Origin of the sequence: Klebsiella sp. R445 (assembly GCF_051131755.1) — a bacterium.
Classification (GTDB): domain Bacteria; phylum Pseudomonadota; class Gammaproteobacteria; order Enterobacterales; family Enterobacteriaceae; genus Klebsiella; species Klebsiella lignicola.
Genome location: NZ_CP180446.1, coordinates 3673385 through 3785787 on the forward strand (window position 1 = coordinate 3673385; position 112403 = coordinate 3785787).

Below are 112403 nucleotides of genomic sequence, written 5' to 3' on the forward strand. Positions count from 1 at the left end.
CGAGTAGGGCTACACACGTGCTACAATGGCATATACAAAGAGAAGCGACCTCGCGAGAGCAAGCGGACCTCATAAAGTATGTCGTAGTCCGGATTGGAGTCTGCAACTCGACTCCATGAAGTCGGAATCGCTAGTAATCGTAGATCAGAATGCTACGGTGAATACGTTCCCGGGCCTTGTACACACCGCCCGTCACACCATGGGAGTGGGTTGCAAAAGAAGTAGGTAGCTTAACCTTCGGGAGGGCGCTTACCACTTTGTGATTCATGACTGGGGTGAAGTCGTAACAAGGTAACCGTAGGGGAACCTGCGGTTGGATCACCTCCTTACCTGAAAGAACCTGCCTTTGTAGTGTCCACACAGATTGTCTGATGAATGATAAATTTCAAAATGTACTGTGAAGTGCATTGTGAAATTTTGCTCTTTAAAAATCTGGATCAAGCTGAAAATTGAAACGACACACTGTTTCCTTTCTCCGTAATAAGAAAGGAAAAGCGGTGTGTTCGAGTCTCTCAAATTTTCGCAACGCGGACTGTTTTACGAAACAGCTTCGGGTTGTGAGGTTAAGCGACTAAGCGTACACGGTGGATGCCCTGGCAGTCAGAGGCGATGAAGGACGTGCTAATCTGCGATAAGCGTCGGTAAGGTGATATGAACCGTTATAACCGGCGATTTCCGAATGGGGAAACCCAGTGTGATTCGTCACACTATCGTTAAGTGAATACATAGCTTAACGAAGCGAACCGGGGGAACTGAAACATCTAAGTACCCCGAGGAAAAGAAATCAACCGAGATTCCCCCAGTAGCGGCGAGCGAACGGGGAGGAGCCCAGAGTCTGAATCAGCGCGTGTGTTAGTGGAACGGTCTGGAAAGTCCGGCGGTACAGGGTGATAGCCCCGTACACTAAAATGCACACGTTGTGAACTCGAAGAGTAGGGCGGGACACGTGGTATCCTGTCTGAATATGGGGGACCATCCTCCAAGGCTAAATACTCCTGACTGACCGATAGTGAACCAGTACCGTGAGGGAAAGGCGAAAAGAACCCCGGCGAGGGGAGTGAAAAAGAACCTGAAACCGTGTACGTACAAGCAGTGGGAGCCTACTCGTTAGGTGACTGCGTACCTTTTGTATAATGGGTCAGCGACTTATATTCTGTAGCAAGGTTAACCGTATAGGGGAGCCGCAGGGAAACCGAGTCTTAACTGGGCGTTAAGTTGCAGGGTATAGACCCGAAACCCGGTGATCTAGCCATGGGCAGGTTGAAGGTTGGGTAACACTAACTGGAGGACCGAACCGACTAATGTTGAAAAATTAGCGGATGACTTGTGGCTGGGGGTGAAAGGCCAATCAAACCGGGAGATAGCTGGTTCTCCCCGAAAGCTATTTAGGTAGCGCCTCGTGAACTCATCTTCGGGGGTAGAGCACTGTTTCGGCTAGGGGGTCATCCCGACTTACCAACCCGATGCAAACTACGAATACCGAAGAATGTTATCACGGGAGACACACGGCGGGTGCTAACGTCCGTCGTGAAGAGGGAAACAACCCAGACCGCCAGCTAAGGTCCCAAAGTCATGGTTAAGTGGGAAACGATGTGGGAAGGCACAGACAGCCAGGATGTTGGCTTAGAAGCAGCCATCATTTAAAGAAAGCGTAATAGCTCACTGGTCGAGTCGGCCTGCGCGGAAGATGTAACGGGGCTAAACCATGCACCGAAGCTGCGGCAGCGACACTATGTGTTGTTGGGTAGGGGAGCGTTCTGTAAGCCGTTGAAGGTGGCCTGTGAGGGTTGCTGGAGGTATCAGAAGTGCGAATGCTGACATAAGTAACGATAAAGCGGGTGAAAAGCCCGCTCGCCGGAAGACCAAGGGTTCCTGTCCAACGTTAATCGGGGCAGGGTGAGTCGACCCCTAAGGCGAGGCCGAAAGGCGTAGTCGATGGGAAACAGGTTAATATTCCTGTACTCGGTGTTACTGCGAAGGGGGACGGAGAAGGCTATGTTAGCCGGGCGACGGTTGTCCCGGTTTAAGCATGTAGGCGGGAAGTTTAGGTAAATCCGGACTTCTGTTAACGCTGAGGTGTGATGACGAGGCACTACGGTGCTGAAGTAACAAATGCCCTGCTTCCAGGAAAAGCCTCTAAGCATCAGGTAACATCAAATCGTACCCCAAACCGACACAGGTGGTCAGGTAGAGAATACCAAGGCGCTTGAGAGAACTCGGGTGAAGGAACTAGGCAAAATGGTGCCGTAACTTCGGGAGAAGGCACGCTGATGGTAAGTGAAGTGACTTGCTCATGGAGCTGAAATCAGTCGAAGATACCAGCTGGCTGCAACTGTTTATTAAAAACACAGCACTGTGCAAACACGAAAGTGGACGTATACGGTGTGACGCCTGCCCGGTGCCGGAAGGTTAATTGATGGGGTTATCCGCAAGGAGAAGCTCTTGATCGAAGCCCCGGTAAACGGCGGCCGTAACTATAACGGTCCTAAGGTAGCGAAATTCCTTGTCGGGTAAGTTCCGACCTGCACGAATGGCGTAATGATGGCCAGGCTGTCTCCACCCGAGACTCAGTGAAATTGAACTCGCTGTGAAGATGCAGTGTACCCGCGGCAAGACGGAAAGACCCCGTGAACCTTTACTATAGCTTGACACTGAACATTGAGCCTTGATGTGTAGGATAGGTGGGAGGCTTTGAAGCGTGGACGCCAGTCTGCGTGGAGCCAACCTTGAAATACCACCCTTTAATGTTTGATGTTCTAACGTAGACCCGTGATCCGGGTTGCGGACAGTGTCTGGTGGGTAGTTTGACTGGGGCGGTCTCCTCCCAAAGAGTAACGGAGGAGCACGAAGGTTAGCTAATCCTGGTCGGACATCAGGAGGTTAGTGCAATGGCATAAGCTAGCTTGACTGCGAGCGTGACGGCGCGAGCAGGTGCGAAAGCAGGTCATAGTGATCCGGTGGTTCTGAATGGAAGGGCCATCGCTCAACGGATAAAAGGTACTCCGGGGATAACAGGCTGATACCGCCCAAGAGTTCATATCGACGGCGGTGTTTGGCACCTCGATGTCGGCTCATCACATCCTGGGGCTGAAGTAGGTCCCAAGGGTACGGCTGTTCGCCGTTTAAAGTGGTACGCGAGCTGGGTTTAGAACGTCGTGAGACAGTTCGGTCCCTATCTGCCGTGGGCGCTGGAGAATTGAGGGGGGCTGCTCCTAGTACGAGAGGACCGGAGTGGACGCATCACTGGTGTTCGGGTTGTCATGCCAATGGCATTGCCCGGTAGCTAAATGCGGAAAAGATAAGTGCTGAAAGCATCTAAGCACGAAACTTGCCCCGAGATGAGTTCTCCCTGACTCCTTGAGAGTCCTGAAGGAACGTTGAAGACTACGACGTTGATAGGTCGGGTGTGTAAGCGTAGCGATACGTTGAGCTAACCGATACTAATGAACCGTGAGGCTTAACCTTACAACGCCAAAGCTGTTTTGGTGAGCAGAGAGAAGATTTTCAGCCTGATACAGATTAACTGGGGTGCTTTTAGCATCCTGGTAACAGAATTTGCCTGGCGGCAATAGCGCGGTGGTCCCACCTGACCCCATGCCGAACTCAGAAGTGAAACGCCGTAGCGCCGATGGTAGTGTGGGGTCTCCCCATGTGAGAGTAGGGAACTGCCAGGCATCAAATTTAGTGTGCTGATATGGCTCAGTTGGTAGAGCGCACCCTTGGTAAGGGTGAGGTCCCCAGTTCGACTCTGGGTATCAGCACCAGTTTTTAAGTTATAAGTTAGTACTTTAAAAGAATTTGCCTGGCGACGAGAGCGCGGTGGTCCCACCTGACCCCATGCCGAACTCAGAAGTGAAACGCCGTAGCGCCGATGGTAGTGTGGGGTCTCCCCATGTGAGAGTAGGGAATTGCCAGGCATCAAATAAAGCAAAAGGCTCAGTCGAAAGACTGAGCCTTTTGCTTATCTGTTGTTTGTCGGTGAGCATTCTTTGGCGGTTCAGATTCGTCGGGAACGAATGTGAACGTTGCGCAGCAACGGCCCGAGGAGGGGATGGGCAGGAAAGTCCGCCCTATCATTACCCGGCATCACGTAATACAAAAGGGCTCCGTCTTGCGACGGGGCCCTTTGTGTTATCTGCTGTTTATCCTGGCGGTATGCCGCCGTACTCAAACTTAACGAGTTAACGCCACAATGCCAAGGGTTAAACCGGCAACGGCTGCAGCACCGCCTGCGATAGCGCCTGCCGTTTCCCAGTTATCCTGGGTGGTCCCTTTCATACAGGTGTTGGTATGGACCAGTCTGCCCTCAGAATCATAGACCGGCACGCAGGGGGAATCGTGAGCACAGCCTGCGAGTAAAGTCGCCAGCAGTGACACTATAATTAATTTTTTCATGACAGGACCTCTGAATAAACCGCCTGGTTGTATCGATTCAGATACATGACGGAATGCGTTATTTTACCATTAGCAATATCAGGTCCCGGCAGACGAAATAATCTCAATTTATGACCAGCGTAAATATCATGGAGAAGGTTGTGGGATTATGTGGGAAATATGCAGAGTGGAGCAAAGAAACACATTTTTAACGGCTTCGTGAGTCAGACTCGGTGAAAGGTCTGAAACTCACGCTATACAGCGCAGAGGGTATCGTATGCCAATGAGAGCCCCCAGAATCCACGACATTGGCTTCCCGGTCACCTCTTTGGTTCAGGCTAATCTTTTAGCAACGATCGCGTAATATGCGCTGTGCTGTCGCATACGCTGTTTCAGCAGGAAGGTGTTCAGGGGAGGCAGGAGCCAGAAAATAAAAAGGCGCTTCCCCATGCCGAAGAGCGCCTTTTATCACAAGCAATTAACTGATTAGTATCAGTTCATGCCGTATTTTTTCAGTTTTTTACGCAGAGTACCGCGGTTGATACCCATCATCAGGGCCGCACGGGTCTGGTTACCACGGGTGTATTGCATCACCATGTCCAACAGGGGCTGTTCAACTTCAGCCAGTACTAGCTCATACAGGTCATTCACATCCTGACCATTCAGTTGAGCAAAATAGTTCTTCAGTGCCTGTTTAACCGAGTCACGCAGGGGTTTTTGAGTTACCTGATCCTGAGAGTTAACGGTAGAAACGGTCAGTACGTCAGAATTTACGCGTTGTTCGAACATAGTTCTGTCAGCTCTTTATTTCATTACGCAAGATTTTCGAAGTATGCCTCCAACGCCTCCAGCTGTTCGCTGGCATCCTCTATGGCGTTGAATGTGCGCCGAAACTGGTCATTTGGAGCGTGCTCCTGGAGATACCAGGATACGTGTTTACGCGCAATTCGGTACCCTTTTGCATGGCCATAAAAGTCATGCAATTCCCGAACATGCGAACAAAGCAAGCGCTTAACCTCTGCCAGTGGCAGTGGGGCAAGCAGCTCTCCAGTGTCCAGATAATGCTGGATTTCCCGAAAGATCCAGGGTCTTCCCTGAGCCGCACGTCCTATCATCAGAGCATCAGCTCCCGTATAGTCGAGCACAGCTCTGGCTTTAAGCGGGTCAGTAATGTCACCATTCGCGATAATCGGAATGGAAACTTTCTGCTTTACTGCCCGAATGCTGTCGTATTCAGCTTCGCCATTGAACAAACAGGCGCGAGTGCGTCCATGAATGGTCAGGGCCTGAATGCCGCAGTCTTCGGCCAGTTGGGCAATCTCTACACAGTTACGGTGTTCCGGCTCCCAACCGGTGCGAATCTTGAGTGTCACGGGAACGTCCACTGCCTTGACGACCGCCGTCAGGATTAACTTCACCTGATCGGGATACTGCAAGAGGGCTGAACCTGCGAGCTTGCGATTCACCTTTTTCGCCGGGCACCCCATATTAATATCAATAATCTGGGCACCGCTTTCCACGTTAATACGGGCGGCTGCGGCCATCTCTTCCGGTACGCTACCGGCGATTTGCACGGTACGAATACCGGGCTCATCAACGTGCACCATCCGTAAACGGGACTTGTCACTCTCCCAAACCTGCGGGTTGGAGGACATCATCTCGGAAACGGTTAAACCGGCTCCCATCTCATAACACAGCGTCCTGAATGGTCTGTCAGTGATGCCAGCCATAGGCGCTGCAATCAGGCGATTTCTGAGCTGATAGTGTCCGATGCGCATGAATTAAGAAATGACCATACTGTGACTGCAAGGCGGCGTATATTACGCATTTTTTGCACGAGATGAAAGGCCAAACTTTGAGCAATCCTCTGTCACAGATCAATGAATCCAGTATCGACATAAAAGAGATGATTAAATTACCATATTAATCATTATCTTAATCAATAGCGGATAATTTGTGCCCATTTATAAAATCGCAAAACTTCTCGATTTTTCTTAGAAAATGGCGACCGTTGACGGCATAAAACGCTGTTTTTGTAGCCAAAAAAGCGCATCGTAATGCGATCTGGCTCTCATTTCTTGACGTCATTCAGCGGTTACTGGAAACAAAAGGGCGGCCCGCAGGCCGCACTGCGGTGTTATTTGCGCTGGCCGGTAATGCGGCACCACTCTTCTTTCTCCACCACCGGGTCGAGAGTAAAGCGGTCGATATATGCTTCGCAGACGCTTTCCGCCTGGCTGGCAAGAATACCTGAAAGGCCCAACAGACCGCCTGAGACGGGCAGCACGCTGATTAACGGGGCTAACTCACGTAACGGGCCGGCCAGAATGTTGGCGACCACGACATCGGCGCTGAGCGCGTCTGGCTGGTCCTGCGGTAAATAGAGTTCCAGACGGTCGGAGACGCCATTGCGCTCGGCGTTATCACGGCTGGCCTGAATCGCCTGGGGATCGATATCAATGCCGATCGCTTTAGCCGCGCCGAGCTTCAGCGCGGCAATGGCCAGGATACCCGAACCACAGCCGAAATCGATGATGGTTTTGCCCGCCAGATCCAGGCTGTCCAGCCACTGCAGACACAGCGAGGTGGTCGGGTGCGTGCCGGTACCAAATGCGAGGCCTGGATCGAGCATCACGTTGACCGCGTTTTCATCCGGCACGTCACGCCAGCTCGGACAAATCCACAGGCGCTCGCCGAAACGCATCGGGTGGAAGTTATCCATCCATTCGCGTTCCCAGTCTTTATCTTCCAGCTGTTCGATTTTATGCGCAAAACCGGTCCCCAGCAGCGGATGCTGCTCAAGGATAGCCACGACCTCATGCATATCGCTTTCGGCATCAAACAGGCCGATAACGTCAGTATCGCCCCACAGGCGGGTTTCGCCCGGCAGCGGTTCGAATACCGGTGTATCGTGGGTATCCTGGAAGGTGATGGAGACCGCACCGGCCTCCATCAGCGCGTCGCTCAGCTCTTCAGCGTGGGCGCCGGTGGTATTCAGTTTCAGTTGGATCCATGGCATAGCAAAACTCTTTATTTGTCAGTAGTCATAATAGGGGCAGGTGGTACGGGTTGACCAAAACGGTTTCCCACCACAAAAGCCAGCAAACTTAGCAGCAGCGAGGGCACGATCGGGTGAAAGCCCAGGTACTGAATCTTGAACGTGGCGAGGACGGCATACAGTATGCCGCCGACCAGCATGGCGCTGAGCGCACCGGCCGCATTCGCACGCTCCCAGTACAGTCCCAGCACCAGCGGCCATAGGAACACCGCTTCCAGGCCACCAAAGGCTAACAGGTTCAGCCAGATGATCATTTCAGGTGGCCGCCAGGCCGCCAGCAGCAGCAGCGCGCCGAGGATCAGCGTAATCAGCGCCGACATCCGCTTCAGGCGTTTCTCATTATGCAGCTGTTCCGGGTGCAGGTTCAGGTACAAATCCTTAATGATCGTAGCGGAACTCTGCAATAACTGCGCGTTGATCGTCGACATGATCGCCGCCATTGGTGCGGCAAGGAAGATCCCGGCGGCAAACGGCGGCAGCACTTTCACCATCAGTGTCGGGATCACCAGATCCGGAATCGTCAGATCCGGGATCACCGCACGGCCCAGGGCGCCGGCGAGGTGCATACCAAACATCAGGATCGCCACCACGATGGTGCCGAGAATAATCCCACGGTGCACCGCCTTGCTGTCTTTATAGGAGATACAGCGCACCGCCGTGTGCGGCAGCCCGATAACCCCAAAGCAGACCAGCACCCAGAAAGAGGTCATAAAGGTCGGCGACAGAATATCGTCCGCTCCCTGAGGCGCAACCAGCTTCGGATCGATGTGTTCCAGGGTCTGCACCGCCTGGCTCAGACCACCCGCAGCATGAACGATACCGACCAGCAGCACGATGGTGCCAACCAGCATTACCAGCCCCTGCATTGCATCATTCAGCACGCTGGCGCGGAAGCCGCCAAAAGCGGTGTAGAGCGCGATGCTGATACCGAAAATCAGCAGGCCGGTTTCGTACGGGATACCGGCAGCGGTTTCCAGTAATCGCGCACCACCGATAAACTGCACCGTCATTGCGCCGATAAACGCAACCAGCAGGCTGAGGCTTGCCAGCCACACCAGCAGACGGCTTTGGTAGCGAGCGAACAGCATATCGTTGAGGGTCACCGCGTTATAACGACGGGCAAGGATCGCGAATTTTTTTCCCAGCACGCCCAGAGACAACCACACGGCAGGCAGCTGGATCATCGCCAGCAGGACCCAGCCAAGCCCGTATTTATAGGCCGCACCCGGGCCACCAATGAATGAACTGGCGCTGATATAGGTGGCGGTCAGGGTCATGGCCAGCACGAAGCCGCCCATTGAACGGCTGCCGAGAAAATATTCGTTGAGGAATGTGCCGGTCGTGCGTTTGCGCATCGCATAAATCGACAGGCCAAACACTACCACCAGGTAGGCAACCAGCGGCAGGATCACTTCAGGCTGCATCGTCATCCTCCAGAGGAATATCGCAGTAGATAAACTTCACCATGGCCCAGCACAGCAGCGTAAACAGCAAGGGCACCAGCAGGCAGGCCATTTCGAACCAGTGCGGCAGACCGGTGATGCCAATGCCATTACCCGGTAGGTAAGCCGCGACCAGCCAGGCAGCAAGATAGAGAAGGGTCAGCCACAGCGCCCAGCGCGCTTCTTTGTGGGCCTGAACAAACCGTTTGTCCATTTTTGAGTCCCGGGAGGATGAAGAAAGCGGGGATTGTACCGCATGGTAAAGACGAGAGGAGAGAAAAAGAAAAAAGGCCGGATTAACCGGCCTTTTGCTGCATGAGCAGGATTATTTTTCCTGCAGACCGAGTTTTTTCTCCAGATAGTGGATGTTGGTTCCACCGTGCTGGAAATTCTCGTCATTCATGATGCGAATCTGCAGATCGACGTTGGTTTTGATACCATCGATGATCAGTTCCTGCAGCGCATTTTTCATGCGTGAAATGGCAACATCACGGTTCTCACCGTAGCAAATCAGCTTGCCAATCATTGAGTCATAATACGGAGGCACGGTATAGCCTGCGTAGATATGAGACTCCCAGCGCACGCCAAAACCGCCAGGCGCGTGGAAGCGAGTAATTTTACCCGGGCTCGGCAGGAAGGTGTTCGGGTCTTCGGCGTTGATACGGCATTCAACCGCATGGCCACGGACATGAACTTCTTCTTGCTTGATGGAAAGCGGCTGGCCTGCAGCAATACGCAGCTGTTCTTTGATAAGGTCAACGCCGGTGATCATTTCAGTGACCGGGTGTTCAACCTGAATACGGGTGTTCATTTCAATGAAGTAGAACTCGCCGTTTTCGAACAGGAACTCGAAGGTCCCGGCGCCACGATAGCCGATATCGACACAGGCTTTGGAGCAGCGCTCGCCGATGTAGCGACGCAGTTCCGGCGTAATACCCGGTGCTGGCGCTTCTTCGACCACTTTCTGGTGACGACGCTGCATAGAACAGTCGCGCTCTGCCAGATAGATAGCGTTGCCCTGGCCGTCAGCCAGTACCTGGATCTCGATGTGACGCGGATTTTCCAGGTACTTTTCCATGTAGACCATGTCATTGTTGAACGCGGCTTTCGCTTCAGCTTTGGTCATGGAGATGGATTGCGCCAGTTCGGCATCGCTGCGCACAACACGCATACCGCGACCGCCGCCGCCGCCGGAGGCTTTGATGATAACCGGGTAGCCGATGCGTTTCGCATGGGCACGGTTAGCATCCATATCTTCACCCAGAGGGCCGTCAGAACCTGGAACGGTCGGAACGCCTGCTTTCTTCATCGCGGTGATTGCTGACACTTTGTCGCCCATCAGGCGAATCGTGTCGGCTTTCGGGCCGATAAAGATAAAGCCAGAACGTTCTACCTGCTCGGCGAAGTTCGCGTTCTCCGAGAGGAAGCCGTATCCTGGGTGGATAGCCACCGCACCGGTGATTTCAGCCGCGCTGATGATCGCCGGGATGTTCAGATAGCTTTTAACGGACGGAGCCGGGCCGATACAGACCGTCTCATCCGCTAACAATACGTGTTTTAGATCGCGATCCGCAGTGGAGTGCACAGCAACGGTCTTGATGCCCAGTTCTTTACAGGCACGCAGGATACGCAGTGCAATCTCGCCACGGTTGGCGATAACAATTTTATCCAGCATGTTCGCCTCGTTACTCGATGACTACCAGCGGCTCGTCAAATTCTACCGGTTGGCCACTTTCGATCAGAATGGCTTTCACCACGCCGGCTTTATCGGCTTCGATCTGGTTCATCATTTTCATTGCTTCTACGATGCACAGGGTGTCGCCCACGTTAACTTTCTGACCGATTTCCACAAACGCTTTAGCGTCCGGGCTCGGGGTACGGTAGAAAGTACCGACCATCGGGGAACGTACGATGTGACCGCTGATTTCTGCTTTCGCCGGCGCTGCTTCTGCCTGAGCGGCAGCTGCTGGTGCTGCTGCAACCGGAGCCTGCATCATTGGTGCGGCATAGGCCTGCTGCATGACCGGGTAGCCCGCATTTGGTGCGGCACGGCTGATGCGTACAGACTCTTCGCCTTCAGAAATTTCCAGTTCGGAGATGCCTGATTCTTCAACCAGCTCGATCAGCTTTTTAATCTTACGAATATCCATGAGTGGGTTCCGTACTCTTTGTTTAGTGTGATTGTGACAGGCGTTTTACCGCCGTCTGTAAAGCGTATGAATAGCCGTCCGCACCAAGTCCGCAGATGACGCCCGAGGCGATATCCGACAGATAGGAGTGGTGACGGAACGGTTCGCGTGCATGTACGTTGCTCAGGTGGATCTCGATAAACGGGATACTCACCGCAAGTAACGCATCGCGGATAGCCACGCTGGTGTGCGTAAACGCGGCCGGATTAATCAGGATATAGTCCACAGTGTCTTTAGCCTGATGAATTCGGTCGATGAGCACGAACTCCGCATTGGACTGCAGGTGATCCAGCGTAACATTCAGAGCCGAGGCTTCTGACTGCAATTGGTTAACAATCTCAGAAAGCTTAAGGGTTCCGTACTTCTCAGGCTCGCGTGTTCCAAGCATGTTAAGGTTGGGTCCGTTTAAAAGCAAAATGCGAAACTTGTCAGCCATTGTGCGGCTATCTCCTGCCATTCTCGGGTAAAAAACAAAATATACCTTCGAAGCGCGCTTGTCACCTTTTCAGAGTCCGAAAACCCCGTCAGGAAAACCAAAGTCGCACATTATAACGATTTCGTAGCATTTGGCAGCTAAATACTGGTCTTATCAGGGAAGATTATCAACCGCTATTGTTAAAAGCGTCGCGGTTGATAAAAGATCTGCGGGAAACTGCACATATCCGGTGATTAACGCCACCACTGACGGAACTTCTTGTAACGCCATGCTAAAAGCAGTGCGGCGAGTACCGCATAAATCACCGGTTGCGGGGATAAAATCTTCACCGACCACAGGTAATGAACCGGCGCGAGGAGCGCCACCAGATAGACGAAGTTGTGCAATGTTTGCCAACGACGGCCTAATTTTCGCTGTAGTGCCTGAGTCGAGGTCGCGGCCAGCGCCAGCAAAATCAACCAGCTGATAAGGCCTAATGTAAGATACGGTCTGCTGACCACCTCTGAACCCAGCAGCGCCAGGTTGTTGATCCCTAACTCCAGCAATGTGTAGCTGGTGAGATGCAGCGTCGCCCAGGCGAAACACCATAATCCCAACAAACGCCGGGTACGAATCAATAATGGTTGTTTAGCGTAGCGTGCCAGCGGCGAGACAAGCAAGGTCGCGAGCAAAAATTTAAGAGCCATCCTACCGGTAAAGTGTTGAATATCTTTTGCCGGGTCGGCGCTAAAGTAGCCCTGTTGTCCGGCCCAGAACAGCCAGATGAACGGCAAAAAACCGGCCAGGTGGAGAACCACTTTCAGCCAGGTAATCTGTTTTACACTCAGGCGCACTAGTAGTTCTCCCGCAGATTAAGACCCCGATAGAGCGATGCCACTTCGTCAGCATAGCCGTTGAATAACAAGGTGGGCTGGCGCTTAACGTCGAGCACGCCCCCTGAACCGATAAAGCGTTCTGTGGCCTGCGACCAGCGCGGATGGTCGACATGAGGATTCACATTGGCGTAGAAGCCATATTCTTCCGGGCCCGCCAGATTCCAGGTGGTGGGGGGACGTTCACGGGTCAACTCGATGCTGACGATCGATTTAATGCCTTTAAAACCATATTTCCATGGCACGGTCAGGCGCACTGGCGCGCCATTTTGCGGCGGCAACGCTTTACCATAGACGCCGACGCTTAACAGCGTCAGAGGGTGCATCGCTTCGTCCAGCCGCAACCCTTCCACATAAGGATAAGCCAGCCCGCCGCCGATAAAACGGTCCTTCTGCCCTGGCATCTGGTCCGGGGCGTAAATCGTTTTAAACGCCACGAACCGGGCATTGCTGGTGGGTTCAACCAGCGCCAGCAGTTTATGCAGTGGGAAACCGACCCATGGCACCACCATTGACCAGGCCTCCACGCAGCGCATCCGGTAAATGCGTTCCTCTAGTGGGAAACGTCTGGTGAGGTCATCATGATCAAGGGTCAGTGGTTTAGCGACTTCACCGCCAATGGTCAGCGTCCAGGGATCGGTACGCAGGCTACCGGCATTGGCTGCGGGGTCGGCTTTATCGAGGCCAAATTCATAGAAATTGTTGTAGCCCGCGACTTTATCTTCCGGCGTGAGGGCGAGGGAGCTTTGCCATTGTGCGGGCTTGTCGAAGGTTAACGCTTTTCCTGCCGGGGCGGGAGGGCGGTCATGGCCTTTGAACCAATCCAGAAGATCGGCCTGGGCGACAGGAGAAAGTGAGAGGGCCGTGGCGGTAATACCGAGGGTCTTCAGAACCTGGCGGCGCTGCAGCATAAAAACGGATTCAGCCGTTACATCGGCTTCCGTGAGTTTTTTGGGTTTCATGACATCCTCCGGCATGCTTTTTCCTAAGCATGACGGAGGCGAAGCGTTATCGCGAATATGTCACGAAAAATTGCAGATTAGGCGATCTTGACCAGCGTCCGGCCCTGGATCTGGTTATTGATGATTTTGTCAGCGAATGCCGGCGCCTCTGCGAGGGCGATCTCGGTGGTGCTGGTGGCGTAGAACGATTCCGGTAGATCGCGGACCAGACGCTGCCAGGCTTCAGCACGGCGTGCCGGTGGCGTCATCACTGAGTCCACGCCCTGCAGGCGGACGTTACGTAAAATAAACGGCATGACCGTGGTCGGCAGCGCGAAGCCCCCGGCCAGGCCACAGGCGGCGACGCAGCCGCCATAGTTCATCTGTGCCAGCACTTTCGCCAGCACTTTATCCCCGACGGTATCGACCGCACCGGCCCACAGCTGTTTTTCCAGCGGACGGGTTTCGGCAAACTCTTCACGCCCGAGAATGCGTTGAGCACCGAGGCTTTTCAGGTATTCATGCGTGCTTTCACGACCCGATACCGCGACGACCTGGTAACCCAGTTGATGCAGCAGCGCAACAGCGGTACTGCCAACGCCGCCGCTGGCGCCCGTCACCACGATTTCGCCATCCTGCGGGCGAATACCGGCATCTTCCAGCGCCATCACGCACAGCATGGCGGTAAAACCGGCGGTGCCGATAGCCATAGCTTTGCGGCCATCCAGGCCGGCGGGCATGGCAACCAGCCAGTCACCCTTCACCCTGGCGCGCTCTGCCAGGCCGCCCCAGTGGTTTTCACCGACGCCCCAGCCGGTCAGCAGCACTTTCTGGCCGCTGTGGAAACGGGGATCTTCGCTGGCGTGAACCGTACCGGCGAAATCGATGCCAGGAATCATCGGAAAGTTTCGAATGATTTTTCCCTTGCCGGTGATCGCCAGCGCATCTTTATAGTTGAGGCTGGACCATTGAATATCGACGGTGACATCGCCTTGCGGTAGTTGCCCTGCGTCGATGGTTTGCACCGAAGATATTGTTTTGCCATCCTGCTGTTCTAATATTAAAGCCTGCATATGCGGGTCCTTATATGTACAAAGATTGGAAAATTTTTTCTGCAGACTATACTCGCTATCGGCATTATTACGCCGATTTAACGCAATAAATTGCCAGATACGCCAGCTTTGATAGTATGCCTCGCGCTTTAGAAAGTTAGTGCTTACTTTAGGTATAGCAGCGCTAGTACAGGAGCCTGAATTTCTATCGGGCGGTCATTCACTCGCGGAGTTAACACAGGGATGCGATTAACGACGAAGTTCTCAGCATTTGTCACGCTGCTTACCAGCCTGACCATCTTTGTCACGCTTATAGGTGCTTCGCTGAGTTTCTATAACGGTATTCAGCTGAAAATGGAAAATCGCGTCCAGGCCGTGGCGGCGATGCTGGATAACCGCCTGGTGACCTCTTCCTTTGATAAGCTTGAGCCGCAGATGGATGAGCTGATGACGCCGGTCGAGATCGTCCGGGTGGATTTCCTGCTCGGCGGGAAGTCGGTGTACAGCCACTCGCGTAGCGACAGCTATCGTCCGCTGGGAAGTAATAATCAGTATCGTGAAATCATTGTACCGTCGTTAAAACACCCGGGGATGACGCTTCATCTGGTCTATCTCGACCCGATGGTGAACTATTTCCGTGCGCTGCATATCACCGCGCCATTATCGATTGCCATTGGCCTGATGGTGCTGGCGATTTTCCTCTCCGTACGCTGGGTTCGCCGTCAACTGGCGGGGCAGGAATTGCTGGAGCTGAGAGCGGCGCGGATCCTTAGCGGCGAGCGCGGTCCCCAGGTGAGAGGGTCGGTACACGAGTGGCCGGCGAGTACCAGTAGCGCGCTGGATATGCTGCTCTCTGAACTACAATTTGCCAGCGACCAGCGCAGCCGTATGGATACGCTTATTCGTTCTTATGCCGCGCAGGATTCGAAAACCGGGCTAAGCAATCGTCTGTTTTTTGACAACCAGCTGGCTACCCTGCTGGAAGATCAGGAAAAAGTCGGGTCACACGGTATCGTAATGATGATTCGTCTGCCGGAATTCGACCTGCTTCGGGATAACTGGGGACGCGCTGCTGCCGAAGAGCATTACTTCACGCTGATTAACCTGCTTTCTACTTTTATTATGCGCTACCCAGGATCGCTGCTGGCGCGTTATCACCGCAGTGATTTTGCGGTACTCCTTCCTCATCGCACCTTAAAAGAGGCCGATAGCATCGCCGGGCTGCTGTTAAAAGCGGTTGATGCGCTGCCTCCGACCCGCATTCTTGACCGTGACGACATGATGCATATCGGCATCTGTGCCTTCCGCAGCGGCCAGACCGCGGCGCAGGTGATGGAACGCGCTGAGGCTGCCACCCGCAATGCGGTACTCCAGGGCAGCAATAGCTGGGCGGTTTATGATGATTCGTTACCAGAGAAAGGGCGCGGCAACGTCCGTTGGCGCACGCTGATTGAGCAGATGCTCAGCCGCGGTGGACCGCGTTTGTATCAGAAACCGGCGGTAACGCGTGACGGTCGGGTCCATCATCGCGAGCTGATGTCACGGCTGTACGACGGCACGGAAGAAGTCATTGCGGCAGAATATATGCCGATGGTGCAGCAGTTTGGTCTGGCGGAAGAGTATGACCGGCTGCAGGTGACGCGACTGCTGCCATTTTTAAGTTTTTGGCCGGAAGAAAATCTCGCGCTGCAGGTCACCGTTGAATCATTGATCCGGCCGCGTTTTCAGCGCTGGTTGCGTGATACTTTGATGCAATGTGAAAAATCGCAACGGCGACGGATTATTTTTGAACTTGCAGAGGCAGATGTTTGTCAATATATCGGTCGCTTACAACCGGTCATGCGCCTGGTGAACGCTTTGGGTATACGCGTGGCGGTTGTTCAGGCTGGATTAACGCTGGTTGGAACCAGCTGGATCAAGCAGTTAGACGTCGAAGTTATTAAGCTGCACCCGGGGCTGTCGCGCAATATAGAAAAGCGCAGTGAGAACCAGCTGCTGGTGCAGAGCCTGGTGGAGGCCTGTAAGGGCATGCCGGTCCAGGTTTTTGCCACCGGAGTCCGGAGTCGAAGCGAGTGGCAGGTGCTGTCTCAGTGCGGTGTCACCGGTGGTCAGGGGGAATTTTTTGCCGCCTCACAGCCACTTGACACAAATGTGAAAAAATATTCGCAAAGATACTCGGTTTGATCTGCCGTTTAGCGTGATTTCACGTAGAATAACGCGCGCCATAGTGAAGGGGGTGTGCTTGTCTACCTGCCGGATTATCGCAATGTAAATGCCAGTAAATGACCTTTGACGGGTTACGGATTCAAGCGCTGAGCGCTGTTGAACATTTCAGCACTGAATGGACCCGGTAAATTTGTAACGAAGGACATGAACTGCACTAATTTTCACCGTAGCAGATGATTTTTGCGCCTTGTCGCTGCTGCGTGTGGTTGGTAAAGTAAGCGGATTTTGTTTTCCGCCCCAGCTTTCAGGATTATCCCTTAGTATGTTAAAAAAATTTCGTGGCATGTTTTCCAATGACCTGTCCATTGACCTGGGTACTGCGAATACCCTTATCTATGTAAAAGGACAAGGCATCGTATTGAATGAGCCTTCAGTTGTGGCCATTCGTCAGGATCGTGCCGGTTCGCCGAAAAGCGTCGCTGCTGTTGGTCATGAAGCGAAGCAGATGCTCGGGCGTACTCCGGGCAATATCGCGGCGATTCGCCCGATGAAAGACGGCGTTATTGCCGACTTCTTCGTTACTGAAAAGATGCTCCAGCACTTTATCAAACAGGTGCACAGCAATAGCTTCATGCGTCCGAGCCCGCGTGTTCTGGTGTGCGTGCCGGTTGGTGCGACTCAGGTTGAACGTCGTGCGATTCGTGAATCTGCGCAAGGTGCAGGCGCGCGTGAAGTCTTCCTGATTGAAGAGCCGATGGCGGCCGCAATCGGTGCGGGCCTGCCGGTTTCTGAAGCTACCGGTTCAATGGTGGTGGATATCGGTGGTGGTACCACAGAAGTTGCGGTTATCTCCCTGAACGGTGTGGTGTACTCCTCTTCCGTACGTATCGGCGGTGACCGTTTCGATGAAGCCGTGATTAATTATGTGCGTCGTAACTACGGCTCACTGATCGGTGAAGCAACGGCGGAACGTATCAAGCATGAAATCGGCTCGGCATACCCGGGTGATGAAGTGCGTGAGATCGAAGTTCGCGGCCGTAACCTGGCAGAAGGTGTGCCACGTGGCTTTACCCTGAACTCCAATGAAATTCTCGAAGCCCTGCAGGAACCGCTGACCGGTATCGTGAGCGCAGTAATGGTCGCACTGGAACAGTGTCCGCCAGAGCTGGCTTCTGATATCTCCGAGCGCGGCATGGTGCTGACCGGCGGTGGTGCGCTGCTGCGTAACCTTGACCGTCTGTTGATGGAAGAGACAGGTATTCCTGTCGTAGTTGCAGAAGATCCACTGACTTGCGTCGCGCGTGGCGGCGGTAAAGCGCTGGAAATGATCGACATGCACGGCGGCGACTTGTTTAGCGAAGAGTAGTCAGCCGAAGGTCTGGGGTAGTTCGTAAACGCTACCCCTGGTCTTAACTGACACGAGAATACGCATAGCCTATGAAGCCAATTTTTAGCCGTGGCCCGTCGCTACAGATTCGCCTTATTCTGGCGGTTCTGGTGGCGCTTGGCGTGATTATCGCCGACAGCCGCCTGGGTACGTTCAGTCAGATCCGAACGTATATGGACACAGCCGTCAGTCCTTTCTACTTTGTCTCAAATGGTCCCCGGGAATTACTGGACAGCGTGTCGCAAACGCTGGCTACCCGCGATCAGCTCAAACTGGAAAACCGTGCACTGCGCCAGGAGTTGCTGCTGAAGAACAGCGATTTGCTGATGCTGGGTCAGTACAAGCAGGAGAACGCGCGTCTGCGTGAACTGCTGGGCTCACCGCTGCGCCAGGATGAGCAAAAAATGGTGACCCAGGTCATCTCAACGGTTAACGATCCTTACAGCGATCAGGTTGTCATCGATAAAGGTAGCGTCAACGGCGTCTATGAAGGCCAGCCGGTAATCAGCGACAAAGGTGTTGTCGGCCAGGTCGTGGCGGTGGCGAAGCTCACCAGCCGCGTTCTGTTGATTTGCGATGCGACCCATGCCTTGCCTATTCAGGTACTGCGTAATGATATCCGCGTGATTGCGGCCGGTAACGGCTGTACTGACGATTTGCAGCTGGAACACCTGCCGGCCAATACCGATATTCGCGTCGGTGATGTGCTAGTGACTTCTGGCCTCGGTGGGCGTTTCCCGGAAGGTTATCCGGTCGGGGTGGTCTCTTCCGTGAAGCTGGATACGCAGCGTGCCTATACGGTTATTCAGGCGCGTCCGACCGCCGGTCTGCAGCGTCTGCGCTACCTGCTGCTGCTGTGGGGTGCCGATCGTAACGGAGCCAATCCGATGACGCCGGAAGAAGTCCATCGCGTGGCCAATGAGCGCCTGATGCAGATGATGCCGCAGGTTCTGCCGGCACCGGATGCCATGGGGCCGCAAATGCCCGCGCCGGCAACCGGCCTGACGCCACCTGCGCAACCTCTGCCTGCAGGGGGGCAATAGTGGCAAGCTACCGAAGCCAGGGACGCTGGGTTATCTGGCTCTCGTTTCTTATCGCACTATTGCTGCAGGTAATGCCCTGGCCGGCGGATCTTACCGTCTACCGGCCAAACTGGGTGTTCCTTATTCTGCTTTACTGGATCCTGGCCTTACCGCATCGGGTCAATGTCGGCACCGGTTTTGTGATGGGGGCAATCCTTGACCTCATCAGCGGGTCGACACTGGGCGTTCGCGCGCTATCGTTAAGTATCATCGCTTATCTGGTCGCTCTGAAATATCAGCTGTTCCGCAATCTGGCACTCTGGCAGCAGGCGCTGGTGGTCATGATGCTATCGCTCGCGGTGGATATCGTTGTTTTCTGGTCAGAGTTTTTAGTGATCAACGTCTCTTTCCGTCCGGAAGTGTTCTGGAGTAGTGTAGTAAACGGTGTGCTGTGGCCCTGGTTATTCCTCCTGATGCGTAAGGTGCGTCAGCAATTTGCGGTGCAATAAGGTTGATATGATGATGTTGTATCTCGCTTCTGGCTCTCCACGTCGGCAGGAATTGCTGACGCAAATGGGTCTGTGTTTTGAACGTCTGGTTCCCGGTATTGAGGAACAACGTTTACCGCAGGAGAGCGCCGAGCATTATGTCGTTCGTCTGGCGCGTGAAAAAGCGCAGGCGGGCGTGGTGCTGGCCGAGCGGGATCTGCCGGTACTGGGTGCGGATACCATTGTCATACTGAACGGCGAAGTGCTGGAAAAACCCCACGACGCTGACCATGCCGCAGAGATGCTGCGTATGCTTTCCGGGAAAACGCACCAGGTCATGACGGCCGTGGCGTTGGCCGACAAGCAGCAGACGCTGGATTGCCTGGTGATGACGGAAGTGACCTTCCGCCTGCTCTCAGAGCAGGATATTGCCGGCTACGTGGCCAGCGGCGAACCGCTCGATAAAGCAGGTGCATACGGTATTCAAGGGCTGGGTGGCTGTTTCGTCAGGAAGATTAATGGCAGCTATCACGCCGTAGTCGGCTTACCGCTGGTAGAAACGTATGAGTTGCTGAGTAACTTTAACTCACTGCGTGAAGAAAAGGGATAAAGATGACGGCTGAACTACTCGTTAACGTAACACCATCGGAGACGCGCGTTGCGTACATCGATGGCGGTATTCTGCAGGAAATTCATATTGAGCGCGAAGCGCGACGCGGGATCGTAGGCAATATCTACAAAGGGCGCGTCAGTCGTGTGCTGCCGGGAATGCAGGCGGCTTTTGTAGATATTGGCCTGGATAAGGCCGCATTTTTGCATGCGTCAGATATTATGCCGCATACCGAATGCGTTGCCGGAGAAGAGCAAAAACAGTTCACCGTGCGTGATATTTCCGAACTGGTGCGCCAGGGCCAGGACCTGATGGTACAGGTGGTGAAAGATCCGCTCGGCACCAAAGGCGCCCGCCTGACCACCGATATTACGCTACCCTCCCGCTATCTGGTGTTTATGCCTGGAGCGTCTCACGTTGGCGTATCCCAGCGTATTGAAAGTGAAGCGGAACGCGAACGGTTGAAGCGCGTGGTGGCCGACTACTGCGATGAGCAGGGCGGTTTTATCATCCGTACCGCCGCAGAAGGCGTACACGAACAGGAACTGGCCGCCGATGCCGCTTATCTTAAGCGGGTCTGGACCAAGGTCATGGAGCGTAAGAAACGTCAGCAGACGCGCTATCAACTCTACGGAGAGCTGGCGCTGGCTCAGCGTGTGCTGCGTGACTTCGCCGACGAACACCTCGATCGTATTCGCGTCGATTCGCGCCTGACTTATGAATCGCTGGTCGAGTTTACCGCTGAATATATGCCTGAGATGACCAGCAAGCTGGAGCATTACAGCGGCCGCCAGCCGATCTTCGATCTCTTTGACGTCGAGAACGAGATCCAGCGCGCGCTGGAGCGCAAAGTGGAGCTGAAGTCCGGTGGTTATCTGGTTATCGACCAGACCGAAGCGATGACCACCGTGGATATCAACACCGGCGCATTTGTGGGCCACCGTAATCTCGATGACACCATCTTCAATACCAATATCGAGGCGACTCAGGCCATCGCCCGCCAGCTACGTCTGCGCAACCTGGGCGGCATTATTATCATTGATTTCATTGATATGAATAATGAGGATCACCGCCGTCGGGTGCTGCATTCGCTGGAACAGGCACTGAGTAAAGACCGGGTGAAAACCAGTATTAACGGTTTCTCTCAGCTCGGACTGGTTGAGATGACCCGTAAGCGTACGCGTGAAAGCGTTGAGCATGTCTTGTGTAAAGACTGCCCTACCTGTCATGGCCGCGGTACGGTGAAATCAGTGGAAACCGTGTGCTATGAAATCATGCGTGAGATTGTCCGTGTGCACCATGCCTACGATTCCGACCGTTTCCTGGTCTATGCTTCTCCTGCTGTCGCGGAAACCTTAAAAGGGGAAGAGTCGCACGCGCTAGCGGAAGTCGAAATCTTTGTTGGCAAGCAGGTCAAAGTTCAAATTGAGCCGCTCTATAATCAAGAGCAGTTCGATGTCGTTATGATGTAATCATCCGTCAGCTCTGTTCAGGTATTTATGGACACAAACTGGCGATGCTTCACCATGAAGTGAAGGTCGCTGACGCAGAGGCAACCAGACGGATGATGTGTAAAAGTCTGACAAGGAGAGAGGCGTGAGACGACTGCCCGGGATATTACTGCTCACCGCGGCAACATTGACTGTTGTCGTCGCTCTGCTGGTGAGTGGCCTGCGTCTCGTGCTGCCGCAGTTGGATGCATGGCGCCCACAGCTGCTGGCAAAAATCTCCGCGATGTCAGGCACGCCGGTAAATGCCTCACAGCTGACAGCCAGCTGGCAGAATTTTGGCCCGGCCCTCGATGTGCGTGATATCAGCGCTGGCCTGAAAGATGGCGGTCAGCTCTCTGCCAAACGTGTCACCCTGGCACTGGATGTCTGGCAAAGCCTGCTGCATATGCGCTGGCAGTTCCGCGATCTCACTTTCTGGCAATTAAAAGTCCATACCAATTCACCGATCCAGACCAATGATGGCGGCGATAGCCTGAAAACCGACCATATTGGCGATCTGTTCCTGCGTCAGTTCGACCACTTTATCCTGCGCGACAGTCATTTGAGTTTTGTGACCATTTCCGGCCAGCGTGCAGAGTTAGCCATACCCCAGCTCACCTGGCTGAATACGAATAATCGCCACCGTGCGGAAGGTCAGTTGAGCCTCTCCAGCCTGAACGGCCAGCATGGGGTGATGCAGGTGCGTATGGACCTGCGTGATGAAAATGGTTTGCTCAACAAGGGGCGGGTGTGGCTGCAAGCCGACGACATTGACGTTAAGCCGTGGCTCGGGCGCTGGATGCAGGACAATATCGCGTTACAAAACGCGCGCTTTAGCCTTGAAGGCTGGATGAACATCGACAAAGGCGACATCGCCGGGGGCGACGTCTGGCTGAAAAAGGGCGGCGCCAGCTGGAAGGGCGATAGCGAACCTCATCATTTGACGGTGGATAACCTGACGGCGCAAATCTTCCGTGAGAAGCAGGGCTGGGGTTTTCATATCCCGGATACCCGTATCTCGATAGATGGTAAAGCCTGGCCACGCGGCGCGCTGGCGATGGCGTGGATCCCGGCGCAGGACGTGGGTGGCGATGACCATTTACGTAGTGATGAACTGCGTATCCGCGCCAGCAATCTCGATCTGAATGGCCTGGTCGGGCTGCAACCTTTTGCAGATAAGTTAGCTCCGGCGCTGGGTGACATCTGGCGGACCACGCAACCTACGGGCATCATCGATGTTCTGGCGCTGGATATTCCGCTGCAGGCGGCGGATAAGTCCCGCTTTCAGGCACGCTGGAGCGATCTCTCCTGGAAACAGTGGAAGCTGTTACCAGGGGCCGAGCATTTCTCCGGAAACGCAGCCGGTAGCGTGGAGAACGGCGCACTGCATGCCAGTATGACGGATGCAAAAATGCCCTATGCCACGGTCTTCCGTGCGCCGCTGGAAATTGCCCAAGGCGATGCCACCCTCAGTTGGGTGAAGAATGACAAAGGCTTCATGCTCGACGGGCGCAATATCGACGTGCAGGCGACCGGCGTACGCGCCCGCGGCGGGTTCCGTTATCTACAGCCGCAGGACGATGAGCCGTGGCTGGGTATTCTGGCAGGGATCAGCACCAACGACGGCGGCCAGGCATGGCGCTATTTCCCGGAAAACCTGATGGGGAAAGCGCTGGTGGATTATCTCAGCGGCGCGATTAAAGGGGGCAATGCGACTAACGCCACCCTGGTATACGGCGGCAATCCACATCTGTTCCCGTACCTTCATAACGAAGGCCAGTTCCAGGTGTCGGTGCCATTAACCAACGCCACCTTTGCTTTTCAACCCGACTGGCCGGCATTGACCGGGCTGGATATCAACCTCGACTTTATCAACAACGGCTTATGGATGAAGTCCGATAAGGTGATGCTGGGTAAAGTTGCCGCCACTCACCTTGATGCCGCCATCCCGGATTATTCGCGGGAAAAGCTGCTTATCGATGCCGATGTGAACGGCCCGGGGAAAGAAGTCGGCCCGTACTTCAAAGAGACCCCGTTGAAAGATACGCTGGGATCGGCGCTGGATGAACTGCAGTTAGATGGGAATGTGAGCGCTCGCTTACATCTTGATATTCCGCTGGACGGCGAGCTCACCACCGCCAAAGGCGATGTGGTACTGGCCAATAACAATCTGTATATCAAGCCAATCGATACGACGTTGAAAGACCTCAACGGTAAATTCAGCTTTGTGAATGGCGATCTGAAAAGCGATACCCTGAAAGCCAACTGGTTCAATCAACCACTGAATGTCGATTTTTCCACTACCGAGGGGCCAAAAGCCTTTGAAGTAAACGTGGGAATGAACGCCAACTGGCAGCCTTCACGCACGGGGCTGCTGCCAAAAGCGGTCGATGACGCCTTGAGCGGCAGCGTGCCGTGGGAAGGCAAGGTGGCGATTGAGCTGCCGTATCGCGGGAGCGCGAGCTATAAAGTCGATATCAGCGGCGACCTGAAAAATGTAAGTAGCCACTTACCTTCTCCTGTGGATAAACCGGCGGGCGTCGCGCTGCCGGTGAAAATTAATGCCGAAGGCGGGTTAAACAGCTTTGAACTGACCGGGACCATCGGCGGGAAAAATCATTTCAACAGCCGCTGGCTGCTAAACCGTAAGCTGACTCTCGATCGCGCTATTTTAACTTCTGATAGCAAGGCGATTTCTCCGCTGCCAGATCAGGCCGGGGTTGAGCTGAATATGCCGCCGATGGATGGCGCTGAGTGGCTGGCTCTGTTCCAGGGGGGCGCCGTCAATGAAGTCAGCAGCAATATCGTCTTCCCGCAGCGCATTACGTTACGTACGCCGTCGCTGACCTTCGCCGGTCAACGCTGGAACAACGTCAGCCTGGTGAGCCAGCCGGATGCGGGCGGCTCGAAGGTGGAAGCCCAGGGGCGGGAAATCAACGCCACTCTGACGATGCGCGACCATGCGCCCTGGCAGGCAGCCATTCGCTATCTGTATTACAACCCGACCAGCGCCCAAAAGTCCGCTGACACCACGATCAGCGCCCCGCTTGCCGATAACCGCCTTGATTTCCGCGGCTGGCCCGATCTCCAGCTCCGCTGCGCGGAGTGTTGGTTATGGGGGCAGAAGTACGGGCGCATCGATGGCGATTTCGCCATTAAAGGCGATACCCTGTCTCTGGATAACGGCCTGGTGGACACCGGTTTTGGCCGCCTCACCTCTGAAGGCGTGTGGGTGAATGCGCCCGGCGGCGTGCGGACATCGCTGAAGGGCAAACTCCACGGCAACAAAACGGATGCTTTCGTGAGCTTCTTCGGTATCTCCACGCCGGTGAAAGGCTCGTCGTTTGATGTCGACTACGATTTACACTGGCGCGCGCCGCCGTGGCAGCCGGATGTGGCGTCGCTTAACGGGGTGCTGAAAAGCCACCTTGGGAAAGGCGAGTTTACCGATATCAGCACTGGCCACGCCGGTCAGCTGCTGCGTTTGCTGAGCGTCGACGCGCTGCTGCGCAAGCTGCGTTTCGACTTTAGCGATACTTTTAGCGAAGGCTTCTATTTCGATTCAATCAACAGCACGGCATGGATTAAAGATGGCGTGCTGAATACTGACGATACCCTGGTCGATGGCCTTGAAGCGGATATTGCCATGAGAGGCTCGGTCGATCTGGTGCGACGCGAGCTCGATCTGCAAGCGGTGGTGGCGCCGGAAATCTCCGCTACCGTCGGCGTGGCAACTGCGTTTGTGATTAACCCGATTGTCGGCGCTGCCGTCTTTGCTGCCAGTAAGGTGCTGGGGCCGCTGTGGAACAAAGTGTCGATCCTGCGTTATCGCATCACCGGTCCTATCGACCAGCCGCAAATTAATGAAGTTCTGCGCCAGGCGCGCAGCGACAAAAAGCAATGATTTGACGATTACGGGGAATTATCGCAATCTCAATAGATAGCGTTTTATACCCGCTATCGCTGCAGGCTGCAGCCTGAACGATTTAGGGTATATTCTTCCGCCTGATACGCGACAACATATGAGTAGCAAACGATGAGTCTGAACCTGGTAAGTGAACAATTACTGTCGGCAAATGGCCTGAACCATCAGGATCTTTTTGCCATTCTTGGCCAGTTGGCCGAGCGCCGTCTTGATTACGGCGATCTCTATTTTCAGTCGAGCTATCACGAATCCTGGGTTCTGGAAGACAGCATCATTAAAGATGGCTCGTATAACATTGACCAGGGTGTCGGCGTGCGTGCGGTCAGCGGTGAGAAAACCGGTTTCGCCTATGCCGACCAAATCAGCCGACTGGCACTGGAACAGAGCGCGCAGGCGGCCCGTACCATCGTGCGCGACAGCGGTGATGGCAAAGTACACACCCTGGGCGCGGTAGAGTACAGCTCGCTGTACACCAGTATCGATCCGCTGCAAAGCATGAGCCGTGAAGAGAAACTGGATATTCTGCGTCGCGTCGATAAAGTTGCTCGTGCTGCCGATAAGCGCGTGCAGGAAGTATCTGCCAGCCTGAGCGGTGTCTATGAACTGATTCTGGTTGCGGCGACCGATGGAACGCTGGCGGCGGATGTTCGCCCGTTAGTGCGCCTGTCCGTCAGCGTGCTGGTGGAAGATGATGGCAAACGCGAACGAGGTTCCAGCGGCGGCGGCGGTCGTTTTGGTTACGACTATTTCCTGGCCTCCGAAGATGGCGATGTTCGAGCGGATGCCTGGGCGCGAGAAGCGGTGCGTATGGCGCTGGTGAACTTGTCAGCCGTTGCGGCACCGGCTGGCATGTTGCCGGTGGTACTTGGCGCCGGCTGGCCTGGCGTGTTACTGCATGAAGCGGTAGGGCACGGTCTGGAAGGTGATTTCAACCGTCGCGGCACCTCGGTCTTTAGCGGCCATATGGGGGAGCTGGTGGCGTCAGAACTCTGTACCGTGGTGGATGATGGCACCATTGCCAATCGTCGTGGTTCACTGGCGGTGGATGATGAAGGGACCCCAGGTCAATACAACGTATTGATTGAGAATGGGATCCTTAAAGGTTATATGCAGGATAAACTCAATGCGCGCTTGATGGGCGTTGCGCCGACCGGTAACGGCCGTCGCGAATCCTATGCGCATTTACCGATGCCGCGTATGACCAATACCTACATGCTGGCAGGGAAATCAACGCCGCAGGAGATTATCGAATCGGTGGATTACGGTATCTATGCACCAAACTTTGGCGGCGGCCAGGTGGATATTACCTCCGGTAAGTTTGTGTTCTCCACCTCTGAAGCCTACCTGATCGAAAAAGGGAAGGTTACTAAAGCGGTGAAGGGGGCGACCCTTATCGGCTCCGGAATTGAAGCCATGCAGCAGATTTCGATGGTTGGTAATGACCTGAAACTGGATAGTGGCGTCGGCGTTTGTGGCAAAGAAGGCCAGAGCGTACCGGTGGGCGTTGGCCAGCCGACGCTGAAAGTGGATAACCTCACCGTCGGCGGAACCGCCTGAGTGTCGTCACTGCGCTTCCGCTTCGTGCGGAGGCGCAACCTGCCCCTCGATTCCCGATCGCTTCACCTTTCTGTTGTTCGCGCTAGCGGGCGATTCCGCGGCCGTGCATGCCCTGATAAATTTTCGCCACTTCGACAAAATACTCCGTTAGCGAGTTTATACACACCTGCACCTTCAGCGGTAGCTTGTCTTTTTCGGTATACACCGCATACACCGGGCGAGGATCGGACTGGTAGCTGGGTAACAGGATCTCCAGCTCGCCACGGTTGATCTCCTCGATCGCCCACATCAGCGGCACATAGGCCACCCCGACACCGGCGGTCAGCCAGCGTACCAGCGTCATCGGATCGTTGGTGACAAAGCGGCCCTGCGGGATCAGTTTGGTGGAGATCCCTTCCGGGGCGATAATTTCGAACTCATTATCCGGGCGCACGCTGTACTCAAGCCATGAGTGGCTGGCGAGATCGGCGGGTTTTTCCGGGATCCCCGCCTGCTGCAGATAGCTTTTCGCCGCGCAGAGCACCATCGGCATTGAGCCAAGGCGCCGTGAAAAGAGGCTGGAGTCCTGCAACGCCCCAACGCGGATCACCACATCCAGACCGTCGGCGATCAGATCCGGAGCCGGGATACCGGTGACCAGGTTGACTGATAAACCCGGGTATTCTTTCAACATACCAGCAGTAATGTGGGCGAGGACATTCTGTGCCATAGTTGAAGAGCAGCCAACGCGCAGCGTACCGATAGGCGTATTGTTAAATGCGTAGAGTTGCTCGTGGACATCACGGGCTTCGAACAGCATCCGGCGGCAGCCCTGGTAATAAATCTTACCGGCTTCCGTTAAGGCCAGGCTGCGCGTGCTGCGGTTTAACAGCTTCACCTGTAGCTCATCTTCCAGTTTAGAGACAGTCTGGCTGATGGAAGAGACACTCATCTGAAGCTGCTGTGCCGTGGCGGTAAATGAACCCAGTTCAACCACTTTGGCAAAAACGGACATGCGTTTTAATCGTTCCATTATTCACTCTGACTTAAAAGTGATTTAGATCACATAATATAGATCATGCTGCAATGGTTACGTTACTATATTGTTAGCTAAATAATAAACGCTTCACGCTACCACCTGTACGCTTCTTATCAAGGTCATCATGAGTCTGTTCCCTGTCATCGTGATTTTCGGCTTGTCATTTCCGCCGATCTTCTTTGAATTGCTAATATCGCTGGCCGTTTTCTGGCTGGTGCATCGGCTGCTGGTTCCCACCGGCATCTATGATTTTGTCTGGCATCCTGCACTTTTCAATACCGCGTTATATTGCTGCCTTTTTTATCTGATATCGCGTTTGTTCGTTTGAGGTCGATGTGAAAACACTAACAAGAAATATCTTCCGTACCGCAATCACTGTGATACTGGTTATCCTGGCGTTTGTCGCGATTTTTCGCGCCTGGGTCTATTACACTGCCTCTCCCTGGACGCGTGATGCACGCTTTAGTGCCGATATCGTGGCCATCGCCCCTGATGTCTCAGGGCTGATTTCACAGGTAAATATCAAGGATAACCAGCTGGTTAAGAAAGACCAGATATTGTTTGTGATCGACCAGCCGCGTTACCAGAAAGCCCTCGCCGAAGCGCAGGCAGACGTCTCCTACTACCAGACGCTGGCTCAGGAAAAGCGTGTTGAAGCCGGCCGTCGTAACCGCCTGGGTGTGCAGGCCATGTCTCGTGAAGAGATTGACCAGGCCAACAACGTCTTACAAACGGTAGAGCATCAACTGGCGAAAGCGGTCGCTACCCGCGACCTGGCGGCACTCGATCTTGAACGTACGGTGGTGCGCGCGCCGGCCGATGGCTGGGTGACCAACCTCAACGTCTACAACGGCGAATTTATTACCCGCGGTTCTACCGCCGTGGCACTGGTTAAACAAAACACCTTCTACGTGGTGGCCTATCTCGAAGAGACCAAGCTGGAAGGTGTCCGCCAGGGCTACCGTGCGGAAATCACCCCGCTGGGCAGCAGCCTGTCCATTAAAGGGACGGTAGACAGTATTGCCGCCGGGGTGACCAACACCAGCAGCAGCGTCGATGCGAAAGGGATGGCCTCTGTGGATTCCAACCTCGAATGGGTGCGCCTGGCGCAGCGTGTCCCGGTGCGTATTCGTCTCGACAAGCAGCAGGGCAATCTGTGGCCTGCCGGGACGACCGCAACGGTGGTGATTACCGGTAAGGAAGACCGCGATACCAGCCAGGCTAACTTCTTCCAGAAACTGGCGATGCGCCTGCGTGAGTTTGGTTAATCGCCATGGGCATCTTCACCATTGCATCCCGGCATCTTCGCTTCGCGGTTAAACTATCCTGTGCGGTCGTGCTGGCGCTGTTTGTCGGTTTCCACTTTCAGCTGGAAACGCCACGCTGGGCGGTGCTGACCGCGGCGATTGTGACCGCCGGCCCCGCGTTTGCCGCCGGAGGAGAACCTTACTCTGGCGCTATCCGCTATCGCGGCATGCTGCGTATTGCCGGGACCTTTATCGGGTGTATCGCCGCCCTGACGATTATTATTTTGATGATTCGCGCGCCGCTGCTGATGATGCTGGTGTGCTGCCTGTGGGCGGGATTTTGTACCTGGATCTCCTCGCTGGTGCGGGTCGAAAACTCCTACGCCTGGGGGCTGGCGGGCTATACCGCACTTATCATTATCATCACCATCCACACCGATCCGATGCTGGCGCCGCAGTTCGCCGTTGAACGATGCAGCGAGATTGTCGTGGGGATTGTCAGCGCGATCATCGCTGACCTGCTATTTTCCCCGCGTTCGATTAAGAAAGAGATCGATCTCGAGCTGGATAACCTGCTGGTCGATCAGTACCGGCTGATGCAGCTGTGCGTAGCGCATGGCGACAGCGAAGTGGTCGATAAAGCCTGGGGGGCGCTGGTGCGCCGGACCAGCGCGCTGGAAGGGATGCGCAGTAACCTGATTATGGAGTCATCGCGCTGGGCGAAGGTCAACCAGCGGCTGAAGGCAATCAATACCATCTCGTTAACGCTGATTACCCAAGCCTGTGAAACCTACCTTATCCAGAACTCGCGCCCGGAAATGGTGACCGATGATTATCGTGAGCTGTTTGCCGAACCGGTAGAGAGCGTGCAGGACGTCCACCGGCAACTGAAAAGAATGCGCCGCTTTCTGACCTGGAAAGGGGAACACAATACGCCGGTTACGATCTACAGCTGGGTAGGCGCCGCGACGCGTTATTTGCTGTTGAAGCGCGGGGTGGTGGGCAATACCCGAATCAGCCGGATTGAAGATGACGTGCTGCAGGGCGAAGTGGTGATAAAGGCGGGGTCCGCTGAACATCACCATGCGATGGTCAACTTCTGGCGTACTTCTATTTCCTGCATTCTGGGCACGTTGTTCTGGCTGTGGACCGGCTGGACCTCCGGTAGCGGGGCGATGGTGATGATTGCGGTGGTCACGTCGTTGGCCATGCGTTTGCCTAATCCGAGGATGGTGGCGATTGACTTCCTGTATGGCACATTGGCCGCTTTACCGCTCGGAGCGCTATTTTTCCTGGTGATTATGCCCGCCACGCAGCAAAGCATGTTGTTGCTGTGCCTCAGCCTCGCGGCCATGGCATTCTTCATTGGTATTGAAGTCCAAAAACGGCGGCTGGGATCGCTGGGGGCGCTGGCGAGCACCATCAACATCCTGGTGCTGGACAACCCGATGCAGTTTCAATTCAGCCAGTTTCTCGACAGCGCGCTGGGGCAGATCGTCGGTTGTTTCCTGGCGTTGATGGTGATTCTGCTAGTGCGGGATAATTCGCAAGCGCGTACCGGACGTGTGCTGCTTAATCAGTTTGTGTCGGCTGCGGTTTCATCGCTGACGACCAACACCGCGCGGCGCAAAGAGAACCACCTGCCCGCGCTGTATCAGCAGCTGTTCCTGTTGCTGAATAAATTCCCCGGGGATATAGCTCGCTTTCGCCTGGCGTTAACGCTGATTATCGCCCACCAACGCTTACGGGATGCGCCGGTACCGGTGAACGACGATCTGTCGGCATTCCACCGTCAGCTGCGGCGTACTGCCGATCATGTGATGTCCGCCAGTAATGATGATAAGCGGCGACGCTATTTCGCTCGCTTGTTAGAGGAGCTGGACGTTTATCAGGAAAAACTGCAGCTCTGGGAAGCGTCACCGCAGGTGACCGAACCCGTACGAAGGCTGGTGGAGATGCTGCGTAAATACCAACAAGCTCTCACCAACAGCTAACCCTCTGAACCGACGCCTGAAGCGTCGGTTTTTTTATCACTATACTTAAGTGTCGAGGACGTTTACGTTCTGTACAGGAGAGCGGGTGGAAAACCCGGCGCAGAAAGAGTATCGGGACAGGTGACAATAGCGCGATATTGACAGGGTGCGGGCGATGACTATCTATACCTTTGATTTCGACGATATAGCCGAACAGCAGGATTTCTATCGTGAATTCTCACGGACCTTCACGCTCAATCGTGACAAGGTGAATAATCTGGACTCTTTGTGGGAAGTAGTAACCGGAGGACTGCTGCCGTTGCCGCTGGAGATTGAGTTTATTCACTTGAGTGATAAGCAGCGTCGGCGCTTTGGGGCGTTGATATTGCTGTTTGATGAAGCGGAAGAAGAGCTGGAAGGGGAGCTACGCTTTAATGCCAGACAGGCATAAAAAAGCCCCCGACAGGGCGGGGGCAAGTCGTCGGACTAGACGACGAGGGTTTATTTGTACAACTCAGCTGTAGCGTGCCAGCTATCGCCGGTACGGGCTTCAATAATACGGTAGCTGCTTGCGCCTTCTTTCTCGGCTTTCGCCGCCAGTTCCTGACGCATATCCATCGGGGCGCTGCCTACCTGAGAAACAGACACGGTACCCATAGACTGTAGATTTTGAGCTTGTTCCGCGCTGACCTGATTAACGGCAGCATTCGCGCCGAAGGAGAGAACGGAAGCCAGGCCCAGGGATGCGATGATCATTGCACTTTTCATAATCTTTACTCCAACCATAATGTTGCAGCGGCGGGAGGTGTCGTATGAACCTGGGCCGCTGGGGAAATTCGTATTCAGTTAATAACCGACAATCGTTAAATCTTATTTATAAAGCTCAGCCGTTGCGTGCCAGTGGTCACCGGTGCGGGCTTCGATAATGCGGTAGGAAGAAGCACCTTCTTCCTGAGCTTTCTGATTCAGCATTTCATGCATATCCATCGGGGATGCGTTCACCGCACCGACGGAAACCGTGCCGATTGACTGGCGGCCTTGCGCCTGCTCGCTATTAATCGAGTCAGCGGCGAAAGCGCCAAAGGAGAGAACCGACAGAACGCTGAGTACAGCGACAGTTGTTTTGATTTTCATGATGTTCACCTCGTCGAATCTTATTATTGAGGGCTCTTCGTTTCGTGACCCTCATCACAAAATCAAGTATACACTAATCACCGAAAATATTAATACCGTGCTAATTATTTTATGAGTAAATAATTGCAAGGAATTGTCGTTTTTATAACGTATAAGTATTAGGAATGTCATTTTTTCGCCATGACCAGGTGTTATAGCGAATAAAATCATATAGATAGGTGAATTTGATATTTTGTGCGTTTTAGACTCTCTCATTCGGTAAAGGAATGTATAGAGGCGGAAAACCACACTTAATGTTAAAGAAATGCTGCGTTTTTAAATGAGCCCCCTGGCGGGCGCCAGAGGGAAGGGGCTTACAGTTCTTGTTCGAACAGCACCAGAATCGCGTCGTGCAGATCTTTGACGGTAAATCCTCTGGCCGGGGTGGTAAAGATGGTGTCATCGCCGGCAATACTGCCGAGAATACCTTCCGCTTTGCCGAGGGAGTCCAGCAGGCGGGCAATCAGCTGCGCCGCACCCGGGCTGGTGTGAATCACCACTACGGCATCGTTATAGTCGATGTCGAGGACCAGGTTCTTCAGTGGGCTGGAGGTTGTCGGGACGCCAAGCTCGGCAGGCAGGCAATAGACCATCTCCATTTTGGCGTTCCGGGTACGCACCGCGCCAAATTTTGTCAGCATGCGGGAGACTTTCGATTGGTTAATATTATCGAAACCTTCTTCCTGCAGCGCCTGGACAATCTCGCCTTGAGAGCTGAACTTTTCTTCTTTAAGCAGCAGTTTAAACGCTTTAACCAGTTCTTCTTGTTTTGCCGAACTTCGCATAAGTCACCCAAATTATGGTGGTAAAAACAACATCATTATGCATAGGAATGAATTTTTATGCAAATAATCCGCAGGGGGATAAAGTAAATAATGTTATGAAGGGGGCATATTTTAGCAAATAACCCTGCGAAGGAACATGCCTTCATCACAGCCCGTAAATCGCTGTAAAAGTAAATTAAATGTTATGAGAATGATGTTGTTTTGCCGAGCAAGCTGGGTGTATTGTAACCAATAGTCGACCCGGTAAAGCATTGTGCCGGGTAGTCACCCTCAAGGATGAAAATGCGAAGCTGATGCATCACTGCGCAACAGTCCGCATTATTCAACCATACTGATTGTAATTGTTTATCTTGTGAATTAAGGTCCAGGCGACGGAATAACGAAAGACGATATTAACCATAATAAGGAGTTTAGGATGAAAGTTGCAGTCCTCGGCGCTGCTGGTGGAATTGGCCAGGCGCTTGCCCTACTACTTAAGACCCAACTGCCTTCAGGTTCAGAACTCTCGTTGTACGACATTGCTCCGGTCACACCGGGCGTGGCGGTTGATCTTAGCCATATCCCTACCGATGTGAAAATTAAAGGTTTCTCCGGTGAAGACGCTACTCCAGCACTTGTCGGGGCGGATGTCGTGTTGATTTCTGCTGGCGTAGCCCGTAAGCCAGGCATGGATCGCTCCGATTTATTTAACGTGAACGCCGGTATCGTGAAGAATCTGGTACAACAGATTGCGAAAACCTGCCCGCAGGCCTGCATCGGCATTATTACCAACCCGGTGAATACCACGGTGGCCATTGCGGCAGAAGTGCTGAAAAAAGCGGGCGTTTACGACAAGAACAAACTGTTTGGCGTGACCACGCTGGACATCATCCGTTCGAACACCTTTGTCGCTGAGCTGAAAGATAAATCGGCATCAGATATCGAAGTCCCGGTGATTGGCGGCCACTCCGGCGTGACGATCCTGCCGTTGCTGTCCCAGATTGCGGGCGTGAGCTTTAGCGATCAGGAAGTTGCCGATCTGACAAAACGTATCCAGAACGCCGGCACCGAAGTGGTGGAAGCCAAAGCCGGCGGCGGGTCGGCGACGCTCTCGATGGGCCAGGCGGCCGCGCGTTTCGGCTTGTCCTTAGTGCGGGCAATGCAAGGCGAAAAAGGGGTCGTGGAATGTGCTTACGTGGAAGGCGATGGTCAGTACGCGCGCTTCTTCTCCCAGCCGCTGCTGCTCGGTAAAAATGGTGTTGAGGAACGCCAGCCGATCGGTAAGCTCAGTGCATTTGAACAGCAGGCGCTGGAAGGGATGCTGGATACGCTGAAGAAAGATATCGCCATGGGCGAAGATTTCGTCAACAAATAAGCGTGTGATGGATTAAAAAAACCGGAGCGAGTGAGCAGCTCCGGTTTTTTTATGTCTGCTAGTTGGTGGCCGGGTATTCCTGAACGGCAATATGCAGAGTGATCTTCTTGTCATCACGCATAATGATCACCGGAATTTCTGAGCCAGGGCGGATCTCCGCGACCTGATCCATGGTCTCAAGTGCGGAGACGGCTGGCTTGTCATTCACGGAGACGATCACGTCGTTGGCGCGGATCCCGGCCTGTGCTGCCGGGCCATCTGGGGCGACATCATTGACCACAATCCCTTGCAGCTGATCGATCCCGCCGCTCTGCGCATGCAGTGGGGCAATCTCACGACCGCTGATGCCGATATAGCCGCGGATCACCCGACCATCGCGGATAAGCTTATCCATAATCTTGGTGGCCAGCTGGAACGGAATGGCGAAGCCGATCCCTTCTGGCGTTTCACCATCATTGCTTTTATCAAATGACAGCGTGTTGATGCCCATCAGCTCGCCCAACGAGTTCACCAGCGCGCCGCCGGAGTTACCGTGGTTAATGGAAGCATCAGTTTGCAGGAAATTCTGGCGCCCGGTAGGGTTCAGGCCAATACGACCGGTGGCGCTGATAATGCCCTGAGTAATCGTCTGCCCAAGGTTATAGGGGTTACCAATCGCCAGCACCACATCACCGATATGCGGTACCCGCTTAGGGTTGATCGGGATAACCGGCAGGCCGGCGTTGGCGTTGATCTTCAGGACCGCGAGGTCGGTTAGCGTATCGGAACCCACCAGTAACGCTTCAAAGACCCGGCCGTCCTGTAGGGCGACGATGATCTGATCGGCATCATTGATAACGTGCTTATTGGTCAGAATGTAGCCGCGCTGATCCATGATAACGCCGGATCCGAGGGTGAGCTGATTATGGCTGGTGCCATTCAACGCGCGATTATAGACATTTACCACCGCCGGTGCGGCACGGCGGACGGCTGGATTATAGCTGGCGGGCGATTCGTCCGCGCTATCGTACTGGGTGGTCGTCGACAGATGCCACTTACGCAAAGAAGGCATCGCGGCGAGCAGCAGGCCGCCGACGATCAAACCGATGAGTACAGAACGTAGTAACTTTCCAGGCATGATGCAGATATCGTTAATGGATGGACATGCGCAGCATAGCACGAGTTATCCGGACATCGCACGGCAGGCGATGTCCGGAAATCCGCATTAACGCAGCAGCAGATAAATGCTTTCGTTCCCGCGCATGACGTTCAGCGCAATAACGGCCGGTTTACTCTCCAGCACTTTACGCAGCTCGACGATGGACTGAATGCGTTCGCGATTCAGGCCGATGATCAGGTCATCTTTGTGCAGGCCAACCTGAGCCGCAGGGCTTCCTTTATCTACGCTATCGACGGTGACGCCTTTCGTACCGTCTTTCATCTGTCCGTCACTGAGTGACGCACCCTGAAGTGCCGGAATGATGAGGTCGGCGCTGGCGGTCGAGGAGGTGCTTTTATCCAGCGTCACTTCAACGTCCAGCGGCTTCCCTTCACGCAGCAGGCCCAGCTTCACTTTGGTCCCCGGCTCCGTAGTGGCGATCCGCGAGCGCAGCTCGGCAAAGCTGTTAAGCGGTTTGCCATTCATGCTGACAATCACGTCGCCAGATTTCACCCCGGCTTTGGCCGAACCTGAGTTCGGCAGGACTTCACTGACGAAAGCCCCGCGCTGAGCGTCGATGTTCATCGCTTTGGCGATATCTGCACTCATTTCCATGCCTTTTATACCCAACAGGCCGCGTTTGATTTCGCCAAACTGGATCAACTGCCGGGCAAGGGTCTGGGCCATATTACTCGGAATGGCAAAGCCGATACCGACGCTGCCGCCACCCGGCGCCAGAATCGCGGTATTGATACCAATCAGTTCGCCGTTGAGGTTCAGCAGGGCCCCGCCAGAGTTACCTCGGTTAATGGAGGCATCGGTCTGGATAAAGTTCTCGAGCCCTTCGAGGTTCAGCCCGCTGCGGCCCAGCGCCGAGACGATGCCTGAGGTCGCGGTCTGGCCAAGGCCAAACGGGTTGCCGACGGCCACGGCGAAATCGCCGACGCGCAGCTTATCAGAGTCGGCGATGGCGATTTGCGTCAGATGGCTGGGCTTTTGGATTTGCAACAGCGCGATATCGCTCTGGTCGTCGCTGCCGACCAGTTTCGCGTCAAACTCACGACCGTCGTTGAGCTGAACGCTGATTTTCTGCGCCTGGCTGATCACGTGATTGTTGGTCAATACATAGCCTTTTTCGGCATCGATGATGACGCCGGAGCCGAGGCCTTCAAAAGGCTGAGCCTGCTCCTGCGGCACATTGTCGCCAAAGTACTTTTTCAACTCTTCCGGCATATTTTGTGCAGGCGCGGCGGTCCCTTCAACCTGCACGCTTACCACCGCTGGCAGCACTTTTTCTAACATGGGGGCAAGGCTTGGCAGTGCGCCCTGGCCGGGAATCTGGGTGGGTAACGATGCCATAGCCGTAGGTAAAACCGACAGCGATAACCCGATGCTTAACGCTAATGCACTCAACAGCAAAGTCTGTTTCTTCATCTGATGCTGGCTCTCGTAACCTGAGGTGTATGGAAATGCGTCCCGAATGGTCTGATGTTATTGAATTTTTGACCCGCTAACAATGCGGTCAATGGTTAAATAATAGCTGGGATGCAGGGTTGAGACGGGCGCAGGGAACGCGCCCGGATAATATTTTTGCGGTCAGGGAGAGATTAGTCGCGTTTTGCTCCGCCGCGCAGCAGGCCGGACGCGCCATCAGAATAGTCGCGCGGCATCTGGACCGGCGCCTGATCGTTGCCGGCTTCGGATTCAGCCAGACGGTTGCGGAACGGGTTTGCGTCCGCCATGGTGTCTGGCAGCAGGCTGCTGGAGCTTTTTGCCATATGCTGATACAGCTGGCGATAGTCATCGGCCATGTTATCCAGCAGTTCTGCACTGCGGGCAAAGTGGCTGACCAGCTCTTCACGATACTCTTCAAGCTCTGTTTTATTCTTTTCCAGCTCGAACTGCAGCGCCTGTTGTTGGCGTAATTTGCGGTTGCCAAAACGCATGGCGACGGCACCGATGATGATACCGACAACTAGCCCAATTAGCGCATATTCCCAGGTCATGTACATCTCCCGTTGTTTTGTGGTTCCGTAGGGTGGCTGTAAGGCTCTCCGCCTGCGCCCGATAGTGCCACTATAACCGCTAATTCCACAGAAGTGGAATCCTGGCGTATCATCGCGTAGTGTAGAACGGCCTTTTTTTCGTCAATCGTGAGCTTCAGCATTACGGTTTTCAAGGAATAACAATTAGATCATGCAAAGCCTGTCCCCAACATCGCGTTACCTTTTCGCTCTCAAAGAGGGCAGCCACCAACCCGACGATGTCCAGCAAGAAGCGGTGAGCCGCCTTGATACCATCTATCATGAACTGCAGAATAAACCCGTTCCGGTACCGCAAAGCGGCGGTTTACGGGCAAAATTCGGCAAGCTGCTGGGCAAGCGTGAACCTACCGCTGATACCGCTGCCGTGCGCGGCCTCTATATGTGGGGAGGCGTAGGCCGGGGCAAGACCTGGCTGATGGATCTGTTTTACCAAAGTCTACCGGGCGAGCGTAAGCAGCGCCTGCACTTCCACCGCTTTATGCTGCGTGTGCATGAGGAACTCATCACCCTGCAGGGGCACAGCGATCCGCTTGAGATCCTCGCTGACCGCTTCAAGGCGGAAACTGACGTGTTGTGCTTCGATGAGTTTTTTGTCTCCGATATTACCGATGCGATGCTGCTGGGCGGGCTGATGAAAGCGCTGTTTGCCCGTGGAATTACGCTGGTGGCGACCTCGAACATTCCGCCGGATGACCTGTACCGCAACGGGCTGCAGCGTGCTCGCTTCCTGCCTGCCATCGAGGCGATTAAACAGCACTGCGACATTATGAACGTCGATGCCGGTATTGATTACCGCCTGCGTACCTTAACCCAGGCCCATTTGTGGCTGTCGCCTCTCAATACGCAGACCCAAGAACAGATGGATAAACTGTGGCTGGCGCTGGCGGGGGCTAAACGCGAGCAGACGCCGACGCTGGAGATCAACCATCGTATGCTGCCGACGCTTGGCGTCGAAAACCAGACGCTGGCGGCCTCGTTTGCCACGCTGTGTGTGGATGCGCGTAGCCAGCACGATTACATTGCGCTCTCGCGCCTGTTCCATACCGTGATGCTCTTTGATGTCCCGGTGATGACCGGGCTGCTGGAGAGTGAAGCCCGGCGTTTTATCGCGCTGGTGGATGAATTCTATGAGCGCCACGTCAAGCTGGTGGTCAGCGCCGCGGTTCCGCTGCATGACATTTATCAGGGCGAGCGCCTGAAGTTTGAGTTCCAGCGTTGCTTATCGCGCCTGCAGGAAATGCAAAGCGAAGAATATTTGAAACGCCCGCATATGCCCTGACTAACAACCTTTCCCTTATGCCGCGTTGCCTGAGGGAAAGGCAGAAGAGAACGGCATGACACCGGCGAAAAAACCTGCTTCTAATCACATAAAGGGGTCGACCTTTGTTCCCGACTTCTCTATAATCTTGCGACCCCACGTTACAAGAAGGTTTTTTTCCCAAAACTTTCTATAGTGCCGGCATAGGCTATTCGAAGGGGTAGGTTTGCTGGACAATGTCGCGTGAACCTCAACTGACTAAACGTTTGGGTGTTCACCAACGTGTAACTTATTATTTGGGTAAGCTTTTAATGAAAACTTTTACAGCTAAACCAGAAACCGTACAGCGCGACTGGTATGTTGTTGACGCGACCGGTAAAACTCTGGGCCGTCTGGCTTCTGAACTGGCTCGTCGCCTGCGCGGTAAGCATAAAGCGGAATACACTCCGCACGTAGATACCGGTGATTACATCATCGTTCTGAACGCAGAAAAAGTTGCTGTAACCGGCAACAAGCGCGAAGACAAAATGTACTATCATCACACCGGCCACATCGGTGGTATCAAAGAAGCGACCTTTGAAGAGATGATTGCTCGCCGTCCTGAGCGTGTGATTGAAATCGCGGTTAAAGGCATGTTGCCAAAAGGCCCGCTGGGTCGTGCTATGTACCGTAAGCTGAAAGTTTACGCGGGTAACGAGCACAACCACGCGGCACAGCAACCGCAAGTTCTTGACATCTAATCGGGATTATAGGCAATGGCTGAAAATCAATATTACGGCACTGGTCGCCGCAAAAGTTCCGCAGCTCGCGTTTTCATCAAACCAGGCAGCGGCAAAATCGTTATTAACCAGCGTTCTCTGGAACAGTACTTCGGTCGTGAAACTGCCCGCATGGTAGTTCGTCAGCCGCTGGAACTGGTCGACATGGTTGAGAAACTGGATCTGTACATCACTGTTAAAGGTGGTGGTATCTCTGGTCAGGCTGGTGCGATCCGTCACGGTATCACCCGCGCTCTGATGGAGTATGATGAGTCCCTGCGTGGCGAACTGCGTAAAGCTGGTTTCGTTACTCGTGATGCTCGTCAGGTTGAACGTAAGAAAGTCGGTCTGCGTAAAGCACGTCGTCGTCCTCAGTTCTCCAAACGTTAATTGTTTTCTGCTCACGCAGAACAATTTGCGAAAAAACCCGTTTCGGCGGGTTTTTTTATGCAGAAATCTGGCTTTTTCCCTCCGAAAACCACCTGTTCTTTCCACTTTTTCAGCATTTCCAGAATCCCCTCACCACAATGCCTTCAAGATCTGGTAAACTATCATCCAATTTTCTGCCCAAATGCTGGTGATCGTTCATTTTTGTGATTTTACCCAAACGAGAATGACGTCACGCTACTGGGGTTTTTACATCTGGCCAATCCTGTGTGATTGGTAGCAGTACAAAAATTCTGAATATACCTGGAGGTTTTCATGGCTGTCGCTGCCAACAAACGTTCGGTAATGACGCTGTTTTCTGGTCCTACTGACATCTATAGCCACCAAGTCCGCATCGTGCTGGCAGAAAAAGGTGTTAGTTTTGAGATAGAGCACGTGGAGAAGGACAACCCACCTCAGGATCTGATTGACCTCAACCCGAATCAAAGCGTACCTACGCTGGTGGATCGTGAGCTCACTCTGTGGGAATCCCGCATCATTATGGAATATCTGGATGAGCGTTTCCCGCACCCACCGTTAATGCCGGTCTATCCGGTTGCGCGTGGGGAAAGTCGTCTGTACATGCAGCGCATCGAAAAAGACTGGTATTCGCTGATGAACACCATTCAGACCGGTACCGCTGCCCAGGCTGAAACCGCGCGTAAACAGCTGCGCGAAGAGCTGCAGGCGATTGCACCCGTTTTCACCCAGAAACCTTACTTCCTGAGCGATGAGTTCAGCCTGGTTGATTGCTATCTGGCACCGCTGCTGTGGCGTTTGCCGGTTCTCGGTGTGGAAATTATTGGTGCTGGCGCGAAGGAGCTCAAGGGCTATATGACTCGCGTCTTTGAACGTGATTCCTTCCTCGCTTCCTTAACTGAACCCGAGCGTGAAATGCGACTCGGTCGAGGCTAACCGATGGATGTATCGCAGCTAACGCCGCGTCGCCCGTACTTACTGCGGGCGTTCTATGAGTGGCTGCTGGACAACCAGCTGACGCCACATCTGGTTGTCGATGTGACATTACCCAACGTACTGGTGCCGATGGAGTACGCGCGCGATGGGCAAATCGTCCTGAATATTGCGCCGCGTGCCGTGGGGAACCTGGAACTGGCTAATGACGAAGTGCGTTTCAACGCGCGCTTTGGCGGTGTCCCACGCAATGTTTCCGTGCCGATGGCTGCGGTACTGGCTATCTATGCCCGTGAAAACGGTGCTGGTACCATGTTCGAGCCTGAAGCGGCCTACGATGAAGACGTCACGACGCTGAATGATGACGACGCATCGGTAAGCAATGACAACGAGACGGTGATGTCGGTGATTGACGGCGACAAACCGGACAATCATGACGATGACCCTGACGATACGCCGCCGCCGCGCGGTGGCCGTCCGGCGTTACGCGTCGTGAAATAATCATCCAGCAGGTTATGGATGCCAGATTGCAGGCCCTTCGGGGCCTGTTCTGTTATCTACGCCGCCCACAGGGAATTCTTGTGGTAAGATGATCCCGTCGTCACTTGCTGTCACACATCACACATGGTCCCTATGAGCGCAATTGATCCCCAGACAGAAGAAACCTCGTCCGCCATCGGTAGCAGCCTGCGCCGCCGTCCGCTGGCGCGTAAAAAGCTCTCTGAAATGGTAGAGGAAGAGCTCGAGAATATGATCCGTCGCCGTGAGTTTGCTGAAGGTGAGCAACTCCCGTCTGAGCGTGAGCTGATGACCTTTTTCAACGTTGGTCGTCCTTCTGTGCGCGAAGCGCTGGCCGCATTAAAACGTAAAGGCCTGGTGCAGATTAGCAACGGCGAACGCGCCCGCGTCTCCCGGCCTTCCGCCGACACCATCATTGGTGAACTGTCGGGGATGGCGAAAGACTTCCTGTCTCACCCTGGCGGTATCGCCCATTTTGAACAGCTGCGCCTGTTTTTTGAATCCAGCCTGGTCCGTTATGCCGCGGAGCACGCCAGTGATGAGCAGATCGATAAACTGGGGCAGGCCTTGAAGATCAACAGCCAGTCGCTTGATGACAACGCGCTGTTTATCCGTTCTGACGTGGAATTTCATCGGGTGCTGGCGGAAATCCCCGGGAACCCGATTTTTATGGCCATCCATGTCGCGCTTCTGGACTGGCTGATTGCCGCACGACCGAAAGTCCCAGAGCACGCGTTGCACGAACACAACACTGTCAGCTACCAACAGCATATCGACATCGTCGAAGCCATTCGGCGTCGCGACCCCGATGAAGCCGATCGCGCCTTACAAAGCCACCTCAATAGCGTTTCCGCGACCTGGCACGCCTTCGGCCAGAAAAAGCACCCCACAAAATAAGACAGACGATCGTCAGGATCGTTGTTTAGTGAAGCAGATCGCATAATAAGCGTTCTGTATGAGGCTACCGCGCAACCTGTCTGGTATAACAGGTATAAAGGTACATCATTAATCACAGGCAATATCACTACGAGGTTTATATGGCGGTCAATTTACGTGGAGTGATGGCGGCGCTGCTTACGCCGTTCGACGGGCAACAAAAGCTGGATACTCAGAGCCTGCGCCGGCTGGTGCGCTTTAACCTGAGCCAGGGCATTGACGGGTTATACGTTGGCGGCTCGACTGGCGAGGCTTTTGTGCAAAGCAGCGCAGAGCGCCAGGAAGTGCTGGAGATCGTGGCTGAAGAAGCAAAAGGGAAAATGACGCTGATTGCCCACGTCGGCTGCGTCAGCACTCTGGAGAGCCAGCAGCTGGCCCGGGCCGCGGACGACTACGGTTACGATGCCGTTTCCGCCGTTACGCCGTTCTACTACCCTTTCAGTTTTGAAGAGCACTGCGCTCATTACCAGGCCATTATTGATTCGGCTAATGGTTTACCGATGGTGGTCTACAACATTCCGGCGCTCAGCGGCGTTAAGCTGACTCTCGAGCAGATCAACACGCTGGTGACCTTGCCGGGCGTGGGCGCGTTGAAGCAAACCTCGGGCGATCTCTTCCAGATGGAGCAAATCCGTCGCGCGCATCCGGATCTGGTGCTTTATAACGGTTATGACGAGATCTTTGCCTCCGGCCTGCTGGCGGGCGCCGACGGCGGGATCGGAAGCACCTACAACATTATGGGATGGCGCTATCAGGGGATCGTGCAGGCGCTGCGAACCGGCGATATCGCAAAAGCGCAGAGGCTGCAAAGCGAGTGCAACAAGGTCATCGATCTGCTGATCAAAACCGGTGTATTCCGCGGCCTGAAAACCGTCCTGCATTATATGGATGTGGTGGCGGAGCCGCTGTGCCGCAAACCGTTCTCCCCGGTCGATGAGAAGTTCCTGCCGGAGCTGAAGGTGCTGGCGCAGCAGTTGCAGCAGGAGAAAGCGCTGCTGGGTTAAGACGAACGCGCACCCCGCCGCATTGCGCGGGCGGGGATATTCCCGGCCACCGGCACAATATGCCTTGTCCGGGTAACAACACTGTCTGTATCGGGTGTGGTGCAAACGACATCCGGTATCAAAAGCCAAGCGTGGGTCTGACCCATCGCGGGAGAGTAAAATGAGTACAACGACCCAGAACATCCCGTGGTATCGCCATCTCAACCGGGCACAGTGGCGGGCGTTCTCCGCCGCCTGGTTGGGATATTTGCTTGATGGTTTTGATTTTGTCTTAATCGCCCTGGTCCTGACGGAAATTCAGGGCGAGTTTGGCCTGACCACCGTTGAGGCCGCCAGCCTGATTTCCGCCGCCTTTATTTCACGCTGGTTTGGTGGGCTGATGCTGGGCGCAATGGGCGACCGCTACGGACGCCGGCTGGCAATGGTCACCAGTATTATCCTGTTTTCTGTCGGTACGCTGGCCTGCGGCTTTGCGCCCGGCTTTACTACCATGTTTATCGCCCGACTGGTGATTGGTATGGGCATGGCGGGGGAGTATGGCTCCAGCGCGACCTACGTCATTGAAAGCTGGCCAAAACAGATGCGCAACAAGGCCAGCGGCTTTTTGATCTCCGGTTTCTCCGTCGGGGCGGTGATCGCGGCACAGGTCTACAGCCTGGTGGTGCCGGTCTGGGGCTGGCGCGCGCTGTTTTTCATTGGCATCGTGCCGATTGTCTTTGCGCTGTGGTTACGCAAGAACATTCCGGAAGCCGAGGACTGGAAAGAGAAGCATGAAGGCCAGGCGCCGGTCCGCACGATGGTGGATATCCTGTACTGCGGAAAGCATCGGGTTATCAATATCTTCCTGACTATGATGGCTGCGACCGCGCTATGGTTCTGCTTTGCAGGCGATCTGCAAAATGCCGGCATCGTGGTGCTACTGGGGCTGGTCTGCGCGGCGATCTTTATCAGCTTTATGGTGCAGAGCAGCGGCAAGCGTTGGCCAACCGGGGTGACGCTGATGGTGGTGGTCCTGTTCGCCTTTCTCTATTCGTGGCCGATCCAGGCGCTTTTGCCCACCTATCTCAAAACAGAACTCGCGTACGACCATACCACCGTGGCGAAGGTGCTGTTCTTCAGCGGCTTTGGCGCGGCGGTGGGCTGCTGCGTCGGCGGTTTTCTCGGCGACTGGCTGGGCACGCGCAAAGCCTATGTCTGTAGCCTGCTGGCATCCCAGCTGTTGATTATTCCGGTGTTTGCTATTGGCGGTACAAACGTGTGGGTACTGGGACTGTTACTGTTCTTCCAGCAGATGCTGGGGCAGGGGATCTCTGGGATCTTACCGAAATTGATCGGCGGTTATTTCGATACCGATCAACGCGCCGCTGGTCTGGGCTTTACCTATAACGTCGGGGCGCTGGGCGGAGCGATCGCGCCGGTTCTCGGGGCGCTGATCGCACAGCGGATGGATCTGGGCACCACGCTGGGATCGCTGTCGTTCGGTCTGACCTTTGTGGTGATCCTGCTTATCGGTCTGGATATGCCCTCCCGCGTGCAACGCTGGATCCGCCCGGAAGCGGTACGTACCCATGATGCAATTGATGGCAAACCGCTGAGCGGTGCGGTGGCATTCGGTGCCAACAAAAGCGGATTACTGAAAACCAGGTAGCCGACGCCCGGTGCTGATGCCGGGCCATGACAGATATCAGGGAGTTATTATGTCTTTGCTTGAACAACTGGATCGCCGCATCGAGATCGATGGCGGGTTAATTGTCTCCTGCCAGCCGGTCCCCGGTAGCCCGCTGGATACGCCAGCGATTGTTGCCGCGATGGCGCTGGCGGCTGAGCAGGCCGGGGCAGTGGCATTGCGCATTGAGGGAGTGGAAAATCTGAAAGCGACTCGTGCCCTGGTGACGGTGCCGATTATTGGCATTCTGAAACGCGACCTCGAGGATTCTCCAGTGCGCATCACCCCGTTCCTCGAGGATGTGGATGCTCTGGTGCTGGCGGGTGCAGATATTATTGCTATCGATGGCACCCAGCGCGCGCGTCCGGTGGCGATCGAGGCGCTGCTGGCGCGAATCCATCAGCATAACAAGCTGGCGATGACCGACTGCTCCTCCGTTGAGGATGGCCTGTTCTGCCAGCGACTCGGAGCGGAAATTATTGGCACCACGATGTCGGGTTATACCACAGCGCATACGCCGGACGAGCCCGATCTGGCCCTGGTGCAGGCGCTTCACGCGGCAGGCTGTCGGGTGATTGCCGAAGGGCGTTACAACACACCAGCCCAGGCGGCAGAGGCGATGCGTCAGGGAGCGTGGGCGGTGACCGTCGGTTCCGCCATTACCCGGCTGGAACATATCTGCGGGTGGTACAACACCGCGCTGAAAAAGGCGGTGCAATGACAACACTGGCGATTGATATTGGTGGCACTAAGCTTGCTGCCGCGCTGATTGACGGGGAATTTAACATTCTCGAACGACGTGAAATGCCAACCCCAGCGAGTCGGACTCCCGCAGCGTTAGCCGCTGCACTGGAGACGCTGGTGGCACCTCTTGCCGAGCGCGCGACCTGTTTTGCTATCGCCTCTACCGGCATTATTCAGGACGGTATCTTAACGGCGATTAATCCAGCGAACCTCGGAGGCCTGGCCCGCTTCCCTTTGCTCGATTGTTTGTCCGGCCTGACCGGGCTCCCGGGCATCGCGATCAATGATGCGCAGGCCGCGGCGTGGGCGGAATATCATGCGCTGGCAGAGAAGGTGGGGGAGATGGTCTTTCTCACCGTCTCAACCGGCGTCGGGGGCGGGATTGTCAGCCATGGCCGACTGCATACCGGTCGCGGTGGTCTGGCCGGCCATTGTGGCCACACGCTGGCGGATCCTGACGGGCCAGATTGTGGCTGCGGTCGGCGGGGATGCGTTGAAGCGATCGCCTCCGGGCGCGGTATCGCCGCGGCGGCCCGTGACGATCTGAGTGGGCTGGATGCCAGAGCGATTTTTTCCCTGGCCAGCGAAGGACATCTGCAGGCACAGGACTTGATCCAGCGTTCGGCACGAGCGCTGGCACGACTGATTGCCGATCTTAAAGCCGTCACAGACTGTGACTGCGTGGTGGTCGGCGGCAGCATCGGCCTGGCCAGCGGTTATCTGCCGCTGGTGGCGGAATATTTGTCACAAGAGCCCGCGGTTTATCAGGTTCCGCTGCGGGAAGCCCGTTACCGACATGATGCGGGGCTGTTGGGTGCGGCATTATGGGGACAAGGAGCAACGATATGATTTTTGGTCATTTACAGCAGCCTCTGCCGGCCGGGTTACCGACGGCGCTGGTGCGGGCTATTGCGCTGGCACAGGCCCACGACCTGCACAATAAGGCTCCGGGCAGCTACGAATTACAGGGCGATAATCTGTTTATGAACGTCATGCAGTTCACCACCGGTGCCCCTGAAGAGAAGAAAGCCGAACTGCACATGCAGTTTATCGATATCCAGATTTTGCTGTCGGGAACGGAGCGGATTTTCTACGGCGCGACAGGCTCAGCACGTGAGTGCGAGGCCGCACGGGTAGAAGAGGATTATCAACTGTGCCAGCGCATTGCCGGGGAGCAGGTGCTGACGCTGCAGCCGGAGATGTTTGCGGTATTTATGCCCGGAGAGCCGCATAAACCCGGTTGTCAGGTGACTCTCCCTGCCGACATCAAAAAAGTGGTGATTAAGGTTCGCGCCGATCTGCTGCTGTGACTAGTCCTGATATAGGTTGACAGTTTTCTGTCTGTAAAACGCCTGATGAACATCATCGGGCGTTTTGTATTTCAGGGCCAGGTGTGGCCGCTCATGGTTATAGATTGCCACGGATTCTTTTACCATTTCCCGGGCCTGCGCCAGGTTTGCAGGACGCGAGAGTAAAAATTCATTTTTTAGGATCCCGTTTACCCGCTCAGCCAGCGCATTCTGGTAGCAGTCATAACCATCGGTCATTGAACAGGTTATTCCGTTTCTTTCATGAACTGACTGATAAAGTACCGAGCAGTATTGCAGTCCTCTGTCAGAGTGGTGTACCAGCGGACCTGTCGTTTTTCTCTGCCTCAGTGCCTGTCTGAACGCTTTTACCACATTTTCTGTCTGCAGGTTTTCCCCGACATGGTAGCCCACGATTTTTCTGGAGCAGGCATCAGTGACCAGACTCAGATAAGCCGTGCCGCTGCGCAGAGGAAGATAAGTTATATCAGCGACCCAGACCTGCTCTGGCCCAAGGGCGGTAACCTGTTCAGGGCCGGGTTTCAGCAGATTAGGATGCCGGTAAAAGCGATGATGGCTGTTGGTGGTTTTGTGATATGCCCGTTTCACTGGCACCAGAAGTCGGTATTCATCCAGCAGGTTAAACAGACGGTCCCGTCCGATATTCAGCGTTTTATCGGCCTGAGTGTTCAGCAGATAGTGCAGTTTACGCGTACCGATTCGCGGCTGACGGCACCTGACGCGGGCAACAAAATCAAGAACCTGAGCATGATGTTCCTGTTGTTTTCTGCGCCTTGTGTTGTCCTGATACCATGCCTGTCTGCTGTGCCCCAGGAACTGGCATACGCGTGTAACGGTTATTTTTTTGGCCGGACTTTGCGAGAGGACTTGCCGGGCCGCTTTTTTACGATGCTCACCCCGTAATCATTTTTCAGAACATTGATAACCGATTCAAAAAACTCAGCTTTCTGGTTTGCCAGCTTAAGCTGTTCTTCAAGTTCCCTGATTCTTTGCTCGGGTGTAAGCGGGACAGTCGTCTGAGCCACAGGCAGTTTCCTCTTCACCAGGTCAGGAAGACCGGGGCTCCAGTCAAGCCGGCCATATTTACGCAGCCAGACAAGCACGGTGGAGCGCCCCTGAATGCCATACCGCTGCTGGGCCTGCTTGTAGGTCATCTCGCCTTTTTCGACCTGCCCGACAACGGCTATTTTAAAGGATAGAGGATAATCACGTTGGGTGCGTTTGAACTCAGTCATCATCACGTTCTCCGGATTTAAGTCAGGAACGTGTCAACGCTATTCAGGACGGGTCACTGCCATAAAAAAAGCCCGCGGGTTTTCACCCACGGGCGTTGTCTTTCCGCCCGGATAAGTCGTTTATCCGGGCAGGGGTATTACACTTCCAGGTAGTTGAGGATCCCGTCAGCCGCTTTACGACCTTCGGCAATGGCGGTGACCACCAGATCGGAACCGCGTACGATATCGCCGCCAGCAAAGATTTTCGGGTTGCTGGTCTGGAACGCATTTTCATTGCCTTCCGGGGCGATAATACGGCCCTGAGAATCCAGCTCAACGTCGTGCTTCGCCAGCCACTCCATGCTGTGCGGACGGAAACCAAACGCCATAACTACCGCATCAGCCGGGACAACGTGCTCGGAGCCGGCGACGATTTCTGCGCGACGACGACCCTTAGCATCCGGTTGGCCCATCTCGGTACGCGCCATTTTCACGCCGCACACTTTGCCGTTGGCATTAACTTCAACGCCCAGAGGCTGAACGTTGAACTGGAACTCGACACCTTCTTCACGCGCGTTTTTCACTTCGCGGCGGGAGCCCGGCATGTTTTCTTCGTCACGACGATAGGCACAGATGACATGCGATGCCCCCTGACGTACGGAGGTACGCACGCAGTCCATCGCGGTGTCGCCACCGCCCAGTACCACGACACGTTTGCCTTCCATGTTGACGTACGGCTCGCTCGCCGTTTCGCCAAAGCCCATGGTCTGCTTGGTGTTAGCAATCAGGAACGGCAGGGCATCAAAGACACCGTTTGCCTCTTCGTTTTCCAGCCCGCCGCGCATGGACTGATAGGTCCCGACGCCGAGGAACACCGAATCGTACTCTTTCAGCAGGTCGTCGAGCTGAACATCCCGGCCCACTTCGACGTTGAGTTTGAACTCAATACCCATGCCGGTGAAGATTTCACGACGACGAGTCATGACTTCTTTCTCCAGCTTGAATGCCGGGATACCGAAGGTCAGCAGGCCGCCGATTTCCGGGTGACGATCGAAGACCACCGCTTTGACGCCGTTACGGGTCAGGACGTCCGCACAAGCCAGGCCCGCGGGGCCTGCACCAACGATGGCCACGGTTTTACCGGTGGCTTTGACGCCGGAGAGATCCGGGCGCCAGCCCATTTCGAACGCTTTATCGTTGATATAGCGCTCGATGTTACCGATAGTCACCGCGCCGAATTCATCATTCAGCGTACAGGATCCTTCGCACAGGCGATCCTGCGGGCAAACGCGCCCGCAGACTTCCGGCAGTGTGTTGGTCTGATGCGATAGCTCCGCCGCTTCAAAAATACGCCCTTCATTAGCCAGCTTCAGCCAGTTAGGGATGTAGTTGTGGACCGGACATTTCCATTCGCAGTACGGGTTACCGCAGGACAGGCAGCGGTCTGCCTGTGCTTTGGCCTGGCCTTCTGAAAACGGCTCATAAATTTCCACAAATTCAATTTTGCGGATCTTCAGCGGTTTCTTTGGCGGATCAACACGCTGTAAGTCGATAAACTGGTATACGTTCTGGCTCATCTGAATTCCTTACTGCGCCTGCACACGCAGCTCTGCTGCGCTACGACTACGGTGACCCAACAGTGCTTTAACATCGCTGGACTTAGGTTTAACCAGCGCGAATTTCGCTGCAAAGGCCGGCCAGTTGGCCAGGATCTCTTCGCCGCGAGACGAACCGGTCAGCTGCACGTGTTCGGTAATCAGACCACGCAGGTGCTCTTCATGGATAGCCAGAGAATCAACGTCCAGCACTTCCACTAGTTCAGGGTTCACACGTTTACGGAAGTCTCCGTCTTCATCCAGCACGTAAGCAAAGCCGCCGGTCATCCCTGCGCCAAAGTTGACGCCGGTTTTACCCAGTACGCAGACAATACCGCCGGTCATGTATTCGCAGCCGTTATCGCCGATGCCTTCGACCACGGTGATGGCGCCGGAGTTACGTACTGCAAAACGTTCACCCGCACGACCTGCGGCGTACAGACGACCACCGGTCGCACCGTACAAACAGGTGTTGCCGATGATGCTCGCTTCGTGGCTGCGGAAGGCAGAACCCACCGGAGGACGAATGGAGAGCAGACCGCCTGCCATCCCTTTACCGACGTAGTCGTTGGCGTCACCGGTCAGGTGCAGCTCAACGCCACCGGCGTTCCATACGCCGAAGCTTTGGCCCGCGGTACCGCTGAAGTGCGCGGTGATAGGATCGGCCGCTAACCCCTGGTCGCCATGGGTCTGGGCGATATAGCCGGACAACGAAGCGCCTACGGAGCGGTCGGTGTTACGGATATCGAACCAGAAGGTTTTGCTCTGCTTGCCGTCAACAAACGGTTTTGCCTGCTGCAGCAGCTGCGCGTTCAGCACCCCGTTATCAAACGGCGGGTTGCTTTCGGTGCAGAACAACGCTTTGCCCGGATGCGGCTCGGCGGTTTCCAGCAGTTTGCTCAGATCCAGCTTCTGTTGCTTCGCGGTAAAGCCGTCCAGCACTTTCAGCAGGTCGGTACGACCAATCAGGTCCACCAGACGCTTCACACCCAGCTCGGCCATCAGCTCGCGGGTTTCGCGGGCGATGAATTCAAAGTAGTTTGTCACTTTGAACGGCAGGCCGTGGTAATGGTTCTTACGCAGTTTGTCATCCTGGGTTGCTACGCCGGTTGCGCAGTTGTTCAGGTGGCAAATACGCAGGTATTTACAGCCCAGTGCGACCATAGGGCCGGTGCCGAAGCCGAAGCTTTCCGCGCCGAGAATCGCCGCTTTGATGATATCAAGGCCGGTTTTCAGGCCGCCGTCCACCTGCAGGCGAATCTTATGACGCAGGCCGTTGGCTACCAGCGCCTGCTGGGTTTCCACCAGACCGAGTTCCCACGGACAGCCGGCGTATTTCACCGAAGATAGCGGGCTGGCACCGGTACCGCCATCATAACCAGCGATGGTGATGAGGTCGGCATAGGCTTTTGCCACGCCGGTGGCGATGGTGCCGACGCCAGGTTCAGAAACCAGCTTCACGGAAATCATCGCTTTCGGGTTGACCTGTTTGAGGTCAAAAATCAGCTGTGCCAGATCCTCGATAGAGTAAATATCGTGGTGCGGCGGCGGCGAAATCAGGGTTACGCCTGGAACCGAATAACGCAGTTTGGCAATGTACGGCGTGACTTTGTCACCCGGCAACTGCCCACCTTCGCCCGGCTTCGCGCCCTGAGCCACTTTAATCTGGATAACATCGGCGTTGACCAGGTATGCCGGGGTAACGCCGAAGCGACCGGAAGCAACCTGTTTAATACGCGACACTTTATTGGTGCCATAGCGCGCCGGGTCTTCGCCACCCTCGCCGGAGTTAGAGAAGCCGCCGATGCTGTTCATAGCTTCCGCCAGCGATTCATGCGCTTCCGGGCTCAATGCACCGATAGACATAGCGGCGGTATCGAAGCGTTTGAACAGCTCTTTTGCCGATTCAACCTGGTCGATGCTGATGGCGTTCTCGCCAGGATTCACTGCCAGCAGATCGCGCAGCGTCGCGGCCGGACGTTCATTGACCAGTTTCGCATACTGCTGATAATCGCTGTATTCACCGCTCTGAACGGCCTGTTGCAGCGTGCGCACTACGTCAGGGTTATAGGCGTGATATTCACCGCCATGAACGTATTTCAGCAGGCCACCCTGCGCCAGCGGCTTACGGACCAGCCACGCACGTTTGGACAGATTCAGCAGATCCTGCTGGAAGTCATCAAAGCCCGCGCCGCCGATACGGCTGACAACGCCGAGGAAGCACAGGTCGGAAACTTCACGATGCAGGCCGACCGCTTCGAACAGCTTCGAACAGCGGTAAGAGGCGATAGTCGAAATGCCCATTTTGGACATGATCTTGTACAGGCCTTTGTTGATACCGTTACGGTAGTTCAACATCACTGAGCGGTAGGCTTTATCAATAGCTTTGCTATCGACCAGTTTTGCCAGCGTTTCGTAGGCCAGGTACGGATAGACAGCCGTGGCGCCGAAGCCCAGCAGCACCGCAAAGTGGTGCGGGTCACGGGCGCTGGCGGTCTCAACAATAATGTTGGCATCGCAGCGCAGGCTCTTATCTACCAAACGGGTCTGGATCGCGCCAACCGCCATCGGGGCCGGTACCGGCAGACGATCTTTAGCGATATTACGGTCGGAGAGCACCAGCAGAACGGTACCGTTACGTACCATCTGTTCAGCTTTATCGCACAGCGCTTTCACCGTTTCGGCCAGCGTGGTTTCGGTGGCGTTAAAGGTGATATCCAGCGTATCGGCGCGATAGTGTTCCTCTTCCATCGTGGTCAGCTGTTTGAAATCAGAGTACAGCAGGATTGGCGATTTGAAGCTCAGACGGTGTGCCTGGCCTTCCGCTTCGCAGAAGACGTTCATTTCGCGGCCGATGCTGGTGGCCAGCGACATCACGTGCGCTTCACGCAGCGGATCGATCGGCGGGTTGGTCACCTGCGCGAACTGCTGACGGAAGTAGTCATAGATAATACGTGGCTGGCTGGAGAGCACCGCAAACGGGGTATCATCGCCCATCGAGCCGACGGCTTCCTGGCCATTTTCACCCAGCACGCGCAGCACGGAGTCCAGCTCTTCAGCGCTGTAGTTAAACTGTTTCTGGTAGCTGGAGAGGGTATCGTCATCCAGCTGACGGCTGCCAACGTCTTCGTCAGGCAGGTCTTCGAACGGCACCAGACGGCGGACGTTTTTCTCCATCCACTCTTTATACGGATGGCGGCTTTTCAGATCGTCATCGGTTTCCGCGGAGTGCAGAATGCGGCCTGCGCGGGTATCGATAACCATCAGTTCGCCCGGGCCAACGCGGCCTTTTTCCACCACTTCGTCAGGCTGGTAATCCCAGATACCGACTTCTGATGCACAGGTGATCAGCTTGTCTTTGGTAATGACGTAGCGCGCCGGACGCAGACCGTTACGGTCGAGGTTACAGGCCGCGTAGCGACCGTCGGACATAACGATGCCCGCCGGGCCATCCCACGGCTCCATGTGCATGGAGTTAAAGTCGAAGAAGGCGCGCAGCTCCGGATCCATATCCGGGTTGTTCTGCCAGGCTGGTGGCACGAGCAGACGCATGGCACGCACGATATCCATCCCGCCGGCCAGCAGCAGCTCAAGCATGTTATCCATGGAGCTGGAGTCGGAACCGGTTTCGTTAACGAACGGTGCTGCATCGTGCAGATCCGGAATTAACGGGGTCTGGAACTTATAGGTACGCGCGCGCGCCCACTGGCGGTTACCGGTGATGGTGTTGATTTCACCGTTATGTGCCAGGTAGCGGAACGGTTGTGCCAGCGGCCAGCGTGGGACGGTGTTGGTGGAGAAGCGCTGGTGGAACAGGCAAATTGCTGATTCCAGGCGCAGGTCCGCGAGGTCCAGGTAAAAGCGCGGCAAATCTGCCGGCATACACAGACCTTTATAAATATTCACCAGGTTCGACAGGCTGCAGACGTAGAAATCTTTATCTTCCTGCAGGCGCTTTTCAATGCGGCGACGAGCGATGAACAAACGGCGTTCCATATCGCGCGGGCGCCAGCCTGCCGGGGCGTTAACAAAAATTTGTTCAATACGGGGCAGCGAGGAGAGGGCGATTTCACCGAGAACCCCTTCGTTAGTCGGCACATCGCGCCAACCGACAATAGACAGGGTTTCACATTGTAATTCTTCTTCAACGATGCGGCGCGCCGTAGCAGCCAGTTCAGGATCCTTATTAAGGAATAACATCCCGACGGCATAATTTTTGGCTAAACGCCAGCCGTTCTCCTCCGCAACGATACGGAAGAAACGATCGGGTTTTTGCAGCAGCAAGCCACAACCGTCGCCGGTTTTACCATCGGCAAGGATCGCGCCGCGGTGCTGCATTCGGGCCAGTGCGTGTATAGCGGTACGCACTACCTTGTGGCTAGGTTCGCCTTCTATGTGGGCGATCAGGCCGAAACCACAGTTATCCCTCTCAAGGGATTTATCGTACAACATATCAGTGAACCTCCCCAGGCTCTACGGGACACCCTCCGATACCGATTGCGCACGGGCACAGAAAGAGCATGGCGACGGGGTGGTTTGCACCTCGCATTCGCCCTCTTTAAATCCTTTTCGCATCGGTACGCAAGTTTGAGGACTTGCTGTAAGAGGGAATCTCAATTACTGCATAAATATGATGAGCAGAGTGCTCATCCAGAAAGCTTCCAGCGGATTCCCAACTTATCGGGAATCGGCACTTACGTCAAATGGCAATCTTATTTATACAAAAATGTGCTATGAGGTGCTTAATGTTATGATTATTAAGGAAAATAGGGAGTTTTAAACAACAATGAAACGCAGCGGAAAGCATATTCTAGTGTGATCTGTCTCACTATATCGATAGCTTATCATTATCGTCATATGCTGAACTGGCTATTTATCGCAGAGTATTCTTCTGACTGATTCTTTCGGGGTGGGGAATAACACTGTTTTTTCCCCTGATGAAGATAATGGCAATCCAGGGCTTAAGTATAAGGAAAAGTCATTACCGGACGGGTGAATGAAATTGCAGTTATCTTGAGTTGTTATGCAATGAAGTGTGCGGCCGCACTGACGATTGATCCAGGTCATCGTCTTCGGTGGCTAAAAATGGCAGGCTTGGCCCCTTTCTTAAGGCCGGTCTATCAGATTATGCAGTTACAAAAATTAGTCAATATGTTTGGTGGGGATCTTTCACGTCGCTATGGCGAAAAAGTCCATAAACTGACGCTGCATGGTGGGTTTAGCTGCCCGAATCGCGATGGCACCATCGGTCGTGGAGGCTGCACCTTCTGCAATGTGGCCTCTTTTGCTGACGAAGAACAGCAGCATCTTTCTATTGCAGAGCAACTGGCGCATCAGGCGCAGTGCGTGAATCGCGCAAAGCGTTATCTGGCCTATTTCCAGGCGTACACCAGCACCTTTGCGGAAGTGCAGGTCCTGCGCAATATGTATCAGCAGGCGGTTAGCCAGGCCAATATCGTCGGGCTCTGTGTCGGCACCCGCCCGGATTGTGTCCCGGAAGCGGTGTTAGATCTGCTGAGCGGCTACCACGAGCAGGGTTATGAGGTGTGGCTGGAGCTGGGCCTGCAAACCGCACATGACAAAACGCTGCACCGGATTAATCGCGGCCACGATTTTGCCTGCTACCAGCGAACGACCCGCCTGGCACGTGAACGCGGGCTGAAAGTGTGCTCGCATCTGATTGTCGGGCTGCCGGGCGAAACCCTGGAGCATTGCCTGCAAACCCTGGAGCAGGTGGTGGATACAGGCGTCGATGGTATCAAGCTGCACCCCCTGCACATAGTGACCGGCAGTACGATGGCGAAAGCCTGGCAGGCCGGACGCCTCGAGGCCATTGCGCTGGAGGAGTATACAGTCACCGCCGGCGAGATGATCCGCGCCACGCCGCCCGAGGTGATTTATCACCGAATTTCCGCCAGCGCCCGTCGCCCGACGCTGCTGGCGCCGCTGTGGTGTGAAAACCGCTGGACCGGGATGGTAGAACTCGACCGCTATCTGAATCAGCACGGCGTGCAGGGCTCGGCACTGGGACGTGCCTGGACGCCACCTTCCCTCCAGGAGTAAGGGGCTTCGCATTTTTCGCACAACTTACAGCGGTTTGCTCAGAATTGGGTATTATTGTGCGGAGTTGTCGCGAAGGAATCCCTTATGAAGCAAATCCGTATGCTGGCGCAGTACTATGTCGACCTGATGATGAAGTTGGGTCTGGTGCGTTTTTCCATGCTGTTGGCCCTTGCACTGGTGGTGCTGGCGATTGTCGTACAGATGGCCGTTACGATGGTGCTGCATGGCCAGGTCGAGAGTATCGATGTTATCCGCTCCATCTTCTTTGGTCTGCTGATCACGCCCTGGGCGGTCTATTTTCTGTCGGTGGTCGTTGAGCAACTGGAAGAGTCGCGGCAGCGCCTCTCCCGACTGGTTGAAAAGCTTGAGGAGATGCGCGAGCGCGACCTGAAGCTTAACGTGCAGCTCAAAGACAATATCGCCCAACTCAATCAGGAGATTGGCGAGCGTGAGAAAGCGGAAGCCGAGCGCGAAACAACCCTCGAACAGCTGAAGATTGAGATGAAAGAGCGTGAAGAGGCGCAAATTCAGCTCGAACAACAATCCTCTTTCCTGCGCTCTTTCCTGGATGCTTCCCCGGATTTAGTTTTCTATCGTAATGAAGACAAAGAGTTTTCCGGCTGTAACCGCGCCATGGAGCTGCTGACAGGGAAAAGCGAAAAGCAGCTTATTCACCTGAAACCTCAGGATGTCTATAACGAGGAAGCGGCAGTAAAAGTCCTCGAGACGGATGAAAAAGTCTTCCGTCATAACGTCTCCCTGACCTATGAACAGTGGCTGGATTACCCCGACGGGCGCAAAGCCTGCTTTGAGATCCGCAAAGTCCCTTACTATGACCGCGTGGGTAAACGCCGGGGGCTGATGGGCTTTGGCCGCGATATTACCGAACGTAAGCGCTACCAGGATGCGCTGGAACGCGCCAGCCGGGACAAGACTACCTTTATTTCTACCATCAGCCATGAGCTGCGTACGCCGCTGAATGGCATCGTCGGGCTGAGCCGTATCCTTCTGGATACTGACCTGACCGGCGAGCAGGAAAAATACCTCAAGACCATTCATGTGTCGGCGGTGACGTTGGGGAATATTTTCAACGATATTATCGATATGGATAAGATGGAGCGCCGTAAGGTTCAGCTGGATAACCAGCCGGTCGACTTCACCAGCTTCCTGGCCGACCTCGAAAACCTCTCCGGTCTGCAGGCGCAGCAGAAGGGGCTGCGCTTCGTGATGGATCCGACGCAGCCGTTGCCACATAACGTGGTGACTGACGGAACCCGCCTGCGGCAGATTTTGTGGAATCTTATCAGCAACGCCGTGAAATTTACCCCGCAGGGCGGAAATGTCACCGTCCGCGTGCGCTACGATGAGGGAGACATTCTGCACTTTGAAGTGGAAGACTCCGGTATCGGTATTCCTCAGGCGGAGCAGGATAAGATCTTCGCCATGTACTATCAGGTAAAAGACAGCCACGGTGGTAAGCCGGCAACCGGGACCGGGATTGGCCTTGCCGTGTCGCGTCGTCTGGCGCGCAATATGGGCGGCGACATTAATGTCTCCAGTTTGCCTGGGCAAGGGGCGACGTTTACGTTGACCGTGCATGCGCCAGCGGTGGCGGAAGAGACGGAAGACAGTCTGACAGATGATGAGATGCCGCTGCCGGCGCTCAGCGTGCTGCTGGTCGAAGATATCGAGCTTAACGTGATCGTCGCGCGCTCGGTGCTGGAGAAACTGGGCAATACCGTGGATGTCGCGATGACCGGTACCGCGGCACTGGAAATGTTTAAACCGGGCGAGTATGACCTGGTGTTGCTGGATATTCAGCTGCCAGATATGACCGGCCTGGATATTTCCCGGCATCTTAAACAGCACTTTGCTGCTGATGAGCTGCCGCCGCTGGTGGCGCTGACGGCGAACGTGCTGAAAAACAAAAAAGAGTATCTCGATGCCGGTATGGACGATGTCCTGAGCAAGCCGCTATCGGTGCCGGCATTAACCGCCATCATTAAAAAATTCTGGGACTCCCCGGAAGAGGATGAGATCGAGATCCCGGCGGCGGATACCAGCAAGGCCTCTTCAGTGCTCGATATTCCAATGCTTGAGCAGTATATCGAGCTGGTCGGGCCGAAGCTTATCAACGACGGTCTGGCGGTGTTCGAGAAGATGATGCCAGGCTATATGGCGGTGCTGGAGTCTAATCTGACCGCCCGTGACCGCAAAGGCATCGTGGATGAAGGGCATAAGATCAAAGGCGCAGCGGGCTCTATCGGCCTGCGTCATCTTCAACAGCTCGGACAGCAGATTCAGACCCCGGACCTGCCGGCGTGGTCAGATAACGTCGCTGAATGGGTTGAAGAGATGAAGTCAGAGTGGCAGAACGATGTGGCGGTGTTGAAGGCGTGGGTGGCGTCGGCACCAAAAAAATGACCCCGGATAAACCGGGGTGCGCGAACACTGCGCCAACACCAGGGAACTGGTCGTTGCGCCAGAATTTTTCGATAGAGTTATAAGCAGCGCAACCTGAGGATTCGGTTTGCTCGCTCATTAAGATAGCAAACCTTAAATTATTTGTTACGTGAATCAGTTAAATATGTGAAGCAATGCGAGTAAATCAAAATTTTTGACTGGTTTCAGTAAGTTGTACTAAGGAGTGGGCGTATGAAAAAGATTGGTGTGGTACTGAGCGGGTGTGGTGTGTATGACGGGACGGAGATCCATGAAGCGGTCATTACCCTGTTGGCGATTGCCCGTGGCGGCGCGCAGGCCATCTGCTTTGCGCCGGATAAGGCTCAAACGGACGTTATCAACCATCTGACCGGCGAACCGCTGAGTGAAACGCGCAACGTGCTGATTGAGGCGGCGCGCATTGCCCGCGGTGATATCCAGCCGCTGGCCAGCGCCCGGGCCGAGGCGTTAGACGCGCTGATCGTTCCCGGTGGGTTTGGCGCGGCGAAAAATCTCAGCAGCTTCGCTTCACAGGGCAGCGAGTGCCTTGTCGACAGCGATCTGAAAGCGCTGGTGCTGGCGATGCATGAAGCCGGTAAACCGCTGGGCTTCATGTGCATTGCTCCGGCGCTGCTGCCGAAAATTTTCTCTGTGCCTTTGCGCATAACCATCGGCACCGATCTCGATACTGCTGAAGTGGTGGAAGAGATGGGCGCGGAACACGTGCCTTGCCCGGTCGATGATATCGTGGTCGATGAAGAGAACAAGGTTGTGACGACCCCGGCCTGGATGCAGGCGCAGAACATCGCGGAAGCGGCAAGCGGCATTGAGAAGCTGGTGGCCCGCGTCCTGGTTCTGGCTGCATGAGTGTTCGTCGCCAGTCGCCGCTGCGGATGTTAAAACGCCTGCTGCTGCGTATCCTGATGATTGGGGTGGTGATGTGGGGCGGCGGAATCGCCCTCTTTAGCGTTCTGCCGGTGCCTTTTTCCGCCGTCATGCTGGAGCGGCAGGTTGGCGCATGGTTGCACGGTGACTTCCACTACGTCGCCCATTCTGACTGGGTCAGCATGGATGCGATATCACCGTGGATGGGGCTGGCGGTTATTGCTTCTGAGGACCAAAAGTTTCCTGAGCACTGGGGCTTTGATGTGTCGGCGATAGAAAAAGCGCTGGCTCACAATCAACGCCAGGAAAATCGCGTGCGCGGTGCCTCCACGCTGTCGCAGCAGACGGCGAAAAACCTGTTCTTGTGGGATGGCCGCAGCTGGTTGCGTAAAGGGCTGGAAGCCGGACTGACGGTAGGCATTGAGACGGTGTGGAGCAAGAAACGTATCCTCACCGTCTATCTCAATATTGCCGAGTTTGGTGAAGGGACGTTTGGTGTTGAAGCGGCCTCTCAGCGTTTTTTTCATAAGCCGGCCAGCAAGCTAACCGCCTCGGAAGCCGCGCTTCTGGCGGCGGTACTGCCTAACCCGATCCGCTTTCGCGCCGATGCGCCGTCCGGCTATATTCGCAGCCGCCAGGCGTGGATCCTGCGTCAGATGCGTCAGTTAGGCGGAGAAGGGTTTATGCGGGCGCATAAGCTGGATTGAGGCAGGGCAGGGAGCGTAAGTCCCGGTCAGCATCGCGCCGCCGGGGAGGGCATCAGGAAAGGCTAATCTTCGTCAAAACCGGCGTTGAACAGCGCAATGACCGCTGCCAGCGCCTCGGCTTCCTGCGGACCGTTGGCCTCAATCTCAATTTGTCGACCCTTGGCAGAGTCGAGCATGAGCAAGGCAATCACACTATTGGCTTCGGCTTCCGTACCTTCATCATTGCGCAGCAGCACTTCTGCGTCATAATTTTGCATCAGCTCAAACAGCTTCATAGCCGGGCGGGCGTGCATGCCCAGCTTATTGGTGATCTCAACGGTCTGCTTTACAGTCATGATTTGCGTTTTTCCAGCGTCCGATGTCGAGACTGCACATTCTTGCCGCGCGAGCGGAAGTAGTCAGCCAGTTGCTCGGCAATGTAGACCGAGCGATGTTTACCGCCGGTACAACCAATAGCCACCGTCAGATAGCTGCGATTATTGGTCTCCAGCATCGGTAACCATAGCTCAAGATAGCTGCGGGTCTGGTAAATAAAATTGTGAACTTCCGTGTGCCGATCAAGGAAGGCAGCCACCGGTTTATCCAGCCCGGTCATGGGACGCAGTTTGGGATCCCAGTGCGGGTTGGGTAAGAAGCGCACGTCGAAGACATAATCGGCATCAATTGGAATGCCGTGCTTAAACCCGAAGGATTCAAAGACCATGGTCAGCTCGCGCTCACGCTTGCCGAGCAGGCGCGTACGCAGCATTTCTGCCAGTTCATGCACCGACATTTCGGAGGTATCGACGATCAGGTCTGCGCGGGAACGCAGTGGTTCCAGCAGGGCGCTCTCTTCATCAATTGCGCTTTCAAGCGACAGGTTCTTGCTCGACAGCGGGTGCAGGCGACGCGTGTCACTGTAGCGGCGGATCAGCGTGTTACGGTCAGCATCGAGGAACAGAAGCTGAGGTGAAAATGTCTCCGGCAGGTTTTTCATCGCCTGCTCAAAGATCTCCGGTGATTCCGGCATATTGCGCACGTCAATGCTGACGGCAGCGGATATGTTTCTGTCGGCCAGCGAACGGGCCAGTTCTGGCAGCAGCACAACCGGCAGGTTATCTACGCAGTAGAAACCCATATCTTCCAGCGCCCGCAGGGCAACGGATTTCCCCGAGCCTGAGCGGCCACTGACGATCATCAGTACCATGTACCGTTTCTCCTCAGTACGATAAAGAGTGAGGTGCGACTCTCGTTAACTATCATCGCTGCTTCCTGCTTCGGTGATGATCTCATACAGCTCTTCATCGCTTTGCGCGCTACGCAGGCGACGGCAAATGGTTTTATCTGCCAGCCGTTTCGCCACCAGCGACAGCGTATGTAGATGGGTCTTGGTCTGGTCAGCCGGCACCAGGAGCGCAAACAGCAGGTCGACCGGCTGGTTGTCGATGGCATCAAATGCAATCGGGGTTTCCAGCTGGACAAATACGCCAACCGCACGCAGCGTATCCTCTTCGAGCTTGCCATGAGGAATGGCAATCCCATTGCCAATCCCGGTACTGCCCATTTTCTCGCGAGTGAGGATCGCTTCAAACACCAGCTGTGGCGGTAAACCTAACTGTTTAGCTGCCAGCTCACTGATGATTTCCAGCGCGCGTTTTTTGCTCTGGCAGTGAACCTGGCTACGGGTACATTCCTGGTTAAGGACGTTGCTCAGTTGTAGAGCCGAATCGTTGTTCATCATAATTTCACCTGAGCGCCCCTTGCCTGCCACCCATGAAAGCGGGTAACAGGCGAGAGCAACGCCCGGACAATTAGTGTTGTTTTAGTTTATCTTTATGTTTCGTTAACTGTCTTGCCAGCTTATCGATAAGACCATCGATAGCGGCATACATATCCTGCCCTTCCGCACTGGCATGGATTTCGCCACCGTTGACATGCAGATTGGCATCCGCAATTTGCGTCACCTTCTCTACTTTTAACACAATGTAGACCTGATTGATCCGGTCGAAAAACTGCTCCAGTTTGCTGAACTTCGCGTTCACGAAGTCGCGCAGTGCAGGGGTGATCTCGACGTTGTGTCCTGTAATGTTGAGCTGCATAGTGTCTTCCTTATCGGTTGTGTCAGACCAGTTGTTTACGCTGGTTGGACGGCGGAATGGATAAAGACTCTCGGTACTTGGCAACGGTACGGCGCGCGACCATGATACCTTGTTCGGACAGTATGGTGGTGAGCTTACTGTCACTCAACGGCTTCGCGGGGTTCTCCGCGGCGATTAACTTCTTCACCAGCGCACGAATGGCGGTGGACGATGCCTCGCCGCCGCCTTCGGTGCTTACGTGGCTGGAGAAGAAATACTTGAGCTCAAAAATACCGCGCGGACTGTGCAGGTATTTTTGAGTGGTGACACGTGAAATAGTGGATTCATGCATCTCGACGGCCTGAGCGATATCCGCCAGCACCATCGGTTTCATATACTCTTCGCCCTGCTCGAAGAAGGCTTGCTGCTGCTCGACGATGCAACGGCTGACTCGCAGCAGCGTATCGTTGCGGCTTTCCAGGCTCTTGATGAGCCAGCGAGCTTCCTGCAGGTTGCTACGGATAAACTGGCTGTCGGCGTCATTGCGCGAGCTGTTACCCATTGCGGCATAGTGCTGATTGATTTTCAGGCGCGGGATACTGTCGGAATTCAGCTCCACTACCCAGCGGTCGCTAACCCTGCGCACCAGAACGTCAGGAATGACATACTCTGGCTCACTGGTCTGGATCGACTGGCCTGGGCGAGGATCGAGCGACTGGATCAGGTTAACCGCTTCTTTCAGCACATCTTCTTTAAGACGCGTCACGCGCATCAGGGAACGGAAATCATGGTTGGCGAGCAGATCGAGATGATCGCTGATGATCAGCCGGGCCTCTTCCAGCCACGGCGTCTCTTTTGCATATTGTGAAAGCTGAACCAGCAGGCAGTCGCGCAGATCTTTCGCCGCCACGCCAACCGGGTCGAAACGTTGGATACGTTTTAGTACTGCTTCTACTTCTTCGAGGCCGATCTCTTCATCGTCGATGCTCTCGACAATATCTTCGATCCGAATGGTGAGATAGCCGGTGTCATCGACGGCATCGACGATAGAGGTGGCGATGGCGCGATCGGTATCGGTAAATGGCGTCAGCTCGACCTGCCACATCAGGTAATCCTGCAGGCTTTGGGTCGTTTCGCCCTGATAGACCGGCAGCTCGTCGTCCTGATAGTCAACGCCGTTTCCTGACGGTGTACCGGCGGTGTAGATCTCATCCCAGCTGGCGTCGAGGGGCAACTCCTCCGGCATATCTTTTTGCTCAAGCGCATCGACCGTATCCAGGGATTCGCGGTCCTCGACCTCTTTGGTTTCTACCTCATCGTGAAGATCGGTTTGCTCAAGCAACGGATTACTCTCCAGCGCCTGCTGGAGTTCCTGCTGGAGTTCTAACGTGGACAGCTGCAGCAAACGGATGGCCTGCTGCAGTTGTGGCGTCATGGCAAGCTGTTGGCTTAGCCTTAATTGCAAACCTTGCTTCATATTCAGGGCAAATATCTCCGGCTAAAACGTCTGTAACCTCTACCCTATCAGAGTCTGAAGTCTTCCCCAAGATACACGCGCTTAACCTGCTCGTCTTCCAGGATTTCTTGCGGCGTGCCGTGGGCAATCAGATGACCCTGGCTAACGATATAGGCGCGTTCACAAACGGCCAGCGTTTCCCTGACGTTATGGTCGGTGATCAGCACCCCAAGACCGCTGTCTCGCAGGTGTTCGATGATCCGTTTGATGTCGATAACGGAAATCGGGTCCACGCCGGCAAAGGGTTCATCCAGCAGGATAAATTTCGGGTTAGCGGCCAGCGCACGGGCGATTTCGACACGACGGCGTTCACCACCGGAAAGCGCCTGACCGAGGCTGTCGCGCAGATGTTCGATATGAAACTCTTCCATCAGCTCTTTGGCGCGATCTTCGCGCTGCTCGCTGCTGAGATCGTCCCGAATCTGCAACACCGCCATCAGGTTATCAAACACGCTCAGGCGGCGGAAAATAGAGGCTTCCTGCGGCAGATAGCCAATGCCCCGGCGCGCGCGCGCGTGCAGCGGCAGCAGGCTGATATCTTCATCGTCGATGATAATGTTGCCGGCGTCGCGCGGCACAATGCCCACCACCATGTAGAAGGTCGTGGTTTTACCGGCGCCGTTTGGGCCAAGCAGGCCGACAATCTCGCCGGAGTTCACGGTCAGACTGACATCTTCCACCACGCGGCGGCCTTTATAGGCTTTAGCAAGATTCTTTGCAGTTAATGTTGCCATAACGAATTACTTACCTTTCTTTGACTGATCGCCACTTTTGTCCTGCAGCTGCGAAGGAACCAGAACCGTGGTTACGCGTCCGCCTTTACTGCTGAAAGCCTGCATTTTCTGCTCTTTCACCAGGTAAGTGATTTTGTCACCCTGGATGTTGCTATCGATCTGCTCCAGATGCGCGTTGCCGGTCAGCACCACAAAATCGTTCTGCAATTCATAATGCATTTTATCGGCGCGGCCTTTCACCGGTTTGCCGTTGTCCTGCATCTGATAGAAGGTGGCCGGGTTACCATAACCGTCGATCACTTCTTTGCCTTTTTCACCGCCAGGACGGGTGACGACCACCTTATCTGCGTTGATTTTGATGGTGCCCTGGGTGACGACCACATTGCCGGTAAAGGTGACGATATTGCCCTGCATATCCAGCGATTGCTGATCGGATTCGATGTGAATCGGCTGATCGGTATCACCGGTTTTGGCCAGTGCCGGCAGGCTGGCGGCCAGAATGGCGCTGGCGAGCGCAATCTTAAGGCTGAGTTTGTTTGTTCTGAATTTCATAAGAGGTTCTAACCTTTTCAATCAGCTCGGCAGTTTTGCTGCGCAAGTTACCGCGCATTTTCAGGCCGCTAGAATTAAATGTTGTCCCGTACAACGTCACCATGTCATCGGAGGTAACATCTTGTGTTACCAGGTTTATCTGGGCGTTATCCGTCGTAATTTTGCGCAGTTGAGAGTCCGCTGTCAGTGCGTTTACCTCAACATGCCCATAAAGATACAGCATGCGGTCGTTGGTCAGCTTTGCCCTGTCTGCTTTGATAGACCAGGTCGGGACCTTATTGGTGTCAAAGGTCGTCATGACCGGTTTGGTGAACCACGATAGCGCCTCGGCGGAAAAATACTCCACGTGCTCAGCGATCAAGCGATAGTTAAGCGCCCCTTCAGGGCTGTAGACCACGGTATCGGTATGCTCGCTGGTGTACGTTGGGTCAGCAGGATTGGCCTCTGGTGCCGGCGTGTCGTCCGTACCCGCCAGATTCAGGCCTATCAGGACCAGCGCGACCAGCGATAGTAAAATAATAACCCAACGTCTGGTTTTACTCATATTGATTGTCCTTTGGCCTCATCCAGCTTGCCCTGCGCCAGGAGTAACAAATCGCAGACTTCTCGTACCGCTCCACGCCCGCCATTGATGCGGGTGATGTAGTTCGCTCGTGGCAGCAGCAGCGGATGGGCATCTGCCACCGCAACGCTCAGCCCGACTTCTGCCATAACCGGCCAGTCGATCAGGTCATCGCCAATGTAGGCAACTTCATCCGGATGGACCGCCAGCTTGCTTAATAAGTCACGGAATGCCAGCAGTTTATCAGACTGCCCTTGATACAGGTGCGTAATGCCCAGTGTCTGACAACGGTCTTCTACCAGTTTAGCTTTTCGCCCGGTAATAATCGCGACCTCAATACCGGAAGTCAGTGCGCAGCGGACCCCATAACCGTCCCGGACGTTAAACGCCTTCAGCTCTTCGCCGTGGTTACCCATGTAGATAAGACCGTCGGACAGCACGCCGTCAACGTCGAGGATGAGCAAACGGATCTTTGCCGCCCGCTCGATAAACTCAGCGCTTACCGGTCCGTAACAGGTTGCCAGCAGAGCATCAGCATTATTCATTATTTTATCCTTACTTACACTACGCCTGCGCGCAGGAGATCGTGCATATGTACCACACCCAACAGATGGTCGCCATCGGCAACTAACACGCAGGTGATATGACGGGACTGCATCAGGTTCAGCGCATCCACGGCCAGAATGCCGGGACGGATGCGGATCCCGCCCGGTGTCATCACCTCGGCGATGCTGGCGTTACGCATATCGACGCCGGTATCAAACACCCGGCGCAGGTCACCATCGGTGAAAATACCAATGATGTTCATGTCGTCGTCGCAGACGGCGGTCATGCCTAAATTTTTACGCGTGATTTCCAGCAGCGCATCGCGCAAGGTTGCCGTCACGCTGACGTGCGGGATTTCATCACCCGTATGCATAATATCATTGACGCGCAGCAGCAGCTTACGACCCAGTGCGCCGCCAGGATGCGACAGGGCGAAATCTTCAGCGGTAAAACCACGTGCTTCCAGCAGCGCGACCGCCAGCGCATCACCCATCACCAGCGCGGCGGTGGTGCTGGAGGTCGGGGCCAGCCCTAGCGGACAGGCTTCCTTCAGTACTTTCACGCAAAGGTGAATGTCTGCCGCGCGCGCCATGCTGCTTTCCGGGCGACTGGTCATGCAGATGAGCGGCACCTGCTGGCGTTTCAGGACCGGAATCAGCGCCAGGATCTCGTTTGACTCGCCGGAATTGGAGAGCGCAATGATGACATCCTGCGGTGTCACCATGCCTAAGTCGCCGTGGGCCGCTTCGCCGGGATGAACGAAAAACGAAGGCGTACCGGTGCTGGCGAAGGTGGCCGCCATTTTACGCCCGATATGACCAGATTTGCCCATCCCCATCACCACCACTTTCCCGCTACAGCGGAAGATCTTTTCGCAGGCCTGCGTAAAATCGGCGTTAATGTACTGATCGAGTTGAGCCAGACCTTCACGTTCAATGTCCAGTACTTCACGTCCTGCCCGTTGAAAGTCAAAATCCGTTGGCAAATCTATTTGCGACATAATGTTATCCCGAGTCATTCAACGAAGAGCGGTGCTGCCCAGTACAGCATCGCCAACCAAACTACAAAACCGCCGACCAGGAGCGCACCGACAAGACGGCCGGGTTGCTGTTTGCGTCGCCAGCACAGCAGGGCGAAGATCACGCTGACGACCATCATGACCGCGTAGTCGCGGGTAAATGCCTCTGGTGCGAACGCGCCCGGTGCAATCAGTGCCGGTAAGCCAAGCACCAGGGCAATATTGAGAATATTAGCGCCAATAATATTGCCAATGGCGATGTCATCTTCCCCTTTTCGCGCCCCGGCGATTGCCGTCGCAAGTTCCGGCAGGCTGGTCCCGATGGCGACCACCGTCAGGCCAACGGTCAGCTCGCTGATAGCAAAATAGTTAGCCAGCACGGTGGCGTTATCCACGACCATTCGGGTAGCCATCGGCATAATAATCATGGCCACGCCCAACCACAGCAGGGCGACCGGAAGCGAACCTTCCCGCGGGAGTTCGGCCATCTGCTCCCGGGTCAGACTATCGCTGCCCTGGCGTTCAGCAATACGGGCGATTTTAATCGTAAACAGCAACCACAGAATGGCCAGCGCGAATAAAAACAGGCCATCGATACGGGACAGTTGTCCATCGTACAGCACAAAGCTTGCCAGCAAACTGACCAGCAACATTAGCGGTAACTCGCGGCGCAGGATATCAGAATGCACGGTAAATGGATGGAGCAGGGCAGCGAGGCCAAGTATTAATAATATATTGGTAATATTGGAGCCGATTGCCGTACCGATGGCTAAATCGGTCTGTCCGTGCAGGGAGGCGGCGGCAGAAACGATGATCTCGGGCAGGCTGGTGCCTATACTGACCACCGTCATTCCGATAATCAGCGGCGGGATCCCCAGCATTCGACACAAAATTGAAGCGGCGTAGACCAGACGATCGGCGCTGTAGACTACCAGCAGTAAACCAATGATTAACAGAGCCGTCGCTAAGAGCATCTAAAGTCCTTTCTTCAGGTATAATCGTCGCTTCGCTGTCCTATTCCGTCTGCAGCGTAACGAATTCTCAATTTTGACTTTATGTTTGTCAAAAGTAAAACAAATGCCAGTTTTCGCTAACCCAGGCAGGTAAGATTCTGTAAAAATGTTGGGTTTGTGGTGAAGGTACGCGCCATGCTTAGCCCGAGGGATGTTTAGGAAGGATGATTTTATGAGCCAAACATTGGCGAATTTGGTCGAAGTTCGCGGTATCCGCTTCTCTCGCGGCGATCGGGTGATCTTCGATGACATCTCGCTGTCAGTGCCGCGCGGTAAGATCACGGCGATCATGGGGCCATCGGGGATCGGTAAAACGACGCTGCTGCGCCTGATCGGTGGACAGATCCCGCCCGATAAAGGCGAGATCCTGTTTGATGGCGAAAACGTGCCCGGGATGTCACGCTCGCGCCTCTATACCGTGCGCAAGCGTATGAGCATGCTGTTCCAGTCCGGCGCACTGTTCACCGATATGAACGTGTTCAATAACGTCGCTTACCCGCTGCGCGAACATACGCGTCTGCCTGAAGCGCTGCTGCATACCACCGTCATGATGAAGCTTGAAGCCGTCGGTCTGCGCGGCGCGGCGAAGTTAATGCCTTCTGAGCTCTCTGGCGGGATGGCGCGGCGTGCCGCGTTGGCGCGGGCTATCGCGCTGGAGCCAGACCTGATCATGTTCGACGAACCGTTTGTCGGGCAGGACCCCATCACCATGGGCGTGCTGGTGAAGCTGATTTCAGAACTGAACAGTACGCTTGGCGTGACCTGTATTGTGGTGTCGCATGACGTGCCGGAAGTGCTCAGCATTGCGGACTACGCGTATATCGTGGCCGACAAAAAAATCGTGGCTCATGGCAGCGCAAAGTCGCTGCGGGAAAATGACGACCCGCGGGTTCGTCAGTTTATCGACGGCATTGCCGACGGTCCGGTACCGTTCCGCTATCCGGCGGGCGACTATCACCATGATTTACTCGGCAAGGGAGTGAGTAACTGATGCTGCTAAATCTGCTGGCATCACTCGGGCATCGGGGGATTAAAACCACCGCGACGTTCGGGCGTGCCGGGTTAATGCTGTTCAATGCCGTCGTGGGCAAGCCGGAGTTTCGTAAGCATGCGCCGCTGCTGGTTCGCCAGCTCTATAACGTCGGCGTGCTGTCCATGTTGATCATCATCGTGTCGGGGCTGTTTATCGGCATGGTGCTGGGGCTGCAGGGCTATCTGGTGTTAACCACCTACAGCGCCGAGACCAGTTTAGGCATGCTGGTGTCGCTGTCGCTGCTGCGCGAGCTGGGGCCGGTGGTTGCCGCGCTGCTGTTTGCCGGGCGTGCGGGCTCTGCATTGACGGCCGAAATTGGCCTGATGCGTGCGACCGAACAGCTCTCCAGTATGGAGATGATGGCGGTCGATCCGCTGCGCCGCGTGATTTCGCCTCGTTTCTGGGCCGGGGTGATTTCGCTGCCGCTATTGACAATTATTTTTGTCGCCGTGGGGATCTGGGGCGGTTCGCTGGTGGGCGTCAGCTGGAAAGGTATCGACAGCGGCTTCTTCTGGAGCGCGATGCAAAATGCCGTCGACTGGCGAATGGATCTGGTTAACTGTCTGATTAAGAGTCTGGTATTCGCCGTTACGGTGACCTGGGTGGCGTTATTTAACGGTTATGACGCTATCCCCACTTCCGCCGGGATTAGCCGGGCAACGACGCGCACGGTAGTGCATTCGTCGCTGGCGGTTCTGGGGCTGGATTTTGTGCTGACTGCGCTGATGTTTGGGAATTGAGTTCATGCAAACGAAAAAAAGTGAAATCTGGGTAGGTGTGTTCTTACTGGTGGCATTACTGGCGGCGCTGTTTGTCTGCCTGAAGGCCGCTAACGTGACGTCTCTGCGTACCGAGCCGACGTATCGTATCTATGCCACCTTCGACAATATTGGTGGACTCAAAGCTCGCTCTCCGGTGCGTATCGGCGGCGTTGTCGTGGGTCGGGTCGCGGACATCACGCTGGATCCGAAAACCTATCTGCCGCGTGTGGCGCTCGATATCGATGAGAGCTACAACCATATCCCTGACACCAGTTCATTGGCGATTCGTACCTCTGGCCTGCTGGGGGAACAGTACCTGGCGCTGAATGTCGGTTTTGAAGATCCGGAACTGGGGACGTCTATTCTTAAAGATGGCGGCACAATTCAGGACACCAAGTCAGCCATGGTACTGGAAGACCTGATTGGTCAGTTCCTTTACAGCAGTAAAGGCGGTGACAATAAGAATTCTGGCGATGATTCGTCTGCTGAAGCGGCTCATACTGACGCGACGCAGCCGGCTGCCACGACGCATTAATTTCAGGAGAAAAACGATATGTTTAAACGCGTACTGATGATCGCCATGCTGGTGATTGCCCCATTGACCGCCGCGACGGCAGCGGATCAGACCAATCCGTATAAGCTGATGGACGAAGCGGCGCAGAAAACCTTCGATCGCCTGAAAAACGAACAGTCGAAGATTCAGGCTAACCCGAACTATCTGCGTGACATCGTCGATCAGGAACTGATGCCTTATGTCCAGGTGAAATACGCGGGTGCACTGGTGCTGGGCCGCTATTACAAAGATGCGACGCCGGCACAGCGCGAAGCCTACTTTACGGCCTTCCGTGAATATCTGAAACAGGCCTATGGCCAGGCGCTGGCGATGTACCACGGTCAGACATATCAGATTGCACCGGAACAGCCGCTGGGCGATGCAACGATTATTCCGATTCGCGTGACGATTCTCGATCCTAACGGCCGTCCGCCGGTACGCCTGGACTTCCAGTGGCGTAAAAACACCCAGACCGGCAACTGGCAGGCTTACGACATGATTGCCGAAGGGGTGAGTATGATCACCACCAAACAGAACGAGTGGAGCGATCTGCTGCGTACCAAAGGTGTTGATGGCCTGACCGCGCAGTTGAAATCGATCTCCGCGCAGCCGATCACCCTGGAACAGAAAAAATAATGACCGGGCAGCTGAGCTGGACTCGCGATGGCGAGCGACTGGCACTGCATGGGGAGCTGGACCAGGATCTGCTGGTCCCGCTCTGGGAAGCCCGTGCACAGGCGACGGATGGCGTATCGGTCATCGATCTTAATGCGGTCACCCGGGTCGATACCGCCGGGCTGGCGCTGCTGATGCATTTCGTGGCGTTAATTCGCCATCAGGGCAGGGAAGCGACACTGACGGGAAAAAGCGAAAATCTGCAAACGTTGGTCAGCCTCTACAATCTTCCTGCCGATATGATCCCATAGCTTTTCAGTGTGTTATTGCTGAGGTTTTCCTGAAAGTCCCCTCTAAATTTTAGAAGGGACTTTTTGCTTGTTTAAGACTGCGTCACTTTCCTCTAAGATGTTGGGCTATTTTCACCACCAGATAAAATGTGAACCCATGGAAAATCATGAAATTCAGACCGTGCTGATGAACGCACTCTCCCTTCAGGAAGTCCACGTCTCTGGCGATGGCAGTCACTTCCAGGTTACTGCTGTGGGTGAGATGTTTGACGGCATGAGCCGGGTAAAAAAACAGCAGGCAATCTACGCCCCGCTGATGGAATACATCGCCGACAACCGTATTCATGCGCTGTCGATCAAAGCGTTTACCCCGCAAGAATGGGCACGAGACCGCAAACTAAACGGCTTTTAAGCTGCCGGGACGCTCCCTGCAGCATAGGTAAATTTTTAACAGAGAACAGAATCAATGGATAAATTCCGTGTTCAGGGTCCAACTCGCCTTCAGGGTGAGGTCACTATCTCCGGTGCGAAAAACGCAGCCCTGCCAATCCTTTTTGCGGCACTGTTGGCAGACGAGCCGATTGAGATCCAGAATGTCCCCAAACTGAAAGACATCGATACCACGATGAAACTGCTGAGCCAGCTCGGCGCCAACGTTAAGCGCAACGGCTCAGTCTGGATCGATGCTGGCCCGGTTGACGTCTTCTGTGCACCGTACGACCTCGTTAAAACGATGCGTGCTTCCATTTGGGCGCTGGGGCCGCTGGTGGCTCGCTTTGGTCAGGGTCAGGTTTCACTGCCGGGTGGTTGTGCTATCGGTGCGCGTCCGGTCGACCTGCATATTGTCGGTCTGGAGCAACTGGGCGCTGAAATCAAGCTGGAAGAAGGCTATGTGAAGGCGTCGGTTAATGGGCGTCTTAAAGGCGCCCATATCGTGATGGACAAGGTCAGCGTAGGCGCAACCGTGACCATCATGAGCGCAGCGACCCTGGCAGAAGGTACCACCGTTATCGAAAACGCCGCCCGTGAGCCGGAAATCGTCGACACGGCGAACTTCCTCAACGCGCTGGGTGCGAAGATTACAGGTCAGGGGACTGACCGCATCACCATCGAAGGCGTCGCCCGTCTGGGAGGCGGTGTTTATCGCGTGCTGCCGGACCGTATCGAGACCGGTACCTTCCTGGTGGCCGCGGCGATCTCCGGCGGTAAAATTGTGTGCCGTAACGCTCAGCCGGATACGCTGGATGCCGTGCTGGCCAAGCTGCGTGACGCGGGTGCTGACATCGAAACCGGTGAAGACTGGATTAGCCTGGATATGCACGGCAAACGCCCGAAGGCTGTCAACGTGCGTACCGCGCCACACCCAGGGTTCCCGACCGACATGCAGGCGCAGTTCACGCTGCTGAACCTGGTTGCGGAAGGTACCGGGGTGATTACCGAGACTATTTTCGAAAACCGCTTCATGCATATCCCGGAGCTCATCCGTATGGGCGCGCATGCTGAAATCGAAAGTAATACGGCGATCTGCCACGGCGTGGCACAGCTTTCAGGTGCACAGGTGATGGCGACCGATCTGCGCGCTTCTGCCAGCCTGGTTCTGGCGGGCTGCATCGCGGAAGGGACCACGATTGTCGATCGCATTTACCACATTGACCGTGGTTACGAGCGTATTGAAGACAAACTGCAGGCGCTGGGCGCAAATATCGAGCGCATCAAAGGCGAATAAACCTGCTATGACAGCAGCCCTCTGACGTCCGTCCGGGGGCTGTTTTTACACTCACTTCTCAATTCACTTGCTCTCTTTCTTCAGACGTATCATCTGCGTCCTGTCGATAAACTGATGGGTGACAGGATCATGATAACGTGAGGGCCAGATAGCCCAGGGCGTGGTATCCAGCGCCGTCGCAATTATCAGCTCGCCTTTCGGCCATGGCCGGGTTAGCGCATTTGCTAGTGTTGAAGAACTTAAGCCGTTGCGCCGCGATTCTGCTGCGAGCGACGTCCCTTTTTTGCGTAATCCAGCAATGATATCTGCTTGGTGCCAATCGATGAACTTATCCATAAATTCTCCCGGTGGTAAGGATCCAGTGCGTCGCCAACAGGCGACTGAATGACTATACCCCAGGATCACGATAGTTCTAACAAGTTCTAGTAAAGTGTGTGTATATTCAGAATGTACCAGGGTCTGGTTGATAATGGTGAGATTCTGGAGTTTATAGGAACTTCCCGCGCAAACGCGCGGGAATGAAGCAGAGGGGGGGGATTAGCTATCACGTTGCACGGCAATATGCGCCAGGCCGATAAGCGCTTCACGCCATGGTGAATCCGGTAAAGCCTGCAGGACGGCAATGGCCTTATCCGCTTCTTCTTCCGCGCGCTGGCGGGTCCAGTCCAGTGAACCGCAGGCCGCCATGGTTTCCAGTACGGCATCCAGCAGGTGGCGGCCGTTACCCTGCTCAATCGCTCCACGTATCATCGCAGACTGCTCAGGCGTACCGTGACGCATGGCATGGAGCAACGGCAACGTGGGTTTGCCTTCATTCAGATCATCGCCGACGTTTTTGCCGAGACGCTCGCCATCGGCGCTGTAATCGAGCAAATCGTCGATCAGCTGGAACGCCGTGCCAAGATAACGTCCGTAGTCCTGCAGCGCCTGTTCCTGCTCTGCGGTACAGCCTGCCAGAATGCCGGAACACTGGGCGGCAGCTTCAAACAGGCGGGCGGTTTTGCTGTAAATCACCCGCATGTAATTTTCTTCCGTGATATCCGGGTCGTTGACGTTCATCAGCTGCAGCACTTCGCCCTCAGCAATGACGTTAACGGCTTTCGACATGACTTCCAGCACCTTCAGCGAGCCGAGGCTGGTCATCATCTGGAAGGAACGCGTATAGATAAAATCGCCCACCAACACGCTGGCGGCGTTGCCAAAAGCGGCGTTTGCCGTCGCCTTGCCACGACGCATGTCTGACTCATCAACCACATCATCATGCAGCAGGGTCGCGGTATGGATAAATTCGATCAGCGCGGCAATGGTGACGTGGGCGTTGCCCTGGTAGCCGACGGCCCGGGCTGCAAGGACCGCGATCATCGGACGAATACGTTTTCCGCCTCCGCTAATGATGTAATAGCCTAACTGATTGATAAGCTGAACATCTGAGTCAAGTTGCTCAAGGATTGCCGCATTGACACCCGCCATATCTTGCGCGGTTAACTCATTGATTTTTTCTAAATTCATCGCAAAAGCCGGGCCACATGTCCTGTTACCGCGAATCCAGATGGGTTCACAGAAGGATTAAGATAGAATTAAAAGAAGCTATGATTGTACTGAAAAATTGGCATAGATAAACGTTAGCGTGAAAGTTGTGTTTTTTTTCTGCGTTGATCGCTAATCGCTCTTGTCAAAGGCTCGCGTTTTGCGTAATATTCGCGCCCTATTGTGAATATTTATAGTGCACTCTGAATCACACGAAGAGGTGCACGGAAGCGGAGTTTTATATGTACGCGGTTTTCCAAAGTGGTGGTAAACAACACCGAGTAAGCGAAGGTCAGACCATTCGCCTGGAAAAGCTGGACATCGCAACTGGCGAAGCTGTTGAGTTCGCTGAAGTTCTGATGATCGCAAACGGTGAAGAAATCAAGATCGGCGTTCCTTTCGTTGAGGGCGGCGTAATCAAAGCTGAAGTTGTTGCTCACGGTCGTGGCGAGAAAGTTAAAATCGTTAAGTTTCGTCGTCGTAAACACTACCGTAAACAGCAGGGCCATCGTCAGTGGTTCACTGATGTGAAAATTACTGGCATCAGCGCCTAAGACCTGAGGAGAGATTTAAATGGCACATAAAAAGGCTGGCGGCTCAACTCGTAACGGTCGCGATTCAGAAGCTAAACGCCTCGGCGTTAAGCGTTTCGGTGGCGAATCCGTTCTGGCGGGCAGCATCATCGTTCGTCAGCGTGGCACCAAGTTCCACGCAGGCACCAACGTAGGTTGCGGTCGTGACCACACTCTGTTTGCTAAAGCAGACGGTAAAGTGAAATTTGAAGTGAAAGGCCCGAACAACCGTAAATACATCAGCATCGTTGCTGAGTAAGTTTTTCGTGGTCCGGTAACGGATTAAAGCCCCGCAACGTGTTGCGGGGCTTTTTACATTAGAACCCCGGATATTTTTCTGCAGGGAAAACGGGTATGAATCAGCAGGCCGGCATTGGCATTCTTTTGGCGCTCACCACCGCAATGTGCTGGGGTGCATTGCCAATTGCAATGAAGCAGGTTCTTGAAGTGATGGAGCCACCAACCGTGGTGTTCTATCGCTTTTTGATGGCGAGTATCGGCCTTGGCACTATCCTGGCAATCAGGGGAAAACTGCCGCCGCTGCGCCTCTTTCGCAAACCACGCTGGTTGGTTCTGTTGGCCATTGCGACGGGCGGCCTGTTCGGTAACTTCATCCTGTTTAGCTCTTCCCTGCAATATCTTAGCCCTACGGCTTCTCAGGTGATCGGCCAGCTGTCTCCGGTCGGCATGATGGTGGCCAGCGTATTCATCCTGAAGGAGAAAATGCGCGGTACCCAGGTCGTGGGGGCGCTAATGCTGATTTGCGGGTTGGTGATGTTTTTTAACACCAGCCTGATTGAAATTTTTACCCGCCTGACGGATTACACGTGGGGGGTAATTTTCGGCGTCGGAGCGGCCGCAGTCTGGGTCAGCTATGGCGTCGCACAAAAGGTGTTATTACGCCGCCTGGCGTCACAGCAGATCCTCTTTTTGCTGTACACTTTATGTACGATAGCACTGTTGCCCCTGGCAACGCTTTCGCAGGTTCTGGCGTTAAGCGACTGGCAGCTAGCGTGCCTGTTTTTCTGCGGGTTAAATACCCTGGTAGGCTACGGTGCGTTGGCGGAAGCTATGGCGCGCTGGCAGGCAGCGCAGGTGAGCGCGTTAATTACCTTAACGCCGTTGTTTACGCTGCTTTTTTCAGATTTATTATCAATGGCCTGGCCCGATGTTTTCGCCAGACCGATGTTAAACCTGTTAGGTTATCTCGGTGCGTTTGTCGTGGTTGCGGGCGCGATGTACTCCGCCATAGGCCACCGTCTTTGGGGTGGCTTACGTAAGCGTGAAGCGGTTGTACCGCTGCCCCGCTCAGGCGAATGATTTTCGGAGAGTAAAATGAAGTTTGTTGATGAAGCAACGATCTTGGTCGTAGCAGGTGATGGCGGCAACGGTTGTGTTAGCTTCCGCCGTGAAAAATATATTCCGCGAGGCGGCCCGGATGGCGGCGACGGTGGTGATGGTGGTGATGTCTGGCTGGAAGCGGACGAAAACCTGAACACCCTGATCGACTATCGCTTTGAGAAGTCTTTCCGCGCCGAGCGTGGACAGAATGGTCAGAGCCGTGACTGTACCGGTAAACGTGGCAAAGATGTCTCGGTGAAAGTGCCTGTAGGGACCCGTGTTATCGATCAGGGGACCGGCGAAGTCATGGGCGATATGACCAAACATGGTCAACGTCTGATGGTCGCTAAAGGCGGCTGGCACGGTCTGGGCAACACCCGTTTCAAATCGTCCGTTAACCGTACCCCGCGTCAAAAAACAATGGGTACGCCGGGCGACAAGCGCGATCTGCAGCTGGAGCTGATGCTGCTGGCAGACGTCGGGATGCTGGGCATGCCGAATGCCGGTAAATCCACGTTCATTCGTGCCGTTTCTGCCGCGAAGCCGAAAGTGGCTGACTATCCGTTTACCACGCTGGTACCGAGCCTTGGCGTTGTCCGTATGGACAACGAGAAGAGCTTCGTTGTTGCGGATATCCCGGGGCTAATCGAAGGGGCTGCGGAAGGCGCAGGTCTGGGGATTCGCTTCCTGAAGCACCTTGAGCGTTGTCGCGTACTGCTGCACCTCATCGATATCGAGCCTATCGATGGATCCGATCCGGTCGAGAATGCGCGCATTATCATCGGTGAGCTGGAGAAATACAGCGAGAAGCTGGCTGAGAAACCGCGCTGGTTAGTCTTCAACAAGATTGACCTGATGGATAAAGCCGAAGCTGAAGCTAAGGCAAAAGCGATTGCCGAAGCGCTGGGCTGGGAAGACAAGTTCTACCTGATCTCTGCGGCAAGCCAACAGGGCGTGAAAGACCTGTGCTGGGACGTGATGACCTTTATCATCGAAAACCCTATCGTGCATGCGCCGGAAGAGAAAGTCGCAGAAAAAGTCGAGTTCATGTGGGATGACTACCACCGTCAGCAGCTTGAAGAAGCCGAAGTTGAAGTTGAAGATGACGAAGACTGGGATGACGACTGGGACGAAGACGACGAAGAAGGCGTTGAGTTCATCTACAAGCGTTAATCTGCTGAACTGCACCCCGGTCATACTTGCGGTCGGGGTGAGCGCGATACGGCCCGTATAAGGCTTTTGTCACATTCAGGACGTACTAAAAGGGCCGCATTCAATGCGGCCCTTTTGTTTTAGTTATTCTGGTACAAATCTTTGTATAACCGGCTTTCGAAGCGCACCAGCGGGATCCGCCGGTTACGCTGATCGGCAGGCGGTACGGCATACCCAGATAAATACTGTACAAAGGCAATTTTCTGCCCGCTGGCGGCGGTAATAAAGCCGGCGAGGTTATAGACCCCCTGCAACGAACCGGTTTTTGCCGATACCTTGCCATCAACACCCGCCTGATTCAGCCCCGCACGATACTGGAGCGAACCATCGTGACCCGCCAGCGGCAGCATGGAGATAAAGTTCAGCTCATTATCATGCTGGGCAATATATTGCAGTACCTGCATCATGGTGGCTGGCGCAATCAGGTTATGGCGCGACAGGCCTGAACCATCGGCAATAATGGTATTGCCCAAATCGATACCGGCCTGCTGACGCAGGATTTGGCGCACTGCATCAGAGCCGGCGCGCCAGGTTCCTGGTACACCAAGACGCGCATGGCCGATGGTGCGAAAGACGGTATCGGCGATCATGTTGTCGGACTTTTTCAACATGATCCGCAGGAGATCGTGCAGCGGCGCGGATTGTGTGGTGGCCAGAACGGTGCCCGGCTCGTTAGCCAGCGTCTGGCGCAGCAGCGTTCCACTGTAGGTGATCCCCGCCTGCGCCAGTTCAGACTTCAGAATCACGCCGGCATAGCTGGCGCCGTCCTGAATTGCGAACGCCAACGGTAATGGCTCACTACGTTGCGGCAGGCAGCCGGTTAAGGTGTAGCGGTTCAGATCGCCAGGCACCACGTCAAGTTCACAGTACTGGGCTTCAGACGAACCGCGAGCCAGGGTTCTCACCTGGCTGAACATGGTCACCGGGTAATAAGAGGCGACGCGGATAAAGGCCAGATCGCCAGGCTTCTGTGCGCTGTAAAGCGAGATAGAAAAACAGTTGCGGTCGACGATAGCGGCAGCCGGAGGCGCGCTGAAGCACTGGGTCATGTCGTTCCAGGGCCAGCCAGGTGCTTTGTCATGGCTGGCGAAGACTGAGGTATCAATCAGGACGTTACCTTCGATCCGCTGGACGCCGGCTTTTTTCAGCGTCGCCACCATATTGCGAATATCCTGGCGTCTGAGGGTCGGGTCGCCGCCAAAACGGGCGATCAGATCGCCTTTCAGCACGCCGCTATCAAGGCTTCCCTTGGTTTCCAGGGTGGTCGTGAAACGGAAATCCGGCCCAAGCTGGAGCAGGGCGGCCAGCGCGGTGATCACCTTCTGGGTACTGGCAGGCAGTGCCATCTGCTGACTGTGAAAATCTATCTCCGGCGTAGGGGAGCCAACCTTTTGCGCCATGAAGGCGAGGTTTGCACCCGCGGGAAGCTGGGTGATGTAGTCGTCAATATTCGCCGCCTGAGCGCTAAACGCTATACCGGCAGTCAATCCGATGATAAATCTGGAAAATCGCATAATCTCGCGCTAACAACCTGAAACCGAGCCGTCATACTACGGTGCAATACCCTGTAAAGTAAACGATGACCCATAGTGAACTTCAGGGTAAAATACTTATCAAATTGAAAATTGCTGCTGACCTGGGGAATGTTTTCCGGGTTGGTTTTCTTTTTGCTCCTGTCCTGCCTATGGCGTGGCCGGTTGCGGAACGGAAGCATCCGTTCCATGAAGGAATGATAAAGAGGTATAACAAATGCAAGCTATTCCGATGACCTTACGTGGTGCCGAAAAACTGCGCGAAGAACTGGATTTTCTGAAATCCGTTCGTCGTCCAGAAATCATTGCTGCGATTGCCGATGCGCGTGAACATGGCGATCTGAAAGAGAACGCTGAATATCATGCAGCCCGCGAACAGCAAGGTTTCTGCGAAGGTCGTATCAAGGATATTGAGGCCAAACTGTCTAATGCGCAGGTAATTGATATCACTAAAATGCCGAATAACGGGCGAGTGATTTTTGGCGCGACGGTCAATGTACTGAATCTCGATACTGATGAAGAGCAGACCTACCGCATCGTGGGTGATGATGAGGCTGACTTTAAGCAAAATCTGATCTCTGTGAATTCACCGATTGCACGTGGTCTGATCGGTAAAGAGCAGGATGATGTGGTGACAATCCGCACGCCTGGTGGCGAAGTCGAATACGAAATTATTAAGGTCGAGTACCTTTAACCCGTATTACCCGCTACCATGTTGATGGATTGTAAAGAAAGGAAAAAGGCCGCATAGCGGCCTTTTATCAACGTCCGGAGCATGGCATTTTGCTCGTCTACCCGTAGAAATCCCTCGTTTTACACAAAGTTGTGTAGAGTTTCAGGATATTCTTAGCGTGGCAGCGAGATTTTACGCTCTTTAGTTGGGCGATACAGGACCAGCGTTTTACCGATGACCTGTACGTTACAGGCGCCGGTTTCGCGCACGATAGCTTCCACGATCAAGGTTTTCGTTTCGCGGTCTTCCGATGCGATTTTCACCTTGATGAGCTCATGGTGCTCTAACGCTTGTTCGATCTCGGCCAGTACCCCTTCGGTCAAACCATTATTGCCAAGCATAACTACCGGCTTGAGCGGATGTGCCAGACCTTTCAGGTGCTGTTTTTGTTTAGTACTCAGATTCATCGTATTTTTTTGCTTACGTTGGGATTGAAAACGGTTCATTCTACCGCCATCTCCCATATATCGCCAAACTACCGTGTCGATTTTTACGTCGCAAAGTATGATGAACCCGAAATGGGAATGTTAAATGACAGGTAAAAAGCGTTCTGCCAGCTCAAGTCGCTGGCTTCAGGAACACTTTAGCGATAAATATGTTCTCCAGGCGCAGAAAAAGGGGTTACGTTCCCGCGCCTGGTTTAAACTTGATGAAATACAGCAAGGTGACAAAATTTTTAAACCGGGGATGACGATTGTTGACCTCGGCGCTGCCCCCGGTGGCTGGTCGCAGTATGCGGTTACCCAAATCGGAAACAGCGGCCGCATCATCGCTTGCGATCTTTTACCGATGGATCCAATCGTTGGTGTGGACTTCCTTCAGGGCGATTTTCGTGATGAATTAGTCCTGAAAGCGTTACTGGATCGTGTAGGTGACAGTAAAGTACAGGTTGTCATGTCCGATATGGCGCCAAATATGTGTGGAACACCGGCGGTGGATATTCCCCGGGCCATGTATTTGGTAGAGCTGGCGCTTGGAATGGCTCGTGATGTATTAGCGCCAGGTGGTAGTTTTGTAGTGAAGGTGTTCCAGGGCGAAGGTTTCGATGAGTATCTTAGAGAAATTCGCTCCCTGTTTACGAAGGTCAAAGTTCGTAAGCCGGACTCTTCTCGCGCCCGTTCGCGTGAAGTGTACATTGTAGCGACCGGGCGTAAACCATAACCGGTAGATTTCAAACGAAAGTTTGAAAGACGCTGGATATAGAGTATCCTGACGCTGTTTTTAACACAGTTGTAATAAGAGGTTAATCCCTTGAGTGACATGGCGAAAAACCTAATACTCTGGCTGGTCATTGCCGTTGTGCTGATGTCAGTATTCCAGAGCTTTGGGCCCAGCGAGTCTAATGGCCGTAAGGTGGATTATTCAACCTTCCTGCAGGAGGTCAACCAGGATCAGGTTCGCGAAGCGCGTATCAACGGACGTGAGATCAACGTTACCAAGAAAGATAGTAACCGTTACACGACTTACATTCCGGTTAACGATCCGAAGCTGCTCGATAACTTGTTGACGAAAAACGTCAAAGTGGTTGGCGAACCGCCGGAAGAGCCGAGCCTGCTGGCTTCAATCTTCATTTCCTGGTTCCCGATGCTGTTGCTGATCGGCGTCTGGATCTTCTTTATGCGGCAAATGCAGGGCGGCGGCGGAAAGGGCGCGATGTCCTTCGGCAAAAGCAAAGCCCGTATGCTGACGGAAGACCAGATCAAAACCACTTTTGCTGATGTCGCCGGTTGCGATGAAGCGAAAGAGGAAGTCGCTGAGCTGGTTGAATACCTGCGTGAACCGAGCCGTTTCCAGAAGCTGGGCGGTAAAATCCCGAAAGGCGTCCTGATGGTCGGCCCTCCGGGTACTGGTAAAACGCTGCTGGCGAAGGCTATCGCCGGTGAAGCAAAAGTACCGTTCTTCACAATTTCAGGTTCTGACTTCGTAGAAATGTTCGTTGGTGTGGGCGCATCCCGTGTGCGTGACATGTTCGAACAAGCTAAGAAAGCAGCACCGTGCATTATCTTCATCGATGAAATCGACGCCGTAGGCCGCCAGCGTGGCGCGGGTCTGGGCGGTGGTCACGATGAACGTGAACAGACACTTAACCAGATGCTGGTTGAGATGGATGGTTTTGAAGGCAACGAGGGCATCATTGTTATCGCTGCAACTAACCGTCCTGACGTTCTTGACCCTGCGCTGCTGCGTCCTGGTCGTTTCGACCGTCAGGTTGTGGTTGGGCTGCCGGATGTTCGCGGTCGTGAACAGATTTTGAAAGTTCACATGCGTCGCGTACCGCTGTCGCCAGATATCGATGCAGCTATCATTGCGCGCGGTACTCCAGGCTTCTCCGGTGCTGACCTGGCAAACCTGGTCAACGAAGCAGCACTGTTTGCTGCCCGTGGCAACAAACGCGTCGTGTCGATGGTTGAGTTCGAAAAAGCGAAAGACAAAATCATGATGGGTGCGGAACGTCGCTCCATGGTGATGACGGAAGCGCAGAAAGAATCTACCGCTTACCACGAAGCGGGCCACGCGATTATCGGCCGTCTGGTACCAGAGCACGATCCGGTCCACAAGGTGACGATTATTCCGCGCGGTCGCGCATTGGGTGTGACCTTCTTCCTGCCGGAAGGCGATGCTATCAGCGCCAGCCGTCAGAAACTGGAAAGTCAGATTTCAACGCTGTACGGTGGCCGTCTGGCAGAAGAGATTATCTACGGCGTGGAACATGTTTCTACCGGTGCGTCTAACGACATTAAAGTCGCGACCAATCTGGCACGTAACATGGTGACGCAGTGGGGCTTCTCTGACAAACTCGGTCCGCTGCTGTACGCGGAAGAAGAAGGCGAAGTCTTCCTGGGCCGTAGCGTCGCGAAAGCGAAGCATATGTCCGATGAGACTGCACGTATCATCGACCAGGAAGTGAAATCACTGGTTGAACGTAACTACAATCGTGCTCGTCAGATTCTGAACGACAACATGGACATCCTGCATTCGATGAAAGATGCGCTCATGAAATATGAGACTATCGATGCACCGCAGATTGATGACCTGATGGCTCGTCGTGACGTTCGCCCGCCGGCTGGCTGGGAAGATCCGAGCGGCAACAATAATTCTGGCAACAATGGTACGCCGAGTGCGCCGCGTCCGGTCGATGAACCGCGTACGCCGAACCCGGGCGGCACCATGTCAGAGCAGTTGGGCGACAAATAAGTTAGCCGCTGTTGATGTTGTTGTAGATATCGAAACCCCGGGGCGCCTGCCGCTCCGGGGTTTTTCTTTTTATTAACCCTTCCTGATTCAGGGATTTCGTGATGAAACTCGCAGCCCAGGGCTCAATCCTCGACCTCTCCCATCCACACGTGATGGGGATCCTTAACGTGACTCCCGACTCCTTCTCTGACGGCGGTACGCATAATTCGCTGGTAGAAGCGGTGAAACATGCCAACCTGATGATTAACGCGGGAGCGACTATCATTGACATCGGTGGTGAATCGACGCGCCCTGGTGCGTTAGATGTCAGCGTTGAGGAAGAACTAGCGCGCGTTATCCCGGTGGTGGAGGCTATTGCTCAGCGTTTCGAAGTCTGGATTTCTGTGGATACCTCGAAACCTGAAGTGATCCGCGAGTCCGCGCGGGCAGGGGCGCATATTATTAACGATATCCGCTCGCTGACCGAACCCGGCGCCTTAGAAGCCGCCGCGCAAACCGGGCTGCCGGTATGCCTGATGCATATGCAGGGCCAGCCGAAAACCATGCAGGAAGCGCCGAAGTATGATGATGTCTTTGCCGATGTTGCCCGCTTTTTCACCGAGCATATCGTGCGCTGTGAACGGGCCGGCATCGCAAAAGAGAAATTGTTGCTCGACCCAGGATTCGGTTTCGGTAAAAATCTTTCCCATAATTATGAGCTGCTTGCTCGACTCGGTGAGTTCCATCATTTCGGTCTCCCCCTGTTGGTCGGTATGTCGCGTAAGGCGATGGTCGGTCAGTTGCTCAACGTCGGACCGACGGAACGCCTCAGCGGCAGCCTGGCTTGTGCAGTAATTGCAGCGATGCAGGGCGCGCAGATCATTCGCGTCCATGACGTCAAAGAAACGGTAGAAGCGCTACGCGTGGTGGAAGCCACTCTGAGCACAAAGGAAAATAAACGTTATGAGTAACCGCAAATATTTTGGCACCGATGGTATCCGTGGCCGCGTAGGCGATTCACCTATTACTCCGGAATTCGTACTCAAGCTGGGCTGGGCGGCGGGTAAGGTACTAGCGCGTCACGGTTCACGGAAAATCATCATCGGTAAAGATACACGTATCTCCGGCTATATGCTGGAATCGGCGCTGGAAGCAGGACTGGCGGCCGCAGGGTTGTCGGCCTCTTTCACTGGCCCAATGCCAACGCCAGCGGTGGCTTACCTGACGCGTGCCTTCCGCGCGGAAGCCGGGATTGTGATTTCGGCTTCGCATAACCCGTTCTATGATAACGGCATCAAGTTCTTCTCCATTGAAGGCACTAAGCTGCCGGACAATGTCGAAGAAGCTATCGAAGCCGAAATGGAAAAAGAGCTGACCTGCGTCGATTCTGCAGAGTTAGGTAAAGCCAGCCGTATTGTCGATGCAGCCGGCCGCTACATTGAGTTCTGCAAAGGCACCTTCCCGAACGAACTGAGCCTGAATGCCCTGAAAGTCGTGGTTGATTGCGCGCACGGGGCGACCTATCACATCGCGCCGAATGTGTTCCGTGAGCTGGGTGCCCAGGTGATTGCAATGGGTTGCGAACCCAACGGTCTCAATATCAATGAAGAAGTCGGGGCGACCGATGTGCGCGCCCTGCAGGCGCGGGTGTTGGCAGAAAAAGCCGATCTTGGGATTGCCTACGATGGCGATGGTGACCGCGTCATCATGGTCGACCATGAAGGTAACAAGGTCGACGGCGACCAGATTCTGTATATCATCGCCCGTGAAGGGCTGCGTCAGGGCCAGCTGCGCGGTGGCGCGGTGGGAACTCTGATGAGCAACATGGGGCTGGAGCTGGCGCTCAAGCAGTTGGGGATCCCGTTTGTTCGGGCAAAAGTGGGCGACCGCTATGTCCTCGAGAAGCTGCAGGAGAAAGGCTGGCGTATCGGTGCTGAAAACTCCGGCCACGTTATCCTGCTGGACAAAACCACGACCGGTGACGGCATCGTTGCCAGCCTGCAGGTTGTAGCGGCGATGGTGCGTAACCATATGAGCCTGCATGACTTGTGCAGCGGCATGAAAATGTTCCCGCAGATTCTGGTTAACGTGCGCTTCACCGAAGGCAGCGGCAACCCGCTGGAGCACGAAAACGTCAAAGCGGTCATGGCGGAAGTGGAAGCGGCATTAGGCAACCGAGGTCGTGTGCTGCTGCGTAAATCGGGTACCGAACCGTTAATTCGCGTGATGGTTGAAGGTGAGCACGAAGAGCAGGTACATGAATTTGCGCACCGGATCGCAGATGCAGTGAAAAATGCCTGATTAAGCCAATGTGCTTCGCCGATCTGTTTAGCAGGGAGACCCGGAGCAAGGCTATAATCAGGAAGGTTGATGTGGTTCTATGTGTTTAAAAAGGCGGCGTTTGCCGCCTTTTTCGTCGACCCAAAAGCGCTTTTTGCTGTTTTTTTCCGCAGTTGATACAATGCACCGAAATTGCCCTTGCGAAGGTCATTCGCTTTGGTTAGTATTCACACCCGCTTCAGTGGGAAACGTTAATACGTCCCGCTTTATTGGTTGAAGCAATTGGTATGCGGCGAATCCGCAAGGAACAGGTTGATTATGCAAGAAGCTCTTTTAGTTGTTTTCCTTATTGTGGCGATTGGTCTCGTTGGCCTGATCATGCTGCAGCAAGGTAAAGGCGCTGATATGGGAGCCTCCTTCGGAGCAGGCGCTTCCGGCACGTTGTTTGGATCCAGCGGTTCTGGTAACTTCATGACCCGCATGACAGGTATCCTGGCAGCGTTGTTCTTCATCATCAGTCTGGTGCTGGGTAATATCAATAGCAACAAGACCAATAAAGGAAGTGAGTGGGATAATCTGAGCGCGCCGAAAACTGAGCAGACTCAACCCGCAGCACCGGCACAGCCGAGCAGCGATATCCCACACTAAGATTTCTGTACCGAGGTGGTGGAATTGGTAGACACGCTACCTTGAGGTGGTAGTGCCCTAACGGGCTTGTGGGTTCGAGTCCCATCCTCGGTACCAATATTCCGAAAAAAAGACGCTGAAAAGCGTCTTTTTTTTCGTCTGTAGTTTGCGTTTGTTTATTTATAAATAACTCTTCACTGGTCTTGATCCCTGCGTAATCGCTAAAGTCGCGCCCATCTATTCAGAAGAGGTGAAGTGACGCAGATGAAGAAGTTCAGGTCGTTCATTATTGCAGGCGTCCTGTGTTTGTCCGGATGCAGTGCCACGCCATCGGCGGATACGGTCGATACCATTAATACCTTAACGGTGCCGGTATTACATAGTGATGCACAACCTTCAGGACAAAGTGGTCAGGAGGCCGTGAGCTGTTTTCAGGATAATACGGCGCTGATTAGTAGCCTGAGCCAGTCACTCAAAGATAACTACTTGCAGGATGTCTCGAAGAAAGACATCTTTGATAAAGACAGTGATGCGTTCCATGTTTATAGCGCACTGACGAAACTGGAACAGATGTCTGCAATGAATGAGGTTTATCGTAAAGAGAACAATATTGCAGGCCTGCAGGTGATTAACCGGCTACTGAAAACCGTACCCGCGGTTGCTTAAGTGAATGAGGGATTGCCAGCGGCAATCCCTTTTGCATGCTATCAGAAACGGAAGTTGAAGCCCGCATAAGCACCATCGGCGAGGGTGTTGTCGCGATGGCTGTTTTTGCCCGCCATATCGATATAGCGATATCCTGCTTCAATACTCAGCGATTTAATGACGTTCACCCGCACCCCGGCGTTAGCCTCGACATAGTCGTCGACGCCGCTGGACATGGAGTCCGGGGAATAATAGGTCTCACCAAACAGGGTAAAGAAATCCCCCAATGGCAGTTGTGCACCGCCACCCATCGCGACCGCATAGCCTTCATCGCCATCTTTCGGATTCAGGTACAGCGCTTTTCCCCCAAGGGTCAAAAGAAACGGGCCGAGGTTAAAGTTATAGCCCATGCCTAACCCGGCAACATCACCATCGTTATCGCTGTGTGCCCAGCTGCCGTTGAACGTCATGCCCGGATCTTCCGCGCCGAAACTGGCGGAGAGGTTAGTGAACTCCTCTCCCGCCTCGCCGTGCAAATTGACGGATGCGCAGGCAGCGCTGCTTGCGCTGAGAGCTGCAACTAACAGAACTGATTTCGGAGTGATCATGCTCATTGTTGAATTCCTTCAGGTAAAAAAATACCCGATACGAGCGTTCGGGCAAATGATTAACGGTTTTTTGGGTTTAATCGTTATTAGCTGAAGTGCTTTCCGTTATCACCAGCACGGCAGGGAGAACAATACTTATGCTTTGCTGATGACTGGAAGCGTGGCAGGCATGCTCCGACAACAGAACATGTGATATCAAGAATCAGACCGGTTTAATCCGCTATGCGTCTTCAGGGATAGCTGAAAGTGCATGTCTCTCCGTCCACTTGTGTACCGAAGCACGTCTGGTGAGCGGAGCAGGGAATACCATCGCCATTTCTGAGCCTGTTTTTCAGCTTTCAGTACACTTTTCAGTGTGATAAATACAGGGGCTCAGAATAAAAGTATTTATCGCTTGTCGTTATCGTTTGTTTGTTTAAATTTAAATTCGCTTGCCGGTACACGGCGTGACGACGATAGATAAGCGATAAATAGTGTGATGGCTAATTAGAATTTCTCAGGAAGTGAATTTACGTTTTGCAGATAACCGCCACGGGCGAACTCAATGTAGCCTCCCTTTTTTAATGCCGACAGGACATTGAGAATGCTGCTGCGTGAAAGGTGGGTACGGTCCTGGATATATTCAAGAATGGAGACGCGTAAGCGTGTCTCTTCCGGTAACAGCAGCATCTCCATCAGATGATTGCGGATAACCGAATAGGTGCGTTGCTGTAATACCAAATCGTCGCGATACACCAGGTAAGAGGTGTGGTATGCCAGTAGGCGGGTGACCTCTTCCCACAGATTATGTTCGCGGAACAGTTTGATGGCGTGCTCGCTGTCAATTCGCAACACATCGGAGGCGACTTCAGCGCGTAGGGCATGGCTATGGCTGGGTTGCAATATTTCCGCTACGCCAAAAAGATGCGGTTCATAGACCGTCACAATCAATAATTTGTCGGAAGAACGAATGACCGACAGCTCACCTTTTTTTAAAAGATAGAGCTGCGTCTTGCCTTTATAGCTTGGGGTCAGCCTTTTTCTGGCGACGACATTCATTGGTGTCGCGTACGGTTCGAGTATTTCCAGAAGACGGTTGATTGCCTGGTTTGGCCTGACCGGGGGATTAATATTCATTGCGATCCTCACGGGGTCAAGGATAAATGTATTCGGCTGATTATAGACAACAATTATAAGAAATTGCGACAGGTAAAAAATTTCGGGTCATCATTTGCACATCGATGGTAGCACGCCACAGTAAAAAGCCGACGGATTAGCGTCGGCTTAGTGCACAGGGAAAAATAGCTTATTTGTCTCTGTTTTCCAGGTTCTCAACCTGAGGAAGGCCGGTCGCCGAAGAGGCGGTCAGCAAACCCGATTGCGCGTAACCAAACAGCTTGTCACGGGTGTCGGTGATATCCAGATTACGCATCGTCAGCTGACCAATACGGTCTTCCGCGGAGAACATCGAATCACCTTTTTCCATCGTTAAACGCTCTGCCTTGTAGGTCAGGTTGTCGGAAACGGTGTTCAGGATGGAGTAGTCGTTACCGCGACGCAGTTCCAGCGTGACTTCGCCAGTGATGGCGCTCGCCACCCAACGTTGCAGCGCGTCACGCAGCATCAGCGCCTGCGAGTCAAACCAACGACCCTGATACAGCAGACGACCTAGCTGACGACCGTGAGCATGATACTGCTCGATGGTATCTTCGTTGTGGATGCCGGTCAGCAGACGCTCGTAGGCGATATGCAGCAGCGCCATCCCCGGAGCTTCGTAGATGCCACGGCTTTTTGCTTCGATGATGCGGTTTTCAATCTGGTCGCTCATGCCCAGACCATGACGGCCACCGATGCGGTTCGCTTCAAGCATCAGCTCAACATCATCGCTGAAGGTTTTACCGTTCAATGCCACAGGGTGACCCTGCTCAAAACGGATGGTGACTTCTTCAGCCGGAATTTTTACGCTCTCATCCCAGAATTTGACGCCCATAATCGGGTTAACGATTTTGACGCTGGAGTTCAGAAACTCCAGATCTTTCGCTTCGTGGGTGGCGCCCAGCATGTTGGAGTCGGTGGAGTAGGCTTTTTCTACAGACATTTTGTAGTCAAAGCCGCAGGCGATCATAAACTCGGACATCTCCTGACGGCCGCCCAGTTCATCGATAAAGTCGCTATCCAGCCACGGTTTGTAGATTTTCAGTTCGGCGTTGGTGAGCAGGCCATAACGATAGAAACGTTCGATATCGTTGCCTTTATAAGTACTGCCGTCACCCCAGATGTTCACGCCGTCTTCTTTCATTGCCGCAACCAGCATGGTGCCTGTTACTGCACGACCCAGCGGGGTGGTGTTAAAGTAGGTCAGGCCACCGGTGGTATTGTGGAACGCGCCACACTGGATAGCGGCGATACCTTCTGCGACCAGCTGCTTACGGCAGTCGATCAGACGAGCGCCTTCGGCACCGTACTCTTTGGCGCGACGAGGAATCGCATCGTAGTCCTCTTCGTCCGGCTGACCCAGGTTCGCGGTATAGGCATAAGGCACTGCGCCTTTTTTGCGCATCCACAGCAGTGCGGCGCTGGTATCCAGTCCACCAGAGAAAGCGATACCAATGCGTTGACCAACCGGGAGATGCTTAAGAATCGTCGTCATAAAATAAAACCCTGCTAGATAGACTGTTGTGAGTTCGGTTTATCAAGTCGTAAAACCTGTCCCATTTGACTATTCTGCCTGCCGTTTTTTTTCCGGACATCGCACATAATCGTGACGAACATTGACGCTGCTCTGGTGACTGCGCGCTTTCCGTGCCCAAAGAGGCGGTAACAATAGCATCAAGTGGAACAACTTTTTATTGCATGTTTATGCATTAATTGTGAGTTTTCATTTAATCATCTTTTGCGGATGACAGGAAGTGATTCATTGCTTTTTTGCTAAAAAAGAGCGAAATGACAGCACAAACGGGAACAGGACATGATGAAATACATGTTGACAAAATATAGGGTTTATCAATAAACTTTACCACGATTTTATGTCCCGTCCTCGGTACCAAATCCCAGCAGTATTTGCGTCTTTTACTCATTAAGAGTAAAATATGCCACGTTTCAGGCGCGGGGTGGAGCAGCCTGGTAGCTCGTCGGGCTCATAACCCGAAGGTCGTCGGTTCAAATCCGGCCCCCGCAACCACTTTCCCTTTGAGTACTTTTTCAAATATACTGTGAGGACCTGGTCCTTCGTAGCCGAATTTGAAAGAATTCTCCTGGAAGGTGTTCCAGATCGCAGTTGCGATCGCAGGGTTCAGTTATCTAAAACCCCGATTTATCGGGGTTTTTTGTTATCTGACTTCAGAATAACTGGGCGATACGCCCTTTTTTTATGTCTTGGGGGTGGGTTTGTCCACATTAGAGCAAAAATTAACAGAGATGCTCACTGCGCCGGTTGAAGCGCTTGGCTTTGAGCTGGTCGGCATCGAATTCGTTCGCGGTCGCACGTCCACACTGCGCATCTATATTGATAGTGATGATGGCATCAATGTTGATGATTGTGCTGATGTGAGCCACCAGGTCAGCGCTGTCATGGATGTCGAAGATCCAATCACCGTAGCTTACAACCTGGAAGTGTCTTCACCTGGCCTTGATCGCCCGATGTTTACCGCCGAACACTATGCGCGTTTTTCCGGTGAGGAAGTCTCGCTGGTACTGCGTATGGCGGTGCAGAACCGTCGCAAATGGCAGGGCATTATCAAAGCGGTAGACGGTGAAATGATCACGGTAACCGTTGAAGGCAAAGATGAAGTGTTCGCGCTGAGTAACATCCAGAAGGCGAACCTGGTTCCCCACTTTTAACAGTCTGGATTGAGGTGAAAGGCCCCGATGAACAAAGAAATTTTGGCTGTTGTTGAAGCCGTTTCCAACGAAAAAGCGCTGCCGCGCGAAAAGATTTTCGAAGCACTGGAAAGTGCACTGGCAACGGCAACCAAGAAAAAATACGAACAAGAGATCGATGTGCGTGTAAGCATCGATCGTCGTAGCGGTGATTTTGACACTTTCCGTCGCTGGTTGGTCGTTGAAGAAGTGACCCAGCCGACGCGCGAAATCACGCTGGAAGCGGCGCGCTACGAAGACGAAAGCATGAATCCTGGCGACTTCGTTGAAGACCAGATTGAATCCGTCACCTTCGACCGTATCACTACGCAGACCGCGAAACAGGTTATCGTGCAGAAAGTGCGTGAAGCTGAGCGCGCCATGGTGGTCGATCAGTTCCGTGAGCACGAAGGTGAAATCATCACCGGTGTGGTGAAGAAGGTAAACCGCGATAACATCACTCTGGATCTGGGCAGCAATGCTGAAGCCGTGATCCTGCGTGAAGATATGCTGCCGCGCGAAAACTTCCGCCCTGGCGACCGTATTCGCGGCGTTCTGTACGCTGTTCGTCCGGAAGCTCGTGGTGCTCAGCTGTTCGTCACCCGTTCCAAGCCGGAAATGCTGATCGAACTGTTCCGCATTGAAGTGCCAGAAATCGGCGAAGAAGTGCTCGAAATTAAAGCGGCTGCCCGCGATCCTGGCTCCCGTGCGAAGATTGCAGTAAAAACTAACGATAAGCGTATCGACCCGGTTGGCGCTTGCGTTGGTATGCGTGGTGCGCGCGTTCAGGCGGTTTCTACCGAACTGGGCGGTGAGCGTATCGACATCGTCCTGTGGGATGATAACCCGGCGCAGTTCGTGATTAACGCAATGGCTCCGGCTGATGTCGCGTCTATCGTGGTTGATGAAGATAAACACACCATGGATATCGCGGTTGAAGCGGGTAACCTGGCGCAGGCGATTGGCCGTAACGGTCAGAACGTCCGTCTGGCCTCGCAGCTGAGCGGCTGGGAACTCAACGTCATGACCGTTGATGACCTGCAGGCGAAACATCAGGCTGAAGCCCACGCGGCGATCGATACCTTCACTAAATATCTTGATATTGATGAAGATTTCGCCACCATGTTGGTTGAAGAAGGCTTCGCTACGCTGGAAGAACTGGCCTATGTGCCGGTAAAAGAACTGCTGGAAATCGACGGTCTCGATGAAGACACCGTTGAAGCACTTCGTGAGCGTGCGAAAAACGCGCTGACCACGTTGGCGCTGGCTCAGGAAGAAAGCCTGGGAGAGACTAAACCTGCTGAAGATTTACTGAATCTGGAAGGTTTAGAACGTTTGATGGCTTTCAAACTGGCTGCCCGTGGCGTTTGTACGCTGGAAGATCTCGCCGAGCAGGGCATTGATGATCTGGCTGATATCGAAGGGTTGACCGACGAAAAAGCCGGAGAGCTCATCATGGCCGCCCGTAATATTTGTTGGTTCGGCGACGAAGCGTAATAAACTGTAGCAGGAAGGAACAGCATGACAGATGTGACCATTAAAGCGCTGGCCTCAGAGATTCAGACCTCTGTGGATCGCCTGATACAGCAGTTTGCTGATGCAGGGATTCACAAATCGGCTGATGATTCTGTGACAGCGCAAGAGAAACAGACCTTGTTGTCGCACCTGAACCGTGAACACGGCTCGGCGCCCGACAAGTTAACGCTGCAGCGCAAAACGCGCAGCACGTTGAATATTCCAGGTACCGGTGGAAAGAGTAAATCGGTACAAATCGAAGTCCGCAAGAAACGCACCTTTGTGAAACGCGATCCGCAAGAGGCAGAACGCCTTGCCGCGGAAGAGCAGGCGCAGCGTGAAGCGGAAGAGCAAGCCCATCGTGAAGCAGAAGAAACTGCCAAGCGAGAGGCGCAATTAAAAGCTGAACGCGAGGCCGCAGAACAAGCTAAACGTGAAGTCGCTGAGAAAGCGAAACGTGAAGCCGCGGAAAAAGACAAAGTGAGCAATCAACAAACCGACGATATGACCAAAACCGCCCAGGCTGAAAAGATCCGCCGTGAAAACGAATCAGCAGAGCTGAAGCGCAAATCTGAAGAAGAAGCGCGCCGTAAGCTTGAAGAAGAAGCGCGTCGTGTTGCGGAAGATGCCCGCCGCATGGCCGAAGAAAATGAGAAAAATGGTGTGAATGCCGAGCCGACTGAAGACACCAGCGATTACCACGTGACCACCTCTCAGCATGCCCGTCAGGCTGAAGATGACAATGACCGCGAAGTTGAAGGTGGTCGTGGCCGTGGCCGCAACGCCAAAGCCGCACGTCCTCAGAAGAAAGGTAACAAGCACGCAGAATCCAAAGCCGACCGTGAAGAGGCTCGTGCAGCCGTTCGTGGCGGTAAAGGTGGTAAGCGTAAAGGTTCTTCTCTGCAACAGGGCTTCCAGAAGCCTGCGCAGGCCGTAAACCGTGACGTTATCATTGGTGAAACCATCACCGTGGGTGATCTGGCCAACAAAATGGCCGTCAAAGGTTCTCAGGTCATCAAAGCAATGATGAAGCTGGGCGCAATGGCGACCATCAACCAGGTCATCGACCAGGAAACCGCACAGCTGGTTGCCGAAGAGATGGGCCACAAAGTTATCCTGCGTCGTGAAAACGAGCTGGAAGAAGCGGTAATGAGCGACCGTGATACTGGCGCTGCGGCTGAAGCCCGTGCACCGGTTGTGACCATTATGGGTCACGTTGACCACGGTAAAACCTCGCTGCTGGACTACATTCGTTCAACGAAAGTGGCATCTGGCGAAGCGGGTGGCATTACCCAGCACATTGGTGCATATCACGTTGAAACTGAAAACGGGATGATCACCTTCCTGGATACCCCGGGGCACGCCGCGTTTACCTCCATGCGTGCTCGTGGTGCTCAGGCAACGGATATCGTTGTTCTGGTTGTTGCTGCCGACGATGGCGTGATGCCGCAAACTATCGAAGCTATCCAGCACGCGAAAGCAGCGCAGGTACCGGTAGTCGTTGCCGTGAACAAAATCGACAAACCAGAAGCTGACATGGATCGTGTTAAAAACGAACTGTCTCAGTACGGCGTTATGCCGGAAGAGTGGGGCGGCGAATCTCAGTTCATCCCAGTATCTGCGAAAGCCGGTACCGGTATCGACGATCTGCTGAACGCCATCCTGCTGCAGGCTGAAGTTCTGGAGCTGAAAGCCGTTCGTAATGGTATGGCAAGTGGTGCGGTTATCGAATCCTTCCTGGATAAAGGTCGTGGTCCGGTTGCTACCGTTCTGGTACGTGAAGGTACTCTGAACAAAGGCGATATCGTTCTGTGTGGCTTCGAATATGGCCGCGTTCGTGCAATGCGTAACGAACTGGGTCAGGAAGTTCTGGAAGCAGGTCCGTCCATTCCGGTGGAAATCCTCGGTCTGTCCGGTGTTCCGGCTGCCGGTGACGAAGTGACCGTTGTTCGTGACGAGAAAAAAGCGCGTGAAGTTGCGCTGTATCGTCAGGGCAAATTCCGCGAAGTCAAACTGGCACGTCAGCAGAAGTCCAAGCTTGAGAACATGTTTGCTAACATGACTGAAGGCGAAGTTCACGAAGTGAACGTGGTACTGAAAGCAGACGTTCAGGGTTCTGTGGAAGCGATCTCTGATTCTTTACTGAAACTGTCTACCGACGAAGTGAAAGTGAAGATCATTGGTTCTGGTGTCGGTGGTATTACCGAAACCGACGCGACCCTGGCTGCGGCATCCAACGCTATCCTGGTGGGCTTCAACGTACGTGCTGATGCATCTGCACGTAAAGTTATCGAAGCGGAAAGCCTGGATCTGCGTTACTACTCTGTCATCTATAACCTGATCGACGAAGTGAAAGCAGCGATGAGCGGCATGCTGTCTCCGGAACTGAAACAGCAGATCATCGGTCTGGCTGAAGTGCGTGATGTGTTCAAATCGCCGAAATTTGGCGCCATCGCGGGCTGTATGGTTACCGAAGGTATCATCAAGCGTCATAACCCAATCCGCGTTCTGCGTGACAACGTGGTTATCTACGAAGGCGAGCTGGAATCCCTGCGCCGCTTCAAAGATGACGTTAACGAAGTCCGTAACGGCATGGAATGTGGTATCGGTGTTAAGAACTACAACGACGTTCGCGTTGGCGATATGATCGAAGTATTCGAAATCATTGAAATCCAACGTACTATCGCTTAATTGCTGATGGTAGGCCGGGTTAGCACAGCGCCACCCGGCACGCATTCTAAAAAGGGGCTAAGGCCCCTTTTTTGTCTTTATCTGGAGAATCTATTATGGCGAAAGAATTCGGTCGCCCGCAGCGTGTGGCTCAGGAGATGCAAAAAGAAATTGCTATCATCCTGCAGCGTGAAATTAAAGACCCGCGTCTGGGTATGATGACGACAGTCTCTGGCGTCGAAATGTCCCGCGATCTGGCGTATGCCAAAGTGTTTGTGACCTTTCTGAACGACAAAGACGAAGCCGCGGTTAAAGCGGGTATCAAAGCGTTACAGGAAGCATCCGGCTTCATCCGTTCTCTGCTGGGTAAAGCGATGCGCCTGCGTATCGTGCCGGAACTGACCTTCTTCTACGACAACTCACTGGTCGAAGGGATGCGCATGTCCAACCTGGTGACCAGCGTGGTGAAACATGACGATGAACGTCGTGTGAACCCGGACGACAGCAAGGAGGACTAATGAGTCGTCCTCGTCGTCGCGGTCGTGATGTGCACGGCGTACTGCTGCTGGACAAGCCTCAGGGCGCCTCCAGCAACGATGTACTGCAAAAAGTAAAACGTCTTTATAACGCGAACCGGGCAGGGCACACCGGTGCGCTGGATCCGCTGGCAACCGGCATGCTGCCGGTTTGCCTTGGCGAAGCCACCAAGTTCTCCCAGTATCTGCTGGATTCCGATAAGCGCTATCGCGTGATTGCCAAACTCGGGCAGCGCACCGATACCTCCGACGCCGATGGTCAGGTAGTTGAAGAGCGCCCGCTGACGTTTAGCGATGAACAGCTGGCGGCAGCGCTGGACAGTTTCCGTGGCGAAACCCAGCAGGTACCGTCGATGTATTCGGCGCTGAAGTACCAGGGGAAAAAGCTGTACGAATATGCCCGCCAGGGGATTGACGTGCCGCGTGAAGCCCGCCCGATTACCGTCTACGAACTGCTGTTTATCCGTCATGAAGGTGACGAGCTGGAGCTGGAAATTCACTGCTCAAAAGGCACCTATATTCGTACGATTATCGACGATTTAGGTGAGAAGCTGGGCTGCGGCGCGCATGTGATTTTCCTGCGTCGTCTGGCGGTCAGCAAATATCCGGTTGAGCGGATGGTGACGCTGGAACAGCTTCAGGCGCTGGTTGAACAGGCCGCCGCGCAGGATATTCCTGTCGCGGACCTGCTTGACCCGCTGCTGATGCCGATGGACAGTCCGGCATCGGATTATCCGGTGGTTAATATTCCAGAAACATCGGCTGTTTACTTTAAGAACGGTAACCCGGTTCGCACATCAGGCGTGCCGTTCCAGGGGCTGGTTCGGGTCACCGAAGGTGAAGCCGGGACGTTTCTCGGGATGGGTGAGATTGACGATGAAGGCCGCGTGGCACCACGTCGCCTGGTTGTTGAATACCCAGCTTGAGGGCTGTTCTTGCGATAAAAGCCGGCTGCGAGTAGAATATCGCCGCTTAACGTCCGCAAAAGTGTTTTAACATTTTCGGGCGTTACATCGGGGGTTGCTGAATTAGAGATCGGCACCCTTTCTTTCTTTTCAATTTGGAGTTTTAAAATGTCTCTAAGCGTTGAAGCTAAAGCAAAAATCGTTTCTGAGTTTGGTCGTGGCGAAAACGACAGCGGTTCTACCGAAGTTCAGGTTGCACTGCTGACTGCACAGATTAACCATCTGCAGGGTCACTTCTCCGAGCATAAAAAAGATCACCACAGCCGTCGTGGTCTGCTGCGCATGGTTTCCCAGCGTCGTAAACTGCTCGACTACCTGAAACGTAAAGATGTTGCACGTTACTCTGCGCTGATCGAGCGTCTGGGTCTGCGTCGCTAATTCTGCGAGTTTCAGAAGAAGGGGCCTCAGGGCCCCTTTTTTCGACCGGGCGGCAGCAATTCACTAAAAACTCATGTATTGTTGCTATTAATGATCTTTGTGCAGAGGTTCGCGCGGCTAATGAGAGGCTTGACCTGTAGAAACGGGTAAAGGTTGTCATTAGTCGCGAGGATGCAAAAGATCGGGTCAACGATGCTATGTCGTGGATATAGCGTCACCAATTGATATAAAGGATAGAATCTTGCTAAATCCGATCGTTCGTAAATTCCAGTACGGCCAACATACCGTGACCCTGGAAACCGGCATGATGGCTCGTCAGGCCAGTGCCGCTGTCATGGTGAGCATGGATGACACTGCGGTATTCGTTACCGTTGTTGGTCAGAAAAAAGCTAAACCAGGTCAGGACTTCTTCCCGCTGACCGTTAACTACCAGGAACGTACCTACGCAGCCGGTAAAATCCCGGGTGGTTTCTTCCGTCGTGAAGGCCGTCCGAGCGAAGGCGAAACCCTGATCGCGCGTCTGATTGACCGCCCGGTTCGTCCGCTGTTCCCGGAAGGCTTCGTCAACGAAGTTCAGGTTATTGCTACCGTTGTTTCCGTTAACCCGCAGGTTAACCCGGATATCGTCGCCATGATTGGTGCTTCCGCGGCACTGTCCCTGTCTGGTATCCCGTTCAACGGTCCTATCGGTTCTGCGCGCGTTGGCTACATCAACGACCAGTACGTACTGAACCCGACTCAGGATGAGCTGAAAGAAAGTAAGCTGGACCTGGTTGTTGCCGGTACCGAAGCTGCCGTACTGATGGTTGAATCCGAAGCAGAACTGCTGAGCGAAGACCAGATGCTGGGCGCCGTGGTCTTTGGCCATGAGCAGCAGCAGATTGTTATTCAGACCATCAACGACCTCGTAAAAGAAGCGGGCAAACCGCGTTGGGACTGGCAGCCTGAAGCCGTCAACGAAGCGCTGAACGCGCGCGTTGCTGCACTGGCTGAAGCTCGTCTGAGCGACGCTTACCGTATCACCGACAAGCAAGAGCGTTACGCGCAGATTGACGCGATCAAAGCTGAAGTCATCGCTACGCTGGTTGCAGAAGACGAAACCCTGGACGCTAACGAACTGGGTGAAATCCTGCACGCTATCGAGAAAAATGCCGTTCGTAGCCGCGTACTGGCAGGCGAACCGCGTATCGATGGTCGTGAAAAAGATATGATCCGTGGCCTGGACGTTCGTACCGGCGTACTGCCGCGTACTCACGGTTCTGCACTGTTCACCCGTGGCGAAACGCAGGCGCTGGTTACCGCGACCCTGGGTACTGCACGTGATGCACAGAACATCGATGAACTGATGGGCGAGCGTACTGACTCCTTCCTGTTCCACTACAACTTCCCTCCGTACTCCGTTGGTGAGACCGGCATGGTAGGTTCACCGAAGCGTCGTGAAATCGGTCACGGTCGTCTGGCTAAGCGCGGCGTGTTGGCCGTTATGCCGACCACTGAAGAATTCCCGTACACCGTACGTGTGGTTTCTGAAATCACCGAATCTAACGGTTCTTCTTCTATGGCTTCCGTGTGTGGTGCTTCTCTGGCGCTGATGGATGCTGGCGTGCCGGTGAAAGCCGCCGTTGCTGGTATCGCAATGGGCCTGGTGAAAGAAGGCGACAACTACGTCGTTCTGTCTGACATTCTGGGTGACGAAGACCACCTGGGTGATATGGACTTCAAAGTAGCGGGTTCCCGCGACGGTATCTCTGCACTGCAGATGGATATCAAAATTGAAGGTATCACCAAAGAGATCATGCAGGTTGCGCTGAACCAGGCTAAAGGTGCACGTCTGCACATCCTGGGTGTTATGGAGCAGGCGATTAACGCGCCGCGCGGCGATATCTCTGAATTCGCACCGCGTATCCACACCATCAAGATCAGCCCGGACAAGATCAAAGACGTTATCGGTAAAGGCGGTTCCGTTATCCGTGCGCTGACCGAAGAGACCGGCACCACCATCGAAATCGAAGATGACGGTACCGTGAAAATCGCAGCAACTGATGGGGACAAAGCACAGCACGCTATCCGCCGTATCGAAGAGATCACTGCTGAGATCGAAGTGGGCCGCGTCTACAATGGTAAAGTGACCCGTATCGTTGACTTTGGTGCATTCGTTGCCATCGGCGGCGGTAAAGAAGGTCTGGTGCACATTTCTCAGATCGCTGATAAGCGTGTAGAGAAAGTGACTGATTACCTGCAGATGGGTCAGGAAGTACCGGTTAAGGTACTGGAAGTTGACCGTCAGGGCCGTGTTCGTCTGAGCATTAAAGAAGCAGCTGAACAAACTCAGCCTGCCGCTGCACCGGAAGCTCCGGCTGCTGAGCAAGGCGAGTAAGATTGCCGTTTGCCCTCCGCTCTGGCGGAGGGCTTATTACGGGCAGGACGCCTTGTTTGCAGTCGGGGAACTGGACGTTCATCCAATCGTTGTCTTCGGGAGTGGGAAATGAAGCCTTTTTTGCGCTGGTGTTTCGTGGCGACAGCTCTCACGCTGGCAGGATGCAGCAACTCTGCCTGGCGTAAGGACGCAGTCCTCGCGGTGCCATTGCAACCGACTTTGCAGCAAGAAGTGATTCTGGCGCGCATGGAACAAATTCTTGCCAGTCGGGCTTTAACCGATGACGAACGCGCACAGCTTTTATATGAGCGCGGAGTGTTGTATGATAGTCTCGGTCTGAGGGCATTAGCGCGAAATGATTTTTCACAAGCGCTGGCAATCCGACCAGATATGCCTGAAGTATTCAATTACTTAGGCATTTATTTAACGCAGGCAGGCAATTTTGATGCTGCCTATGAAGCGTTTGATTCTGTACTTGAGCTTGATCCAACTTACAACTACGCGCACTTAAACCGCGGCATCGCCCTGTATTACGGCGGTCGTGCTAAGTTAGCGCAAGATGATCTGCTGGCGTTTTATCAAGACGATCCCAATGATCCTTTCCGTAGTCTGTGGCTTTACCTCGCTGAGCGCAAACTCGACGAGAAGCAGGCGCTTGAAGCACTGAAACAGCGCTTCGATAAATCGGATAAAGAACAATGGGGATGGAACATTGTCGAGTTCTACCTTAACGATATTAGCGAAAAAACGCTGATGGATCGTTTGAAGGCAGACGCAACGGATAACACCTCGCTCGCTGAGCATCTCAGTGAAACCAACTTCTATTTAGGTAAGTACTACCTAAGTCTGGGGGACAGGGACAGCGCTACGGCACTGTTCAAACTGGCGGTCGCAAACAACGTTCACAACTACGTTGAGCACCGATACGCATTGTTGGAATTATCGCTCTTGGGCCAGGAGCAAGATGACCTGGCAGAATCGGACCAGCAATAGCTGACGAACACACATCAGCCCATTTTTTGTTTGCCATCACCTTTACGGGTGAGGGCGTTGTTGTTCGTTAATACACCTACTTTGAGCCGGTTCACACTTTTCAATGAAAATTACTCTAAATTTTCACGTTGAGTTATGTAGACTGGCCGCCATTAATTTTGAGGCACACGTACTACATGGCTGAATTCGAAACCACTTTTGCAGATCTGGGGCTGAAGGCTCCTATCCTTGAAGCCCTTAACGATCTGGGTTACGAAAAACCATCTCCGATCCAGGCTGAGTGCATTCCGCACCTGCTGGGCGGCCGCGACGTTCTGGGTATGGCCCAGACTGGTAGCGGTAAAACTGCAGCGTTCTCTTTACCGCTGCTGAACAACCTTGATCCTGAGCTCAAAGCACCGCAAATTCTGGTGCTGGCGCCGACCCGCGAACTGGCGGTACAGGTTGCTGAAGCAATGACGGATTTCTCTAAACATATGCGCGGCGTAAACGTGGTAGCCCTTTACGGCGGCCAGCGTTATGACGTGCAGCTGCGTGCTCTGCGCCAGGGACCACAGATCGTCGTCGGTACCCCGGGTCGTCTGCTGGACCACCTGAAACGCGGTACGCTGGATCTCTCTAAACTGAGCGGTCTGGTGCTGGATGAAGCTGACGAAATGCTGCGCATGGGCTTCATCGAAGACGTAGAAACAATTATGGCTCAGATCCCAGAAGGTCATCAGACCGCTCTGTTCTCTGCCACTATGCCGGAAGCGATCCGTCGTATTACCCGCCGCTTTATGAAAGAGCCGCAGGAAGTACGCATCCAGTCCAGCGTAACCACTCGCCCGGACATCAGCCAGAGCTACTGGACTGCTTACGGTATGCGTAAAAACGAAGCGCTGGTGCGTTTCCTGGAAGCGGAAGATTTTGATGCGGCGATTATCTTCGTTCGTACCAAAAACGCGACCCTGGAAGTGGCAGAAGCGCTGGAGCGTAGCGGCTATAACAGCGCCGCGCTGAACGGTGATATGAACCAGTCCCTGCGTGAGCAGACTCTGGAACGTCTGAAAGATGGTCGTCTGGACATCCTGATTGCGACCGACGTTGCGGCTCGTGGCCTCGACGTTGAGCGTATCAGCCTGGTTGTTAACTACGACATCCCGATGGACTCAGAATCTTACGTTCACCGTATCGGCCGTACCGGTCGTGCGGGTCGTGCTGGCCGTGCGCTGCTGTTCGTTGAGAACCGTGAACGCCGTCTGCTGCGTAACATCGAGCGCACCATGAAGCTGACGATTCCAGAAGTAGAACTGCCGAACGCAGAGCTGCTGGGCAAACGCCGTCTGGAAAAATTCGCCGCGAAAATTCAGCAGCAGCTGGAAAGCAGCGATCTGGATCAGTACCGTGCGCTGCTGGCGAACATCAAGCCGTCCGCCGAAGGTGAAGAACTGGATATCGAAACTCTGGCCGCAGCACTGCTGAAAATGGCTCAGGGCGAGCGTCCGCTGATTCTGCCGCCGGATGCCCCGATGCGTCCTAAGCGTGAATTCCGCGATCGCGACGATCGTTTCGAACGTCGTAATGACCGTAACGATCGTAATGACCGTGGCCCGCGTGGCGACCGTCCTGAGCGTAGCGGTGAAGATCGTCCTAAGCGCGAGCGTCGTGACGTTGGCGATATGGAACTGTATCGCATTGAAGTGGGCCGTGATGATGGTGTTGAAGTTCGTCACATCGTTGGCGCTATCGCTAACGAAGGCGACATCAGCAGCCGTTACATCGGTAACATCAAGCTGTTTGGTACCCACTCCACTATCGAACTGCCGAAAGGTATGCCGGGCGAAGTTCTGCAGCACTTTACTCGCACCCGCATCCTGAACAAGCCGATGAACATGCAGCTGCTGGGTGATGCTCAGCCGCGTCCGGACCGTGGCGGCGAGCGTCGTGGCGGTGGTGAACGTCGCGAAGGCGGTCGTGCATTCGGTGGCGAACGTCGTGAAGGCGGCCGTAATTTCAGCGGTGAGCGTCGCGAAGGTGGCCGTGGTGATGGTCGTCGTTTCAGCGGCGAACGTCGTGAAGGTCGTGCACCGCGTCGTGATGATGCAGCTGCACCGCGCCGTGATGATTCCGCTGGTCGTCGTCGTTTCGGTGGCGATGCGTAATTAGCGCACTCCGCTAGCGTAAAGTAAATAATACAGCCCCGATCGTGATGATTGGGGCTTTTTTTATTCCCTTTGTACTCGTGTACTGGTACAGTGCTTCGCGTTAATAACTAAAAGCATGATTGACTGGAGATTGCGTTAAATGGCGACACTTACCACTACGGCAACCCGACCGTCCCTGTTTGGCGGCGTGGTGATTATCGGCGGGACCATTATTGGCGCAGGGATGTTTTCGCTGCCGGTGGTCATGTCCGGTGCGTGGTTCTTCTGGTCGCTGGCAGCTCTGGTTTTCACCTGGTTCTGTATGCTGCACTCCGGGCTGATGATTCTGGAAGCGAACCTGAACTACCGCATTGGTTCCAGTTTTGACACCATCACCAAAGACCTGCTCGGCAAAGGCTGGAACCTGATTAATGGGCTTTCAATTGCCTTCGTCCTTTATATCCTGACCTACGCCTACATTTCGGCCAGCGGTTCGATCCTGCACCATACGTTTTCTGAACTTTCGCTAGACGTGCCGGCGCGGGCGGCGGGCTTTGGCTTTGCGTTGCTGGTCGCTTTTATCGTTTGGTTGAGCACCAAAGCGGTGAGTCGGATGACGGCGATTGTGTTGGGCGCAAAGGTCATCACCTTTTTTCTGACCTTTGGCAGCCTGCTGGGGCATGTTGAGCCGACCACGCTGTTTAACGTCGCTGAAAAAAATGCCTCCTACACGCCGTACCTGCTGATGACGCTGCCGTTTTGCCTCGCGTCATTTGGCTATCACGGTAATGTGCCGAGCCTGATGAAGTATTACGGCAAGGATCCGCGCACCATCGTCTGCTGCCTGGTATACGGTACGCTGCTGGCGCTGGGGCTGTATGTCATCTGGTTACTGGTGACAATGGGCAATATTCCGCGCCCGGAGTTTGTGGGTATCGCTCAGAAAGGCGGTAACATTGATGTGCTGGTGCAGGCGCTGAGCGGCGTGCTCAACAGCCGTAGTCTGGACCTGCTGCTGGTCGTGTTTTCAAACTTCGCGGTTGCCAGTTCATTCCTCGGGGTGACGCTGGGCCTGTTTGACTATCTGGCCGATCTGTTTGGTTTTGATGATTCGGCACTGGGACGTTTTAAAACGGCGCTGCTGACCTTCGTTCCACCGATGATCGGCGGGCTGCTGCAGCCTGACGGTTTTCTGTATGCCATCGGTTATGCCGGGTTAGCGGCGACCATCTGGGCGGCGATTGTGCCGGCGCTGCTGGCCCGCGCATCACGCAAGCGCTTCGGTAGCCCACAGTTTCGCGTCTGGGGTGGAATGCCGATGATTGTGCTGATTCTGCTGTTTGGTGCCGGAAACGTGGTGGTCCATTTCTTATCAAGCTTTAACATTCTGCCTGTTTATCAATAATTTCAACGCTTCCCGGTTGGTGTTCATCCCAGCCGGGAAGCGGAAACAGACATTAACCCAGCAATTCCTCTTTCACCTGCATCGCTAACTCAAACGAATGCAACCGCGCCTGATGATCGAAGATCTGGCCGTTTACCATCAGCTCGTCGGCCTGGGTATCACGCAATACAGACTCCAGCCCGTGGCGAATCTTGGTTTTGTCCCCGACCAGCGACATGCTCAGCGCCTGTTGCACGCCGTACTGCTCAGAAGCGGACCACAGCTGGTGCATATTCTCCACCGGCGGTGGTAGTTGACCGGTTTCGCCGCGGCGCAGTTTCACAAACGCCTGCTGCATCGAGGTAAACAGGAATTCAGCATCACGGTTGCTGTCGGCGGCGATGATATTAATGCACACCATGGCATACGGCTGTGCTAACCGCGCTGACGGCTTGAACTGGGTCCGGTAGAGATGCAGGGCCTGCAACAGCATGTCCGGCGCGAAGTGTGAGGCGAAGGCAAAAGGCAGCCCAAGCTGCGCTGCTAACTGGGCGCTGTAGAGGCTGGAACCGAGCAGCCACACCGGGATCTTTTCCCCGTAGCCGGGCACCGGGCGCACGTGCGGATTAGGTTCTCGGGCATCAAACCAGTCCACCAGATCGGCAACATCGCGCGGGAAATTGTCGACATCTCCGCTCATGTGGCGGCGCAACGCGCGCATTGTAGGCTGGTCGCTGCCCGGCGCGCGGCCGAGCCCAAGGTCAATGCGTCCAGGATAGAGCGTATTCAGGGTGCCAAACTGCTCGGCAATCACCAGCGGCGCGTGGTTGGGCAGCATGACGCCACCGGAACCCAGGTGCAGCGTGGTAGTGTTGGCGGCAAGATAGCCGATAAGCACCGAGGTTGCGGCGCTGGCGATCCCGACCATATTGTGGTGCTCCGCCAGCCAGTAGCGGTGATAGCCGCGTTTTTCAGCCAGCTGCGCCAGGTCTAAAGAGTGGGAGAAGGCTTCTCGCGCAGAGGATCCCTGCGGGATCGGTGCCAGATCGAGCACCGAGAACGGAATAGATTTGTCAGTCATAAAGGCTCACTTTGTTACAGCATCGTCATCAGATTGAAGGTCTTCTTCCAGCCTGGCGCATTCAGCAGGCGCCGGCCAGAAAAGCTGCAGCGTTAATACTGCATGAAAAAACGAGACGTGTTGTTAACAAAGTGAGCTATTTTCAGGATTGCAGTTCCAGCCCGGCTAGTCGCTTCCAGTAACCGTTACAATCGCTGTTGGCGATCAGCGGCAGCGGTGCGCCGCCATTTTCATTGGCGCGGAAGGCGTCCAGCATGGCAAAGGTCTCATTGCCAAGCGGCGACAGACGTACCATATCGACCAGCCCCTGCATCGATGCCAGCTCGTTACCCAGGTTGTACACATAGCCGCTCATGGTCTGAATACCGTTCAGGACGAAGACCTGCTGATTCTCCTGCGACAGCACGTTGCGCCCGTTGGGGTACTTGATGCAGCAGGTTTCGCATTCGTCTTTCGGACGATCTTCGGAACGGGCGGTAAAGCAGCGGGCAGAGTAGGCCAGCGGCAGATGGCCGTAGCTCAGCACTTCCACTTCAAACCGGTCGCGGATCCCCAGCTCTTCACACTGCGTGAGCAGGTTCACCAGCCAGTCGCGGGAAAGTTCCACCGGCATGCACCAGCGCACCATCCCCTGTTTTTGCAGTAAACGCAGGGTGACGGCGTTATAGCAGTTGAGCGCATGGCCGGCGACAAACGGCAGTCGACGTTCGGCGCACATATTCACCACGCCCAGGTCGCTGGCTTCGATCAGAAATTCGCCATTATCGACATAGCGTTTCAGCTCGCCTAACTCAGAAGAGGCCTGAACAAGCGCGAGGGTTGAGAGCACCACCTGCTTGCCGCTGCCGGCCAGGGCTTTCGCCATCTCAAGCCAGTCGCCCACTTTGGTGGCACGACGTTTACTGCATACCGCTTCGCCCAGATAGATGGTATCGGCGCTGGAGCTGGCTGCCTGCTGGTAAAAATCGTCCAGCGTCTCTTTTGACCAGTAGTAAAGCACCGGCCCTAACGAATATTTCATCACGTTTCTCACTGCCATTTACGGTGGTAGGCGCCAAGAGTGGTTTGCGTCCCTTCAGACATCGCGCCGAGCGTCTCCATCCACGCGGACTGCGGGATAAAGTGCTGCGGGTCGGCTTTGCAGCGATCGATCGCCTGACGCCAGACTTTCGCGACCTGGGTGACGTAGGCGGGGCTGCGCTGACGGCCTTCAATTTTCACCGACGCAATATTTGCCGCCATCAGTTCCGGCAGCAGCTCCAGCGTATTCAGGCTGGTTGGCTCTTCCAGCGCATGATAGCGCTCGCCATCCACCAGATACCGACCTTTGCACAGTGTCGGATAGCCGGCGTTTTCACCATCCTGATAACGGTCAATCAGGACTTCGTTCAGGCGCGACTCCAGCCCCTGAGGTGTCTGTTGCCAGCGAACGAAGCGCGCAGGCGAACAGGCGCCGACGGTATTTGGCGACTCGCCCGTCAGGTAAGAGGAGAGGTAGCAACGGCCTTCCGCCATGATGCACAGGCTACCGAAGGCAAAAACCTCCAACGGAACCGGCGTGGTGCGCGCCAGCTGCTTCACCTGATGGATCGAGAGTACCCGTGGCAATACCACCCGGGCGACGTCGAAATTACGGTGATAGAAGCGCACCGCCTCTTCGTTCGTGGCCGAAGCCTGCACCGAAACGTGGCGCTCAATATGCGGATAGCGCTCGGCGGCGTACTCCAGCATGGCGATGTCGGCCAGAATTAAGGCGTCAGCACCCAGCTGGGCCGCCATGTCTACCGCACGCTGCCAACGGATGTAGCCGTCAGGGTGAGCAAAGGTATTGATCGCAATATGCAGTTTACGACGATGCTGATGAACAAAGCTGACGGCTTCCTGCAGTTTCTTTTCTGTGAAATTCAGACCGGCAAAGTGGCGGGCGTTGGTGTCATCTTTCAGCCCAATATAGACGGCATCGGCACCGTTTTCGATGGCCGCCTTAAGTGCCGGAAGATTACCGGCTGGGCAGAGCAGCTCCATAATTTTTCCTGGAAAAATGCGGCCCGGAGGGACGCTAATTAGGGTTAATGAGCAGGGATTTTAGTTAACCTTCTGGTGACAATTCTTGATTTGAGGCAGTTAAAAGCGTATTGACGGACTCAATAATAGGAACCTGTCGACGCGATTTTGTTGATTTACGCCGCTATGTCGTTTATTTGATATGGCACAATAGTGGAACTATTGCTTTCATGGAGTAAGGCTTGTGTTGGATAAATTGCGTTCCCGGCTGGTCCACTTTGGCCCGTCTTTACTGAGCGTGCCGGTTAAGCTGGCGCCTTTTGCCCTCAAGCGTCAGGTGCTGGAGCAGGTGTTAAGCTGGCAGTTCCGTCAGGCACTGGAAGATGGCGAGCTGGATTTTCTCGAAGGCCGCTGGTTAAGTATTAATGTGCGTGATATCGGTCTGCTGTGGTATACCTCGGTAAGCGACGGCCGGCTGGTGGTGAGCTCAATGGCGCAAGCCGACGTGAGCTTCAGCGCCGATGCCAGCGATCTGCTGATGATTGCCGCGCGTAAACAGGATCCGGATACGCTGTTTTTCCAGCGTCGACTGGTGATTGAAGGCGATACCGAGCTGGGGCTGTATGTAAAAAACCTGATGGATGCCATCGAGCTGGAGCAGATGCCGAAAGCGCTACGCGTAATGCTGCTGCAAATGGCGGACTTTGTTGAAGCTGGGCTAAACAGCCCGCAGAAACCTGAACAGACATCGGTAGGTGAGGCATGCTGATTCGAGTTGAAATTGGGATTGATGCACCGGGAATCGACGCCTTATTGCGTCGTACGTTTGGCAACGAGGCTGAAGCGCAGCTGGTGCACGATTTACGTGAAGACGGCCTGATCACGCTCGGCGTGGTCGCGACCGACGACGAAGGGCAGGTTATCGGCTATGTTGCCTTCAGCCCGGTCTCTGTCGAAGGTGAAGAGCTGCAATGGGTCGGTCTGGCACCGCTGGCGGTGGATGAAAACTACCGCGGACAGGGCCTCGGCAGCCAGCTGGTTTACGAAGGGCTGGATTCTCTGAATGAATTTAGCTACGCCGCCGTCGTCACATTAGGCGACCCGGCCTTCTATGGCCGTCTGGGTTTTGTGCCGGCAGCCCGTTTCGATCTGCGTTGCCGTTGGCCGGATTGCGCCGAGGCATTTCAGGTTCGTCCTCTGGCCGAAGACGCGCTGGAAGGCGTGCATGGCCTGGTGGAGTACAGCGACCACTTCAATCGCTTCTGAGACTCTCCAGCAGGGTCTCGAAAGAACCATCTCCGGCAACGAGGCGCTCTTTCTGGCGCTTCGTTAGCTGCTTGATGCGGTACTCGAGCCGTAGTGCAAGTGAGTGTTCACCAACCTCCTGGCTAAACGCCAGCTGCAGCGCACCTTTTCCCCGCAATGCCTTCGCCCCTTTACCCTCCTGATGCTGGCAAAAACGGCGTGAGACATCGGTCGTAATCCCGGTATAGAGACGATTATCGGCGGTACGTATCAAATAAAGAAACCAGCACACGGCAGTGAGATCGGTATGTTAAGGTGGGTGCACCATAGCATACTGGAGAGTAAAGATGGATACGCTTGCTGCTATCGGCCGCTGGCTGAGCAAACAGCACGTTATTACCTGGTGTGTGGCCAGCGAGGGCGAATTGTGGTGCGCCAACGCGTTTTACGTATATGACTCAGAACGTGTTGCCTTTTATCTCCTGAGCGATGACAACACCCGACACGGGCGGATGAGCGGCCCTCGAGCGCAGGTTGCTGGTACCGTGAATGGCCAGCCGAAAACCATCGCCCGGATCCGTGGCGTCCAGTTCAAAGGTGAAATCCGCCGCCTCTCTGGCGACGAGGAGGCGGCGATGCGCAAGCGCTATATCAGCCGTTTTCCAGTGGCCAGAATGCTGCCCGCGCCGGTCTGGGAAATCCGTCCCGATGAGCTTAAATTTACCGATAACACCCTGGGTTTTGGCACCAAACTACACTGGCTACGCGACGCCGAAAGCGCGTAAAAGCTGGCGCCAGGCGTGCAGAATCTCATACTGCCTGCATACTGTGGTTAGAGCGGTTATCGCCGCGGCAGGGTGATTTTTTCTGGAGGTATAATGAGTCGGGTCTTGATTACCGGGGCGACCGGGTTAGTTGGTGGGCACTTACTTCGAATGTTGAGGCAGGCGCCGGGCATCACGGCAATCACCGCCGCAACCCGCCGTCCGCTGGCGGATGCCGCAGGGGTGTTCAATCCTCACGACCCGCAGCTGAGCGATGCGCTGGCGCTGGTGGTCGATCCAATCGATATCGTGTTCTGCTGCCTGGGTACCACGCGGCGGGATGCCGGCAGCAAAGCCGCGTTTGTTCAGGCGGACTACACGCTGGTGGTGGATACGGCGCTGACGGGCCTACGCCTTGGCGCAAAGCATATGCTGGTGGTCAGCGCGATGGGAGCCAATGCGCATTCGATGTTTTTCTACAACCGGGTTAAAGGTGAGATGGAAGCGGCGTTGCGCGCGCAGCCGTGGCAGCAGCTGACGATCCTGCGCCCCTCGATGCTGCTGGGTGAACGTGAAAAAACCAGGGCCAACGAAGCGCTGTTGGCGCCGTTGTTCAGCCTGTTACCGGGGAACTGGAAATCGATCCGCGCCCGGGATGTGGCCCAGGCGATGCTGAGCGAAGCGCTTGCGCCCGCGCGGGAGGGCGTCACGATTCTGCCCTCGGCAAAACTGCGTGAAATTGCGGCCAGCGAAGCGTAGTATTCTGCGCTTCACATTATCACCACATTTTTTCTGGGGAATGCTATGGCTGGTCAGTCTTCATCTCAGGCGGCAACACCGTTTCAATGGTGGAAACCCGCACTCTTTTTTCTCGTCGTGATCGTTGGTCTGTGGATCGTCAAATGGCAGCCGTACTACGGCAAAGCGTTTACGGCCGCAGAAACCCACAGCATCGGCAAATCGATCCTCGCTCAGGCTGATGCCAACCCGCTAAAAGCGGCATGGGACTATGCGCTGGTCTACTTCCTGGCGGTCTGGAAAGCGGCGGTGTTGGGCGTCCTGCTCGGCTCGTTGATTCAGGTCCTGATCCCGCGCAACTGGCTGCTACGCACGCTGGGACAAACGCGGTTTCTCGGGACGCTCTCCGGCGTGCTGTTCGCGCTTCCCGGCATGATGTGTACCTGCTGCGCCGCGCCGGTGGCGGCGGGGATGCGTAAGCAACAGGTGTCGATGGGCGGCGCGCTGGCGTTCTGGATGGGCAATCCGCTGCTGAACCCGGCGACGCTGGTGTTCATGGGGTTTGTACTGGGCTGGCAGTTTGCTCTGATTAGGCTTGTGGCGGGGCTGGCGACGGTGCTGATTGTCGCGACGTTGGTTCAAAAATGGGTGAAAGAGGCGGCAACGCAGCCTTCAACCGTGCCCGTCATCGACGAGAGCGAACCGGGGCACTTTTTCTCCCGCTGGCTGAGCGCGCTGTGGACGCTGTTCTGGAGCACGATCCCGATCTATATCCTGGCGGTGCTGGTGCTTGGCGCCGCCCGAGTCTGGTTGTTCCCACATGCCGATGGCGTGGTCAGTAACACGCTGTTCTGGGTTATTGCGATGGCGATTGCCGGCTGCCTGTTTGTGATCCCGACGGCGGCAGAGATCCCTATCGTGCAGACCATGATGCTGGCGGGAATGGGGTTTGCACCGGCGCTGGCGCTGCTGATTACCCTCCCTGCGGTCAGCGTCCCGTCGTTGATTATGCTGCATAAGGCATTTCCGGCGAAAGCGCTGTGGTTGACCGGCGGGCTGGTGGCATTGTGCGGTGCGGTGGTGGGTGGACTGGCGTTAATCTGATGATCTTCCCGGAGGCGGCACTGCACGCCTGTTCGGGCGACGAAACTGGTAGCACCGCCCCCGGGAAAGGGGCGGGCGCTGGGACTTATTTGATGTAGGTAAAGGCGGTCGTGACGCGAGACACGCCGCTGACCCGGCTGGCGATATCCGCCGCCGCACGACCTTCACGATCGGTGACCAGCCCCATCAGGAACACTTCACCATTCTCGGTGGTCACTTTGACGTTCGACGATTTCACCTGATCGGTGCCCAGCAGCTGGGAACGCACTTTGGTGGTTACCCACGTATCGGAAGAGGCGGTGCCTAAGCCAATCGGCTGGCCCTGGCGGACTTCGTTAAACACTTCTGTGGTCCCTTCGACACCCATCGCAATTTGTTTTGCGCGTGCGGAAAGGTCTGACGTCGGTGACTGACCGGTCAGCAGGACTTTACCCTGATAGGCCGTGACGTTAATTCGGGCCTGTTTCTTAATCTGTTCGTCTTTCGATAGCGCGCTGTTGACGCGCAGTTCCAGCGTGCTGTCATCAACCTGGGTACCTACCGTACGCGGGTCTGTGGCGGCTTTGGTGCCGACAGCTGCGGTTCCGACTACCGCTGCGGCAACGCATCCTTGTAGCAGTAGTGCAGACAGAATGATGGCGAGGGGCGAGAGAGCCTTCATGTGTTCTCCTTAATCGTCCTGGTGTGGAAAAAGCGTGTTATCAATCAAATCGCACAGGCAGTTGACGGTGAGCATATGCATCTCCTGAATTCGCGCGCTGCGATGAGAAGGAATGCGGATTTCGACATCCTGCTGGCCCAACAGGCCGGCAAGCTCACCACCGTCGTAGCCGGTCAGCGCGACAATGGTCATGTCGCGGGTAACCGCCGCTTCAACGGCTTTCACAATGTCCCGACTATTGCCGCGTGTGGAGATCGCCAGCAGGACATCGCCTGCGTGACCCAACGCGCGCACCTGCTTGGCATAAATTTCGTCATGCAGGCGATCGTTGGCAATTGCGGTTAAGACCACATTATCGGTATTTAGTGCAATGGCGGGTAAACCAGGGCGCTCTGTTTCAAAACGATTAATCATGCTGGCAGCAAAATGCTGTGCGTTGGCGGCAGAGGTGCCATTGCCACAACAGAGGATTTTGTTGCCATTAAGCAGCGACTGGACAAGGGTCATGGCCGCACGGGAGATAGCATCCGGGAGCGCTTCCGCTGCAGCGATTTGAGTTTGAATACTTTCAGTGAAGCAGGCTTTAATTCGATCGAGCA

The 112403-nt window shown here is 54.6% G+C and carries 108 protein-coding genes, 3 tRNA genes and 4 rRNA genes (2 of these 115 running past the window's edge); 69 read left to right on the forward strand and 46 right to left on the reverse strand.

Features of this window, described 5'->3' with window-relative positions; all coding sequences use genetic code 11:
• The 5 genes from ACMYSN_RS17205 to rrf (ACMYSN_RS17225) form a co-directional block, all read left to right on the forward strand.
• Positions 1-329: ribosomal RNA gene (locus ACMYSN_RS17205) — 16S ribosomal RNA — on the forward strand; it begins 1211 nt to the left of the window's first position.
• A 232-nt stretch (positions 330-561) separates the two neighbouring features.
• Positions 562-3465 (forward strand): 23S ribosomal RNA (locus ACMYSN_RS17210).
• Positions 3466-3558: 93 nt separating this feature from the next.
• Positions 3559-3674, forward strand: a 5S ribosomal RNA gene (rrf, locus tag ACMYSN_RS17215).
• 14 nt (positions 3675-3688) lie between these two features.
• Positions 3689-3764, forward strand: a tRNA-Thr gene (locus ACMYSN_RS17220).
• 37 nt (positions 3765-3801) lie between these two features.
• Positions 3802-3917: ribosomal RNA gene (gene rrf, locus ACMYSN_RS17225) — 5S ribosomal RNA — on the forward strand.
• Together the 16S, 23S and 5S rRNA genes with 1 tRNA gene alongside form the textbook arrangement of a ribosomal RNA operon.
• Positions 3918-4173: 256 nt before the next feature.
• Here the strand turns inward: rrf (ACMYSN_RS17225) and ACMYSN_RS17230 are convergent.
• The 12 genes from ACMYSN_RS17230 to acuI all read right to left on the reverse strand — a co-directional run bounded on the left by ACMYSN_RS17230 (position 4174) and on the right by acuI (position 14385).
• Positions 4174-4395, reverse strand: coding sequence for a putative periplasmic lipoprotein (locus ACMYSN_RS17230; RefSeq protein ID WP_434582818.1), 222 nt, complete (start codon positions 4393-4395; stop codon positions 4174-4176).
• Between the two features lie 471 nt (positions 4396-4866).
• Positions 4867-5163 (reverse strand): DNA-binding transcriptional regulator Fis, encoded by a 297-nt coding sequence (gene fis, locus ACMYSN_RS17235; protein ID WP_000462905.1) that lies wholly within the window; start codon positions 5161-5163, stop codon positions 4867-4869.
• Between the two features lie 23 nt (positions 5164-5186).
• The gene (dusB, locus tag ACMYSN_RS17240) at positions 5187-6152 is read right to left on the reverse strand and encodes a tRNA dihydrouridine synthase DusB (RefSeq protein WP_462495584.1); all 966 of its coding nucleotides are present in this window, start codon (positions 6150-6152) and stop codon (positions 5187-5189) included.
• Between the two features lie 359 nt (positions 6153-6511).
• A complete protein-coding gene (gene prmA, locus ACMYSN_RS17245) occupies positions 6512-7393 on the reverse strand; it encodes a 50S ribosomal protein L11 methyltransferase (RefSeq protein WP_174509405.1) in 882 nt (293 codons plus the stop codon).
• Between the two features lie 11 nt (positions 7394-7404).
• Positions 7405-8856 carry a sodium/pantothenate symporter gene (gene panF / locus ACMYSN_RS17250; RefSeq protein ID WP_123756258.1) on the reverse strand — a complete coding sequence of 484 codons (1452 nt, stop codon included), beginning with the start codon at positions 8854-8856 and terminating at the stop codon, positions 7405-7407.
• Positions 8846-9088: a YhdT family protein gene (locus ACMYSN_RS17255; protein WP_462495585.1), complete on the reverse strand. Its 243-nt coding sequence runs from the start codon at positions 9086-9088 to the stop codon at positions 8846-8848. Before ACMYSN_RS17255 ends, panF begins: the two co-directional genes overlap by 11 nt.
• 111 nt (positions 9089-9199) lie before the next feature.
• Positions 9200-10549 carry an acetyl-CoA carboxylase biotin carboxylase subunit gene (gene accC / locus ACMYSN_RS17260; RefSeq protein ID WP_123756260.1) on the reverse strand — a complete coding sequence of 450 codons (1350 nt, stop codon included), beginning with the start codon at positions 10547-10549 and terminating at the stop codon, positions 9200-9202.
• A 10-nt stretch (positions 10550-10559) separates the two neighbouring features.
• Positions 10560-11024, reverse strand: coding sequence for an acetyl-CoA carboxylase biotin carboxyl carrier protein (accB, locus tag ACMYSN_RS17265; protein WP_123756261.1), 465 nt, complete (start codon positions 11022-11024; stop codon positions 10560-10562).
• A gap of 22 nt (positions 11025-11046) precedes the next feature.
• Positions 11047-11499, reverse strand: coding sequence for a type II 3-dehydroquinate dehydratase (gene aroQ / locus ACMYSN_RS17270; RefSeq protein ID WP_462495586.1), 453 nt, complete (start codon positions 11497-11499; stop codon positions 11047-11049).
• Between the two features lie 233 nt (positions 11500-11732).
• On the reverse strand, positions 11733-12332 hold the full coding sequence (msrQ, locus tag ACMYSN_RS17275; RefSeq protein ID WP_462495587.1) for a protein-methionine-sulfoxide reductase heme-binding subunit MsrQ: 600 nt from the start codon (positions 12330-12332) through the stop codon (positions 11733-11735).
• A complete protein-coding gene (gene msrP / locus ACMYSN_RS17280) occupies positions 12332-13333 on the reverse strand; it encodes a protein-methionine-sulfoxide reductase catalytic subunit MsrP (RefSeq protein ID WP_123756264.1) in 1002 nt (333 codons plus the stop codon). Before msrP ends, msrQ begins: the two co-directional genes overlap by 1 nt.
• 77 nt (positions 13334-13410) lie before the next feature.
• On the reverse strand, positions 13411-14385 hold the full coding sequence (gene acuI / locus ACMYSN_RS17285; RefSeq protein ID WP_462495588.1) for an MDR family oxidoreductase: 975 nt from the start codon (positions 14383-14385) through the stop codon (positions 13411-13413).
• A gap of 222 nt (positions 14386-14607) precedes the next feature.
• Between acuI and csrD the strand changes: the two genes are divergently transcribed.
• The 8 genes from csrD to tldD all read left to right on the forward strand — a co-directional run bounded on the left by csrD (position 14608) and on the right by tldD (position 27009).
• Positions 14608-16548: an RNase E specificity factor CsrD gene (gene csrD / locus ACMYSN_RS17290; protein ID WP_462495589.1), complete on the forward strand. Its 1941-nt coding sequence runs from the start codon at positions 14608-14610 to the stop codon at positions 16546-16548.
• A 304-nt stretch (positions 16549-16852) separates the two neighbouring features.
• Positions 16853-17896, forward strand: a complete 1044-nt coding sequence (gene mreB, locus ACMYSN_RS17295) for a rod shape-determining protein MreB (protein WP_002918653.1) — start codon at positions 16853-16855, stop codon at positions 17894-17896.
• A gap of 71 nt (positions 17897-17967) precedes the next feature.
• Positions 17968-18960 carry a rod shape-determining protein MreC gene (gene mreC / locus ACMYSN_RS17300; RefSeq protein ID WP_462495590.1) on the forward strand — a complete coding sequence of 331 codons (993 nt, stop codon included), beginning with the start codon at positions 17968-17970 and terminating at the stop codon, positions 18958-18960.
• Entirely contained in the window at positions 18960-19448 is a 489-nt protein-coding gene (gene mreD, locus ACMYSN_RS17305) for a rod shape-determining protein MreD (RefSeq protein WP_123756268.1), read from the forward strand. The genes mreC and mreD overlap by 1 nt, the downstream gene beginning before the upstream one ends.
• Positions 19449-19455: 7 nt before the next feature.
• Positions 19456-20037, forward strand: coding sequence for a Maf family protein (locus ACMYSN_RS17310; RefSeq protein ID WP_462495591.1), 582 nt, complete (start codon positions 19456-19458; stop codon positions 20035-20037).
• A gap of 2 nt (positions 20038-20039) precedes the next feature.
• Positions 20040-21509: a ribonuclease G gene (gene rng / locus ACMYSN_RS17315; protein WP_123756270.1), complete on the forward strand. Its 1470-nt coding sequence runs from the start codon at positions 20040-20042 to the stop codon at positions 21507-21509.
• Between the two features lie 124 nt (positions 21510-21633).
• Complete coding sequence (yhdP, locus tag ACMYSN_RS17320) at positions 21634-25431, forward strand: AsmA2 domain-containing protein YhdP (RefSeq protein WP_462495592.1); 3798 nt, start codon at positions 21634-21636, stop codon at positions 25429-25431.
• Between the two features lie 132 nt (positions 25432-25563).
• Positions 25564-27009, forward strand: coding sequence for a metalloprotease TldD (gene tldD, locus ACMYSN_RS17325; protein WP_123756272.1), 1446 nt, complete (start codon positions 25564-25566; stop codon positions 27007-27009).
• A gap of 82 nt (positions 27010-27091) precedes the next feature.
• On the opposite strand, the gene aaeR is transcribed toward tldD, so the two are convergent.
• On the reverse strand, positions 27092-28021 hold the full coding sequence (gene aaeR / locus ACMYSN_RS17330) for an HTH-type transcriptional activator AaeR (protein ID WP_123756273.1): 930 nt from the start codon (positions 28019-28021) through the stop codon (positions 27092-27094).
• A 130-nt stretch (positions 28022-28151) separates the two neighbouring features.
• Here aaeR and aaeX point away from each other — a divergent pair, with 130 nt between their 5' ends.
• The 4 genes from aaeX to ACMYSN_RS17350 all read left to right on the forward strand — a co-directional run bounded on the left by aaeX (position 28152) and on the right by ACMYSN_RS17350 (position 31698).
• Positions 28152-28355 carry a p-hydroxybenzoic acid efflux pump operon protein AaeX gene (aaeX, locus tag ACMYSN_RS17335; RefSeq protein ID WP_041147453.1) on the forward strand — a complete coding sequence of 68 codons (204 nt, stop codon included), beginning with the start codon at positions 28152-28154 and terminating at the stop codon, positions 28353-28355.
• A gap of 7 nt (positions 28356-28362) precedes the next feature.
• A complete protein-coding gene (gene aaeA / locus ACMYSN_RS17340) occupies positions 28363-29295 on the forward strand; it encodes a p-hydroxybenzoic acid efflux pump subunit AaeA (protein WP_462495593.1) in 933 nt (310 codons plus the stop codon).
• A gap of 5 nt (positions 29296-29300) precedes the next feature.
• The gene (gene aaeB / locus ACMYSN_RS17345) at positions 29301-31268 is read left to right on the forward strand and encodes a p-hydroxybenzoic acid efflux pump subunit AaeB (protein ID WP_462495594.1); all 1968 of its coding nucleotides are present in this window, start codon (positions 29301-29303) and stop codon (positions 31266-31268) included.
• Between the two features lie 154 nt (positions 31269-31422).
• Positions 31423-31698: a barstar family protein gene (locus tag ACMYSN_RS17350; RefSeq protein ID WP_123756276.1), complete on the forward strand. Its 276-nt coding sequence runs from the start codon at positions 31423-31425 to the stop codon at positions 31696-31698.
• A 50-nt stretch (positions 31699-31748) separates the two neighbouring features.
• On the opposite strand, the gene yhcN-B is transcribed toward ACMYSN_RS17350, so the two are convergent.
• The 3 genes from yhcN-B to argR all read right to left on the reverse strand — a co-directional run bounded on the left by yhcN-B (position 31749) and on the right by argR (position 33205).
• Positions 31749-32015, reverse strand: a complete 267-nt coding sequence (yhcN-B, locus tag ACMYSN_RS17355) for a DUF1471 family stress response protein YhcN-B (protein WP_123756927.1) — start codon at positions 32013-32015, stop codon at positions 31749-31751.
• A 102-nt stretch (positions 32016-32117) separates the two neighbouring features.
• The gene (gene yhcN / locus ACMYSN_RS17360; RefSeq protein ID WP_123756277.1) at positions 32118-32381 is read right to left on the reverse strand and encodes a peroxide/acid stress response protein YhcN; all 264 of its coding nucleotides are present in this window, start codon (positions 32379-32381) and stop codon (positions 32118-32120) included.
• A 353-nt stretch (positions 32382-32734) separates the two neighbouring features.
• Positions 32735-33205 (reverse strand): transcriptional regulator ArgR, encoded by a 471-nt coding sequence (argR, locus tag ACMYSN_RS17365; protein ID WP_041147448.1) that lies wholly within the window; start codon positions 33203-33205, stop codon positions 32735-32737.
• Positions 33206-33620: 415 nt separating this feature from the next.
• On the opposite strand from argR, the gene mdh reads away from it, so the two are divergent.
• On the forward strand, positions 33621-34559 hold the full coding sequence (mdh, locus tag ACMYSN_RS17370; RefSeq protein WP_123756278.1) for a malate dehydrogenase: 939 nt from the start codon (positions 33621-33623) through the stop codon (positions 34557-34559).
• A gap of 58 nt (positions 34560-34617) precedes the next feature.
• Here the strand turns inward: mdh and degS are convergent, their stop codons facing one another.
• The 3 genes from degS to zapG form a co-directional block, all read right to left on the reverse strand.
• Positions 34618-35676, reverse strand: coding sequence for an outer membrane-stress sensor serine endopeptidase DegS (degS, locus tag ACMYSN_RS17375; protein ID WP_462495595.1), 1059 nt, complete (start codon positions 35674-35676; stop codon positions 34618-34620).
• A gap of 87 nt (positions 35677-35763) precedes the next feature.
• Complete coding sequence (gene degQ, locus ACMYSN_RS17380) at positions 35764-37131, reverse strand: serine endoprotease DegQ (RefSeq protein ID WP_462495596.1); 1368 nt, start codon at positions 37129-37131, stop codon at positions 35764-35766.
• 173 nt (positions 37132-37304) lie between these two features.
• Positions 37305-37703, reverse strand: coding sequence for a Z-ring associated protein ZapG (gene zapG / locus ACMYSN_RS17385; protein WP_123756281.1), 399 nt, complete (start codon positions 37701-37703; stop codon positions 37305-37307).
• Between the two features lie 190 nt (positions 37704-37893).
• Here zapG and zapE point away from each other — a divergent pair, with 190 nt between their 5' ends.
• The 11 genes from zapE to nanQ all read left to right on the forward strand — a co-directional run bounded on the left by zapE (position 37894) and on the right by nanQ (position 47275).
• The gene (zapE, locus tag ACMYSN_RS17390) at positions 37894-39021 is read left to right on the forward strand and encodes a cell division protein ZapE (protein ID WP_123756282.1); all 1128 of its coding nucleotides are present in this window, start codon (positions 37894-37896) and stop codon (positions 39019-39021) included.
• Positions 39022-39311: 290 nt separating this feature from the next.
• Positions 39312-39740 carry a 50S ribosomal protein L13 gene (rplM, locus tag ACMYSN_RS17395; protein ID WP_123756283.1) on the forward strand — a complete coding sequence of 143 codons (429 nt, stop codon included), beginning with the start codon at positions 39312-39314 and terminating at the stop codon, positions 39738-39740.
• A 15-nt stretch (positions 39741-39755) separates the two neighbouring features.
• The gene (gene rpsI, locus ACMYSN_RS17400) at positions 39756-40148 is read left to right on the forward strand and encodes a 30S ribosomal protein S9 (RefSeq protein ID WP_003025138.1); all 393 of its coding nucleotides are present in this window, start codon (positions 39756-39758) and stop codon (positions 40146-40148) included.
• A gap of 312 nt (positions 40149-40460) precedes the next feature.
• Positions 40461-41099 carry a stringent starvation protein SspA gene (gene sspA, locus ACMYSN_RS17405; RefSeq protein ID WP_123756284.1) on the forward strand — a complete coding sequence of 213 codons (639 nt, stop codon included), beginning with the start codon at positions 40461-40463 and terminating at the stop codon, positions 41097-41099.
• Between the two features lie 3 nt (positions 41100-41102).
• Positions 41103-41597 (forward strand): stringent starvation protein B, encoded by a 495-nt coding sequence (gene sspB / locus ACMYSN_RS17410; protein ID WP_462495597.1) that lies wholly within the window; start codon positions 41103-41105, stop codon positions 41595-41597.
• Between the two features lie 132 nt (positions 41598-41729).
• Complete coding sequence (nanR, locus tag ACMYSN_RS17415) at positions 41730-42512, forward strand: transcriptional regulator NanR (RefSeq protein ID WP_462495598.1); 783 nt, start codon at positions 41730-41732, stop codon at positions 42510-42512.
• A gap of 140 nt (positions 42513-42652) precedes the next feature.
• The gene (nanA, locus tag ACMYSN_RS17420) at positions 42653-43555 is read left to right on the forward strand and encodes an N-acetylneuraminate lyase (RefSeq protein WP_462495599.1); all 903 of its coding nucleotides are present in this window, start codon (positions 42653-42655) and stop codon (positions 43553-43555) included.
• Positions 43556-43715: 160 nt separating this feature from the next.
• Positions 43716-45203, forward strand: coding sequence for an MFS transporter (locus ACMYSN_RS17425; protein WP_462495600.1), 1488 nt, complete (start codon positions 43716-43718; stop codon positions 45201-45203).
• A 49-nt stretch (positions 45204-45252) separates the two neighbouring features.
• Positions 45253-45942 (forward strand): N-acetylmannosamine-6-phosphate 2-epimerase, encoded by a 690-nt coding sequence (locus ACMYSN_RS17430; RefSeq protein ID WP_462495601.1) that lies wholly within the window; start codon positions 45253-45255, stop codon positions 45940-45942.
• Complete coding sequence (nanK, locus tag ACMYSN_RS17435; RefSeq protein ID WP_462495602.1) at positions 45939-46814, forward strand: N-acetylmannosamine kinase; 876 nt, start codon at positions 45939-45941, stop codon at positions 46812-46814. Before ACMYSN_RS17430 ends, nanK begins: the two co-directional genes overlap by 4 nt.
• Positions 46811-47275, forward strand: coding sequence for an N-acetylneuraminate anomerase (gene nanQ / locus ACMYSN_RS17440; RefSeq protein ID WP_462495603.1), 465 nt, complete (start codon positions 46811-46813; stop codon positions 47273-47275). Before nanK ends, nanQ begins: the two co-directional genes overlap by 4 nt.
• On the opposite strand, the gene ACMYSN_RS17445 is transcribed toward nanQ, so the two are convergent.
• The 3 genes from ACMYSN_RS17445 to gltB all read right to left on the reverse strand — a co-directional run bounded on the left by ACMYSN_RS17445 (position 47276) and on the right by gltB (position 54554).
• Positions 47276-48531 (reverse strand): IS3 family transposase gene (locus tag ACMYSN_RS17445; protein ID WP_462495604.1). Its coding sequence is split into 2 segments (ribosomal slippage): positions 47276-48180 and positions 48180-48531, totalling 1257 coding nucleotides; the frame shifts between segments, so codons are not numbered across the junction.
• A gap of 134 nt (positions 48532-48665) precedes the next feature.
• Complete coding sequence (locus ACMYSN_RS17450) at positions 48666-50084, reverse strand: glutamate synthase small subunit (RefSeq protein ID WP_123756292.1); 1419 nt, start codon at positions 50082-50084, stop codon at positions 48666-48668.
• Between the two features lie 9 nt (positions 50085-50093).
• On the reverse strand, positions 50094-54554 hold the full coding sequence (gene gltB / locus ACMYSN_RS17455) for a glutamate synthase large subunit (RefSeq protein ID WP_123756293.1): 4461 nt from the start codon (positions 54552-54554) through the stop codon (positions 50094-50096).
• A 675-nt stretch (positions 54555-55229) separates the two neighbouring features.
• On the opposite strand from gltB, the gene mnmL reads away from it, so the two are divergent.
• From mnmL to mtgA, 4 genes are all read left to right on the forward strand, one after another.
• A complete protein-coding gene (gene mnmL / locus ACMYSN_RS17460; RefSeq protein ID WP_462495605.1) occupies positions 55230-56165 on the forward strand; it encodes a TIGR01212 family radical SAM protein in 936 nt (311 codons plus the stop codon).
• A gap of 84 nt (positions 56166-56249) precedes the next feature.
• A complete protein-coding gene (gene arcB, locus ACMYSN_RS17465; RefSeq protein WP_462495606.1) occupies positions 56250-58589 on the forward strand; it encodes an aerobic respiration two-component sensor histidine kinase ArcB in 2340 nt (779 codons plus the stop codon).
• A gap of 231 nt (positions 58590-58820) precedes the next feature.
• Positions 58821-59474 carry an isoprenoid biosynthesis glyoxalase ElbB gene (gene elbB, locus ACMYSN_RS17470; RefSeq protein WP_462495607.1) on the forward strand — a complete coding sequence of 218 codons (654 nt, stop codon included), beginning with the start codon at positions 58821-58823 and terminating at the stop codon, positions 59472-59474.
• Positions 59471-60199, forward strand: a complete 729-nt coding sequence (mtgA, locus tag ACMYSN_RS17475) for a biosynthetic peptidoglycan transglycosylase (RefSeq protein WP_462495608.1) — start codon at positions 59471-59473, stop codon at positions 60197-60199. Before elbB ends, mtgA begins: the two co-directional genes overlap by 4 nt.
• A gap of 62 nt (positions 60200-60261) precedes the next feature.
• On the opposite strand, the gene npr is transcribed toward mtgA, so the two are convergent.
• The 11 genes from npr to ACMYSN_RS17530 form a co-directional block, all read right to left on the reverse strand.
• On the reverse strand, positions 60262-60534 hold the full coding sequence (npr, locus tag ACMYSN_RS17480; RefSeq protein WP_123756299.1) for a PTS phosphocarrier protein NPr: 273 nt from the start codon (positions 60532-60534) through the stop codon (positions 60262-60264).
• Positions 60531-61385 carry an RNase adapter RapZ gene (gene rapZ / locus ACMYSN_RS17485; RefSeq protein WP_123756300.1) on the reverse strand — a complete coding sequence of 285 codons (855 nt, stop codon included), beginning with the start codon at positions 61383-61385 and terminating at the stop codon, positions 60531-60533. Before rapZ ends, npr begins: the two co-directional genes overlap by 4 nt.
• Before the next feature lie 45 nt (positions 61386-61430).
• Complete coding sequence (gene ptsN / locus ACMYSN_RS17490; protein ID WP_123756301.1) at positions 61431-61919, reverse strand: PTS IIA-like nitrogen regulatory protein PtsN; 489 nt, start codon at positions 61917-61919, stop codon at positions 61431-61433.
• Positions 61920-61989: 70 nt separating this feature from the next.
• Positions 61990-62277: a ribosome hibernation promoting factor gene (hpf, locus tag ACMYSN_RS17495; protein WP_123756302.1), complete on the reverse strand. Its 288-nt coding sequence runs from the start codon at positions 62275-62277 to the stop codon at positions 61990-61992.
• Positions 62278-62299: 22 nt separating this feature from the next.
• Complete coding sequence (gene rpoN / locus ACMYSN_RS17500) at positions 62300-63733, reverse strand: RNA polymerase factor sigma-54 (protein WP_462495609.1); 1434 nt, start codon at positions 63731-63733, stop codon at positions 62300-62302.
• Between the two features lie 47 nt (positions 63734-63780).
• Positions 63781-64506, reverse strand: coding sequence for an LPS export ABC transporter ATP-binding protein (gene lptB / locus ACMYSN_RS17505; protein ID WP_123756304.1), 726 nt, complete (start codon positions 64504-64506; stop codon positions 63781-63783).
• Positions 64507-64512: 6 nt separating this feature from the next.
• Positions 64513-65058: a lipopolysaccharide transport periplasmic protein LptA gene (gene lptA / locus ACMYSN_RS17510; protein ID WP_462495610.1), complete on the reverse strand. Its 546-nt coding sequence runs from the start codon at positions 65056-65058 to the stop codon at positions 64513-64515.
• The gene (gene lptC / locus ACMYSN_RS17515; protein ID WP_123756306.1) at positions 65027-65602 is read right to left on the reverse strand and encodes an LPS export ABC transporter periplasmic protein LptC; all 576 of its coding nucleotides are present in this window, start codon (positions 65600-65602) and stop codon (positions 65027-65029) included. Before lptC ends, lptA begins: the two co-directional genes overlap by 32 nt.
• Entirely contained in the window at positions 65599-66165 is a 567-nt protein-coding gene (kdsC, locus tag ACMYSN_RS17520) for a 3-deoxy-manno-octulosonate-8-phosphatase KdsC (protein WP_123756307.1), read from the reverse strand. Before kdsC ends, lptC begins: the two co-directional genes overlap by 4 nt.
• A gap of 14 nt (positions 66166-66179) precedes the next feature.
• Positions 66180-67184, reverse strand: coding sequence for a KpsF/GutQ family sugar isomerase (gene kdsD / locus ACMYSN_RS17525; RefSeq protein WP_462495611.1), 1005 nt, complete (start codon positions 67182-67184; stop codon positions 66180-66182).
• Complete coding sequence (locus ACMYSN_RS17530) at positions 67181-68158, reverse strand: sodium:calcium antiporter (RefSeq protein WP_462495612.1); 978 nt, start codon at positions 68156-68158, stop codon at positions 67181-67183. The genes kdsD and ACMYSN_RS17530 overlap by 4 nt, the downstream gene beginning before the upstream one ends.
• A gap of 211 nt (positions 68159-68369) precedes the next feature.
• Between ACMYSN_RS17530 and mlaF the strand changes: the two genes are divergently transcribed.
• From mlaF to murA, 7 genes are all read left to right on the forward strand, one after another.
• Positions 68370-69188 carry a phospholipid ABC transporter ATP-binding protein MlaF gene (gene mlaF, locus ACMYSN_RS17535; RefSeq protein WP_123756310.1) on the forward strand — a complete coding sequence of 273 codons (819 nt, stop codon included), beginning with the start codon at positions 68370-68372 and terminating at the stop codon, positions 69186-69188.
• Positions 69188-69970, forward strand: coding sequence for a lipid asymmetry maintenance ABC transporter permease subunit MlaE (gene mlaE, locus ACMYSN_RS17540; protein ID WP_123756311.1), 783 nt, complete (start codon positions 69188-69190; stop codon positions 69968-69970). The genes mlaF and mlaE overlap by 1 nt, the downstream gene beginning before the upstream one ends.
• 4 nt (positions 69971-69974) lie before the next feature.
• Entirely contained in the window at positions 69975-70526 is a 552-nt protein-coding gene (gene mlaD, locus ACMYSN_RS17545) for an outer membrane lipid asymmetry maintenance protein MlaD (protein WP_462495613.1), read from the forward strand.
• An 18-nt stretch (positions 70527-70544) separates the two neighbouring features.
• Entirely contained in the window at positions 70545-71180 is a 636-nt protein-coding gene (gene mlaC, locus ACMYSN_RS17550) for a phospholipid-binding protein MlaC (protein ID WP_462495614.1), read from the forward strand.
• Positions 71180-71470, forward strand: a complete 291-nt coding sequence (gene mlaB, locus ACMYSN_RS17555; RefSeq protein ID WP_174509425.1) for a lipid asymmetry maintenance protein MlaB — start codon at positions 71180-71182, stop codon at positions 71468-71470. Before mlaC ends, mlaB begins: the two co-directional genes overlap by 1 nt.
• Before the next feature lie 136 nt (positions 71471-71606).
• Entirely contained in the window at positions 71607-71861 is a 255-nt protein-coding gene (gene ibaG / locus ACMYSN_RS17560; RefSeq protein ID WP_123756315.1) for a BolA family iron metabolism protein IbaG, read from the forward strand.
• Between the two features lie 54 nt (positions 71862-71915).
• Positions 71916-73175: a UDP-N-acetylglucosamine 1-carboxyvinyltransferase gene (gene murA, locus ACMYSN_RS17565; RefSeq protein WP_462495615.1), complete on the forward strand. Its 1260-nt coding sequence runs from the start codon at positions 71916-71918 to the stop codon at positions 73173-73175.
• A 63-nt stretch (positions 73176-73238) separates the two neighbouring features.
• On the opposite strand, the gene sfsB is transcribed toward murA, so the two are convergent.
• Positions 73239-73511 carry a helix-turn-helix domain-containing protein gene (gene sfsB, locus ACMYSN_RS17570; protein WP_462495616.1) on the reverse strand — a complete coding sequence of 91 codons (273 nt, stop codon included), beginning with the start codon at positions 73509-73511 and terminating at the stop codon, positions 73239-73241.
• Positions 73512-73712: 201 nt separating this feature from the next.
• The gene (ispB, locus tag ACMYSN_RS17575; RefSeq protein ID WP_462495617.1) at positions 73713-74684 is read right to left on the reverse strand and encodes an octaprenyl-diphosphate synthase; all 972 of its coding nucleotides are present in this window, start codon (positions 74682-74684) and stop codon (positions 73713-73715) included.
• A 260-nt stretch (positions 74685-74944) separates the two neighbouring features.
• Here ispB and rplU point away from each other — a divergent pair, with 260 nt between their 5' ends.
• The 4 genes from rplU to cgtA all read left to right on the forward strand — a co-directional run bounded on the left by rplU (position 74945) and on the right by cgtA (position 77788).
• Positions 74945-75256: a 50S ribosomal protein L21 gene (gene rplU, locus ACMYSN_RS17580; protein ID WP_004106123.1), complete on the forward strand. Its 312-nt coding sequence runs from the start codon at positions 74945-74947 to the stop codon at positions 75254-75256.
• A gap of 19 nt (positions 75257-75275) precedes the next feature.
• The gene (gene rpmA / locus ACMYSN_RS17585; protein ID WP_003861831.1) at positions 75276-75533 is read left to right on the forward strand and encodes a 50S ribosomal protein L27; all 258 of its coding nucleotides are present in this window, start codon (positions 75276-75278) and stop codon (positions 75531-75533) included.
• A 95-nt stretch (positions 75534-75628) separates the two neighbouring features.
• Positions 75629-76594 carry a DMT family transporter gene (locus tag ACMYSN_RS17590; protein ID WP_123756319.1) on the forward strand — a complete coding sequence of 322 codons (966 nt, stop codon included), beginning with the start codon at positions 75629-75631 and terminating at the stop codon, positions 76592-76594.
• 15 nt (positions 76595-76609) lie between these two features.
• A complete protein-coding gene (cgtA, locus tag ACMYSN_RS17595) occupies positions 76610-77788 on the forward strand; it encodes an Obg family GTPase CgtA (RefSeq protein WP_123756320.1) in 1179 nt (392 codons plus the stop codon).
• A 119-nt stretch (positions 77789-77907) separates the two neighbouring features.
• On the opposite strand, the gene dacB is transcribed toward cgtA, so the two are convergent.
• On the reverse strand, positions 77908-79341 hold the full coding sequence (dacB, locus tag ACMYSN_RS17600; protein ID WP_174509429.1) for a serine-type D-Ala-D-Ala carboxypeptidase: 1434 nt from the start codon (positions 79339-79341) through the stop codon (positions 77908-77910).
• Between the two features lie 235 nt (positions 79342-79576).
• On the opposite strand from dacB, the gene greA reads away from it, so the two are divergent.
• Entirely contained in the window at positions 79577-80053 is a 477-nt protein-coding gene (gene greA / locus ACMYSN_RS17605; protein ID WP_123756322.1) for a transcription elongation factor GreA, read from the forward strand.
• 152 nt (positions 80054-80205) lie between these two features.
• Here the strand turns inward: greA and yhbY are convergent, their stop codons facing one another.
• Positions 80206-80499 (reverse strand): ribosome assembly RNA-binding protein YhbY, encoded by a 294-nt coding sequence (yhbY, locus tag ACMYSN_RS17610; RefSeq protein ID WP_004139797.1) that lies wholly within the window; start codon positions 80497-80499, stop codon positions 80206-80208.
• 124 nt (positions 80500-80623) lie between these two features.
• On the opposite strand from yhbY, the gene rlmE reads away from it, so the two are divergent.
• From rlmE to ACMYSN_RS17645, 7 genes are all read left to right on the forward strand, one after another.
• Positions 80624-81253 (forward strand): 23S rRNA (uridine(2552)-2'-O)-methyltransferase RlmE, encoded by a 630-nt coding sequence (gene rlmE, locus ACMYSN_RS17615; RefSeq protein ID WP_123756323.1) that lies wholly within the window; start codon positions 80624-80626, stop codon positions 81251-81253.
• Positions 81254-81352: 99 nt separating this feature from the next.
• The gene (gene ftsH, locus ACMYSN_RS17620; RefSeq protein WP_462495618.1) at positions 81353-83287 is read left to right on the forward strand and encodes an ATP-dependent zinc metalloprotease FtsH; all 1935 of its coding nucleotides are present in this window, start codon (positions 81353-81355) and stop codon (positions 83285-83287) included.
• A 101-nt stretch (positions 83288-83388) separates the two neighbouring features.
• Positions 83389-84237: a dihydropteroate synthase gene (gene folP / locus ACMYSN_RS17625; RefSeq protein WP_462495619.1), complete on the forward strand. Its 849-nt coding sequence runs from the start codon at positions 83389-83391 to the stop codon at positions 84235-84237.
• The gene (gene glmM, locus ACMYSN_RS17630; RefSeq protein ID WP_123756326.1) at positions 84230-85567 is read left to right on the forward strand and encodes a phosphoglucosamine mutase; all 1338 of its coding nucleotides are present in this window, start codon (positions 84230-84232) and stop codon (positions 85565-85567) included. The genes folP and glmM overlap by 8 nt, the downstream gene beginning before the upstream one ends.
• A gap of 297 nt (positions 85568-85864) precedes the next feature.
• A complete protein-coding gene (gene secG / locus ACMYSN_RS17635) occupies positions 85865-86194 on the forward strand; it encodes a preprotein translocase subunit SecG (protein ID WP_100684841.1) in 330 nt (109 codons plus the stop codon).
• 9 nt (positions 86195-86203) lie between these two features.
• A tRNA-Leu gene (locus tag ACMYSN_RS17640) sits at positions 86204-86290 on the forward strand.
• Between the two features lie 147 nt (positions 86291-86437).
• Positions 86438-86839, forward strand: a complete 402-nt coding sequence (locus ACMYSN_RS17645; RefSeq protein ID WP_462495620.1) for a hypothetical protein — start codon at positions 86438-86440, stop codon at positions 86837-86839.
• 41 nt (positions 86840-86880) lie between these two features.
• On the opposite strand, the gene ACMYSN_RS17650 is transcribed toward ACMYSN_RS17645, so the two are convergent.
• The 3 genes from ACMYSN_RS17650 to argG form a co-directional block, all read right to left on the reverse strand.
• A complete protein-coding gene (locus tag ACMYSN_RS17650) occupies positions 86881-87432 on the reverse strand; it encodes a YfaZ family protein (protein WP_462495621.1) in 552 nt (183 codons plus the stop codon).
• A gap of 480 nt (positions 87433-87912) precedes the next feature.
• Entirely contained in the window at positions 87913-88542 is a 630-nt protein-coding gene (locus tag ACMYSN_RS17655) for a winged helix-turn-helix transcriptional regulator (protein WP_434670538.1), read from the reverse strand.
• A gap of 169 nt (positions 88543-88711) precedes the next feature.
• The gene (gene argG / locus ACMYSN_RS17660) at positions 88712-90055 is read right to left on the reverse strand and encodes an argininosuccinate synthase (RefSeq protein ID WP_123756329.1); all 1344 of its coding nucleotides are present in this window, start codon (positions 90053-90055) and stop codon (positions 88712-88714) included.
• A gap of 454 nt (positions 90056-90509) precedes the next feature.
• Here argG and ACMYSN_RS17665 point away from each other — a divergent pair.
• The 12 genes from ACMYSN_RS17665 to mtr all read left to right on the forward strand — a co-directional run bounded on the left by ACMYSN_RS17665 (position 90510) and on the right by mtr (position 104228).
• A tRNA-Met gene (locus tag ACMYSN_RS17665) sits at positions 90510-90586 on the forward strand.
• Positions 90587-90792: 206 nt separating this feature from the next.
• Complete coding sequence (rimP, locus tag ACMYSN_RS17670) at positions 90793-91245, forward strand: ribosome maturation factor RimP (protein ID WP_148060396.1); 453 nt, start codon at positions 90793-90795, stop codon at positions 91243-91245.
• Between the two features lie 27 nt (positions 91246-91272).
• Complete coding sequence (gene nusA / locus ACMYSN_RS17675; protein ID WP_462495622.1) at positions 91273-92760, forward strand: transcription termination/antitermination protein NusA; 1488 nt, start codon at positions 91273-91275, stop codon at positions 92758-92760.
• A gap of 24 nt (positions 92761-92784) precedes the next feature.
• Positions 92785-95469, forward strand: a complete 2685-nt coding sequence (gene infB / locus ACMYSN_RS17680; protein WP_462495623.1) for a translation initiation factor IF-2 — start codon at positions 92785-92787, stop codon at positions 95467-95469.
• Between the two features lie 95 nt (positions 95470-95564).
• Positions 95565-95966: a 30S ribosome-binding factor RbfA gene (rbfA, locus tag ACMYSN_RS17685; RefSeq protein WP_004106092.1), complete on the forward strand. Its 402-nt coding sequence runs from the start codon at positions 95565-95567 to the stop codon at positions 95964-95966.
• Positions 95966-96910: a tRNA pseudouridine synthase B gene (gene truB / locus ACMYSN_RS17690; RefSeq protein WP_462495624.1), complete on the forward strand. Its 945-nt coding sequence runs from the start codon at positions 95966-95968 to the stop codon at positions 96908-96910. Before rbfA ends, truB begins: the two co-directional genes overlap by 1 nt.
• Positions 96911-97057: 147 nt before the next feature.
• Positions 97058-97327, forward strand: a complete 270-nt coding sequence (rpsO, locus tag ACMYSN_RS17695; RefSeq protein WP_123756334.1) for a 30S ribosomal protein S15 — start codon at positions 97058-97060, stop codon at positions 97325-97327.
• A gap of 241 nt (positions 97328-97568) precedes the next feature.
• Positions 97569-99704, forward strand: a complete 2136-nt coding sequence (gene pnp / locus ACMYSN_RS17700) for a polyribonucleotide nucleotidyltransferase (protein WP_123756335.1) — start codon at positions 97569-97571, stop codon at positions 99702-99704.
• Positions 99705-99812: 108 nt separating this feature from the next.
• Positions 99813-100697 (forward strand): lipoprotein NlpI, encoded by an 885-nt coding sequence (nlpI, locus tag ACMYSN_RS17705; protein WP_123756336.1) that lies wholly within the window; start codon positions 99813-99815, stop codon positions 100695-100697.
• A gap of 103 nt (positions 100698-100800) precedes the next feature.
• Positions 100801-100881 carry a protein YrbN gene (gene yrbN, locus ACMYSN_RS17710; protein ID WP_099001532.1) on the forward strand — a complete coding sequence of 27 codons (81 nt, stop codon included), beginning with the start codon at positions 100801-100803 and terminating at the stop codon, positions 100879-100881.
• Entirely contained in the window at positions 100874-102841 is a 1968-nt protein-coding gene (locus ACMYSN_RS17715) for an ATP-dependent RNA helicase DeaD (protein WP_462495625.1), read from the forward strand. Before yrbN ends, ACMYSN_RS17715 begins: the two co-directional genes overlap by 8 nt.
• A gap of 142 nt (positions 102842-102983) precedes the next feature.
• Entirely contained in the window at positions 102984-104228 is a 1245-nt protein-coding gene (mtr, locus tag ACMYSN_RS17720) for a tryptophan permease (RefSeq protein ID WP_462495626.1), read from the forward strand.
• Between the two features lie 52 nt (positions 104229-104280).
• On the opposite strand, the gene ACMYSN_RS17725 is transcribed toward mtr, so the two are convergent.
• The 3 genes from ACMYSN_RS17725 to ubiU form a co-directional block, all read right to left on the reverse strand.
• A complete protein-coding gene (locus tag ACMYSN_RS17725) occupies positions 104281-105288 on the reverse strand; it encodes an LLM class flavin-dependent oxidoreductase (RefSeq protein ID WP_462495627.1) in 1008 nt (335 codons plus the stop codon).
• 142 nt (positions 105289-105430) lie between these two features.
• On the reverse strand, positions 105431-106309 hold the full coding sequence (locus tag ACMYSN_RS17730) for a U32 family peptidase (protein WP_462495628.1): 879 nt from the start codon (positions 106307-106309) through the stop codon (positions 105431-105433).
• A gap of 8 nt (positions 106310-106317) precedes the next feature.
• Complete coding sequence (gene ubiU / locus ACMYSN_RS17735; protein ID WP_462495629.1) at positions 106318-107313, reverse strand: peptidase U32 family protein; 996 nt, start codon at positions 107311-107313, stop codon at positions 106318-106320.
• A gap of 223 nt (positions 107314-107536) precedes the next feature.
• On the opposite strand from ubiU, the gene ubiT reads away from it, so the two are divergent.
• On the forward strand, positions 107537-108061 hold the full coding sequence (gene ubiT / locus ACMYSN_RS17740; RefSeq protein WP_462495630.1) for an SCP2 sterol-binding domain-containing protein: 525 nt from the start codon (positions 107537-107539) through the stop codon (positions 108059-108061).
• Positions 108055-108558, forward strand: a complete 504-nt coding sequence (locus tag ACMYSN_RS17745; protein ID WP_462495631.1) for a GNAT family N-acetyltransferase — start codon at positions 108055-108057, stop codon at positions 108556-108558. The genes ubiT and ACMYSN_RS17745 overlap by 7 nt, the downstream gene beginning before the upstream one ends.
• Here the strand turns inward: ACMYSN_RS17745 and ACMYSN_RS17750 are convergent.
• Positions 108545-108829, reverse strand: a complete 285-nt coding sequence (locus ACMYSN_RS17750; RefSeq protein WP_123756344.1) for a GIY-YIG nuclease family protein — start codon at positions 108827-108829, stop codon at positions 108545-108547. The two genes, ACMYSN_RS17745 and ACMYSN_RS17750, sit on opposite strands and share 14 nt — an antisense overlap.
• Before the next feature lie 55 nt (positions 108830-108884).
• On the opposite strand from ACMYSN_RS17750, the gene ACMYSN_RS17755 reads away from it, so the two are divergent.
• The 3 genes from ACMYSN_RS17755 to ACMYSN_RS17765 all read left to right on the forward strand — a co-directional run bounded on the left by ACMYSN_RS17755 (position 108885) and on the right by ACMYSN_RS17765 (position 111143).
• Complete coding sequence (locus ACMYSN_RS17755) at positions 108885-109322, forward strand: YhbP family protein (RefSeq protein ID WP_462495632.1); 438 nt, start codon at positions 108885-108887, stop codon at positions 109320-109322.
• Between the two features lie 93 nt (positions 109323-109415).
• Positions 109416-110060, forward strand: coding sequence for an NAD(P)H-binding protein (locus ACMYSN_RS17760; protein ID WP_154144152.1), 645 nt, complete (start codon positions 109416-109418; stop codon positions 110058-110060).
• Positions 110061-110105: 45 nt separating this feature from the next.
• Complete coding sequence (locus ACMYSN_RS17765) at positions 110106-111143, forward strand: permease (RefSeq protein ID WP_462495633.1); 1038 nt, start codon at positions 110106-110108, stop codon at positions 111141-111143.
• A gap of 85 nt (positions 111144-111228) precedes the next feature.
• On the opposite strand, the gene dolP is transcribed toward ACMYSN_RS17765, so the two are convergent.
• Entirely contained in the window at positions 111229-111804 is a 576-nt protein-coding gene (gene dolP, locus ACMYSN_RS17770; protein WP_123756348.1) for a division/outer membrane stress-associated lipid-binding lipoprotein, read from the reverse strand.
• A gap of 9 nt (positions 111805-111813) precedes the next feature.
• Positions 111814-112403: the 3' portion of a DnaA initiator-associating protein DiaA gene (gene diaA, locus ACMYSN_RS17775; RefSeq protein WP_002918211.1), read on the reverse strand. The gene runs 1 nt beyond the window's last position; the window shows 590 of its 591 coding nt (coding positions 2-591); only part of the start codon is in view: it crosses the right edge, with 2 bases visible at positions 112402-112403; the stop codon is at positions 111814-111816.

What these genes read in the sequence shown, in the direction of transcription:
- dusB (WP_462495584.1), bottom strand. Translation starts at nt 6,152, where the DNA reads ATGCGCATCGGACACTATCAGCTCAGAAATCGCCTGATTGCAGCGCCT.
- gltB (WP_123756293.1), bottom strand. Translation starts at nt 54,554, where the DNA reads ATGTTGTACGATAAATCCCTTGAGAGGGATAACTGTGGTTTCGGCCTG.
- aaeB (WP_462495594.1), top strand. Translation starts at nt 29,301, where the DNA reads ATGGGCATCTTCACCATTGCATCCCGGCATCTTCGCTTCGCGGTTAAA.
- murA (WP_462495615.1), top strand. Translation starts at nt 71,916, where the DNA reads ATGGATAAATTCCGTGTTCAGGGTCCAACTCGCCTTCAGGGTGAGGTC.
- degS (WP_462495595.1), bottom strand. Translation starts at nt 35,676, where the DNA reads ATGCCTGGAAAGTTACTACGTTCTGTACTCATCGGTTTGATCGTCGGC.
- zapG (WP_123756281.1), bottom strand. Translation starts at nt 37,703, where the DNA reads ATGACCTGGGAATATGCGCTAATTGGGCTAGTTGTCGGTATCATCATC.
- mdh (WP_123756278.1), top strand. Translation starts at nt 33,621, where the DNA reads ATGAAAGTTGCAGTCCTCGGCGCTGCTGGTGGAATTGGCCAGGCGCTT.
- mtr (WP_462495626.1), top strand. Translation starts at nt 102,984, where the DNA reads ATGGCGACACTTACCACTACGGCAACCCGACCGTCCCTGTTTGGCGGC.
- ibaG (WP_123756315.1), top strand. Translation starts at nt 71,607, where the DNA reads ATGGAAAATCATGAAATTCAGACCGTGCTGATGAACGCACTCTCCCTT.
- accC (WP_123756260.1), bottom strand. Translation starts at nt 10,549, where the DNA reads ATGCTGGATAAAATTGTTATCGCCAACCGTGGCGAGATTGCACTGCGT.
- ACMYSN_RS17760 (WP_154144152.1), top strand. Translation starts at nt 109,416, where the DNA reads ATGAGTCGGGTCTTGATTACCGGGGCGACCGGGTTAGTTGGTGGGCAC.
- rpsO (WP_123756334.1), top strand. Translation starts at nt 97,058, where the DNA reads ATGTCTCTAAGCGTTGAAGCTAAAGCAAAAATCGTTTCTGAGTTTGGT.
- kdsD (WP_462495611.1), bottom strand. Translation starts at nt 67,184, where the DNA reads ATGACTCGGGATAACATTATGTCGCAAATAGATTTGCCAACGGATTTT.
- mnmL (WP_462495605.1), top strand. Translation starts at nt 55,230, where the DNA reads ATGCAGTTACAAAAATTAGTCAATATGTTTGGTGGGGATCTTTCACGT.
- rpsI (WP_003025138.1), top strand. Translation starts at nt 39,756, where the DNA reads ATGGCTGAAAATCAATATTACGGCACTGGTCGCCGCAAAAGTTCCGCA.
- sfsB (WP_462495616.1), bottom strand. Translation starts at nt 73,511, where the DNA reads ATGGATAAGTTCATCGATTGGCACCAAGCAGATATCATTGCTGGATTA.
- ACMYSN_RS17530 (WP_462495612.1), bottom strand. Translation starts at nt 68,158, where the DNA reads ATGCTCTTAGCGACGGCTCTGTTAATCATTGGTTTACTGCTGGTAGTC.
- mreB (WP_002918653.1), top strand. Translation starts at nt 16,853, where the DNA reads ATGTTAAAAAAATTTCGTGGCATGTTTTCCAATGACCTGTCCATTGAC.
- mlaC (WP_462495614.1), top strand. Translation starts at nt 70,545, where the DNA reads ATGTTTAAACGCGTACTGATGATCGCCATGCTGGTGATTGCCCCATTG.
- dacB (WP_174509429.1), bottom strand. Translation starts at nt 79,341, where the DNA reads ATGCGATTTTCCAGATTTATCATCGGATTGACTGCCGGTATAGCGTTT.
- kdsC (WP_123756307.1), bottom strand. Translation starts at nt 66,165, where the DNA reads ATGAATAATGCTGATGCTCTGCTGGCAACCTGTTACGGACCGGTAAGC.
- prmA (WP_174509405.1), bottom strand. Translation starts at nt 7,393, where the DNA reads ATGCCATGGATCCAACTGAAACTGAATACCACCGGCGCCCACGCTGAA.
- tldD (WP_123756272.1), top strand. Translation starts at nt 25,564, where the DNA reads ATGAGTCTGAACCTGGTAAGTGAACAATTACTGTCGGCAAATGGCCTG.
- ACMYSN_RS17255 (WP_462495585.1), bottom strand. Translation starts at nt 9,088, where the DNA reads ATGGACAAACGGTTTGTTCAGGCCCACAAAGAAGCGCGCTGGGCGCTG.
- ACMYSN_RS17425 (WP_462495600.1), top strand. Translation starts at nt 43,716, where the DNA reads ATGAGTACAACGACCCAGAACATCCCGTGGTATCGCCATCTCAACCGG.
- ACMYSN_RS17755 (WP_462495632.1), top strand. Translation starts at nt 108,885, where the DNA reads ATGGATACGCTTGCTGCTATCGGCCGCTGGCTGAGCAAACAGCACGTT.
- ACMYSN_RS17650 (WP_462495621.1), bottom strand. Translation starts at nt 87,432, where the DNA reads ATGAGCATGATCACTCCGAAATCAGTTCTGTTAGTTGCAGCTCTCAGC.
- yhcN (WP_123756277.1), bottom strand. Translation starts at nt 32,381, where the DNA reads ATGAAAATCAAAACAACTGTCGCTGTACTCAGCGTTCTGTCGGTTCTC.
- panF (WP_123756258.1), bottom strand. Translation starts at nt 8,856, where the DNA reads ATGCAGCCTGAAGTGATCCTGCCGCTGGTTGCCTACCTGGTGGTAGTG.
- rplM (WP_123756283.1), top strand. Translation starts at nt 39,312, where the DNA reads ATGAAAACTTTTACAGCTAAACCAGAAACCGTACAGCGCGACTGGTAT.
- acuI (WP_462495588.1), bottom strand. Translation starts at nt 14,385, where the DNA reads ATGCAGGCTTTAATATTAGAACAGCAGGATGGCAAAACAATATCTTCG.
- mlaF (WP_123756310.1), top strand. Translation starts at nt 68,370, where the DNA reads ATGAGCCAAACATTGGCGAATTTGGTCGAAGTTCGCGGTATCCGCTTC.
- nlpI (WP_123756336.1), top strand. Translation starts at nt 99,813, where the DNA reads ATGAAGCCTTTTTTGCGCTGGTGTTTCGTGGCGACAGCTCTCACGCTG.
- ubiU (WP_462495629.1), bottom strand. Translation starts at nt 107,313, where the DNA reads ATGGAGCTGCTCTGCCCAGCCGGTAATCTTCCGGCACTTAAGGCGGCC.
- ACMYSN_RS17745 (WP_462495631.1), top strand. Translation starts at nt 108,055, where the DNA reads ATGCTGATTCGAGTTGAAATTGGGATTGATGCACCGGGAATCGACGCC.
- elbB (WP_462495607.1), top strand. Translation starts at nt 58,821, where the DNA reads ATGAAAAAGATTGGTGTGGTACTGAGCGGGTGTGGTGTGTATGACGGG.
- lptB (WP_123756304.1), bottom strand. Translation starts at nt 64,506, where the DNA reads ATGGCAACATTAACTGCAAAGAATCTTGCTAAAGCCTATAAAGGCCGC.
- greA (WP_123756322.1), top strand. Translation starts at nt 79,577, where the DNA reads ATGCAAGCTATTCCGATGACCTTACGTGGTGCCGAAAAACTGCGCGAA.
- nanR (WP_462495598.1), top strand. Translation starts at nt 41,730, where the DNA reads ATGAGCGCAATTGATCCCCAGACAGAAGAAACCTCGTCCGCCATCGGT.
- argG (WP_123756329.1), bottom strand. Translation starts at nt 90,055, where the DNA reads ATGACGACGATTCTTAAGCATCTCCCGGTTGGTCAACGCATTGGTATC.
- mreC (WP_462495590.1), top strand. Translation starts at nt 17,968, where the DNA reads ATGAAGCCAATTTTTAGCCGTGGCCCGTCGCTACAGATTCGCCTTATT.
- cgtA (WP_123756320.1), top strand. Translation starts at nt 76,610, where the DNA reads ATGAAGTTTGTTGATGAAGCAACGATCTTGGTCGTAGCAGGTGATGGC.
- ACMYSN_RS17730 (WP_462495628.1), bottom strand. Translation starts at nt 106,309, where the DNA reads ATGAAATATTCGTTAGGGCCGGTGCTTTACTACTGGTCAAAAGAGACG.
- infB (WP_462495623.1), top strand. Translation starts at nt 92,785, where the DNA reads ATGACAGATGTGACCATTAAAGCGCTGGCCTCAGAGATTCAGACCTCT.
- arcB (WP_462495606.1), top strand. Translation starts at nt 56,250, where the DNA reads ATGAAGCAAATCCGTATGCTGGCGCAGTACTATGTCGACCTGATGATG.
- ACMYSN_RS17430 (WP_462495601.1), top strand. Translation starts at nt 45,253, where the DNA reads ATGTCTTTGCTTGAACAACTGGATCGCCGCATCGAGATCGATGGCGGG.
- rng (WP_123756270.1), top strand. Translation starts at nt 20,040, where the DNA reads ATGACGGCTGAACTACTCGTTAACGTAACACCATCGGAGACGCGCGTT.
- glmM (WP_123756326.1), top strand. Translation starts at nt 84,230, where the DNA reads ATGAGTAACCGCAAATATTTTGGCACCGATGGTATCCGTGGCCGCGTA.
- npr (WP_123756299.1), bottom strand. Translation starts at nt 60,534, where the DNA reads ATGACTGTAAAGCAGACCGTTGAGATCACCAATAAGCTGGGCATGCAC.
- rpmA (WP_003861831.1), top strand. Translation starts at nt 75,276, where the DNA reads ATGGCACATAAAAAGGCTGGCGGCTCAACTCGTAACGGTCGCGATTCA.
- yhcN-B (WP_123756927.1), bottom strand. Translation starts at nt 32,015, where the DNA reads ATGAAAAGTGCAATGATCATCGCATCCCTGGGCCTGGCTTCCGTTCTC.
- zapE (WP_123756282.1), top strand. Translation starts at nt 37,894, where the DNA reads ATGCAAAGCCTGTCCCCAACATCGCGTTACCTTTTCGCTCTCAAAGAG.
- rpoN (WP_462495609.1), bottom strand. Translation starts at nt 63,733, where the DNA reads ATGAAGCAAGGTTTGCAATTAAGGCTAAGCCAACAGCTTGCCATGACG.
- ACMYSN_RS17450 (WP_123756292.1), bottom strand. Translation starts at nt 50,084, where the DNA reads ATGAGCCAGAACGTATACCAGTTTATCGACTTACAGCGTGTTGATCCG.
- ACMYSN_RS17715 (WP_462495625.1), top strand. Translation starts at nt 100,874, where the DNA reads ATGGCTGAATTCGAAACCACTTTTGCAGATCTGGGGCTGAAGGCTCCT.
- mlaE (WP_123756311.1), top strand. Translation starts at nt 69,188, where the DNA reads ATGCTGCTAAATCTGCTGGCATCACTCGGGCATCGGGGGATTAAAACC.
- sspA (WP_123756284.1), top strand. Translation starts at nt 40,461, where the DNA reads ATGGCTGTCGCTGCCAACAAACGTTCGGTAATGACGCTGTTTTCTGGT.
- ACMYSN_RS17725 (WP_462495627.1), bottom strand. Translation starts at nt 105,288, where the DNA reads ATGACTGACAAATCTATTCCGTTCTCGGTGCTCGATCTGGCACCGATC.
- secG (WP_100684841.1), top strand. Translation starts at nt 85,865, where the DNA reads ATGCAAGAAGCTCTTTTAGTTGTTTTCCTTATTGTGGCGATTGGTCTC.
- hpf (WP_123756302.1), bottom strand. Translation starts at nt 62,277, where the DNA reads ATGCAGCTCAACATTACAGGACACAACGTCGAGATCACCCCTGCACTG.
- sspB (WP_462495597.1), top strand. Translation starts at nt 41,103, where the DNA reads ATGGATGTATCGCAGCTAACGCCGCGTCGCCCGTACTTACTGCGGGCG.
- nanK (WP_462495602.1), top strand. Translation starts at nt 45,939, where the DNA reads ATGACAACACTGGCGATTGATATTGGTGGCACTAAGCTTGCTGCCGCG.
- mtgA (WP_462495608.1), top strand. Translation starts at nt 59,471, where the DNA reads ATGAGTGTTCGTCGCCAGTCGCCGCTGCGGATGTTAAAACGCCTGCTG.
- ACMYSN_RS17230 (WP_434582818.1), bottom strand. Translation starts at nt 4,395, where the DNA reads ATGAAAAAATTAATTATAGTGTCACTGCTGGCGACTTTACTCGCAGGC.
- csrD (WP_462495589.1), top strand. Translation starts at nt 14,608, where the DNA reads ATGCGATTAACGACGAAGTTCTCAGCATTTGTCACGCTGCTTACCAGC.
- mlaD (WP_462495613.1), top strand. Translation starts at nt 69,975, where the DNA reads ATGCAAACGAAAAAAAGTGAAATCTGGGTAGGTGTGTTCTTACTGGTG.
- mlaB (WP_174509425.1), top strand. Translation starts at nt 71,180, where the DNA reads ATGACCGGGCAGCTGAGCTGGACTCGCGATGGCGAGCGACTGGCACTG.
- msrP (WP_123756264.1), bottom strand. Translation starts at nt 13,333, where the DNA reads ATGAAACCCAAAAAACTCACGGAAGCCGATGTAACGGCTGAATCCGTT.
- yhbY (WP_004139797.1), bottom strand. Translation starts at nt 80,499, where the DNA reads ATGAATCTGAGTACTAAACAAAAACAGCACCTGAAAGGTCTGGCACAT.
- argR (WP_041147448.1), bottom strand. Translation starts at nt 33,205, where the DNA reads ATGCGAAGTTCGGCAAAACAAGAAGAACTGGTTAAAGCGTTTAAACTG.
- accB (WP_123756261.1), bottom strand. Translation starts at nt 11,024, where the DNA reads ATGGATATTCGTAAGATTAAAAAGCTGATCGAGCTGGTTGAAGAATCA.
- ACMYSN_RS17310 (WP_462495591.1), top strand. Translation starts at nt 19,456, where the DNA reads ATGATGATGTTGTATCTCGCTTCTGGCTCTCCACGTCGGCAGGAATTG.
- lptC (WP_123756306.1), bottom strand. Translation starts at nt 65,602, where the DNA reads ATGAGTAAAACCAGACGTTGGGTTATTATTTTACTATCGCTGGTCGCG.
- ACMYSN_RS17350 (WP_123756276.1), top strand. Translation starts at nt 31,423, where the DNA reads ATGACTATCTATACCTTTGATTTCGACGATATAGCCGAACAGCAGGAT.
- ptsN (WP_123756301.1), bottom strand. Translation starts at nt 61,919, where the DNA reads ATGATGAACAACGATTCGGCTCTACAACTGAGCAACGTCCTTAACCAG.
- fis (WP_000462905.1), bottom strand. Translation starts at nt 5,163, where the DNA reads ATGTTCGAACAACGCGTAAATTCTGACGTACTGACCGTTTCTACCGTT.
- ACMYSN_RS17645 (WP_462495620.1), top strand. Translation starts at nt 86,438, where the DNA reads ATGAAGAAGTTCAGGTCGTTCATTATTGCAGGCGTCCTGTGTTTGTCC.
- ACMYSN_RS17655 (WP_434670538.1), bottom strand. Translation starts at nt 88,542, where the DNA reads ATGAATATTAATCCCCCGGTCAGGCCAAACCAGGCAATCAACCGTCTT.
- rplU (WP_004106123.1), top strand. Translation starts at nt 74,945, where the DNA reads ATGTACGCGGTTTTCCAAAGTGGTGGTAAACAACACCGAGTAAGCGAA.
- rapZ (WP_123756300.1), bottom strand. Translation starts at nt 61,385, where the DNA reads ATGGTACTGATGATCGTCAGTGGCCGCTCAGGCTCGGGGAAATCCGTT.
- ftsH (WP_462495618.1), top strand. Translation starts at nt 81,353, where the DNA reads ATGGCGAAAAACCTAATACTCTGGCTGGTCATTGCCGTTGTGCTGATG.
- nanQ (WP_462495603.1), top strand. Translation starts at nt 46,811, where the DNA reads ATGATTTTTGGTCATTTACAGCAGCCTCTGCCGGCCGGGTTACCGACG.
- aaeR (WP_123756273.1), bottom strand. Translation starts at nt 28,021, where the DNA reads ATGGAACGATTAAAACGCATGTCCGTTTTTGCCAAAGTGGTTGAACTG.
- yrbN (WP_099001532.1), top strand. Translation starts at nt 100,801, where the DNA reads ATGAAAATTACTCTAAATTTTCACGTTGAGTTATGTAGACTGGCCGCC.
- aaeX (WP_041147453.1), top strand. Translation starts at nt 28,152, where the DNA reads ATGAGTCTGTTCCCTGTCATCGTGATTTTCGGCTTGTCATTTCCGCCG.
- ACMYSN_RS17765 (WP_462495633.1), top strand. Translation starts at nt 110,106, where the DNA reads ATGGCTGGTCAGTCTTCATCTCAGGCGGCAACACCGTTTCAATGGTGG.
- rbfA (WP_004106092.1), top strand. Translation starts at nt 95,565, where the DNA reads ATGGCGAAAGAATTCGGTCGCCCGCAGCGTGTGGCTCAGGAGATGCAA.
- lptA (WP_462495610.1), bottom strand. Translation starts at nt 65,058, where the DNA reads ATGAAATTCAGAACAAACAAACTCAGCCTTAAGATTGCGCTCGCCAGC.
- dolP (WP_123756348.1), bottom strand. Translation starts at nt 111,804, where the DNA reads ATGAAGGCTCTCTCGCCCCTCGCCATCATTCTGTCTGCACTACTGCTA.
- degQ (WP_462495596.1), bottom strand. Translation starts at nt 37,131, where the DNA reads ATGAAGAAACAGACTTTGCTGTTGAGTGCATTAGCGTTAAGCATCGGG.
- ispB (WP_462495617.1), bottom strand. Translation starts at nt 74,684, where the DNA reads ATGAATTTAGAAAAAATCAATGAGTTAACCGCGCAAGATATGGCGGGT.
- nanA (WP_462495599.1), top strand. Translation starts at nt 42,653, where the DNA reads ATGGCGGTCAATTTACGTGGAGTGATGGCGGCGCTGCTTACGCCGTTC.
- ACMYSN_RS17590 (WP_123756319.1), top strand. Translation starts at nt 75,629, where the DNA reads ATGAATCAGCAGGCCGGCATTGGCATTCTTTTGGCGCTCACCACCGCA.
- folP (WP_462495619.1), top strand. Translation starts at nt 83,389, where the DNA reads ATGAAACTCGCAGCCCAGGGCTCAATCCTCGACCTCTCCCATCCACAC.
- rlmE (WP_123756323.1), top strand. Translation starts at nt 80,624, where the DNA reads ATGACAGGTAAAAAGCGTTCTGCCAGCTCAAGTCGCTGGCTTCAGGAA.
- aroQ (WP_462495586.1), bottom strand. Translation starts at nt 11,499, where the DNA reads ATGGCTGACAAGTTTCGCATTTTGCTTTTAAACGGACCCAACCTTAAC.
- nusA (WP_462495622.1), top strand. Translation starts at nt 91,273, where the DNA reads ATGAACAAAGAAATTTTGGCTGTTGTTGAAGCCGTTTCCAACGAAAAA.
- truB (WP_462495624.1), top strand. Translation starts at nt 95,966, where the DNA reads ATGAGTCGTCCTCGTCGTCGCGGTCGTGATGTGCACGGCGTACTGCTG.